We start from the raw sequence: 115,343 nt of genomic DNA, 5'->3' as shown, positions 1-115,343 counted from the left end.
ATGAGCCCGATCAGAGGAACCCCGCACAATGTCGTCACGATGTAGGCGAGCGCGAGCCCCAACGTGTAGAGCATGCCCGGCAGATAGAAGTCCTTGGCATTGCCGGTCATCATCGCGAAGACGACACCGAAGGCGACGCCGAAGACACCGCTGAAGGCGTGCTTGACGGTGTCCTTCATGACCAGACGCACCACGACGAGGACCAAGGACACCGCGAGGGCCGCGATGGCCGACATGTGCAGGTCCTTGTTGATGGTGAAGATGGTCACGAAGAGGAGACCGGGCAGAACGGTCTCCACCATGCCCCGCACGCCGCCGAAGGCCTCGAAGAGCGCTGCCTCGGTCACCGCCCTGTCTGCGGTCTCCTGGCTTGCGGGTTCGCGGTCGGTCGGCTTGTCGAGGGACGTCACCGGCTACTCCCGTCCGAGCGGTCTGAGTTCGTATTTGGGGTTGAAGAGCACCCTACGGCCCCGGCTCATCGAGACACGCCCCGATGCGATCAGCTTGCGGCCCGGCTCGATTCCCACGATCGAGCGCCGGCCGAGCCACACCACGTCGAGTGCGGCCGAGCCGTCGAACAACTCCGCCTCCAGGGCCGGAACTCCGGCGCGTGGCCGCAGGGTTACGGTGCGCAACGTACCAGTAACCGTGACGATCTGTCGGTCGTGGCAGTCACCGATGCGTGTACAGCCCGTCGTCTCCGAGTCCTCGCGCAGCTCCTCCGACTCCAGGTCCTCCTGCGAGGTGGACAGTCGGTCGAGCATGCGCCGGAATCGGCCGGCCGGCTTGCCGGACGCCCTGTCGGAACGAGGAACAGCACTCATACAGGAAGCGTACCCGGGGCCGGTGACACGGTCGTACCCGCTGGTGTACCCCGGAATGCGGGCCCTTACTTCTCGAACCGGTATCCCATTCCGGGCTCCGTGACGAAGTGCCGCGGATGCGACGGATCGGTCTCCAGTTTCCGCCGCAACTGCGCCATGTACACCCGGAGATAGTTGGTCTCCGTGCCGTAGGAGGGCCCCCACACCTCCTGCAACAGCTGCTTCTGGCTCACCAGGCGTCCCGTGTTGCGCACCAGCACCTCCAGCAGGTGCCATTCCGTGGGCGTGAGGCGGACGTCCCGGCCATCCCGGTTGACCTTCTTAGCGGCCATGTCGACCGTGAAGTCGGCGGTCTCCACGATGCCTTCGTCCTCGCCGCCGCCGGTCGGCTCGGCCCGCCGCACGGCCGCCCGCAGGCGCGCGAGCAGCTCGTCCATGCCGAACGGCTTGGTGACGTAGTCGTCGGCGCCCGCGTCGAGCGCCTCGACCTTCTCGTCCGAGGAGTGCCGGGCGGACAGCACCAGGATCGGGACCCGCGTCCAGCCGCGCAGTCCCTTGATCACCTCGACGCCGTCCATGTCGGGCAGGCCCAGGTCGAGGACGATCACGTCGGGATGGCGGGCGGCGGCGAGCTGCAGCGCCTGCGCGCCGTCGGCGGCCGCGTCCACCTCGTACTTGCGCGCCTTCAGGTTGATGACGAGGGCGCGGACGATCTGCGGTTCGTCGTCGACCACGAGCACCCGGGTCATGCGGACCTGCCTCTCTGAGCTGTCGTACGGATCAACGTTTGATGAGGGCCGGACTGCGGCGCCGCTGTCGCGCCGCGCAGGGTCAGGACCATGGTGAGGCCGCCGCCCGGGGTGTCCTCGGCGGTGAGCGTGCCGCCCATCGCCTCGACGAAGCCGCGCGCCACGGCGAGGCCGAGCCCCACTCCGGCGCCCCGAGGTGCGTCACCGTAGCGCTGGAAGGGCTCGAAGATGCGGTCCTTGGCCTCGTCCGGGACCCCGGGGCCGCGGTCGACCACACGGAGCTCGACCCGGTCGCCGAGCGCGCTGGCGGCGACGAGGACGGGCTCCTCGGACGGGCTGTACTTGACGGCGTTCTCGACGATGTTGGCGACGGCCCGCTCCAGGAGCCCCTTGTCGACGGTCACCATCGGCAGTGACTCGGGGATGTCCAGGTCGACGTTGAGTTCCGGGTCCGGTACGCCGACGAGCGCCATCGGGACCACCTCGTCGAGGTCGATCTCGCGGATCAGGGGGGTGACCGTGCCGGTCTGGAGGCGCGACATGTCGAGCAGGTTCCCGACGAGGTGGTCGAGGCGGTCGGCGCCCTCCTCGATCCCCGCGAGCAGCTCGGCCTGGTCCTCCGGCGACCACTCGATGTCCTCGGAGCGCAGTGACGACACGGACGCCTTGATCCCGGCGAGCGGGGTGCGCAGGTCGTGCGAGACGGCAGCGAGCAGGGCGGTACGGATGCGGTTGCCCTCGGCGAGCGTGCGGGCCTGGTCGGCCTCGGACTGCAGGCGCTGCCGGTCGACGACGACGGCGGCCTGCGCGGCGAAGGCGGCCAGCACCCGCCTGTCCTCCGCGGGCAGGACCCGCCCCGACAGAGCGAGCGCCATGTGGTCGCCGACCGGCATGTCCACGTCGGCGTCCTCGGGCCGCGTCATGGCCGCCCGCGCCCCGACACTGCCCGCGCAGGTCCACGGCTCGGTGTCGCCCGCCCGCTCCAGGAGCGCGACGGACTCCATCGCGAACGTCTCCCGTACGCGTTCCAGAAGGGCCTCCAGGCTGGTGTCGCCGCGCAGCACGCTGCCCGCGAGGAAGGAAAGGATCTCCGACTCGGCGCGCAGCCGGGCCGCCTGGTGGGTGCGCCGGGCGGCCAGGTCCACGACGGACGCCACCGACACCGCGACCCCGATGAAGATCACGATGGCCACGATGTTCTTGGGGTCCGCGACGGTCCACAGGTGCAGCGGCGGGGTGAAGAAGTAGTTCAGGAGCAGGGAGCCGAACGCGGCCGAGGCGAGCGCCGGAAGCAGTCCGCCGACCAGCGCCGACGCCACGATCAGGGACAGGAACATCAGCATGTCGTTGGCGAGCCCGAGGTCGCTGTCGACGTGCGTGAGGATCAGGGAGAGCAGCGCGGGGCCGCCGACACCGATGAGCCAGCCCCACACGATCCGGGAGCGGCCGAGCCGGGCCCCGCGGGCGACGGGCAGGCCGCGCCCCTTGGCGACCTCGCCGTGCGTGACGATGTGGACGTCGAGGTCGGGCCCGGACTCGCGGGCCACGGTCGCGCCGACGCCGGGCCCGAACATGTACTGCCAGGTCTTGCGGCGCGAGGACCCGAGCACGATCTGGGTGGCGTTCACGCCCCGCGCGAACTCCAGGAGGGCCGCGGGGATGTCGTCGCCTATGACGTGGTGGAAGGTTCCGCCGAGGTCCTCGACCAGGGTGCGCTGGACGGCCAGCTCCTTGGGCGAGGCGGCGGTCAGCCCGTCGCTGCGGGCGATGTACACCGCGAGGACCTCACCCCCGGCGCCCTTCTCCGCGAGCCGCGCCGCGCGCCTGATCAGCGTACGGCCCTCGGGACCACCGGTCAGCCCGACGACGATGCGCTCACGGGCCTGCCAGGTGGAGCGGATGTTGTGCTCGCCCCGGTACTCCTGGAGGTACTCGTCGGCCCGGTCGGCGACCCAGAGGAGGGCCAGCTCGCGCAGGGCGGTGAGGTTCCCGGGACGGAAGTAGTTGGACAGGGCCGCGTCGACCTTGTCGGACTTGTAGATGTTGCCGTGGGCCATGCGGCGGCGCAGCGCCTGGGGCGACATGTCGACCAGCTCGATCTGGTCCGCACGGCGGACGACCTCGTCAGGGACGGTCTCGCGCTGGCGTACGCCGGTGATCGACTCGACGACATCACCCAGCGACTCAAGATGTTGAATGTTGACCGTCGATATGACGTCGATACCCGCGGCCAGCAGTTCCTCGACGTCCTGCCACCGCTTGGCATTGCCCGCGCCCGGCACGTTGGTGTGGGCGAGCTCGTCCACGAGGGCGACGGCGGGTGCGCGCCGCAGGACGGCGTCGACGTCCATCTCCTGGAAGACGGTCCCCCGGTACTCGATCTCCTTGCGCGGGATCTGCTCCAGGCCGTGCAGCATCACCTCGGTGCGCGGCCGGCGGTGGTGCTCGACGAGCGCGACCACGCAGTCGGTGCCGCGCTCGACGCGGCGGTGCGCCTCGGAGAGCATCGCGTACGTCTTTCCGACGCCCGGTGCCGATCCGAGGTAGATCCGTAGCTTGCCGCGTCCCATGGCCTCATTGTCTTCCGGTCACTGCTTCACGCAGCTTCGACCTTACGGCCAGCAATTCTCACAAATGGGACGGACGCCTGGTGGGCGGGTGGCTTTGACGCAACCCTGATGCGTCAAAGCCACCCGCCCACATCTGCCCTAGCTCGGGTTCTCCGCGTGGGTGAGGGTCTCCCATGCCACGAACAGGTTGTCGGACCCGGCGGGCCGCTGCTGCTCGGTGAGCTTCTGGGTGTTGGTCATGGCGGTGCCGAGGCGGGTGTGCAGGGCGTTGTAGCCCACTTCGGTGACGGGCCCGAGCCCGCGCTTGACGCTGCCGCCGCACAGCCAGCTCGGCGGTGCCTCTCCGAGTTCGTACTTGGACTGGAAGCCGAGTGCCTGCCGCAGCCGCTCGCCGACGTCCGTGCCGTACAGGTCCTGGCCCTGGATGCGGCTGGTCTCGGCGATGTGCGAGATGGCGGAGATGCCGTACCCGGTGTGCGTGAAGTCGCGGCAGGTCTCCTGCGTCAGCCCCGTCACGAAGGTCGACTGCCCCTGCCAGTAGCTGACGATCTTGGCCTTGGTGTCGAGGTTCTGGCTCGGCACGGGCTTGGGCAGGTCCCCGTCCGACGACAGGTACACGTACGCGGCCGTGCGCGTCCGGAACTTCGCCATGGCCTTGTCGTACGAGGTCTTGTCCTCCAGGAAGACGGAGATCCCGACGGCGGCCTCCATCATCGACAGCTCCCAGTTGCCGTTGGAGTTCGAGCCGTTGATGACCTTCGGCAGGTACACGTCGCGCAGCATGGTCCGGAAGCGGCTCTCGTTCGCCCAGCCGCCGCTGTACGTGTACTTGATGATCTCGGCGGCCTTGGGCCAGGAGGATCCGGCCCAGCCGGTCTGCAGCGGCGCGTTGCTGTTGGTGTGCTCCTTGATCGTTCCGGACCAGGCGTCCATGAGCGCGATCGACTTCTTCGCGTAGCGCTCGTCGCGCGTGAAGTACCAGGCGAGCGCGTCGGTGTACGCGGCTATCGCGTCCTCGCGCTCGTCGGTGCAGCCGTAGTTGGGGTTGGAGTACGAGCCGCACTCGACGGTGGCGCGCGGCTTGGGGGTGCGGTTCAGGTCGGCGTACTTACTGGCCATCATCTGGTCGAAGGCACCCTTCCAGGGCTGCACCCCGGCGTCGACCTTGGCCTTGGCGAAGTCCAACTGCCCCTTGGAGACGGTGACTCCGGGGTGGGCGAAGGTGGCGGGCGCGGCCTCGGCGCGGTCCACGCCGGGCCAGGCGACGGCCGTGGCGACCAGGGCCGTGACGGTGGTGGCGAGGGTGGCAAGCAGGGTGGTGCGCGATCTTCTGTGACGAGCCTGCATGGTGGGGGCCATCCGTTCTCGTATGTGAACGCGGGGCGCCGATATGAACCACGGCGCTGGCCGGTGACCCTAGGTACGGACCAGGCTTCCGTCAAGGCCTGAAGAAAGAACGGCAGTTGAGGACCCCGGACAGCGAAAAGCCGGGGGCCGCGCACCCTTGAAGGATGCGCGGCCCCCGGCCACGTACGAGAAGCGCGTCAGCGGACCTCGGTGATCTCCGGACCACGGGCCAGCTGACCCATGCCACCGGAGAAGCGCGAGCCCTCCTGGGAGTCCTGGGCGGCACTCTCGGCGACCATCTGCGCATCCTCCGGGAGCTTGAGGACGATCGGGTCGCGCGGGGCCATCGGGCCCTCGCCGCGCACGACGACCGTGTCCCGGAAGATCTGCTCGAGGAGACCGGCGGCCTGCGGCTGCACCGCGCCCTGGCCCGAGATCACACCGCGCAGGAACCAGCGCGGCCCGTCCACACCGATGAACCGCACGACCTGGAAACCGCCCGTGCCGTCCGGCAGCTGCACCGGCACCTGGGCCCGCAGCTCCCAGCCGAGCGGGCCCTCGACCTCGTCGATCACACCACCCTGCTGAGTGATGCCCGTGGCGATCTCCTCGCGGACCTCGCCCCAGATGCCCTCCTTCTTGGGGGCGGCGAAGGCCTGCAGCTGCACCGCGCTGTCCCGGAGGACGACGGTCGCCGCGACGATCGCGTCACCCGCGACCTCCACCCGCAGCTCCATGCCCTCCACGCCGGGGACGAAGATTCCGCCCAGGTCGACCCGGCCCTCGCCGGGCTCGCGGACCTCGGAGTCGTCCCAGGGTCCGTCGGGACGCGGCTCGGGCTCGAGCCGGACACGCTCCCGGCCACCCTCGGCGTCCACGTCGGCACTGTCGACAGCGTCGACGACCTGCTCGGCCTCGCCCGCCGCATCCTCGGCGGCGCCGTTCTTCTTGCGACGTCCGAACACGTCACTGTCCTTCCCGGTCGGATACGACCGAAGCGTATCGATTCCCACCCTTTTGACCGTCCGCGCCATCGGCCGGGACGCCTACGGAGGCATGCCCACCGGTGGACCCGAAGCCCCCCTCGGCCCGCACGGATGCGGGAAGCTCCGCGACCTCCTGGAAGCGGACCTTCTCGACCTGCTGGACGACCAGTTGGGCAATCCGGTCGAAGCGCTCGAACCGCACGCTCTCGCGCGGGTCGAGATTCACCACGATCACCTTGATCTCCCCACGGTACCCGGCATCCACCGTCCCTGGGGCATTCACCAGGGCGACACCGCAGCGCGCTGCGAGACCGGACCGCGGGTGCACGAAGGCCGCGTACCCCTCGGGCAGCGCGACAGACACCCCGGTGGGCAGCACGGCCCGCTCCCCGGGGGCGATCTCGCACGCCTCGGTGGTCCGCAGATCGGCGCCCGCGTCGCCCGGCTGCGCGTACGCGGGCAGGGGCACGTCGGGGTCGACGCGGCGGATCAGCACGTCAAGCGTCACGGGTTCACCTCGAAGGCACGGGCACGCCGGATCTGGTCCGGGTCGCTCATGGCCGCCTGGATCTCTTCCTTGCGGCCGTTGTCGATGAAGTGGTCGACCTTGACCTCGATGAAGAGGGCGTCGGCGCGGACGGCGACGGGCCCGTCAGGGCCGCCGATCCGGCCGGTCGCGGTCGAGTAGATCTTGCGCCCGGCCACCGCGGTGATCTCGGCGGACAGATGCAGCACGGTGTCCACGGGCACGGGCCGCACATAGTCCGTCTCCAGGCGCCCGGTCACGGCGATGGTCTGGGTCAGCCAGTTCAGGGAGCCGAGCGTCTCGTCGAGCGCGGTGGCGAGCAGACCGCCGTGCGCGAGGCCGGGCGCGCCCTGATGGGCGGCGCGCACGGTGAACTCGGCGGTGACGGTGACACCCTCGCCGGCCCGCGCCTCCAGGTGCAGCCCGTGCGGCTGTTCGCCGCCGCAGCCGAAACAGTGTCCGTAGTGCGCGCCGAGAAGCTCACCGGGAGCGGGCGCGTCGGGGTGCCGTACGGGCGCTATGGCGTCGGCCGGGGGCGTCAGAGCTGCTGAAGTACCACTCACAGGCGCAGACCTTACCCGCCCGCCCGTCTCCCACCACCGCCCTACCCGACAGCGCTGCGCGCGGACCGCCCCCATTCAGCTGTGGCTTCACGCATCGTGCCAAGCTTGTCCGCATGGAGCTCTCGACGACGCCTTACGAAGAACGACTCACCGCGCCCCGTTCGTGGTGGCTCGTCTCATTCCTCGTGGGCCTCGCGTGCGGCATCATCGCGCTGCCCTTCGGCACGCTGCCGCTGCTCGGCGGCTTCGTCGCCGGACTGCTCGTGTCCGCCGTGATCACCAGCTCGTACGGCTCGATCCGGATCCGCGTGGTGGCCGACTCGCTGATCGCGGGCGACGCGAAGATCCCGCTGTCGGCGCTGGGCGAGGTGCACGTCCTGGACCCCGAGGAGGCCCGCGCCTGGCGCATGCACAAGGCCGACCCGCGCGCCTTCATGGTGCTGCGCAGCTACGTCCCGACGGCCGTACGGGCCGAGATCACGGACCCCCAGGACCCGACCCCGTACGTGTACCTCTCGACCCGCGAACCTGAAGCTTTGGCAAAGGCTCTGAGCGCCGGCGTCTGACGCCCGCGCCGCGGGCTCGGGCCTCGGCCTCCGGCAGACCCCCGGCAGGTTCAGCCCTCGATCTCCAGGGCGTCCCTCGGGGCCTCCAGGGGCGGCAGATCGCCGAGCGCGTCCCAGGGCACCTGGGTGGCCCGCAGGTCCTTACGGATCCGCTCGGCCAGCCTCTTGGTGTCGCGGCGGTTCATCAGCGCCCCCACCGCCGCGCCGATCATGAACGGCGTCAGGCTGGGCAGGTTGCGCACCATGCGCTTCATGATCTGCTGGCGCAGTTCGCGCTTCATCTGACCGCCGAGCGCCACGTTGATCGTCGTCGGCCTGGACACGTCGATGCCCCGCTCGTCCGACCACGAGTGCAGGTAGGCCGTGCTGCGGTCCTTCAGATTGCCGGGCGGGCGCGCGCCGTACACCTCGTGCAGTTCGGCGATGAGTTTCAGCTCGATGGCCGCCACGCCCGTGATCTCCGCGGCCAGCTCGGTGGGCATGGCGGGCGGCACGGGCAGCATCGCCGCGGCGCCGACCCCGGCGCCCACCGTGGACGTCGCGTTCGCCGCGCCGGCGACGAGTTTGTCCGCGAGTTGCTCGGGCCCGAGGCCCGGGAACTGCTTGCGGAGGGCCGCGAGGTCCCGTACGGGCACTCGCGGAGCGTTCCTGATGATCTGGTCGGCGAGATAGCCGATGCCGGCCTTGGCGGCGGCGCCGCCCTTGGCCATCCCCGTTCTCGCGGCGCTACCGCTCTTTCGGACGCCGTCTCTGACGGCGGTGACCCGGCGTCTGGTCAGCTGCGCCTTGGTCTCCGTGCCCACGGCCGCGTCGGCGTCACGCAGTTCCACGGCGTCCACGACGCCCGCTGTCGCCGCTGCCGCCAGGTCGCCCGTCACCTCGTGTCCGTTCGCCGATTCGAGCGAGGCGTCTTCTCCGGAGTCGCCGGGGGTACCGGAGACGCCAGGGAAAGAGCCTCGCTCGTCGTCACGCACGGCCTTGGACGGGCCTTGAGCCGCATCCCGGCGCTTGGTCCAGGTGCGGCGCTTCCAGGGCGGGGTCGAGCCAGTCATGCCCGACCCTGCCTCAGTCGCAGTCGCGGCAGATCGGCTGCCCGTTCTTCTCCCGCGCGAGCTGGCTGCGGTGGTGCACCAGGAAGCAGCTCATGCAGGTGAACTCGTCCTGCTGCTTGGGCAGGACGCGGACGGCCAGCTCTTCGTTCGAGAGGTCGGCGCCCGGAAGTTCCAGGCCTTCCGCCGCCTCGAACTCGTCCACGTCGACGTTCGACGCGGACTTGTCGTTCCGCCGGGACTTCAGTTCTTCGATGCTGTCCTCATTGAGGTCGTCATCGGTCTTGCGTGGAGTGTCGTAGTCCGTAGCCATGTCGCCTCTCCCCCTCTGGGTGTCTGCAGGTGTCTCAGCGCACGTAACGCATGAGAGGCCGGACTTGTGCCCGACCTGAGGCGGAGATTTTGCCTCACATCAAGGTCTGTTACTCAATCGACACCCAACCGGATCCCTCAAGAGTGATCAGCTTGGGTGGCGAACGGGACCGTACACGGTCCTCGTGCCGCACCGCACAGGCGCCATCCCGTGTACTTCCCGTGATCATGGCGCCCGAAAACCCGGATTTTCCCGGCTATCCGGCGCCTTGTGCGATCACGGAGCGTAGATGACCGGAAATTCGCCCTTGTGATCGATCACACACGCCCTCTCCGGGCGCAGGTCCCGAAAATTCCGCTAAAAGCGAACTCCGTCAGCGCGTCGGCGGAAGCATGTCAGATCCACACGCGCTGTGCACCTTGAACCGCCTCAGATCGGCAGGGTGACCCGCATCACGAGCCCACCCCCCTCACGGGGCTCGGCGGCGATACGGCCGCCGTGGGCGCGCGCCACGGACCGCGCGATGGACAGGCCGAGGCCCACGCCCTTGTCACTTCCTGTGCGCTCGGTACGCAGCCGCCGGAACGGCTCGAAGAGGTTGTCGATCTCGTACGCGGGGACCACCGGGCCCGTGTTCGCGACGACCAGCACCGCCTGTCCGTGCTGCGCCTCGGTGTCGATCTCGACCCAGCCACCCTCGGGGATGTTGTACCGAACGGCGTTCTGCACGAGGTTCAGCGCGATGCGCTCCAGGAGTACGCCGTTGCCCTGGATGACCGCTTCCTTGCGCTCACCGCGGATCTCCACGTCCTTCTCGTCGGCCTCGGACCTGGTCTGGTCGATCGCCTGTGAGGCGACCTCCGCCAGGTTCACGGGCTTGCGCTCGACGATCTGGTTGTCGCTCCGGGCGAGCAGGAGGAGGCCTTCCACGAGCTGCTCGCTTCGCTCGTTCGTGGCCAGAAGGGTCTTGCCGAGCTGCTGGAGCTCCACGGGGGCGCCCGGATCGGAGAGGTGGACCTCCAGGAGGGTCCGGTTGATCGCGAGCGGTGTGCGCAGCTCGTGCGACGCGTTGCCGACGAAGCGCTGCTGGGCCGTGAACGCCCGCTCCAGGCGGTCCAGCATCTCGTCGAAGGTGTCCGAAAGTTCCTTCAGTTCGTCGTCCGGGCCGTCCAGCTCGATGCGGCGCGTCAGGTCCGTGCCGGCCACGCGGCGCGCGGTGCGCGTGATGCGGCCGAGCGGGGACAGGACGCGGCCGGCCATCGCGTAACCGAAGGCGAAGGCGATGATCGCGAGACCGAGCAGCGCCATCAGGGAGCGGCTCAGCAGCACGTCGAGAGCGTGATTGCGCTGCTGGGCGACGCACTGGTTCAGCGCGTCGTTCAGCTGGGAGTCCGACGGGTTGGACGGGAAGCTGCACAGGTTGCTGACGATTTTCACCGAATTGCCGTCGGTGACGATCTTGAACGGCAGCTCGCTGCCCACGTTCAGTGCCTGTGCCGCGAGCAGATAGATGATCGACAGCAGCAGGATGCCCGCGATCAGGAACATGCCGCCGTACAGGAGCGTGAGCCTTATGCGGATGGTCGGACGCAGCCAGGGGAAGGGCGGATCGTCCTTCGCCCCGGGCATCCATGTCGGCTTCGGTGGCGCCGTGGGCTTGGGTGGCGCGGGTGAGGAGGCCATCGGCGGATCAGATCCGGTACCCGGAGCCCGGCACGGTGACGATGACCGCGGGCTCACCGAGCTTGCGGCGCAGGGTCATGACGGTGACGCGCACGACGTTCGTGAACGGGTCCGTGTTCTCGTCCCAGGCCTTCTCCAGGAGCTGCTCGGCCGAGACGACGGCGCCCTCGCTGCGCAGCAGCACCTCGAGAACGGCGAACTCCTTCGGCGCGAGCTGGATCTCCTTGCCGTCGCGGAACACCTCGCGGCGGTTCGGGTCGAGCTTGATGCCGGCACGCTCCAGGACGGGCGGCAGCGGAACGCTCGTACGCCGCCCGAGGGCGCGGACACGGGCCGTCAGCTCGCTGAACGCGAAGGGCTTGGGCAGGTAGTCGTCGGCGCCCAGCTCCAGGCCCTCCACGCGGTCGCTCACGTCACCGGAGGCGGTCAGCATGAGGATGCGGGTGGGCATGCCCAGCTCGACGATCTTGCGGGCGACGTCGTCGCCGTGCACGAGCGGGAGGTCGCGGTCGAGGACGACCACGTCGTAGTCGTTGACGCCGATGCGCTCCAGGGCGGCCGCACCGTCGTACACGACGTCGACGGCCATGGCCTCCCGGCGCAGTCCGGTGGCCACCGCATCGGCGAGCAGCTGCTCGTCCTCGACGACGAGTACGCGCACGTCGCTTGTCCTTCCTCTAATGCCTCTGGTCGGCCACCGGCAGCGCTCGGGCGCGCGGGGGCAGGTCCGGTCACGGGTTGTGGTTCCCCATCCTGCCCCTTTCGGCCATAAACCGGCTGTAAGGCGGCCTGGAGTCCGAGGAATGCGGGATTCGTTCAGGATTTCTGGAGGGGTCGAGGTTTCTCCGGAAGAGTGCGTGGGGAGGACGGCACTACACCCGCGATCACGCTTTGTATGTGGCATGCCACGAGCCGCTGTCGAGCTTGCTTTCCGCAGAGCGGCTCGAGACGTGATCGCCCCTTCCACAGGGCACACCCCCGTGCCACCGACCCACGACCCAGGACGAGGGGGCGCAACCATGGATGCATTCACCGCAGGACTGCTGCAGCGCATAAAGGCGGCCGAGACCGACCTGACGCGGGCGCGCGAGACCGGCGACGACTTCCTTGCCGAGGTCGAGCAGGGCGAGTTGGACGATCTCCACCGCCTCGCGGCCGAGCACGGCGTGGAGATCCACGCCACGAGCGTCTGACACACGGCACCACGCAAGAGGGCCCCGGCGCCTGGTTCGATCCAGGCGGGCGCCGGGGCCCTTTCGTGCGTCTTGGGAGCTTCGGGCTCAGTCGTGCCAGGCGCCCAGCTCTTCCAGCCACTTCTGCAGCGGCTCGAAGAGGCCGGGCGGCGCGGCGACGGTCAGCTCGGTCGACGCGACGTCGCCGGGACGGCCGCCGGTCAGGGCGCCCGCCTCGCGCGCGATGAGCTCACCGGCCGCGAAGTCCCAGGGGTTGAGGCCGCGTTCGTAGTACGCGTCCAGCCGGCCGACGGCTACGTCGCACAGGTCGATGGCGGCCGAGCCGCCGCGCCGGATGTCGCGTACACGCGGGATCAACTCCCGTACGACGTCGGCCTGATGGGCCCTGCGCTCCTCCAGGTAGCCGAAGCCGGTACCCACGAGGGCCTGTGCGAACGGTGGTGCCACGCGCGCGCGGGCGCGCCGGTCGTTCACGTGGGCGCCCTCGCCGAGCACGGCACGGTAGGTCTCGCCCCGCATCGGGGCCGCGACCACGCCGACGATCGTCTCGCCGTCCTTGCGGGCCGCGATCGAGACGGACCAGTCGGGGCGCCCGTAAAGGTAGTTGACCGTGCCGTCGATGGGGTCGATCACCCAGGTGACGCCGCTGGTGCCGTCCGAGGCGGCGCCCTCCTCGCCGAGCACACCGTCGTCGGGGCGGCGCTCGGCCAGGAAGTCCGTGATCAGCTTCTCGGACGCGATGTCCATCTCGGTGACCACGTCGACGGCGCTCGTCTTGGTGGCGGCGACGCCGAGGTCGGCGGGGCGGCCGTCGCGCAGGAAGGCGCCCGCGCGGTCCGCGGCCTCCAGGGCGACGTCGAGCAGCTCTGCCTTCAGGGCCGTCAGGTCGGTCAGATCTGTCATCGGGCGTCCTTACGCGTACGGGCTGTCGGCGCCCGCGGCCGCGGGCTTGAGGGCGCGGGCCGGGCAGCAGCCCACCGGGCAGAGGTCGTGACTCGCGCCGAGCGCGCCAAGTGCGCAGGGTGTGACGTTCCTGCCGCTCTCCGCGGCGGCCCGCTCCAGGACCAGCTCGCGCACGGCTTCCGCGAAGCGCGGGTCGGCGCCGACGGTGGCGGAGCGGCGGACCGGGAGGCCGATCTCCGCGGCCTTCGCCTCGGCCTCCGTGTCGAGGTCGTACAGGACCTCCATGTGGTCCGAGACGAAGCCGATGGGGACCATGACGACGGCGGGAACCCCGGCGGACTTCCGCTCCTCCAGGTGGTCGCAGATGTCGGGCTCCAGCCACGGGATGTGCGGGGCGCCGGAGCGCGACTGGTAGACGAGCTGCCAGGGGTGGTCGACGCCGGTCTCCTCGCGCACCGCGTCCGCGATCAGCCGCGCGACGTCCAGGTGCTGCTTCACGTACGCGCCGCCGTCGCCGTGGTCCTCCACGGGGCCCGAGGTGTCCGCCGCGGCGTTGGGGATGGAGTGCGTGGTGAAGGCGAGGTGGGCGCCGGAGCGCACGTCGTCGGGGAGGTCCGCGAGGGACTTCAGGACGCCGTCGATCATGGGTCGCACGAAGCCGGGGTGGTTGAAGTAGTGGCGCAGCTTGTCGATCGTCGGCAGCTCCAGGCCTTCGGCCTCCAGTGCGGCGAGCGACTCCGCGAGGTTCTCGCGGTACTGGCGGCAGCCCGAGTACGAGGCGTACGCGCTGGTGGCGAGGGTCAGGATGCGGCGGTGCCCGTCGGTGACCATCTCGCGCAGGGTGTCGGTCAGATACGGCGCCCAGTTCCTGTTGCCCCAGTAGACCGGCAGGTCCAGGCCGTGCTCGGCGAAGTCCTTGCGCAGGGCGTCGAGCAGCGCCCTGTTCTGGTCGTTGATCGGGCTGACCCCGCCGAACTGGAAGTAGTGCTGGCCGACTTCCTTGAGCCGCTCCTTGGGGATGCCGCGGCCCCTCGTCACGTTCTCCAGGAACGGGACGACGTCGTCGGGGCCCTCCGGCCCTCCGAAGGAGAGAAGCAACAGGGCGTCGTAAGGCCGGGCATCAAGGCCGGCAGCGTGCGCGTCTGGCATGTGTTCGATCCTGCCACCCGGCACCGACAGGCGGAAAACTGCCATGCCGCCCGAACCATGACACGCGTAAGCTGTATCAGTCGCAGTTACGCCTTACCCCTTACGCCCAGTGTCGTGCCGAGCCGCCTTCAGGCACACCCCGGGGCGCCCGCCTGACCGGAGTCGCTTTGCCCAGCCCCTACCGCGCCATATTCGCCCTGCCCGGGACCAAGAGCTTCTCGGTGGCCGGGTTCCTGGGCCGGATGCCCCTGTCGATGATGGGCATCGGGATCGTCACGATGGTCTCGCAGCTGACGGGGCGCTACGGCCTCGCGGGCGCGCTGTCGGCGACGGTGGCGCTGTCCGCCGCCGCGATCGGACCCCAGATCTCGCGCCTCGTCGACCAGTACGGGCAGCGGCGGGTGCTCCGCCCCGCCACGCTGGTCTCGCTCGTCGCGGTCACGGGGATGCTCCTGTGCGCCAAGTACGAGGCGCCGGAGTGGACGCTGTTCCTGTGCGCCGCGTTCATCGGTTGCGTACCGAGTGTCGGCTCGATGATCCGTGCCCGGTGGGCGGTGCTCTACCGGGAGACCCCCCGGCAGCTGCACACCGCGTACTCCTTCGAGTCCGTCATCGACGAGGTGTGCTTCATCTTCGGGCCGATCATCTCGATCGGCCTGTCCACCGCCTGGTTCCCGGAGGCAGGGCCCCTTCTCGCGGGCTGTTTCCTCGCGGTCGGCGTCTTCTGGCTGACCGGCCAGCGGGCCACCGAGCCGCTCCCTCACCCTCGTACGCACGGCAGCGGTGGATCGGCGCTCCGCGCGCGCGGGTTGCAGGTTCTGGTGGCCACCTTCGTCGCCACGGGCGCGATCTTCGGGTCCATCGACGTGGTGACGGTGGCCTTCGCGGAGGACCAGGGGCACAAGTCGATGGCCAGCCTGGTGCTCGCCGTGTACGCGGCCGGGTCCTGCCTCGCCGGTGCGGTGTTCGGCCTGCTGCACTTCAAGGGGGCTCCCGCGCGCAGGTGGCTGGTGGGTGTGTGCGTGATGGCCGTGAGTATGATCCCCCTCCAACTGGTCGGGAACCTGTCGCTCCTGGCCGTGGCGCTCTTCGTAGCGGGCCTGACCGTCGCTCCGACGATGATCACGACGATGGCCCTCGTCGAGCAGCACGTACCACGCGCGAAACTGACCGAGGGCATGACCTGGGTGAGCACCGGACTCACGGCCGGTGTCGCGCTCGGCTCCTCCGTGGCCGGCTGGGTGATCGACGCCGCCGGCGCGAAGGCCGGGTACGGGGTGCCGGGCATCTCCGGCGCCGTCGCGGTCCTGGTCGCGTTCCTGGGCTACCGCCGGCTGAAGCAGCCGGTTCCGCAGCGGGGAGGAACAACCCATGAGCACGGCGCAGACGGGCAGCAGCAAGAGCAGCGAAGCGTGGCGTAACTGGGCGGGGAACGTCGTCTCCCGCCCCGTGCGCGAGGTGACGCCCGCCTCGGTGGAGGAACTGACCGCCGCCGTGCGCCGGGCCGCGGAGGACGGACTGAAGGTGAAGGCCGTCGGCACGGGCCACTCCTTCACGGCCGCCGCCGCGACCGACGGCGTGTTGATACGCCCTCAACTGTTGACCGGCATCCGCACCCTCGACCGCGCCAACGGGACCGTCACGGTCGAGGCAGGCACCCCGCTCAAGCGCCTCAACCTGGCCCTCGCCCGCGAGGGGCTGTCGCTCACGAACATGGGCGACATCATGGAGCAGACCGTCTCCGGCGCCACCAGCACCGGCACGCACGGCACGGGCCGCGAATCGGCCTCCATCGCCGCGCAGATCAAGGGACTTGAGCTCGTCACGGCGAGCGGCGAACTGATCACCTGCTCCGAGAAGGAGAACCCGGAGATCTTCGCCGCCGCCCGGATCGGCCTGGGCGCGCTCGGCATCGTCACGGCGATCACCTTCGCCGTGGAGCCGATCTTCCTGCTCACCGCGCGCGAGGAGCCGATGACCTTCGACAAGGTCACCAGCACCTTCGACGAACTGCACGCCGAGAACGAGCACTTCGAGTTCTACTGGTTCCCGCACACCGGGAACTGCAACACCAAGCGGAACAACCGCAGCGCGGGTCCCGAGGCCCCGGTGTCGGCGCTCAGCAGCCTGTGGGAGGACGAGATCCTCTCCAACGGCCTCTTCCAGGCGGTCAATTCGCTCGGCCGGGCCGTGCCCGCCACGATCCCGGCGATCGCCAAGGTCTCCAGCAAGGCGCTGTCAGCCCGGACGTACACCGACATTCCCTACAAGGTCTTCACATCTCCGCGCCGGGTGCGCTTCGTGGAGATGGAGTACGCGGTTCCGCGTGAGGCCCTCGTGGAGACGCTGCGCGAGCTGAAGTCCATGGTGGACCGGTCGAACCTGCGGATCAGCTTCCCGGTGGAGGTGCGCACCGCCCCGGCCGACGACATCGCGCTGTCCACGGCGTCGGGCCGGGACAGCGCGTACATCGCCGTCCACATGTACAAGGGCACCCCGTACCAGCGGTACTTCACCGCCGCGGAGAGCATCTTCACCGCCCACGAGGGCCGCCCGCACTGGGGCAAGGTGCACACCCGCGACGCCGCGTACTTCGCCGCGGCCTACCCGCGCTTCGGCGAGTTCACCGAGCTGCGCGACCGCCTGGACCCGGACCGTCTGTTCGCCAACGGCTACCTGCGGCGGGTCCTCGGCGACTGACGCCGGCGTCCTACTCGGCCGGCGACTGACCGCCGGAGCCGCTCGTCGGCCCGGTACCCGTGTCCCCGCTCTGCGACGGAGTCGGCGTGGGCGTCGGGTTCGAGGTGTCGTCACCGGTGTCCGAACCGTTGTCCGAGCCCGAGTCGGATCCCGTGTCCGAACCGGTGCCCGTGCCGTGGTCCGACCCGGTGTCCGAGTCGCCGCTGCCGCTCGGGGTCGGCGTGGGCGTCGTGTTGCCGCTCGTCGACGAGCCGTCGCCGTTCTGCGTGCCGTCGTCCGAACCGGTGCTGCTGGTGTCGGAGGGCTGCTGCGAGGTGCTCGGCGTCGGCTCGCTGCCGCCGCCGGCCGAGCCGTGGCGCCCCTTGAAGGCGTCGCCGATGGTGGTGCTCTTGCCGTCCCCGCTGAAGCTCTGGCCGCTCACCAGCTCGTACGTGGTGATGCCGCCCATCGTGACGCCGAAGACGACGGCCGCGGCGATCAGTGGCCGCTTCCAGCTCTTGACGCGCGTGCGGTGCACCGTGCCCTCGGTGAACTCCTCGGGCTCCTCGTCGGGCCCGCCCGGCGGGAGCGGCTGCCCGGGCGACCCGGCAGCGGGCCGCAGAACACGTGTGGCGTCGTCGGGCGCGGGCCGCAGCACGCGCGTGGCGTCGTCCGTCGCCCGGGAGTCGACGAGCTGTGTCCGGTCCGGGTCCGCGGCACCGGCCGTGCCCAGCAGTCGGGTCCTGTCGGGATCGTCGGCCGACAGGTTCCCCGTCGCCCCCGCACCGGTGTCGTCCAGCAGGTCGGCCACCGCGCCCGTGTCGAGCATCTGCGTCTTGTCGAAGTCCGCCCCCGGTCCGCCGACCGCGACGGATCCGGCGGAACCGGCGGAACCGGCGGAGCTGTCCATGGACAGCTGCGGCACCATCGCCGTCTCCTCGGCGTCCGCGGCGGCCGCCCTGCCCCACGTCGTGGTGGTCGGCACGGCGGCCATGGCGGGCCGCTGCGCGGGCGGCCGCTCGCCGGTGACCATGGCGGTCGTGGCGTCCATCGACGTGTCCGACCGGAACGTGCGCGGCACCGGGCGGCCCTCCGCCGTGACCGGGACCTGCCGTCCCTTCGGCTTCGACGTCACGGCGGCGTCGCGTATCTGCTCGCCCGTGCGCCGGAAGAAGTGCTGGAAGAGCGTGCCACCGCAGGTGGCGAGGGCGCTGACCACGCCGGCGCCCAGGATCGTCCCGTAGACACCGAGACCGGAGGCGAGCTTCGCGGCCACGACAGCGGCGACCGCACTGCCCGCCACCTGGGGCACGCTCAGATCCAGCCGCTTCTTCTCCTTGGGCTCGCCTTGATCGTCCCTGGAGTTGTCCGGCTTCTCGCCCATCTCCTGACCTAGCCTGCCTTTCTCGACATACCGACTTGTTTCATATGGAAGTTCTCGAGGCTACGTGAACTTCTTGTGTCACGTGAGAGAGGGACGTATGGAAGGAGCCCTCAGTTCCGCTTCCGGAGGTTTCGTGAAGCACGCCACGCGGATCCCCCACGAATCGGGCACCCCCGACCGGCGCCCCATGCCCAACTCCCTCTCCCCGTGAGAAGTTGAGCGGCGTGCCGATCCACGCGAGTGGTCCGAATGGAGTACTGTTGCGAGCCCTGGGTCCGGTCTCCCGCCAGGGTGTCCGGGGCCTTCCAGGACCGCCGGGAGGGGGCTCGTTGCACAGGGTGACGACTTCGGTCACTTAGCGTTGCGAACAGGTAACCGTGCCATAACGGCGCTCTCGGGTCGATGCCCGACACGCCGGGCAACTCGGCAAGGTTGTGGCAGGCTGCACCCGGGCAGGCCACACTCGACTAGCGGAAGCAGCGACGCACGTGACGTCGGCAGGCACCACCCGGGAGGTCCCCATGCCCGAACTGCGTGTCGTGGCCGTCTCTAACGACGGCACACGGCTGGTGCTGAAGGCTGCGGACAGCACGGAGTACACGCTTCCGATCGACGAGCGCCTCCGGGCCGCCGTGCGCGGCGACCGTCCGCGTCTCGGCCAGATCGAGATCGAGGTGGAGAGCCACCTCCGCCCGCGTGACATCCAGGCGCGCATACGAGCCGGAGCCTCCGCCGAGGAGGTCGCCCAGCTCGCGGGCATTCCGGTCGACCGTGTACGCCGCTTCGAGGGCCCCGTGCTCGCGGAGCGGGCCTTCATGGCCGAGCGCGCCAGGAAGACTCCCGTGCGCCGTCCCGGCGAGACCACCGGCCCCCAGCTCGGCGAGGCGGTGCAGGAGCGTCTTCTGCTGCGCGGCGCCGACAAGGAAACCGTCCAGTGGGACTCCTGGCGCCGCGACGACGGCACCTGGGAAGTCCTGCTCGTCTACCGGGTCGCGGGCGAACCGCACTCGGCGAGCTGGACCTACGACCCGCCGCGCAGGCTCGTCCAGGCCGTGGACGACGAGGCACGCTCGCTCATCGGCGAGTCCGACGACATCGGTGTGCCCGAGCCCACGTTCCCGTTCGTGCCGCGCATCGCACGGCTGCCCAGGGACCGTCCGCTGGACCGCGCCCTGGACCGGCAGTTGGAGCGTCCGGTACCACCGCCGGAGCCCCCCACCGAGGACAACCTGCCGGCGATCGCCTCCTCCTCGGAGCGCGACTCGCTGACCAGCCTCCTGGAGGCGGTGCCCAGCTACCGCGGCGACATCGTGGTGCCCGACCGTCCCACGGCGGCTCCCGAGCCGCCGCAGGAGGAGCCGGAGCCGCCCGCTGCCGCCGAGGTGGAGGAGCCGCCGGCACCCGCCGCGTCGGCCGGCGCCGGAGCGGCGTACGCGGACGTGCTCATGCCGCGCTCCGTCGCGGGCCACCGCGACCGCCTGACCGGCACCACCGACCGCCAGGCCGAGGCCGACGGGGTACGCCCCGGGCGGCGGGCCGCGGTGCCGAGCTGGGACGAGATCGTGTTCGGCACACGCCGCAAGAAGCAGGATTAGTACCTCTCCGTACGTGGTCGGGGCCCGGGCCGTTCACCGCCCGGGCCCCGACTGCGTGCGGGAGAGGGGTTACTGCGGGTCGGGGCCCGTCGCCACCGGACGGGACTCGTCCGCCGACCACTGCGACCACGAGCCGACGTACAGCTGTGCGTCGAACCCGGCGACCGCGAGCGCCAGTACCTCGTGGGCACCGGAGACGCCGGAGCCGCAGTAGACGCCGACCTGGCCCGGATCCCCGGTCGCGCCAAGGGACTTGAAGCGCTCGGCGAGTTCGGCGGCGGGGCGGAAGCGGCCGTCGTCCGCGACGTTCTCGGTGGTCGGGGCCGACACGGCGCCCGGGATGTGGCCGCCGACGCGGTCGATGGGTTCCACGTCACCGCGGTAGCGCTCGGCCGCGCGGGCGTCCAGGAGCAGCCCGGAGCGGGCGAGGGCAGCCGCGTCGTCCGCGTCGAGGAGGCCGGTGGCACCGGGTGCAGGGGCGAAGGTGCCGGGCCGCACGGTCGGCACCGAGGTCTCCAGGGAGCCGTCCCAGGCGGCCAGGCCGCCGTCGAGGACCCGTACCGACGAGTGACCCGTCCAGCGCAGCAGCCACCAGGCACGGGCCGCGGCCCAGCCCTGGCCGCCGTCGTACACAACGACGTCCCGGTCCGCCGACACGCCCGCCGCGCGCATCGCGGCACCGAACGCCGCCAGGTCGGGCAGAGGGTGGCGGCCCTCCCCCGGGCCCGCGGTGCCGGCCAGCTCCCGGTCGAGGTCGATGAAGACCGCACTGGGGATGTGACCTGCCGCGTAGGCGGCGCGGCCGTCGAATTCCGGGGCTCCCGCGGCCTTCGCGACGCTGAGCTGCCAACGGATGTCGAGCACGACGGGAGGACGCTCTCCCGCCAACTCGCTCGCAAGTTCGGATGCGGTGATGATGGCATTCATGAGGGCCATCCTTGCTCATGCTCTGGCCCGAGCGCCCACGTTCGGATAGCGTGCTCGATCGACTACACAGCGTCGACCGGTCGGACACCGCCGAGTCATGGCGCGGCAACGCGCGCGAAACACCGTTTCGGGCATCCTCCGCGAGGAGTCCGGCGGTTTCGGCGCGGCCAGGGAGCGCCGCGCGGCACGGAGTGCCACGATCAGCACGGGCGCGACGCGACACATGGGATCCCGAGCGAGGGCCCCCGAGAGATCTGTTCTGAGGAGTCCGAGGAGAGAGTGACGATGACCGAGGCAGCAGCCCGGCGCGCACCCGGCACACCCTGCTGGGTGAGCCTGATGGTGCACGACATGGCGGCGACCCAGGACTTCTACGGGGCATTGTTCGGCTGGGAGTTCAGGCCCGGACCGCAACAGCTCGGCCCCTACGCGCGAGCACTCCTCGACGGCTCGGAGGTGGCCGGCATCGGCCAGCTGCCGCCCGAGCGTCACCTGCCGATCGCCTGGACCCCGTACCTGGCCTCGGACGACGTGGACGCGACGGCCGAGTCGGTGCGGCACTGCGGCGGCACGGTCGGAGTGGGCCCGCTGGACGCCGGTGAGGCGGGCCGGATGGCGATCGCCTCCGACCCGGTGGGCGCGGTCTTCGGCATCTGGCAGGCGGCCGGGCACCTGGGCATGGCGGTGACCGGAGTGCCGGGCTCGGTGGCGTGGAACGAGCTGGTGACGCGGGAGACCGCGAGCGTCGCCAAGTTCTACCGGACCGTCTTCGGGTACACCGAAGAGGCCGTGGTCTCCGCCGACTTCGACCATCTGACGCTGCACCTGGAGGGCCGCCCCGTGGCGTCCGTGCACGGAGCGGGACACGCCCTGCCCCGAGATCGCGGATCGCACTGGATGACGTACTTCGAGGTAGCCGACGTCGACGAGGCCGTGGAACGGGTCGCCGACCTGGGCGGACACGTGGTCAGGCCCGCACGGGAGGGCTCGCGCGGGCGGGTGGCGACGGTGGCGGATCCGGAGGGGGCGCGGTTCACGCTGGTGGTGTCGCAGAGCGACTGACGCCGTCCGCCGGGATCCAACTGCCGCACCCCGGTGGCGCGTTTGCCCGGCAAAGAACCGGGAGACGGCCTGCTCAGGCCGAGGCGACCGGCAGCACGTCGGGCGAGAGCGCCGCGGCGCGTGCGCCGGCGCTGGTCATCCGCCGCCGGTGGTGGCGTCGGCACAGCACCTCGTAGCCGATCTGGTCCTCGGCCTGGTTGACGTCGCCGACGACGACCTGGGCGCCCTCGACGACCATCTCACCGCCCACGGTGCGCGCGTTGTGCGTGGCGCGCGCACCGCACCAGCACAGCGCCTCGACCTGCAACACCTCGACGCGGTCGGCGAGTTCGACCAGGCGCTGCGAGCCGGGGAACAGCTTGGAGCGGAAGTCGGTCGTGATGCCGAAGGCGTAGACGTCGAGTTCGAGGTCGTCGACGACGCGGGCGAGCTGGTCGATCTGGCCGGGCGCGAGGAACTGCGCCTCGTCCGCGATCACGTAGTCCACCTTGCCGCCCTGGGAGAGGTGGTCGATGACGTACGCGTACACGTCGAGGTCGTCGGCGACCTCCACGGCGTCGGTGACCAGGCCGAGGCGGGAGGAGAGTTTGCCCTCGCCGGCCCGGTCGTCCCGGGTGAAGATCATGCCCTGGAGGCCGCGCGCGGACCGGTTGTGCTCGATCTGCAGAGCCAGAGTGCTCTTTCCACAGTCCATCGTTCCGGAGAAGAACACCAGCTCGGGCATGGGGAGTCGAGCACCTTTCGGGTCACACGGTGGGGGAAGGGGCGGGAGGAGGTCAGGAACGTACTTCGAGCAGCGGGACAAGCTGCTCGGCGGGGGTCATGGAGCCGTGGTTGCCGACCATCGCCGACTCCTTCGGTTCGTTCTGCGAGGCGATGATGAGCACGTCGTCGCGGGCGGCCGCGATGACGTCGCCGAGCCGGTCGTACACCCGCTGATCGACCTGGGGGCCGAACCAGCCTGCCGCGATCGCCTCGTCGCGGCTCGCGATCCAGAACTGCTCGCCGAGGACCTCGCGCCACACGGCGAGGACGTCGCCCTGCGCGCCCGGGACGGCGTACACGTGGCGCGCTCTGCCCTCGCCACCCAGCAGGGCGACGCCGGCCCCCAGTTCCCAGTCCTCGTCGAAGTCGATACGGGACTGCTCGTCGAAGGCGATGTCGACCATGCCGTGGTCGGCGGTGACGTACAGGGCGCTGCGCGGCGGCAGTTGCTCGGCGAGGCGCTGGGCGAGCCGGTCGACGTACATCAGTTGACCGCGCCACGGGTCGGAGTCGATGCCGAAGCGGTGCCCCTTGCCGTCCACCTCGCTGTAGTACGTGTAGACCAGCGACCGGTCCCCCGCGGCCAGTTGCTCGGCGGCCAGGTCCATGCGGTCCTCGCCGGAGAGCCGTCCGTAGAAGGTGCCGCCGCTGAGGGCGATCTTCGTCAGGGGCGTCGACTCGAAGGTGGGGGCGGAGACCTGGGCGGTGTGCACGCCCGCGGCGTGGGCGCGCTGGAAGATCGTGGGGTAGGGCTGCCAGGTCTGCGGCTTCGTCCACGGGTTCCAGCGGAGCTGGTTCATGAGCTCCCCCGTGGCCGGGTTGCGCACGGTGTAGCCGGGCAGGCCGTGGGCGCCGGGCGGCAGGCCGGTGCCGACCGAGGCGAGGGAGGTGGCGGTGGTCGCCGGGTAGCCCGCGGTGATGGGGCGGCCGGTGCCGCCGCGCGAGGAGGCTATGAGCGAGTGCAGGAACGGCGCCTCGTCCGGGTGGGCCTTCACCTGCTCCCAGCCGAGGCCGTCGATCAGGAAGACGCAGGCCCGGTCGACGGGGGCGAGCTCCTCGATCGTGGCGGTGCAGTCGGGTACGCCGAGGTGGGCGCCGAGGGTGGGCAGCAGGTCCGCGAGGGATCCGGTGCCGTACGCCGGGACGGGGGCGGTGTGGACGGGCAGCGGCTCTACGTCGTCCCAGGCGGCCTGCGTCATCAGCGTCCCGCGTCCGCGGTGGCTTCCGAGAGGGCCTGCGCGAAGGCGAGGGTCTGGCGCACGGTCTCCGGGCCGTCGCCGGCCTCGCTGACGCGCAGGCTCAGGTCGTCCGCCGTCGAGCTGCCCGTGTAGCCGTGGTCCGCCTCGCAGTTGGGGTCGCCGCAGGCCGCGGGCTCCAGGTCGATGCGGGAGACGGCGCCCCAGCCGATGGTGAGGACGACCTCGCGGGGCAGGGTGCCCGGGACGTACTTCTCCGGGTTGGCGACGACGCGGCTGAGCACGACCGAGGAGATCCGGTCGAGCTTCACGGACTCCGTGGACGTCGTCGCGTACGGCGTCGGGGACGTGGTGTCGGCGGCCTGCTCGTCGGTGTGGCTGACGATGAAGCGGGTGTCGGTCAGAACCAGGACGGTGACATGACGACGGACCTCGTTCGCGTCGAACGTGGTCTCCTGGTGGACGAGGTACGACGAGATCGGCTCGCCGCCGACCGCGGCCTCCACCGCCTCGGCCACGAGGGCCGGGTAGTAGCCGCTGCGCTCGATCGCCGCTCGCAGCCCTTGGGTCGTCGTACTGGTCTTGGCCATGAGGTCCATCCTAAGGCCCGGGAAGAGGCTGCCGTTGCGCCTGTGGATAACTCTGCGTGAGGGCATTTCCTGGCGGTTCGCCCACCGGCCCCGGGGTGAGCGGTGGTCAGTACGCGGCGGGCAGGGTGCGCGGGCCGAGGTCGTCACGGGCGGGTGGGGGTGCGAGCCGGACGGAGGCGCCGAGCACGGTCAGTCCGGCTTGTGCGACCACGACCGGTTCGAGGGCGACGCCGACCACCTCGGGGTGGTCGTCGACGAGGCGGGACACCCGCTGGAGCAACTCCTCCAGGGCCGGGGTGTCCACGGGGGCGGCGCCGCGCCACCCGAAGAGGATCGGGGCCGTCTTGATCGAGCGGACGACCGCCTGGGCGTCGCGGTCGGTGACCGGGATCAGGCGGTGTGCGGTGTCGCCGAGCAGTTCGGACGCGGCGCCGGCCAGGCCGAAGGAGAGCACGGCTCCGGCGGCCGGGTCTATGACGGCCCGGACGACGGTGTCGACGCCGCGCGGCGCCATCGCCTGGACGACGGGCCGCAGTTCGGCGGGCTTGCCGAGCCGCTCGGTGAGGTCTTCGTAGGCGCGGCGCAGATCCTCTTCGTCGGCGAGGTCGAGCCGTACGCCGCCCAGGTCGGGGCGGTGGCGCAGGTGCGGGGCCGTCGTCTTCAGTGCCACCGGGTAGCCGAGCGCGCGGGCCGCTTCGACGGCCTGGTCGGGGTCAGGCGCGGGCAGCGTCTGCCGTACGCCGATGCCGTAGCGGGACAGCAGCTCGCGGGCGTCGTCGGGGGCGAGGTCCGCGCCGCGGGGGTCGTCCTCCTTGGCGAGCAGCTCGGTGATCAGGGCGGCGGCGCCCGGCTCGTCGACGTCGTCGTACTCGGGCACCTTGCCGGGCTCGGCGGCGTCGCGGCGCCACTGCGCGTACTTGGTGGCTTCGGAGAGGGCGCGCACGGCACGCTCGGCGGCGGGGTAGGCGGGGATGAGGCGCGGGGTCGTCTCCCGCGGGGCCTCCGCCGTGGCGGGGGCCGGCCGGGACGGGGCGTTCGGGCCGGTGCTGGCCGCGGCGGAGAGCGCCTCGGCGAGACCGCCCAGCTCCACGTGGACGACGAGCACCGGCTTGGCGGGGGCGGCGGCCGCCGCCGCGCTCAGGGCTGCCGCCAACTCGGCGTCCTCGGTCGACTCCTCCCCCACCACCGGCATCGCGGTGACGACGACGGCGTCGGTCTTGTCGTCGGCCAGCGCTTCCTCCAAGGCGGCCCGGAAGTCCGCCGCGGAGGCTTCCGTGGTGAGGTCCCGCGGCGGCTTGGGCCGCAGCCCCTCGGAGAGGCAGACGTCGTAGGTGAGCAGGCCGAGCGACTCGGAGTTGCCCAGGATGGCGACGCGGGGGCCGGCGGGGAGCGGTTGACGTGCCAGCAGGAGGCCCGCGTCGACGAGTTCGGTGATCGTGTCGACGCGGATGACGCCCGCTTGGCGCAGGAGGGCGGAGACCGTGGCGTACGGGAGGCGCGTCGCTCGTACGGCGTGGCCCGTGGGCGCGATGCCGCTGTGCCGGGCGCCCTGGACGACCACCAGTGGCTTGGCCGCTGCCGTGCGGCGGGCGAGGCGTGTGAACTTGCGCGGGTTGCCGATCGATTCGAGGTACATGAGGGCGACGTCGGTGTCCGCGTCGTCGTACCAGTACTGGAGGACGTCGTTGCCGGAGACGTCGGCCCGGTTGCCCGCGGAGACGAATGTGGAGACCCCGGTGACCCCGGTGACGCCGCCGCCCCTGCGGTGCAGCCGTGACAGCAGGGCGATGCCGATGGCCCCGGACTGGGCGAACAGGCCGATGCGTCCGGCACGCGGCATCTCGGGGGCGAGCGAGGCGTTGAGGCGCACCTCGGGGGACGTGTTGACGACCCCGAAGGCGTTCGGCCCGATGATGCGCATCCCGTAGCTGCGTGCCTGGCGTACGAGTTCGCGCTGGCGCTCGCGGCCCTCGGCGCCGCTCTCGGCGTATCCGGCGGAGACCACGACCAGGCCCTGTACGCCGCGCTCGCCGCACTCGGCGACGACTTCGGGGACGTAGGGGGCGGGCACGGCGACGACGGCCAGGTCGACGTGTTCGGCCGGGTCGATGTCGCGCACGGAGCGGTGGGCGGGCACGCCGCCGACCTCGGTCAGGTCCTCGGGGAACGCCTTGTTCACCGCATAGAGGTGGCCCGTGTACCCGGCGTCCTTGAGGTTGTCGAGAACGCTGCGGCCCACTCCTCCGGGCGCACGTCCCACGCCGATCACGGCGACGGATCCGGGAGCGAGCAGGCGCTGCACGGAGCGGGCCTCGGCGCGCTGCTCTCGCGCGTGCTGCACCGCGAGGGAGGCCTCGGTGGGTTCGATGTCGAACTCCAGGCGGACGACGCCGTCCTCGAAGCTGCGCTTCTGCGTGTACCCGGCGTCCCGGAACACCTTGATCATCTTGGTGTTGGCGGGCAGCACCTCGGCGGCGAACCGGCGGATGTCGCGCTCCCGGGCGACGGCGGCGATGTGCTCCAGAAGGGCGGACGCCACGCCACGCCCCTGGTGGGCGTCCTGTACTAGGAAGGCGACCTCGGCCTCGTCGGCCGGTGCGGAAGCGGGCATCCCATGGGCGTTGATCCGGTCGTAGCGCACGGTCGCGATGAACTCGCCGCCGATCGTGACGGCGAGGCCGACCCGGTCGACGTAGTCGTGATGGGTGAAGCGGTGGACGTCCTTGGCGGACAGGCGCGGGTAGGGCGCGAAGAAGCGGTAGTACTTCGACTCGTCCGAGACCTGCTCGTAGAAGCTGGTCAGGCGCTCGGCGTCCTCGGTGGTGATGGGCCTGATCCGGGCGGTGCCGCCGTCGCGCAGCACCACGTCGGCCTCCCAGTGGGCGGGATAGGCGTGCCGGTCCGACGGGGTCTCCATGCCGCAAGCGTAGGGCCGGGCGCCGACAGTCGTACGGGTCGCGGCCCGCGCGCGTGGGAGGCAGGCTGAAGAAGGCCGAAGGAGCGGTGCTCGGACGGGACGTGGGTCCGCGTCGAGCACATTCCCCGGTGTGTGAGAATGGTCTAGACAACTGTGAGACACCTGAAGGGCAGCATCACATGGCTGAGCGCCGCGTCAACGTCGGCTGGGCCGAGGGCCTCCACGCTCGTCCCGCCTCCATCTTCGTCCGCGCGGCCACGGCGGCCGGCGTCCCCGTGACGATCGCCAAGGCCGACGGCAACCCCGTCAACGCCGCCTCCATGCTCGCGGTGCTCGGTCTCGGCGCCCAGGGCGGCGAGGAGATCGTGCTGGCCTCCGAGGCCGAGGGCGCGGACGCCGCACTCGACCGTCTGGCCAAGCTGGTCGCCGAGGGTCTCGAGGAGCTCCCCGAGACCGTCTGACCCACGGCATTTCCACGGAGCCGCGCGTTTCCCCCCGGGAACGCGCGGCTCCGTCGTTTTGCGTCGCACACTTCGGCCTGAATTGACGCACGACCGAAAGTACGTCAGTAATTCATCACGCCCGATTCAATACCGAAAAGGGCAGCGGAAAACATGCCGCGACCCATTCAGCGAATAGCGCACTTCTTTGTATACGGCCCCCCTGTTAATGCTGGAGCCCTGCCGTGTTTACGGGATGTTGCGAAGTCCTCACACGCTCGCCCGCGCGGGGGACGCGCAGCCGGTGCGCCGCCGTCGCGCGCTCGGTGTGCAGGGCGGTCAGGGCGCGGGCCCGCTCGGCGTCGCCGCGGGCCACCGCGTCGACGATGGCGCCGTGCTCCGCCCAGGACTCGGCCGGCTGGGCCGGGGTCTCGACCGCGTACATCCAGGCGATCTTGTGCCGGAGCTGGGTGAGAAGGGCGATCAGACCGGGGCTTCCGGAGGCCTGCGCGAGCGTCTCGTGGAACCAGCCGCCCAGGGAGCGCAGGTCCTCGTTCTGCCCCCTCCTGGAGCGCTCCTGGCCCAGTCTGACCAGGCCGCGGAGCACTTTGAGGTGAGCCTCGGTGCGGCGCTGCGCGGCGCGGGCCGCGCCCAGCGGCTCGAGCAGCATGCGGATCTCCAGGAGGTCGGCGGCCTCCTGCTCGGTGGGCTCGGCGACACAGGCGCCCGCGTGCCGGCGCGTGACGACGAAGCCTTCCGCCTCCAGGGTGCGCAGCGCCTCACGGACCGGGACGCGCGAGACGCCGTAGCGGCGCGCGAGCAGTTCCTCGGTGAGCCTGCCGCCGCGCTCGTAGACACCCGCGACGATGTCGTCGCGGATCGCCGTGCATACCGAGTGCGCGGGAATGCGCATGACCCGACCTCCGCCTTAATCCCCGCGAAACGCGGTCGATTGACGCCCGTACAAGCACGAGGGACACCCGCCCGGCGCGCTTGCCCGACGACTCTATTCCACCACTCTTGAATTTCCGACGGCAGCCCGGAATCCATGGATATTTTTTGGACAGCGGAGGGTCGCTCAGGACAGTCAACGCGAAAGCCCCGGCTCGGTGAGCCGGGGCTTTCGGATGATATTGGTGCGGTCGCGTCAGACGTTCACGCCGTGCGAGCGCAGGTACGCGACGGGGTCCATGTCGGAGCCGTAGTCGGGGGTCGTGCGGGCCTCGAAGTGGAGGTGCGGGCCCGTGACGTTGCCGGTGGCGCCGGAGAGGCCTATCTGCTGGCCGGGGGTGACCGACTGGCCGACGGAGACACCGATGGACGACAGGTGACCGTACTGGGTGTACGTGCCGTCGTTCATCTTGATGACGATGTTGTTGCCGTAGGCGCCGCCCCAGCCGGCCTCGACGACGGTGCCGGAGCCGACCGCGTGGACCGAGGTGCCGCTGGCGGCGTGGAAGTCGATGCCGGTGTGGCTGCCGGAGGACCACAGACCGCTGCTCGCCTTGTAGGCGGTGGAGACGTACGAGCCGGAGATGGGCGCCACGAAGGTGTTGAGGCGCTTGCGCTCGGCCTCACGGGCGGCGCGCGCCTTGGCCTCGCGCTCCTTCTTGTCCTTCTCCTCGGCCTGGCGCTTGGCTTCGGCCGCCTTCTTCTTGGCCTCGGCCTCGGCCTTCTTCTTGGCGGCGGCCTCGTCGGCGGCCTTCTTCTGCGCGGTGGCCTGGGCGTCGATCCGGTCGGCGAGCGAGTCGCCGATGGAGATCGCCTGCGTCAGGTTGTTGCTCTGATCGGCGGCCGCGGTGTCGGCGGCGAGGGCGGGGGCGGCGAGGCCTCCGACGACACCGGTCGTGGTGAGCGCCGCGACACTCGCGACCTGCGCGGTGGTACGCGTGATGCGACTCGGACGACGGTGCTTCCCGGTGGCACGGGTGAACGCCATGAAGGGGCTGATCCTTTCCTTCCCTCTCGCCTACCGGGTTAGCTGACGGGTTCGGAGCAGGAAGGTCTCCTACGGGTGTCTCCCTCACGCCTACGGCCAGGAAGAACGCCCGATTCACCCCAGGGACTGCGGTGGGTCCCCGGCTCCCCTGGCTCGCGCCATGGGGGACTCGGCGATGGCTGCCCGGTGACGCGGCGCGGCACTGGTGCGGCGGACAGCCGGACCGACGCTAAGCGGGGCATCTTTCATTCAACAAACAGATCCCGGCTTTTGTAGTGCATGCCACAGGGCAGACAGGCAACCTATGCACTATTTCGGACATATGCGATCCATCGTGATCACGTCCGCGCACGTGAGCGACACCACTGAGCCCCAGTGGCCGGGGGGGGGACCACTGGGGCTCGTGAGTCGGACGGGAGAAGGGCGATCAGCCGGTGACCACGGTCACTTCGCCGATGCCGAGCGCCTTGACGGGCTCCTCGATCTGGCCGGCGTCGCCCACGAGGATCGTCACCAGCCGGTCCGCCGGGAAGGCGCTCACGACCGCCGCCGTGGCCTCCACGGTGCCTGTCTCGGCCAGTTGGCGGTACATCTGGGCCTGGTAGTCGTCGGGCAGGTGCTGCTCGACCTGGTCGGCGAGGGTGCCCGCGACGTTGGCGGCGGTCTCGAACTTCAGCGGGGCCACGCCCACCAGGTTCTGCACGGCCGTGTCCCGCTCGGCATCCGTGAGGCCCTCGGCGGCCAGCGTGCGCAGCACCTTCCAGAGGTCGTCGAGCGCCGGACCGGTGTTCGGGGTGTCCACGGAGCCGCTGATGGCGAGCATCGCCGCGCCCGTCCCGTCGGGCGCGGAACGCAGCACCTGGGCGAAGGACCGCACGCCGTAGGTGTAGCCCTTCTCCTCGCGCAGGACGCGGTCCAGGCGCGAGGTGAGGGTGCCGCCCAGGCAGTACGTGCCGAGGATCTGCGCGGCCCACACGCGGTCGTGCTTGTCGGGCCCGACGCGGCCGATCAGCAGCTGCGTCTGCACGGCTCCCGGACGGTCCACGATCACGACGCGGCCGGTGTCGTCGGCCGTCACGGGCGGCACGGGGCGTGCCTCGGCGGTGTCACCGGTCCAGGCGCCGAGCGTGTCGGCGAGGAGGCCGTCGAGGTCGACGCCGGTCAGGTCACCCACCACCACGGCCGTGGCGGTGGCGGGGCGTACGTGCTTCTCGTAGAAGGCACGCACGGCCACCGCGTCGATCGCGGTGACGGTCTCCTCGGTGCCCTGGCGCGGGCGCGACATGCGCGCGTCGGCCGGGAAGAGCTGCTTGGAGAGCTCCTTGGCGGCGCGGCGGGCCGGACTGGCGCTCTCGTGCGGGATCTCGTCCAGGCGGTTGCGTACGAGGCGCTCGATCTCGGCGTCGGCGAAGGCGGGCGCCCGGAGGGCGTCGGCCAGCAGCCCGAGCCCCTTGGGGAGGCGGGAGACGGGCACTTCGAGGGAGACGCGGACGCCGGGGTGGTCGGCGTGGGCGTCCAGGGTGGCGCCGCAGCGCTCCAGTTCGGCCGCGAACTCCTCGGCGGAATGCTTGTCGGTGCCCTCGTTGAAGGCACGTGCCATGATCGTGGCGACGCCGTCGAGGCCCTTCGGCTCGGCCTCCAGGGGCGCGTCCAGATTGATCTCCACGGCCACGACCTGCTGGCCGGGGCGGTGACAGTGCAGCACCGTGAGGCCGTTGCCGAGCGCGCCGCGCCGCGGGGCGGGGAACGCCCACGGCTTGGCCGCGCCCGGCTGTGGCTGGGGGTGGAAGTCCATGGTCGCGAGCTGCTCGGTCACTGGCCCGCCTCCTCGTCGTCGTTCTCGCTGTCGGCAGGGGCCGTGGGCTCGTACACCAGGACCGCGCGGTTGTCGGGCCGCAGGCGCGCCTTGGCGATCTCCTGGACCTCCTCGGCGGTCACGGCGAGAACGCGCTGCACGGCGGTGAGGGCGAGCTGCGGGTCGCCGAACAGGACGGCGTAACGGCACAGTTCGTCGGCGCGACCCGCGACGGTGCCGAGCCGGTCCAGCCACTCGCGCTCCAACTGGGCCTGGGCGCGCTCCATTTCCTCGGGGCTCGGGCCTTCCTCGGCGAACCGGGCGAGCTCCTCGTCGACGGCGGCCTCGATGACGGGCACCTCGACGTCGCCGGAGGTCTTCACGTCGAGCCAGCCGAGGGAGGGCGCACCGGCGAGCCGCAGCAGGCCGAACCCGGCGGCCACAGCGGTCTGGTCGCGGCGTACGAGGCGGTTGTACAGCCGCGAGGACTCGCCGCCGCCGAGCACGGTCAGGGCGAGGTCGGCGGCGTCGCACGCGCGCGGGCCGTCCTCGGGAAGCCGGTAGGCGGCCATCAGGGCGCGGGCCGGGACCTCCTCCTCGACGACCTCGCGCAGCTGCTCGCCGATGATGTCGGGCAGGGCTCCGTCGCGCGGGGCCGGCTTGCCGTCGTGCCCGGCGATGGAACCGAAGTACTTCTCGATCCAGGCGAGCGTCTGCTCGGGATCGATGTCACCCACCACGGAGAGCACCGCGTTGTTGGGCGCGTAGTAGGTGCGGAAGAAGTTCCGCGCGTCCTCCAGGGTGGCCGCGTCCAGGTCGGCCATGGAGCCGATGGGCGTGTGGTGGTACGGGTGGCCCTCCGGGTACATGAGGGCGGTCAGCTTCTCGAACGCCGTGCCGTAAGGGACGTTGTCGTAGCGCTGACGGCGCTCGTTCTTCACGACGTCGCGCTGGTTCTCCATCGACTCGTCGTCCAGAGCCGTCAGGAGCGAGCCCATGCGGTCGGCCTCCAGCCACAGCGCGAGCTCCAGCTGGTGGGCGGGCATGGTCTCGAAGTAGTTCGTACGCTCGAAGCTCGTCGTACCGTTGAGCGAACCGCCCGCGCCCTGGACCAGTTCGAAGTGGCCGTTGCCCGGCACCTGCTTCGAGCCCTGGAACATCAGGTGCTCGAAAAGGTGAGCCAGGCCCGTACGGCCCTTGACCTCGTGGCGCGAGCCGACGTCGTACCAGAGGCAGACCGCCGCGACCGGGGTCAGGTGATCCTCGGAGAGCACCACGCGCAGGCCGTTGGCCAGCCGGTGCTCGGTCGCTGTCAGGCCGCCGGAGCCGGCCTCGGCGGTGGCCGTGTGACCCATGGGCATGTACGTCCCTTCGATCGCGGAAAATGCAGAAGTGCTGCCAGTCCTGCCACTGTATGCAAGCGTGCTGACCCCTGGCGAAGTTCCCGCTGCGGCTACGCCCTAAGCGATGAAAGCACCCTCACGCGGGCCGCGAACCACGCGGTACGGACGGGTCGCGAGCAGCGTTGTCAGTGGGGCGGTCCACAATGGTTCGCGACAGTCCCCGTCAGTTCTCTGTTCATGTACCTGTTCATGTTGGTGAAGGAGCCGCAGCAGCGATGGCCCGCCGCAGCACGAAGACCCCGCGACCCGATGACGACGCTGCCTTCGAGGAGAAGATCCTCGACATCGACGTGGTCGACGAAATGCAGGGCTCCTACCTGGAGTACGCGTACTCGGTCATCTACTCCCGCGCCCTGCCCGACGCCCGCGACGGGATGAAGCCCGTCCACCGTCGGATCGTCTACCAGATGAACGAGATGGGCCTGCGCCCCGAGCGCGGCTATGTGAAGTGCGCCCGTGTCGTCGGCGAGGTCATGGGTAAGTTGCACCCCCATGGCGACGCGTCGATCTACGACGCGCTGGTGCGTCTGGCGCAGCCGTTCTCCATGCGCGTCCCGCTGGTGGACGGCCACGGCAACTTCGGCTCGCTGGGCAACGACGACCGCCCGGCCGCCATGCGCTACACGGAGTGCCGCCCGGACGCCGCCGCGGCCCTGATGACGGATTCGATCGACGAGAACACCGTCGACTTCATCCCGAACTACGACGGCCAGGAGCAGGAGCCGATCGTCCTCCCGGCGGCGTACCCGAACCTGCTGGTGAACGGCACGTCGGGCATCGCGGTCGGCATGGCGACGAACATGCCGCCGCACAACCTGGGAGAAGTGATCGCCGCCGCGCGGCACTTGATCAGGCACCCGGGCGCCGACCTCGAGACGCTGATGAAGTTCGTGCCCGGTCCTGACCTGCCGACGGGCGGCCGGATCGTCGGCCTGGCCGGCATCAAGGACGCGTACGAGACGGGCCGCGGCACCTTCAAGATCCGCGCCACGGTCGCGGTGGACAATGTGACGGCGCGCCGCAAGGGCCTCGTCGTCACGGAGCTGCCCTTCGCGGTCGGACCCGAGAAGGTCATCACGAAGATCAAGGAACTGGTCGGCTCGAAGAAGCTCCAGGGCATCGCCGACGTCAAGGACCTCACGGACCGCGAGCACGGCCTGCGCCTGGTCATCGAGATCAAGAACGGCTTCGTGCCGGAGGCCGTCCTGGAGCAGCTCTACAAGCTGACGCCGATGGAGGAGTCCTTCGGTATCAACAACGTGGCGCTGGTGGACGGTCAGCCGCTCACGCTCGGCCTCAAGGAGCTCCTCGAGGTCTATCTGGACCACCGCTTCGAAGTGGTGCGCCGCCGCAGCGAGTTCCGCCGCAGCAAGAAGCAGGACCGGCTGCACCTGGTGGAGGGCCTGCTCGTCGCTCTGCTGGACATCGACGAGGTCATCCGCCTCATCCGCTCCAGTGACAACAGCGCGCAGGCCAAGCAGCGCCTCATCGAGCGCTTCTCGCTGAGCGACATCCAGACGCAGTACATCCTGGACACGCCGCTGCGCCGCCTCACCAAGTTCGACCGCATCGAGCTGGAGTCGGAGCGCGACAAGCTCAACGGCGAGATCGACGAGCTGACCGGCATCCTCGACTCGGACACCGAGCTGCGCAAGCTGGTCTCCACCGAACTGGCCTCGGTGGCCAAGAAGTTCGGCTCCGACCGGCGCACGGTGCTCCTGGAGTCCGCGGGTTCCCCGGTGGCCGCGGTGTCGCTGCAGGTGGCCGACGACCCGTGCCGCGTGCTGCTCTCCTCGACCGGCCTGGTGGCCCGCACGGCCAACGGCGAGCCGTTCCTCGAGGACGACAGCGGCAAGCGCGTCAAGCACGACCTGATCGCCTCGGCGGTGCCCGCGACGGCCCGCGGCGAGATCGGTGCGGTCACCTCCGAGGGCCGCCTGCTGCGCCTGAACGTGATCGACCTGCCGCAGCTCCCGGACACGGCGTCCGCGCCGAACCTCTCCGGTGGCGCCCCGGTCTCCGAGTTCCTCTCCTCCTTGGAGGCGGACGAGACGGTCGTCTGCCTCACCACACTGGACGAGTCGTCACCGGGCCTCGCGATCGGCACCGAGCAGGGCGTCGTGAAGCGCGTGGTGCCCGACTATCCGTCCAACAAGGAGGAGTTGGAGGTCATCACCCTCAAGGACGGTGACCGGATCGTGGGCGCGGTCGAACTGCGGACGGGTGAGGAGGACCTGGTGTTCGTCACGGACGACGCCCAACTGCTGCGCTTCCAGGCCTCCATCGTGCGCCCGCAGGGCCGCCCGGCGGGCGGCATGGCGGGCATCAAGCTGGCGACCGGGGCGAAGGTCATCTCGTTCACGGCGGTCGATCCGGCGGTCGACGCGGTGGTCTTCACGGTGGCCGGCTCGCGCGGCACGCTCGACGACTCGGTGCAGACGACGGCCAAGCTGACGCCGTTCGACCAGTACCCGCGCAAGGGCCGTGCCACGGGCGGCGTGCGCTGCCAGCGGTTCCTGAAGGGCGAGGACTGCCTGAGCCTGGCCTGGGCGGGCCCGGCGCCCGCCCGAGCGGCGCAGAAGAACGGCACGCCGGCCGAACTGCCGGAGATGGACCCGCGCCGCGACGGCTCGGGCCTCTCGCTCCCGAAGACGGTGGCGGCGGTGGCCGGACCCGTCTAGAAGTCCAGGGCCTCGTCCTGCGAGCCCTTCTCCTGCACGTAGCGGAGAACGCCCCACATGCTGTGCTCGTCCGCAGCGTGCGGGGCGTCCGCGTTGTCGCTCCTGCATGCGGCGAGTTCCTTGCCGAGCGCCTCCGTGTCGATGCCCGCCCCGATGAGCACGAGCTGGGTGAGGCGCGGCTCACCGCGCGGCCACGGCTCCGGGTAGAAGCGCAGGAAACGTCCGACGGCGTGCACGGCATACCGGTTGCGCGGATCGCCGGCGCCGAAGTCGACGTACCCCTTGATGCGGTAGAGCCCCTCGGACCGACCGTCCAGGAACGCCATCAACCGGCGCGGGTCCATGGCCACTTCGGAGGTGAAGGCAACGCTCTCGTAGGCGTCGTGCAGGTGCCCGTCGTGCGCCCCGTCCGCGGCTGCTCCGTCGCCGTCACCGTGCCGGTGCAGATCGTCGAACGACAGCTGCCCGATGCGTTCCTCGCTCGGACGGCAGTCGAAGAGCATCTCCGGGTCGACACGCCCGTACGACGCCGGGATGACGGCGGCAGGCTCCGCCGCCGCCCGCACGACGCCGAGCACCCGCTCACGCTCCCCCGCGTCCACCCGGTCGGCCTTGTTCACGACGACGAGGTCCGCGAGAGCCAGGTGCCGCGTCACCTCCGGGTGCTTGTCCCGGGTGGCGTCGAACTCGGCGGCGTCGACGACCTCGACGAGACCCCCGTACACGATCCGGGGGTTCTCGCTGGCGAGCACCATGCGGACCAGCTCCTGCGGTTCAGCGATCCCGCTCGCCTCGATCACGATGACGTCAATGGCATGCATGTCATTGATCGGGCGCGTCAACTTGTCCAGATAGACGTCAAGTTCACTCGCGTCCACGGCACAGCACAGACATCCGTTGCCGAGCGACACGGTCGAGTCGCCCAACTGCCCGGCGACCGCCATGGCATCGATCTCGATCGACCCGAAGTCGTTGACGATCGCCCCGATGCGGGTACCCGCACTGTGGTGCAGCAGATGATTCAGCAGCGTGGTCTTCCCCGATCCGAGGAAGCCCGCCAGGACGACGACGGGGATCTGCGGCGGGTTCGACTTGCTCAACACGCGACCTCTCTCACACCAGGGGTGCGCCGGTCCGGCGACCGGCTCTCGCACCAAGGATGGCTGCCGCCCCAGGATACGAGCGCGTAGAAAGGCCGCGCAGTGAACGATTGCTAACGCCGATCGCTGGGCAGATGTCTGGACATGGCGCCGGTTTGCGCGACCCGGCATTTCCGCGCGCCTCCTCTCCGCCTCCCCGCCGATCAGAGCCGCTCGGCACCCTGGGAGACGGCAAGCGCGCCGCCCACCGCTCGCCGGCCTCACCGGTCTTCGTATCCGTCGACCCGCACCCGACGACCGGCTCGCGGTCGCCTGGACCGGGGGTTGACATGGCCACTAAAAGTTACGGAGTAAGGGCGCTCGCCGCCGCGGTGACGACCGGCGCCGGCACGGCCGCGGAATCACTGGCCTCGCTGGCGACGCGACGCCGACGACGCGCTGCCCTCATCGAGCAGCACCGGGCGCACCTCACCCTGCTCTGCAAGGCCATGGACGATCCGGCACTGGCCGCGGTCCTCGACACGTACGAGGAAACGATCCCCCCGGACCAGCAGCGCCAGTTCCTGTACGCGAACGCGCTCTACACCAACGCCCTGCACTTCCACCGCATCGGCGCGATGAACCGGCGCGAGCTCTACGGGCACCTTCGGGTGATCTGCCGGAACCCGATCGTCCGCGCTTATCTGGCCGCGACGCGGCACCATCGCGCCAGTCTGGACGGCAGCTCGGACGAGGCGGAACTCGGCCGCATGGTCGAGCAACTGCTCCAGGACCAGGAGGAAGCGGAGACCGACGAGTGGTGGGTCGTCGGCGAACCTCCTTGCGATTGAACCCAGTTGGCCTATCCCGCGCCTCGACTGCGGTGGTGAACGGGCTAATCTGTGCCCGCTCCTTTATCCCTCCCCAGCGTCAAGGACCGGGATCCCTTTGAAAATCGTGCGCCGTATCGGTGCGTCTCCACGCGAACGCGGAAGCGCCTCCGGCCAGACCTGCCCCGACATCTTCGAGCTCGCCGACGGCAACTTCGCCGTCATCGGGACGGATGTCACCGAGACGCTCGACGCCGAGCTGCCCGCCGACGCGGCGCGGGCCGACTACGAGCGGATCGTCGTCATCACCCGCGACACCCTGGTGCGAGCCAAGGCGGACATCCCGAGCGCATGACATGGGGGCACGAGCCATGTCGAAGGCAGCGGAGCGGTCGCCGGGCAGAAGCATCGGCCGCGCCCAGAGCGTCCTGGTCTGTGGGCTCCTCGTGCTCGCACTGGCCACCGCGGCTGCCGCACTGACCGTCCCCGCGGCCGTCGCGGTGTCGTATCCGGCCATCCGGATCGCACTCCATGTAACCCACCCTCACCCACCCGACAGCCCTGGTATCTCTGTACTACCGGCATATCGCGGTCCCACCGGACCGTCGCCCGTAGATCCGACCGAGCCACCGCCAGAGCCGGAACCAGAACCGGAACCGGAACCAGCCGGGGGGTCATGACAGAGATCGCGAAAGGCGTCCTCGGGGGCGCCTGGGGGCTGGTGGTCGGCTGGATCGTGCCGACCACCGTCAACCTTGCCCTGCTGGTCGTGTTCCTCCTGCCCAGCCTGCAGGGGCTGCCGCTGATCGCGCGGCTCGCAGAACTGGCGCAGGGCCGCGCGGCCGTCGCCTTTCTCGTCGGTGCGCTGCTCCTCGGGCTCGTGAGCAGCGCACTGCAGACCCCGTTGTACCGGATACTGACCGGCTATCTGTTGTGGCCGGGCAGCCTGTACGAGAGCCGGGTCAGGTGGCACAGCGAGCGGCGCGGGATCCTCGATGACCGGCTCCAGCGTCTGCGCCTGGAGGCACGTGCGGCGCGGAGGCCGCTTCCACCCGCGGCCGCCGCCGACATGAGTCGGCTGCGCGACGAAAGGCGTGTGGCCCGGCACTTCGCGCGCGACAGCCGACGTTCCTCGCCGCGGCGGGCGCTGCTCCAGGAGCACCTGGACCGGTACCCCCGCGATCCGCGACAGATCTCCCCGACGTCGCTCGGCAATGCCATCCGACGTCTTGAGGTGGAGCCCTACGAACGGTTCCGTATCGATCTCACGGCCTTGTGGGACGAGTTGACGGCGGTCGCCCCCGAGCAGGCGGTGCGCCAGGTCGACACGGCACGCACCAGCGTGAACTTCTTCGTGTGCATGCTCTACGGCCATGTCGGCGTGATCCTCTGCGCCGCGGTCGCAGCCGCCTCGCCCGGCAAGGACCTCCTCGTGGTGGTGACCACCGCCGTCTCGCTCTGCGTTCTGCTCCCCGTGTGGTACCGCTGCGCGGTCACCTCGACCGACGCATGGCATTGCGCGGTGCGCTCGTTGGTCAATGTCGGCAGGAAGCCCCTCGCCGCCGCGCTGCACCTGACCCTGCCCAGCCGACTGGCCGACGAGCGGGAGATGTGGGATCTGGTGTGCCACTTGTCCCGTTCCGCCTACGAGGGTGGCCCGTCGCCCCTCGATCGCTTCCGCAGCACCGTCGATCCCCCCTCGGGCTCCGGGGGTTGATCCACCCGATCAACCCCGCGGCGGCACCGCCACCGGCGGCTCCACCCCCACATAGCGCGCCGCAGGGCGGATGATCTTCGAGTCCTGGGCCTGCTCGAGGATGTTGGCGCTCCAGCCGACCACCCGCGCAGCGGCGAACGTCGGCGTGAACATCGTGCGCGGCAGCCCGCACAGCTCCATGACCACGCCCGCGTAGAACTCCACGTTCGTGTGCAGTTCGCGGCCCGGCTTGAGCTCGGCCAGGATCGCCTCGACGTGGCGCTCGACCTCGACCGCGAACTCCACCAGCGGCCCGCCGAACTCCTGCGAGATCCCGCGCAGCATCCTCGAACGCGGGTCCTCCGTGCGGTAGACGGGGTGTCCGAAGCCCATGATCCGGTCACCGGCCAGGACCCGCTCGCGGATCCAGGGGTCGATGCGGTCCGGGGTGCCGATCGCGTCCAGGGTGTCGAGGGCGCGGCTCGGGGCCCCGCCGTGCAGCGGCCCCGACAGTGCTCCGACCGCACCGACCAGGCAGGCCGCGACATCCGCGCCCGTCGACGTGATCACGCGCGCCGTGAAGGTTGACGCATTGAAGCCGTGGTCAATGGTGGAGATGAGGTACTGCTCGATGGCCCGCGCGTGTGCGGCCTCCGGCTCCGAACCCGTCAGCATGTAGAGGTAGTTCGCCGCGTACGAGAGATCCTCGCGCGGCTCCACCGGTTCGAGCCCTTCGCCCAGCCGGTGCAGCGCGGTGAGCATCGTCGGCACCACCGCGGCCGCGGCGAGCGTGTCCTCGCGGCGCCGGTCGGCGTCGATGTCGTAGACGGGCCGGAAGCCGCGGGAGGCGCCGAACAGCGACAGCGCCGTGCGCAGTCCGGCGAGCGGCCCGGACAGGGAGCCCGCGCGGGCGATGGCCGGCAGCGCCGCGCGCACCTCCTCGGGGAGCGCGCGCAGCGCCGCGGTCTCGCGCGCGAAGGCTGCCGAGCGCGCGGCGTCGGGCAGTTCCCCATGAATCATCAGGTGCCAGACGTCCTCGAAGCTGCGGGTCTGCGCGAGCTCGACGGCGGAGTACTGGCGGTAGTGGTAGAAGCCCTCGCGCCCCCGTACGTCACCGAGTTCGGTGTCGGTGACGACGACACCGGCGAGTCCGCGCGGTACGTCGACGACGGTGGTGGCCGTGGTCCCGTTGATCGGCATGTTTCCTCCCTGTACTTGATTAGACTGTCCATGCTTGACTCAATCTCTGTCAATATTGATTCAATCAATACATTGTCGTCCGGATACGGTGACGCACATGAGGGATCAAGAACGGGCACCGGCCCCGGAGGCCGGCCGACTGAGCACCAAGGAGACCGCCGAACTGCTCGGCGTGAAGCCCGAGACCGTGTACGCGTACGTGAGCCGGGGCCAGCTCACGAGCCGTCGCGGCCAGGGGCGGCGCGGCAGCACCTTCGACGCCGCCGAGGTCCAGGCCCTCGCCCACCGCAACAGGCGGGAGAGCACGGCGAGTTCGGCGGCGAACGAGCTCACCGTGCACACCCGCATCACCCTCATCGACGAGGACAGGTACTTCTTCCGAGGGGTCGACGCGGTACAGCTCGCGACACGCCACACCTACGAAGAGGTGGCGGAGTGGCTGTGGACGGGGACGCTGCGCCCCGGCGTGCGGTTCATCGCCTCCAAGGAGTCGCGCGCCGCGGCCCGGCACGCCGTCGCCGCCCTGCCCGAATTCAGCAGCCCCGTGGACCGGTTGCGCGTGGCTGCCGTCGCCGCGGCCACGTCGGATCCTCTGCGCTACGACCTGTCGGAGGAGTCCGTCCTCGGCGCCGCCCGCTCCCTCATCCCGACCCTCGCGACCGCGCTTCCTCTCGTGAGGTCCACGTACGCGGACGGCGAACCGATCGCGCGGCGCCTGTGGGGACGGCTGTCGCACAAGCAGCCCGACGAGGCGTCGCTGCGCGTCCTGGACACGGCACTCGGGCTTCTGGTGGACCACGACCTGGCCGCCTCCACGCTCGCGGTCCGCGTGGCGGCGTCGGCGCGGGCGCACCCGTACGCGGCCGTCTCCGCGGGTCTGGGCGTCCTGGAGGGCCCGCTGCACGGCGCGGCGAGCGGACTGGCCCACCGGATGCTCCTCGACGTCCTCGACCGCGGCGGAGCCGGTCCTGTGGTGGCCGACGAACTACGGGCGGGGCGGCGCGTCCCGGGGCTCGGCCACCGCCTCTACAAGGGCGAGGACCCGCGCGCGGAAGCGTTGTTCGCCCTCTTGGAGGAGCTGCCCGAGGCGCAGCCCGCCCTGGCCGCGGCCCGCGACGTCGTGGCGACGACGGCCCGCCACACCGATCTGCACGCCAACATCGACCTCGCGCTCTCCGTGTTCACCGCCTCCTTCGGGATGCCGGCCGAGGCCGGCGAGACGATCTTCGCCGTCGCGCGCACGGCGGGCTGGATCGCCCACGCCCTGGAGGAGTACGGGGAACGCCCTCTCCGTATGCGGCCCACAGGCCACTACGTAGGCGCGCGTCCACCGCAGCCCCTGCCCGCCCCCGCTGGTGAGGAGTGATCCGAGGAGCGGGTTAGGCTCCCCTACGTGAGTACGTGCGCGACCGCCTCGCAAGATCTGGACGAACCCCTCGCGGGGACCGCGGCCACCGCCCGGACCTGGCTGTTGATCGAGCAGTCGGGTCCCTGGGGAGCAAAGGCTCTGACCTCCAGCCACCTGGACCCCGACGTGGGCCGCGCACTGGAGGCCGCGGCCGACGGCACCGGCGTGCGGGTCGCACTCGTGCGACGCCCGGGCCGGCACGCCGACTGCCATGCGCCGGCCCGACGCCGGGTGTTCCTCGCCCACACGAATCCGGGCGACGCCTGGCTGCGGAGCACCACCACGGAGGCTCCCGAGGAGTTGCTCCGGCTCGATTTCGCCGCCCTCGGAGCGGGCGACCACGGCGGTTTCGGCGAGCCCTACGCAGGTGCTCCGCTCGCCCTGGTCTGCACGAACGGGAAGCGTGATCGCTGCTGCGCCCTCCTGGGGCGCCCGTTGGCCTCCGAACTCGCACTCTCCGGAGAAGAAGGCGTCTGGGAGGTCACCCATCTCGGCGGCCACCGCTTCTCGCCCACCCTTCTCGTGCTGCCGTACGGGTACGCCTATGGAAGGGCCACGGCAGCGGACGTGAAAGAGATCCTGGAGGCCGTGCGCGACGACCGGATCGTCACGCACGGGTGCCGCGGCAACTCCGCATGGGACCGCCCGGGCCAGGCCGCGGAGCTGGCAGTGCGCAGGACCGCCCAGGAGTACGGTGCCGATGCCCTCACCGTCGTACGCACAAAGACCGCCACGGACGGCGTCCCGCGCTGGGAAGTGACGGTCGCCCACACCGACGGACGCCACTGGCGCGTCACCGTCGCCCGAGGAACCTCCACGCCCCCTCGCCCCGAGAGCTGCGGCGCCGTCCTCGGCTCACCGGCGCGCATGGATGTCGTGGACGTGCGTGAGGTTCCCGTTCCGCGCGACTGACGCGCCGTCGTCTTCGTACGCCACGGACACCGACACCGGCACACCCAGACGCCGGCACACGCGCGCGAACACCGGCTCCGGCCTCGTACGAGATCCGCGCCACAAGGGCTACGACCGGGCCGGAAGGGCCCGTACCGTTCGTAACCATGAGCTCGACCACCCCCGCCCGCCGCCTGCGCCTCGGCCTGCCCAAGCGGGTGTTCGCGCAGGTCCTGCTGATGCAGGTGGCGATCGCCGCCGGGGTGGCCGTGCTGGCCACCGGGCTGTTCCTGGCCCCGTTGAGCGACCAGCTGGACGACCAGGCGATGCGCCGCGCCCTCGCCATCGCGCAGACCACCGCGGCGCAGCCACAGATCGCCGAGGACCTGCGGTCGTCGCGGCCGGCCGCCGACGGCCCCGTCCAGGCCGCGGCGGAGCGCATCAGGCGGTCCAGTGGCGCCGAGTACGTCGTGATCATGAACAAGGCAGGGGTGCGCTGGTCGCACACCGACCGCGACCAGATCGGCAAGGTCGTCTCGACGGACCCCAGCGACGCGCTGGCGGGCCACGCGGTGATGGAGATCGACGACGGCACCCTCGGCCGCTCCGCGCGCGGCAAAGTGCCGCTCAGGGGCGCGGACGGGGCCATTGTGGGCGCGGTGTCGGTCGGCATCGAGTACGACAGCGTCCGCGCCCGCCTCGTCCACGCGATCCCCGGCCTGTTCGCGTACGCGGGCGGGGCGCTGGCCGTCGGTGCGCTCGCCGCGTACCTGATCTCGCGCAGGGTGCAGCGGCAGACGCGTGATCTGGCGTTCTCGGACATCTCCGCCCTGCTGGCCGAGCGCGAGGCGATGCTGCACGGCATTCGCGAGGGCGTCGTCGCGCTCGACCGCGGCGGCCGGATACGGCTGCTGAACGACGAGGCGCAGCGCCTGCTCGGCCTCGACACGGCGGCGATCGGGCAGCCGCTGGACTCGGCGCTCGGCCCGGGCCGCACGACCGACGTACTGGCCGGACACGTGACCGGCACCGATCTGCTGACCGTGCGCGGCCGGCGCGTCCTGATCGCCAACCGGATGCCCACCGACGACGGGGGCGCGGTGGCCACCCTGCGCGACCGCACGGAACTGGAGCAACTGGGCCGCGAACTGGACTCCACGCGCGGCCTGATCGACGCCCTGCGCGCGCAGGACCACGAGCACGCCAACCACATGCACACACTGCTGGGCCTCCTCGAGCTGGAGATGTACGAGGAGGCCACCGAATTCGTGGGCGAGGTGGCGGGCGCGCACCGGGTCACCGCGGAACAGATCACCGAGAAGCTCCGGGATCCGCTGCTCGCCGCCTTGTTGGTGGGCAAGGCGACCGTCGCCGCGGAACGGGGTGTCGCCCTCGGCATCTCCCCGGACACGGAACTTCCGGACCGGCTCGTGGATCCGCGCGGACTCGTCACGATCGTCGGGAACCTGGTGGACAACGCCCTGGACGCCGCTGCCGGTTCGGGGCGGCACGCGCGCGTGGACGTGGTGGTGCGGGCCGAGGGCCGGGCCGCGGTCCTTCGGGTACGTGACACAGGGCCCGGTGTCCCGGCCGATCAGCGCGAGTCCGTCTTCCTGGAGGGCTGGTCCACCAAGGAACCGCCCGCGCACGGCAAGCGGGGCATCGGGCTCGCCCTGGTGCGGCGGCTCGCGGAACGGCAGGGAGGGACCGCCGAGGTGACCGAATCCGCATCAGGGGGCGCGGAGTTCGTCGTCGTCCTGCCAGAGGCCCTCACGGAACCCGCGGCGAGTACCCGGACGAGCGCGAGCACCAGTACGAGTACCCGTACGGGCATGAGCCCCGGTACGAACCCGAGTTCCGATACGGGTACGAGCGCCGGTACAGGTACGGGCACGACCGAGGAGGTCCGATGATCGAGGTACTGGTCGTGGACGACGACGCGCGCGTGGCCGACGTGAACGCCGCCTACGTGGCGAAGGTTCCGGGATTCCGGGTGGCGGGCAAGGCGCACAGCGCGGCCGAGGCGCTGGAGAGGATCGAGGAGCTGGCGGTCGACCTGGTGCTCCTCGATCACTATCTGCCGGACGAGACCGGGCTCGCCGTCGCCCGAAGAGTGCGCGAGCGCGGCCACCAGGTCGACGTGATCATGGTGACCGCGGCGCGCGACGTGGCGACCGTGCAGGCGGCCATGCGCCAAGGAGCTCTGCAGTATCTGGTCAAGCCGTTCTCGTTCGCGGGCCTGCGCGGCAAGCTGGAGGCGTACGCGACGCTGCGCCGCACCCTCGACGGCGGGGGCGAGGCCGAGCAGTCGGAGGTCGACCGGATCTTCGGCGCCCTGTCCGCCACCTCGGCCCCCGAGCTGCCCAAGGGGCACTCCCCCGGCACCGCCGAACTCGTCCGCAGGACCATGATGGGCGCCGAAGGCCCGCTCTCCGCGCAGGAGTTGGCCGACCGGACCCGGCTCAGCCGCCAGACCGCCCAGCGCTATCTCAAGCTCCTGGAGCGAACCGGGCGGGTGCGGCTGAGCCTCAGGTACGGCGACACCGGGCGTCCCGAGCACCGCTACGAGTGGGCAGCAGGCCTCTAGGTCGTGCCCCGGTCAGACGGCCCCGGCGCCGGTGAGCGCCCGCACCTCGGTCTCCGCGTGCTTGGCCTCGTCCGGCGGCTCGGGCGAGGTCACGGTGCCCAGCCAGCCCGCCAGGAACCCGAGCGGGATGGAGACGAGCCCCGGGTTCTCCAGCGGAAAGTACTGGAAGTCCACACCGGGGAACAGCGAGGTGGGGCTGCCCGAGACGACCGGTGACAGCACGACGAGCACCAGGGCGGGCACAAGCCCGCCGTAGACCGACCACACCGCCCCGCGCGTCGTGAAGTTCCGCCAGAACAGCGAGTAGAGCAGCACCGGGAGGTTGGCGGAGGCGGCGACGGCGAAGGCCAGGCCGACCAGGAACGCGACGTTGAGATCGCGCGCGAGCAGGCCGAGAGCGATCGCGAGCACGCCGATACCGGCCGCGGCGACCCGCGCCACCGCGACCTCGCTGTACTGCTTCCCGACGGGCTTCCCGGCCCGGTCGCGGCGCCGCAGCGACGCATACAGATCGTGCGCCACGGACGCCGAGGAGGCCAGGGTGATCCCGGCGACCACGGCGAGGATGGTCGCGAAGGCGACCGCGGCGACGACCGCGAACAGCACGGTGCCTCCCGTGGAGCCCGATCCGCCGCCCAGGTCGAGGGCGAGCAGCGGAACCGCCGTGTTCCCCGCCGCATTTGAGCCGCGCACGGCATCGGAGCCCACGATGGCGGCCGCGCCGAAGCCGAGCACGATCGTCATCAGGTAGAAGCTGCCGATGAGCCCGATGGACCAGACGACCGAGCGGCGTGCGGCCCGCGCGGTGGGCACGGTGTAGAAGCGCGACAGGATGTGCGGAAGGCCCGCCGTACCGAGCACGAGCGCGAGGCCCAGGCTGATGAAGTCGAAGCGCGCGGTCCAGCTCCCGCCGTACTTCAGGCCCGGCACGAGGAAGTCGGAGCCGTGCCCGCTGCGCGCGGCGGCCGTGCGCAGCAGTTGGTCGAAGTCCCCGTGGAAGCGCGCCAGGACGAGCACGGTCAGGGCGATCGTCCCGCCCATGAGCAGGACGGCCTTCACGATCTGGATCCACGTGGTGGCCCGCATCCCTCCCATCGACACATAGATGACCATGAGCGCGCCCACGGCGACGACGGTCCATGCCTGCGCGGCCCCGCTCGTGCCACCCAGCAGCAGTGCGACCAGGCTCCCCGCACCCACCATCTGCGCCACCAGATAGAGAACGGACACGGTGACCGAGGAAGTTCCCACGGCGATGCGCACGGGCCGCTCACGCATCCGGGCCGCCACGACGTCGGCGAGCGTGAACCGGCCGCAGTTGCGCACCAGTTCGGCGACCAGGAAGAGCACCACCAGCCAGGCCACGAGGAAGCCCACGGAGTAGAGCAGCCCGTCGTAGCCGAAGAGCGCGATCAGTCCGGAGATGCCGAGGAAGGAGGCCGCGGACATGTAGTCCCCTGCGATGGCAAAACCGTTCTCCATGGGCGAGAAGAGCCGCCCGCCCGCGTAGAACTCCTCCGCCGAACCGTGCCGGTTGCGGCTCACCCACGTCGTGATCCCGAGCGTGACCGCCACGAACGCGCTGAACAGCAACAACGCCAGGGTCTGATGCGTCCCGGTCACCACTGGCCACCTTCGCCCCGCGCCGAACCGTTCATGCTTGTGGAGCCGGCGATTCCGCGCGTCATCTCCTGGGTGTCCCACCGCAATTCGAGCGCGGGCCGGTCACGGCGCAGCCGTGCGTGTCGCGCGTACAGCCACGTCAGCAGGAACGTGCTGGCGAACTGGCCGAGACCAGCCACCATCGCCACGTTCACCGCGCCCGCGACCGGCCGGGCCATCAGGTCCGGTGCGGTCGTGGCCGCCACCACGTACGCGACGTACCAGGTGAAGAACACCGCGACCGCGGGAACGACGAACCTTCGATAGCGCCCGCGCACTTCCTGGAATGCGGCACTGCGCTGCACCTCCAGATAGATCCCTGCCGCGCTCCGCTGCCCCGGCACGGACTGGGCAGGCGCGGCGGGCGCCGGTGCGCCAGAACCGTCCAACTCACCCCACCCCGAGGCCAGCGCGTCGTACCAGGGATCGCCGATGGCACCGCGATCACCGGTCCGGGACTGCGCCGTCTCGCGCCCGTCGTGCTTCTCCACCGAACTCTCCTTGTCCGCGGCCCACTTCGGCCGCGTGCCCAAGGATGGACAGATCGGGAAGATCCCGGACTCGGCTCACAAGTCCTTCACCCCATTAGGTGATGGCTGGGCAAGGGAAGTTCCCGGTGGCTCGGCCAGCCCGTGCCGGTACGCGTACCGCACCGCCTGCGCGCGGTCCTTGAGGCCGGTCTTCGCGAACAGGTTGTTGATGTGGGTCTTCACCGTCGCCGTGGAGACATGGAGGGCGTGGGCGATCTCCTGGTTCGTCAGTCCGTCGGCGATGAGCACCAGCACCTCGGCCTCCCGCGCGGTGAGACCGTCCGGCGGCTCCGTCGGCCCCGGCGCGACGGGCTCGGGCCGCGACAGTCTCTCCAGCAGTCTCCGCTGGATCTTCGGGGAGAGCCCCGCGTCGCCGGACAGCACGTCCTCGACGGCCCGGACGATCTCGTCCCCGTCCGCGTCCTTGGTGAGATATCCGCGCGCTCCCGCGGTGAGGGCCGGGAACAGCGAGTCGTCGTCGGCGTAGGTGGTCAGGATGACGACCTGGGTGCCCGGGTACTCGGCCCTGATCCGTCTGGTCGCCTCGACTCCGTCGCAGCGCGGCATGCGCAGGTCCATCAGGACGACGTCCGGCGCCAGCTCCGCCACGCGCGCGACCGCCTCCTCCCCGTCGCCCGCGGAGCCGACCACCTCGATCCCGGGCAGCAGCCCGAGCAGCATCACGATGCCTTCCCGCACCACCGTCTGGTCGTCGACCACCACCACGCGGGCCGACGGCCTGCCCCCGCGCTCCCCCGCCTCGGCCCCGCTCATACGGGCACCTTCAACGTGACCACGAAACCCTCCTCGTACGGCCCTGCCTCCAGCGTCCCGCCCAGCAGCTCGGCACGCTCCCTCATCCCCAACAGACCGTAACCGGAGCCACTGACAGTGAGCTCCGCGTGCTGACGGGACGCCCCCGAGTCCCGTATCTCCAGGGCGACTTCGCGCGGGCCGTACGCGAGGCACATCGCCGTCTTCGCCCCCGGCGCGTGCTTGCGTACGTTCGTCAGGGCCTCCTGCGCCACCCTGCGCACCGCCTGGGAGGCCTCCACAGGCATCGGCCGGCGCTCGCCCTCCACCGTGAGCGTGGCCCCGTCCTGGGCCTTGACCAGCCCCTCGAGGAACTCCTCCAGCGGCGTCATCTCACCGCGCAGCGCCGTCAGCGCCAGCCGGGTCTCGGTGAGGCCGTCGCGCGCCATGCCGCGCGCCGCCACGACCCGCTCCAGGATCTGCTCCCGGTCGGCGCCCCGCTCGATCAGGAGCCGCGCCGCCTCCAGGTGCACGAGCTGGGCGGAGAGGCTGTGCGCGAGGACGTCGTGGATCTCCCGGGCGATGCGCGCCCGCTCGGCGAGGGCCGCCGACTCGGCCTCGGCGGCACGCGCGGCACGCTCCTGCACCAGCAGGCGCTGGGCGGTGCCCCTGGCCTCGGCGTCCAGACGCAGGACATAGCCGGAGAGACACAGGCCCAGCGCGACGACCGCGGTGGTCAGCCAGGCGTCGCTGTTGGCCACAGCGAAGCCGGTCAGTGACACCACGGTGGCGGGCGCCGCGGCCACGAGCGGCATGCGCTCCAGCGCGCTGACCGCGCAACCGCACCACAGCACGACAGCCGGCCCGACCAACCCGATCTGCTGAGCGCCCACGGCGAACAGCAGGAGGACGGCGAGCAGCCCGAGCGACGGCCACAGCCGGTGCTCGAGGGTGGTCCGGAAGAACCCCCATGCGGCGGCCGCGCAACCCAGCACCCCGATGGGCGTCACCACGAGCGCCCAGTCCGCGACGTCCCGTTCGGTGACGGCGGTCCACAGCAGGACCACCAGCACCACGACCCGTACCGTCCGGGCCAGCATCCGCCGGGCGCGCGTCAGCCCGTCGCGGGAGAGCGCCTCCCGCGACGGCCATGTCGTCCAGAGACTCGGACTCACCTGCGGTCCTCCCAGGCCGGCTGCGGGACGGCTCCAACGTACGCCGCCTGCTCATGGCCGGCCCGCCACATCAGGACTCCGGAGCGCGCCAGGAGCGAGAGGGCGATGCCCAGCATGAGCGAGGAACTACCCAGATGGACGCCCATCGCGAGGCCTACACCTACCACGGCCGCACGGGCGGCGATGCCGCCGGCCCAGGCACCCGCGGTCGCGACCGTGCCCTTGGTCCAGACGTCGCCGTACTCATCGGCCCAGATCCGGGTGGTGAACGCCCACCCGATGCCTGTGCCGAGGCTGACCAACAGCTCGATGCCGAGCAGGACCCCCGACTCCGCCATGTGCTGCGGGTCGGCGAGCGAGCCGTCCTTGACCGCCACGAACCCGAGGATCAGGGGCAGCAGCCACCATTTGCGGTCCATCGACAGACGCTCGGTCCTGAACTGGCGCACGAGGACGAGTACGACGACTGCGACGATCACCAGGACTTCGGTCGGCCCGGACATGGCTGCCTCCGTGGAACGGTCGGAGCGGAGTGGTTCAACGCCTTCGACGCTACGGAAAACGGCAGTTCAGGAGATCGGAGCCGGGGTGGATCCCGGGTGGATCGTGCGGCTCCACCCAGGGGTGGAGCCGCAGCGGACGCAGGAAGGGGCGCGCCGTGCGGCGCGCCCCTTCGGTGCCAGGTGTCCTACGCGTCGATGCGTGAGCGGTCGAGGGTCGCCGCGGAGCTGCTGATGAACTCCTTGCGCGGCGCCACGTCGTTGCCCATCAGCAGATCGAAGACCTGCTCGGCCGCCTCCAGCTCGCCGATGTTGATCCGGCGCAGCGTGCGGTGGCGCGGGTCCATCGTGGTCTCGGCCAGCTGATCGGCGTCCATCTCGCCCAGACCCTTGTAGCGCTGGATGGAGTCCTTGTACCGGACGTTCTTGCGCTGGAACTCGAGCAGCGTCTCGCGCAGCTCACGGTCCGAGTACGTGTAGACGTACTTGTCCTGGCCCTTCTTGGGCTGGACCAGCTCGATGCGGTGCAGCGGCGGCACGGCGGCGAAGACCCGGCCCGCCTCGATCATCGGCCGCATGTAGCGCTGGAACAGCGTCAGCAGCAACGTACGGATGTGCGCGCCGTCGACATCGGCGTCGACGAGCAGGATGATCTTGCCGTAGCGCGCCGCGTCGAGATCGAAGGTCCGTCCGGACCCTGCTCCTATGACCTGGATGATCGCGCCGCACTCGACGTTCTTCAGCATGTCGGAGACGGACGACTTCTGAACGTTGAGGATCTTGCCGCGGATCGGCAGGAGCGCCTGGAACTCGGAGTTCCGTGCGAGCTTGGCGGTGCCGAGCGCCGAGTCTCCCTCGACGATGAACAGCTCGCTGCGCTCCACGTCGTCACTGCGGCAGTCCGCGAGCTTCGCCGGCAGCGACGACGACTCCAGCGCCGTCTTGCGGCGCTGCGCGTCCTTGTGCTGACGGGCCGCGATGCGGGTGCGGGCCGCGGCGACGGCCTTCTCCATGACGGAACGGGCCTGCGCCTTGGCGTCGCGCTTGGTGGACGTCAGGAACGCCTTGAGCTCCTTGGCGATCACATTGGCGACGATCCGGTTCGCCGCCGAGGTGCCGAGGACCTCCTTGGTCTGGCCCTCGAACTGCGGCTCCGCGAGGCGCACCGTGACGACGGCCGTGAGGCCCTCGAGGGCGTCGTCCTTGACGATGTCGTCCTCGGCGACACGCAGCAGCTTCTGGGAGCGCAGCACCTCGTTCATCGTCTTCGTGAGCGAGCGCTCGAAACCGGAGACGTGGGTACCGCCCTTGGGCGTGGCGATGATGTTCACGAACGACTTGATGGTCGTGTCGTAGCCGGTGCCCCAGCGCAGCGCGACGTCGACGCCGAGCTCTCGCTGGACCTCGGTCGGCGTCATCTGCCCGTGCTCGTCGAGCACCGGGACGGTCTCCTTGAAGGTGCCCTGCCCGGTGAGGCGGAGGACGTCGCAGACCGCCTTGTCCTGCGCCAGGTACTCGCAGAACTCGCTGATGCCGCCGTCGAAGCGGAAGGACTCCTCACCCTTGCTGCCGCCCTCGCCGAGACCGAACTCGTCCCGTACGACGATGGTCAGACCCGGCACCAGGAAGGCGGTCTGGCGGGCGCGCTGGTGCAGCGTGTCCAGGGAGAGCTTGGCGTCCTTCAGGAAGATCTGCCGGTCCGCCCAGTAGCGCACCCGCGTGCCCTGGCGGGCCTTCGGAACCTTCTTGATCTTGCTCAGTCGGGCCGCGGAGTCGAACGGCGCGTCGGGGCCGGGCTTGGAGAAGGCGCCGGGAACGCCGCGCCGGAAGCTGATGGCGTGCGTGTGCCCGCCCCGGTCCACCTCGACGTCGAGGCGCGCCGACAGCGCGTTCACCACGGAGGCGCCCACGCCGTGCAGGCCGCCGGAGGCCGCGTACGACCCGCCGCCGAACTTGCCGCCCGCGTGGAGCTTGGTCATGACGACCTCGACTCCGGAGAGGCCGGTCTTGGGCTCCACGTCCACGGGGATGCCGCGGCCGTTGTCCCGCACCTCGACGGAGGCGTCGTCGTGCAGGATCACCTCGATGTTGTCGCAGTGGCCACCGAGAGCCTCGTCGACGGAGTTGTCGATGATCTCCCAGAGGCAGTGCATGAGACCGCGGCTGTCGGTGGAGCCGATGTACATACCCGGGCGCTTGCGTACGGCCTCGAGCCCCTCGAGGACGAGCAGGTGCCGCGCGGTGTAGTTGGAACTGTCCTTGTCCACGATGCCGCCTGCTCCGGTCAGCAGCGCTGTGGACGGCACGGACGTTTCGGCGGTCACGCGGTTCGCTCCTCGCTGAATTTCAGATGGGGCCCTTGTGGGTACAGGGCCGGCGTCGGTCGCCGCTCAGAGGGTACCGAGGCCTGGTAGAGCCGTTGTAACGCCACCCTCACCCGAAACCAAGACTAGTCCAAGGTCGTATGCATGTTCGATCCCTCGATGGAGTGAAGCACACATCACGTTCCCTTCCAGGCATGAACCATTTAGGCTCCGGGCACGTCCTCATGAACAACCGGCAAGCCCGCCGGGGAGGACCGACCTGACAGAACGCGCGAACCCGTAAGACTCGTAAGAGACGCAATACGGCACATTCGCCGCCACCCGGCAGCACCTGGCCGGCCTCGGAGAAATATTTCGAGGAAAAGCCGCGAGCGGGAACGTTTTCGGCCTGGTTGGATGTTGACCCTGGTACGACAGCTCGTCGAGCTAGAGAAGAGGCGACGTGACTACTGTTCTGACCCCCGCGAGCCCGCTGACGGCCGCTGACCGCTGTGACCGTTGCGGCGCCCAGGCATATCTGCGCGTCGTCCTGATCAGCGGTGGTGAACTGCTCTTCTGCGCCCACCACGGTCGCAAGTTCGAGCCGGAACTCAAGAAGATCGCCGCTGAGATACAGGACGAGACGGAGCGACTCACCGCCGCTCCGGCAAGCGCCGAGACCGAGGAACGCTGACGCCTCGCACCTACGACGAGCCAGCTCCGGCACCAGGCCGGTGATCGGGCGGCCATCCCTGCACCCAGGGGTGGCCGCCCGTCCTCGTTCCGACGCGCCGTCGGCGCGCGTCAGGCGTGCCGGTCCAACACCCGCAGCACGTCCGAGACCCGCGTGTAGACACCGGGACTCCCCGCACGCCCGCAGCCGCTCCCCCAGGACACGAGGCCGATCAGCCTGCCCTGGGCGACCAACGGGCCACCGCTGTCGCCCTGACAGGCGTCCCTGCCACCTTCCTGCTCACCCGCGCACAGCATCGAGGACGTCACGTACGTCCCGTCCGAACTGCCCGGATACGCCTCCTGGCACACGGCGTCGGGAAGCACCTGAACCCGTGCGGCACGCAGCGTGCGCGGGTAGTCCCCCGCACCTGTCGTGTCACCCCACCCGTACACGGCGGCTCCCGTACCGGGCCGATAGGCGGGGTCGTCCGCGTCCGCCATCGGGAGCGCGTATCCCTCGGGCAGCGGTGTCGCCAGCGTGAGGACCGCCACATCGCCGGAGTTGGTGTGTCTGTCGTAGTCGGGATTGACCCAGGTGCCGCGGACCGGGATCTCGGCACCTTCGTCCGACCCGAGGTCACTTCGCCCCGCGATCACCTTGAGGTCGCGCACCTCGCCGCGCGCCACCCCGAGCACGTCCTCGCTCATGCAGTGCGCCGCGGTGAGGACCGTCGACCGCGCGACGACCACGCCCCCACAGAACTGTCCAGCGCGTGTACCCCCGAACCGGTCACGGCTGGAGAGGGCCACCACCCACGGACTGTCGGACACCTGAACCTGACGGCCACCGATGACCACACTGTCGGCGGCCGCGGGCGCCGCTGCCGACAGGGGCAGGACGGCCGTCGCGCTCAGCACGGCCAGTGACGCGATCAGCGCTCTCGCGAAGGGACGACGCATGCGCTCTCCTCACTCTGGGTTGCGTTGGCACACCCAGAGTGATTCAGCGGAGCGCCTCACGCACCGCGAGGATCCGCCCACAGCCACGCACGCAGAAGGCCCGACACTCCCCTTCGGGCGGGGAATGCCGGGCCTTCTGAGGGCCGTACAGAAGCCGTGACTAGTCGAGGTAGTCGCGCAGGACCTGGGAGCGCGACGGGTGACGCAGCTTCGACATCGTCTTGGACTCGATCTGGCGGATGCGCTCACGCGTGACGCCGTAGACCTTGCCGATCTCGTCGAGGGTCTTCGGCTGACCGTCGGTGAGACCGAAGCGCATCGAGACGACGCCCGCCTCGCGCTCGGACAGGGTGTCGAGCACGGAGTGCAGCTGCTCCTGGAGGAGCGTGAAGCTCACCGCGTCGGCCGGGACGACGGCCTCGGAGTCCTCGATGAGGTCACCGAACTCGCTGTCACCGTCCTCGCCCAGCGGGGTGTGCAGGGAGATGGGCTCGCGGCCGTACTTCTGGACCTCGATGACCTTCTCGGGGGTCATGTCGAGTTCCTTGGCCAACTCCTCCGGGGTGGGCTCGCGGCCCAGGTCCTGGAGCATCTGACGCTGCACGCGCGCGAGCTTGTTGATGACCTCGACCATGTGCACCGGGATACGGATGGTGCGGGCCTGGTCGGCCATGGCGCGGGTGATCGCCTGACGGATCCACCAGGTGGCGTACGTGGAGAACTTGTAGCCCTTGGTGTAGTCGAACTTCTCGACCGCGCGGATCAGACCGAGGTTGCCCTCCTGGATGAGATCCAGGAAGAGCATGCCGCGGCCGGTGTAGCGCTTGGCCAGGGAGACCACCAGACGGAGGTTGGCCTCCAGCAGGTGGTTCTTGGCGCGGCGGCCGTCCTCGGCGATGATCTCCAGCTCGCGCTTGAGCTTGGGGGCGAGCTTGTCGGCGTTGGCCAGCTTGTCCTCGGCGAACAGACCGGCCTCGATGCGCTTGGCGAGCTCGACCTCCTGCTCGGCGTTGAGCAGCGGGACCTTACCGATCTGCTTCAGGTAGTCCTTGACCGGGTCGGCGGTGGCACCGGCGGCGGCGACCTGCTGGGCCGGCGCGTCGTCCTCGTCGTCGTCGGACAGGACGAAGCCCTGGCCCTCGGGGGTCTCCTCGTCGCCGCTCTTCGCGGCTGCGGGGGTCTCCTCGGTCGCCTCGTCCTCGAGGAGCTCGTCGTCCTTCTTGCCGGCCGTCTTCTTGGCGGCGGTCTTCTTGGCGACCGTCTTCTTGGCCGTGGCCTTCTTGGCGGTGGCCTTCTTCGCCGCGGCCTTCTTGGCGGGCGTGGCCTCATCGGCGGCGACCTCGGTGGTCGTCGACTCGGGGGCGGTGGTGGCAGCGACCCTCTTGGCGGTGACCGTCTTCGCCGCGACAGTCTTGGTGGCGGTGCGCTTGGCCGGACTCTTGGCTGCGACGCTCTTTCGGGGACGCTTGGGCTCAGCGGCACTGACCATCAGCGTCACACCCTCTTCCTCGAGGATCTGGTTGAGGCTGCGCAGAACGTTCTTCCACTGAGTGGCCGGAATCTGGTCGGCTTCGAACGCACGGCGTACGTCATCGCCGGCGATCTGGCCATCAGCCTTTCCCCGCTCAATGAGCGCCATGACAGAGACGGACTCGGCGATCTCCGGCGGGAGCGTACGGGATGTGCTGGCCGACACGAACAACCTCTCGGAACGTTGGAAAACGGCTTCCGGCCCCGTCCTGTGTGGACCGGAGCCGACGTCCGCCGACTTGGGGATGGGCCGACGGCGTGGGCGGGGGCCGGGGAGATGGACAGCGCCGCAAGCGGCCGCTGTATTCCCTCCTCGGCTGTCACCTCTTAGGTCATCGCGTTGCCCCGACGAGCGTTACGCCCAATCTACGTGGCCCGAGTCACACCCCGTAAGCGGTCAAAGACTGACAGATACGGGCAGAAACGGTCACCCCGCGAGCTCCTGCGAACGCTCGGCGAACCCTGAGCAACAACACTCAGCGAACCCTCTAACGGCCGAGTCGCCGGATCGCGCCCACTTACACACGCTCAGGGCATGTGAAAGGGAGCCGTCCGGCGACACCTGGTTCGCGTTCCCTCGCTCTACGGGACGCCCGGCGCGTCAGTGCTCACGCGGAGCCGGCACCACGCGCTCCACCTCGGGGTGGACCGTGAGCAGGTGCCGCATGGCCGTCTCGGCACCGGTGCTGTCACCCGCGGCCAGGGCGTCGGCGATGCGGCCGTGGTGGGCCACCACCGTCTCGTTCGGACGATCGCAACCGGTGACGGGACCGCCGGAGACATGGAGCGCAGCGGAGACGATCCCGGAGAGGTGCTCCAGCATCCGGTTGCCGGCGAGCTGGATGAGCAGCGAGTGGAACTCGGCATCGGCACGGGAGAACGTGATCGAGTCCCCCTGCCCCAGCGCGTGTCCCATGATCTCGACCATGTCGGCAATGCGCTGCTGCACGTCCTCACGGCCGTGACCGGCGGCGAGGCGAGCGGCGAGCGGTTCGATGGTCCAGCGCAGCTCGTTCAGCTCCCGACGCTGATCGTCGCGCTGCGGCCCGAAGGCACGCCACTCGATGATGTCCGGGTCCAAAAGGTTCCAGTCGCTGACCGGTCGCACGCGCGTGCCGACGTTCGGCCGGGCGCTGACCAGGCCCTTGGCCTCCAGGACACGGAGGGATTCGCGGACGACGGTACGGGACACCTCGAAACGCTGGCCGATCTCCTCGGGCACCAGCGGGCGGTCGGCGCCCAGGTCGCCGGAGACGATCATCTGCCCCAGTTGCTGAACGAGTTGACCGTGCAGACCGCGGCCCCGGTTGCCCGTGGCGCGCCGGCCCACGCGGCCGAGATCTTGGTCCGCGCCGTCCCAGGGAGAGGTGCCGACACGATCGGCGGCCGACTCCGCGTAGGAATAGCGGTCGAGTTCGCCCGGTCCTGCGAGGCCTGAGTCGGCGGAGCGGGCGGCGGTCATCATGGTGTGCGCAAGGGTACTCACGGAATCTGTTGTCGGCGCCGTTCCCAACTCCCTTGAGGTCTTTGGTGAAAAGCACACGAAAGGGTGATAGCCGCCCTCGCTGCAATTGACGCCTTATCGGAAAGAAATGAGCGTTCCAGGGGGAGTTGCGAACAGCGGCGCATCCGAAGGCTACGGACGGTCGTCATCGCACCTTGGGACGCAGCACCGTGAGCAGATATGCGCAGAGCAACGCGGTGAGCGACAACATCAGGGCACCGCCAACAGGTTGAGCGATCATGCGCACACCGGCGGCCACGAAGCGCTCCATACCGAAGGGCCAGTGGAGCAGGGCCAGCTCACGCAGCCTCGTCGGAAGCCCGGCGGCCGTTCGCACAGATGGTCCCTCCAAGGCCTTCTGTACGAGTGGCACGATGACGATCGGTACGGCCACCACAGCGGCGAGTCCGGCCGCGGTGGAGCGGAAGACGCCCGAGGCGAGCACACCCGCCCAGGCGCACGCGACGACAAGCACGATCCAACTCACGCTCAGGGACAGCCAGTCAGCGGGAACCTGTGTGAGTTCCCGTCCGTATACGAGGTGGAGCAGCGCGGCGTCGCAGCCGACGACGAGGACGGCCATGAGGACGGCGGTCGCCGCCGCGCCGATGAGTTTGGCGGCGAGAAGTCCCAAACGGCGAGGGACGGTTCCCCGGTCGGCGGCGAGTGCGGGATGGCGGAACTCGTCACCGAAGGCGAAGGCGCCGAGCAGCCCTGCCCCCAGAGCGGCGGGCGGCAGGGGCAGTTCCTGCGGCCATGCGGCGAGCAGGCGCGGCTGCGGGGTGTGGCCCACACGCGCGAGCAGTACGGACAGGAGCGCGGACACGGCGAGGACGAGCGCCACGGTGACGTAGCCGGTGGCGATACCGGTCGCCCGGCGCAGCTCGTAGCGCAGGGGGCGCAGCGGGCTGCGGGCGGGACGGACGGTGATGGGAGGCGGCAGCGAGGGCAGGGCCGACGACACCCGGGGAGTATCGGCGCCGGCTTCGTCGCGTTCGCCGGTCACGGTGCCGGTCTCGACACTCCTGGCCGACGGAGCCGTGTCGACGAGCGGTACGAACGTGCTGGTGGCGCTGGGCGGGTCGAGTGGGTCCGCCGCGACGGGCGCGAGGGCGCGCGTCGCGTCATCGGCACCGGGAAGCGGCGCCGCCCGGCCGGTCCGATCCCCCTCGTCCGCGGCGGGCCCGACGCCGGCGATCGGGGTCAGCGCGACGACAGGACCGGCATCCCCCGTCTCGTCGGCGAGTTGATGGACGAGGATGCCGTGCCGGTAGGCGGTCTCCCCCACGTCCGCACAGCTGCTGCCGTAGACCGACAGGCGGCTGCCGTCCTCCGTGACGACCTCGACGGTGCGCTTCGCCGTGCGGGCCTCCTTGGCCAGCAGGACTCCGAGCCGCGCGGCGTGCGGACTTCGGACGGCGACGCGGGGCCGCAGCCTGGTGCGCGCGAAATCGGCGACCTCCTGGTCCGCGACCACCTTCCCCTCGTCGAGGGTGACGACCCGGTCGGCGGTCCGTGCGGCTTCCTTGGGGTCGTCGGTGGTGAACAGCACCGTGCCACCGACGGTCGCATGGGCTCGCAGGATCCCGTGCAACCACTTGCCCTCACGGTTCGACAGACCGTCCGCCGGGCCGTCGAGCACCAGCGTGTGCGGGTCCGCGAGCAGCGCACAGGCCAGGCCGAGTCGTCGGTCCATGCCGCGCGACAGGGTCCCGAGACGCAGATCGCGCAGGCTCACGAGCCCCACGACCTCCAGGACCTCGTCCGCGCGCTGGACGGGCACACCGGCCGCGGAGCAGAGCATGCGCAGTTGGCCGCGGACGGTACGGGCAGGATGCCCCGGCACGTCGCCGAGCAGCACACCCACCTCACGGGCGGGATGCGGGATGCGGTGCAGCGGGCGGCCTCTGAAGTAGGTGATTCCACGGCCCTGTTGGAGTTCGAGCATCAGACGCACCACGGTTGTCTTGCCCGCTCCCCGGGCGCCGAGCAGGGCTGTCACACGGCCCGTGGTCGCCTCGAAGGACACGTCGTCGGCCGTGGGCGGCCTCTCCTTGCGGGCGGTGCTGGTCAGTCCGATGGCCTGGATCATCGCTTCTCTCGCAGGATGGGCGACCGCTCGGCGGCCGGGGTCCGTCCGCCGGTTCCGTGGCAGGCGAACTCCGTGGGTACCGCAGCAAGATAACGCGACATATCTGTCTTTTCGGGCAGGGTCTCGGCGCGGGTGTCCGAAAACACCGCGCCACACAAGCCCCGAGCCTCGGCACGGACTCACGCCGAGGGGGCGCCTGTCCGTGAGTCGGTCAGACCTCCGGACGCAGCATCGGCGGGTTGAGCAGCGTGGCACCGCCCGCACGGAACAGCTGAGCGGGGCGACCCCCCTGACGCGTGGTGGTTCCGCCGGCCGGCACCAGGAAGCCGGGCGTCCCGGTCACCTTGCGATGGAAGTTGCGCGGGTCGAGGGCCACGCCCCACACCGCCTCGTAGACACGGCGCAGCTCGCCGACGGTGAACTCCGGAGGGCAGAAGGCAGTGGCGAGCGAGGAGTACTCGATCTTCGAGCGGGCCCGCTCCACCCCGTCCGCAAGGATCTGCGCATGATCGAAGGCGAGCGGAGCGGTCTGCTCGCCCTCTCGCCCGTACCCGCTCTGGTGCAGCAGCGCGTCGACCGGCGCCCAACGTGCGCTGTGCGCGTCGCCTCCGGCACGAGGAGCCGGTAGATCGGGGGCGAGCGCCAGGTGGGCAACGCTGACGACCCGCATCCGCGGGTCCCGCTTGGGATCGCCGTACGTGGCGAGCTGCTCGAGGTGCGCGCCGTTGTCCTGCGCGGGCGCGCCCGGGTCATGGGCGCACAGCCCCGTCTCCTCGGCCAGTTCGCGGGCGGCCGCCGCGGTCAGGTCCTCGTCGTCCCGTACGAACCCACCGGGCAGTGCCCAACGCCCCTGGAACGGCGGTTCCCCGCGCCGCACCGCCAGCGCGCACAGGGCGTGACGGCGTACGGTCAGCACGACCAGGTCGACGGTGACAGCGAAAGGCGGGAAGGCCGACGGGTCGTAGGGCGACATGGAACGATCATAGTCGTCTGCCTGACGATAAACACTCCCTTCGCTCATGGTTCCGCACTTGGTCACAGGGCCGCGTCGCGGGCGCGGACGCCCGGCCAGAGGCGGTCACACGCCCAGCTGCAGGGTGTCCGCGGCCTCCTCGACCATCGCGAGTCCCAACCGGCTGACGCGCACGGAGAACGTGTCCCCCGCGACGCGCAGCCCTGTCAGCCCGAGCTCACCGAGCGGGGCGCCCCGTACGGGCGACAACGCCACCGTCCGGGCGGGCGCGTCCGGTCGGATGCCGACGAGTGCGGCCAGGAGATGCACCCCGGCGGCCGCGGCGACGGCGGCCGGTCTGCAGGCGGCCGGGTGCGGCAGCGGGGCACCGCCCTCGACGCGCTGCTCCCCCGCGTACATCTCGGGCAGCCGGAGGTCGAAGGCCTCCGCCGCGGCCAGTGTGCCTCTGAGCAAGGACGTCGCTTCCTTCTCGTAACCGGCGGCCGACAGGCCCGAGACGGCGATCGCCGTCTCGTGGACGCGCACCGCACCGGCACGGTGCCCGAACGGGTTGTACAACGCCTCCTTGGCCTCCAGGGTCCGCAGTCCCCACCCCGAGTCGAGCCCGGGACCGCCGAGCAGTCTCGCGAGTTGTTCGGTCTGCACCTTGTCCAGGAGCCCCGGCGCGCAGACACCCGCTCCCAGCAGCCCGGTGTCCAGGAGGTGCGCGGCGCCGCTGCCCAGATGAGGGACGGGGCGACCGGACGGCGTACGGGCTGCCGCCGGCCGGCCGCCGCCACGGTCGTCGACCCAGAAGTCCTCCCTGAAGCGCCGCCTCAGTTCCTCCGCCCACTGGCGGAGCTCGGCGCTTCCGGGCCTGCCGTACGCGTCGAGCAGGTCCGCGCCGAGCAGGGCGGCCCGGTGGGCCTGTGCCTGGGTCTCGCAGCGCAGCAGGCCTCCCGGGCCCGGGTCCGGCAGATACAGCCCTTCCCGGGTGGCGGTCCGCAGCCATTGCAGACAGCGCTCGGCTGCGGGCAGCAGTTCCGCTGTTTCCTGCTCGGCGAGGCCCCAGCGTCTGGCCTCCGCAAGGAGTACGGGGAACAGCAGGGTGGCCTCGATCCCGGTGCAGCTCGGAGGCAGCAGCGCGCCTGCATGCCTCAACGGTCCCGGCAGCCTGCCGAACTCCGGCCCTGGCTGACCCAGTTGGGTACGCGCGAGCGTCCGCAACGTACCGGCGGCCAAGCGGGTGCCCAGGGGAAGCGCCATCCTGGCGGCGGCCAGGGCCTCCACCGGCGCCAGGCCGCAGCGCCAGGGCGCCCCCGCCGCCAGGTGGACATCAGACGGGTGCGCGGGGTCGCGCACCAGCAGCGCCTGAAGGTCGTCGACGCACGTCCGCAGCAGTGGGCCCACGCGCGGGTCGTCCCCGTGCGCCTGAGCCGGGGCGAATGGCCGGACCGCGCTGTGGCCCGTGCCTCTGCCGCTTCCCACGCCGTCCGCCCGGATCCGCAGCTCCACGGTGCGCGCACCGCCCGGCGGCAGCTCGAACTCCCAGCGGAGCAGGCCGGCGGAGGCGAGTGCGTCGGTGGGCGGAGGCGTGGCCGTGACCACGGCGTGGCCGGTGGGCGAGGACCAGCGCAGCCCCGCGTCATGCACCGTCGCGGGCAGTTCCCGGCCGGGGTGTCCGGCGGCCACCGCGCCGAGCTCGGCCAGGTCGGTGCCGAGTGCCACTTCGAGAGGCACCCGCAGGGGACGCGGAGCGGAGCTGTGCAGCGTGATCCGCTCCGTACCGTCGGCGTGCCGGATCCGCTGCACGACGACGTCCGGGTCGGGCCCGGCATCGGGGGACGCCCTGATGGTGGCCATGAAGCGGGCACGGTCCGCGGAGATCATGCGGGCCTGGACGGCGACCGGCTCACGCCCGAACACGCGGAGCTGGCAGCGCGACACGAGTCGGCGTCCCGCGCGGTAGAACCCTTCCAGTCCCTGCGCCGTCAGCTGGCCCCGCTCCGAGGAGATCGCGAGCCCGGGCAGGCTGACGCAGATCAACGACCGGTGGGCGGGAGGCAGTTCACTGCTACGCCGCGGAACGGGGGCGGATGGCGGCGCCGGTTGGGTGGCCGACCTGCCCGATGGCGAGGTCGGTTGGGAGCGTGCCGGAAGCAGAAGCGCTCCCTCGGCGGGGTTGCGGGCACTGTCGCCGTCCTGCGCCTGCGGCGCGAACGGCCGGGTGAGGTCGGACGTCATGGCCTCTCTCCTCCTGCTTTCCGCTCCCGTCGCGTTCGCCGCTCGCTCCCAGCGGGGCGCACCGCATCGCTCACCGGAGAGACACCGTGCCGGAATATGCATGCGCCGCCTGTGGCGGTGCGCCGCAGCTTCGGCTTCCGCATGGGGTGCCTCCTTTCGCGCGCGGTCGCGCGAGGCGCCGGCATGCTGCCGAGCTGTCGAAGAGTGTGGCGGCTCTGCCCGGCCGTCGCTGCCACCACACAGGTGAACGGAGCGCCCCCGCCCCAAGTAACGCCGAAGCACCCTGAACCATCGCGGCCCGGCTGTGGGGGCTACCCCGCTCATCCGTCGCCCCTGCCCCGCTGCCGCCCGATACGGCGATGCCCCGAGGGGCGTCGCGTGGCACGCGCTCCCGCCCTGGACGGCCGGCTGCCCGCTCCGGACCGCCGCTCACCCCTTCGCCGCAGAGCCGCCTCAAGGCCGCGGGCGGCCCGGGAGATTCCCGGATCCGCGGCGCCTCCCGGCATCGCGACGGCGGGGACCCGGGTGACCGCATCGGCACGTTCCACATCTCCTGGTGGGGTCGCGACTTCGAGGACGGCGCCCTGCGTGCCGGACTCTGCCTCTCGATCCGCCCGCACAGTGCGCAGTGAGCTCCTCACCGGCTCCGGGTCGATCCCCTCGGCACGGGCCTCGTTGAGCAGCCGGGCGAACTTGTAGTGCGGATCGACGGTGAGTGCCATCTCCAGCGCCTGGTCCGTCTCGACGGTGTCGCCGAGCGACCAGGCCACCCAGCCGGCGAGGGTGAGCGGCGCCGCGGCGTGCTCTCCGTAGGGTCCGACGCAACGCCGCGCCAAGGCCCGCCACAGCCGCAGCGCCGCGGGGGCTTCCTCGCCCTCCATCCACTCGGCTGCGCGGTCCCTGGTCAGCCTGTCCTGAAGGCCGAGAATCAGCGCGGCCGCCTCGTCGTGCGCCAGCAGTTCGTCGTCCTTGAGGTCCGCGTCCAGAGCATCCTCGGCAGGTGGAACGTCCGCGAGACGGCGCATGACGCGGCCGGCCAGGTCGAGGGTCTGTTCCTCCACCTCCTCACGCGGAGCTCCGGCAAGGATGCGCGGGACGAGGTCCATGGCCGCCGCGTCCAGGGCGCGCGTCTGGTCCGCGACGAGGGCCGTCTCCAAGGGAGCCAGCCGTGCCTTCAACTCGCCCATGGATTCCCGTACATGAATGCCCGCGTACGCGGCCGTCGCCGCCATCACGGACGTACCGTCCACGGCGATGGCGTTGCCCTCGGGCGGGCAGCACTGAGGGCGCGGGCAGCAGTAGGACCAGTACCGCCCGTCCGAGAGGCAGAGCGCCTCGGTCACCGGTACGTCCAGAGCGCCGCACTCCGTCCGCAGGAGCTGGGCGAGTGGTCGCAGCCGCTCCATGACCGCCGGTCCGGGCGCCTCGCCCGGTGGTACCGCGTCCTGGCAGAGGAAAGCGACCACGCTGTCCGGCCGTCCGTCCCTGCGCTCGCATCCGACGACCAGGCAGCGGGCGAGTTGCTGCGCGACGGACGGCCAGTCCTCCGGACGCTCGGGGATGCCGAGACGTACGCGACCACCGAACCGCCCCTTGTACAGGGCGACGAGGACGACGCTGTCGTCGGGCCTGAACCCGAGCAAGTACGGAAGCGCCTCGGCGAGTTCACCGGCCGTGCGCAGAGTGATCTTGGCCGCGCCGGTCGTACCGACGGGCTCGATGTGATTCGTCATGCGACGACCATGCACCGGATCCCAGAATTCCGTTTTGCCCTGTGGATAACCTCGATCAGGGACACGACACAAGTTGTCCACAGCTCCGCGGGCTCATTCGCGCGATGTCAGTGCCATCGGGTTGCATGGGGGCATGAGCAACGAAGATCTGCGGACGGCGGCCGATGTCGTACTCGCCCGCCTCGTCGGAGACCCGAGCGGTACGGCCCGGCTGCGCGAGGACCAGTGGCGTGCGATCGAGGCGCTGGTCGCCGAGCACAGACGCGCCCTCGTCGTACAGCGCACGGGCTGGGGCAAGTCCGCGGTGTACTTCGTCGCGACGGCCCTGCTGCGCGAGCGCGGCAGCGGTCCGACGGTGATCGTGTCCCCCCTGCTCGCGCTGATGCGCAACCAGGTGGAGGCCGCGGAGCGGGCGGGCATCCGCGCCCGGACGATCAACTCGTCGAACACCGAGGAGTGGGACGCCGTCCGCGCCGAGGTCGCGGCGGGCGAGGTGGACGTGCTCCTGGTCAGCCCGGAGCGGCTGAACAACCCCGACTTCCGGGACAACGTCCTGCCTCAACTGGCCGCGGCCACCGGCCTGCTCGTGGTCGACGAGGCGCACTGCATCTCGGACTGGGGGCACGATTTCCGGCCCGACTACCGCCGGCTGCGCACGATGCTCGCCGATCTGCCGCGGGACGTCCCGGTGCTGGCCACGACGGCGACGGCCAACGCCCGGGTGACGGCCGATGTCGCCGATCAGCTCGGCACCGGTGGCGGCTCGGACGCGCTCGTGCTGCGCGGCACCCTCGACCGCGAGAGCCTCAGTCTCGGCGTGCTGCAGCTGCCGGACGCCGCACACCGGCTGGCCTGGCTGGCCGATCACCTGAACGAGCTGCCGGGATCCGGGATCATCTACACCCTCACGGTCGCCGCCGCCGAGGAGGTCACCGCATACCTGCGTCAGTGCGGGCACACCGTGACGTCGTACACGGGGAAGACCGAGAACGCGGACCGGCAGCAGGCGGAGGAGGATCTGCTGGCGAACCGGGTGAAGGCCTTGGTCGCCACGTCCGCGCTGGGCATGGGGTTCGACAAGCCGGACCTCGGCTTCGTCGTCCACCTCGGCTCCCCCTCCTCGCCGATCGCGTACTACCAGCAGGTGGGACGCGCGGGGCGTGGCGTCGAGCACGCGGAGGTACTGCTGCTGCCCGGCAAGGAGGACGAGGCGATCTGGCGCTACTTCGCCTCGCTCGCCTTCCCGCCGGAGGAGCAGGTGCGCCGCACCCTGGACGTTCTCGCGCAGTCCGACCGGCCGCTCTCGCTCCCGGCCCTCGAACCGCTGGTGGAGCTGCGCCGCTCGCGCCTGGAGACCATGCTCAAGGTTCTGGACGTGGACGGGGCCGTGCATCGCGTGAAGGGTGGCTGGATCGCCACGGGACAGCCCTGGGTGTACGACACCGAGCGCTACGCGTGGGTCGCCAAGCAGCGTGAGGCCGAGCAACAGGCGATGCGCGAGTACGCGACGGCGACCGACTGCCGGATGGAGTTCCTGCGCCGCCAGCTCGACGACGAGGCGGCGGCGCCCTGCGGGCGGTGCGACAACTGTGCGGAGCCGCGGTTCGACCCTTCCGTCTCGCCCGCTGCGCTGAGCTCGGCGCGAGGTGAACTCGGACGCCCCGGCGTGGAGGTGGAGCCCCGCAAGATGTGGCCCACCGGGCTCGCCGCGGTCGGCATCGACCTCAAGGGACGTATCCCCGCAGGCGAACTGGCGGGTGCCGGGCGGGCGCTCGGCCGCCTCTCGGACATCGGTTGGGGAAACCGGCTGCGCCCGATGCTCACGCCCCAGGCGCCGGACGGACCGGTGCCCGACGATGTGGCGCGGGCCGTCGTGGAGGTCCTGGCGGACTGGGCCAAGGGCCCCGGAGGCTGGGCGTCCGGCGCCGCCGACGCGCAGCCACGCCCGGTGGGCGTCGTGACCATGGCCTCGCACATGCGCCCGCAGCTCATCGAGTCGCTCGGCGCGGGCATCGCGCAGGTCGGTCGCATGCCGGTGCTGGGGCGTGTCGAGTACGCCCCCGGAAGCGACACCGCGCACATCCCCCGCAGCAACAGCGCGCAGCGGCTGCGCGCCCTCGACGGCACCCTCACGCTGCCGGCCGAGGTGACCGAGGCGCTCGCGCGGGCGAGTGGCCCGGTGCTCCTCGTCGACGATTTCACGGAGACCGGCTGGACGCTGGCGATGGCAGCCCGGCTGCTGCGTCGGGCCGGAGCCGAGGGGGTGTTGCCGCTGGTCCTCGCGGTTCAGGGCTGAGGCACGCGTCAGGCACCCGACCTTTGGGCAGGGATATTGGCGACGCATCGCCAAATTCCGGTCCCCGGCCTCAATTGCTCGTTGCCGTGCGCCAGCGCGACGGGAAGAATTGGAGCTGCTCCCCGCGTGGCTCCCCCGTGGTCCGGATAGAGCTGTGCCGCGGTGCGCTCCCCCAGTCCGACCCCGCCCGTGTGGGCGTGTAGCCGAAGGGAGGACCGTGACCTTCGGATTCGCTCCGTCCTCGGCGGCATCGATGTCCGTGTCCTCGATGCGCGCCGAGAGGTCCGCCGATTCCGTCAACCGACCGACCAGGCTGCTGGAACCCACGGAGTGGGCGGCAGCCGGAATACCGCTGCTGCGCAACCCGCGCGAGGTTGTCAGCGGCCTGCACACCCGCCACCGACCGATTCCGCGCACCGCCGTCGTGGCGGTCCTCGATCCGGAGGAACGACTGCGGGCGAGCGCCTCGTTCACCCGTCGTGAGAACGCCACCGACGGCTGGACGTTCCGCAACGCCCTGCTGTCGCAGCTGCGCCGGGTCATCCCGCACGATCTGCGTCGCCGCACCCCGGTCCGCACAGCGGTCCTGCTCTACTGCCGGGAGGGGGACACTCGTTGGACGGAGGAGGACGGGGCGTGGATGTGGGGGCTGCGCGACGCGTGCACTCTGCACGGCCTGCGCTGCGGGGCGTACATCACGATGACGCGTGACGGCTGGCAGGTGCTGGGCGAGGGCCGTGGCGGCCGACGGCCCAGCGTCGGGTCCGTCGCCGAGGTGTTCGGCGGCGGCGAGCAGTCCGCGCCGCGCACCGGTGGAGCCGCGACGGAGATGCTCCGCCGCGCGGCGGCTCGCTGAGCCGCACGGCCGCCGCCCGTACGACCACGGGCCCGCACCGGCCTGCCGGGCTCCCCGATCACCGTCGAGCGGTGCGGGCAGCCGGCAAGCCGTGCGTCAGACCCCGGCGCCCAGCAGCGAGTTGATGCGCTGCGGGTCGCCACAGACGATCAGCAGGGCACCGGCCCGGCCGAGAGCCAGCGGCAGTGCCGTCGCGGCACTCTCGTCGGGGCCACCGTTCAGGGCGACGACGACCACCGGACGCGCGGCGGCACGATCCAGGGCGGAGGCGTCGGCGTAGAAGACATCGTCTCCCGCGTCGTGCTGGGCCCAGTAGGAATCCGCTCCGAAGGACAGCTCGTGTGTGGCCCACGGGTGCGGGTCACCGGTCGTGAGGACCAGCACCTCGCCCGGCGCGCGACCGGAGTCGAGCAGCAGGTCGACGGCTTCCTCGGCCGCGTCCAGCGCACCCTCGACCGAGGCCGGGATGAGCTGGATCTGCGGCTGAGCGACCGAAGTCGAAGGCGTGGCAGGGGCGTTCGCCCCCGGCTGGGGGGACCCGGCCGACTCGCGCGACGTGCGCTGCGCGGGCGGCGTGGGCCTTGCGGGACCCGGACGACCGGGTCGCGACGGCGCCGCGGGACGCGGGCCGGGTACAGGACGAGGGGTCGGCGCGGTGCGGCTGGCGGCCGGCGTGACGCGGGGACCCTGGGCGCTCTCGTGAATCTGAGGCTCCTCGGGAATGAGAGGCATGAGTTGATATCTATCAAACGCAGGTGTGGTTCGCGCCAGCGGGTGGCACATCAGTGCGAACGTGGTGGTCAGAAGTCGAAGCCGAGTTGGCCTTCGATTTGCGGAACACTCACGTCCGCCCAGCTGCGGGCCTTCTTGAGGTGCTGCCACTGGGGCAGCGCATCAAGATACGCCCACGAGAGCCGGTGGTACGGGGTGGGCCCCCGCTCCTCCAGCGCGGCGCGATGCACCGGCGACGGGTATCCGGCGTTGGCCGCAAACCCGAAGTCTGCATGGTCGATGCCCAGTTCGGCCATCATTTTGTCGCGGCGAACCTTGGCGATCACCGACGCCGCGGCGACGGCGATGCAGGAACGGTCACCCTTGATCACCGTACGAACCTGCCAGGGAGCACCCAGGTAGTCGTGCTTCCCGTCGAGGATCACGGCATCCGGCCGCACCGGCAGGCCCTCGAGGGCACGGACGGCGGCGAGGCGGAGCGCCGCCGTCATCCCCATCTCGTCGATCTCCTCGTGCGACGCGTGCCCGAGAGCGTGCGCCGTCACCCAGCTCTCCAGCTCGTCCGCGAGGGCCTCACGGCGCTTGGGGCTGATCAGCTTGGAGTCGGTGAGGCCCTCGGGAGGGCGGCGCAGTCCGGTGACAGCGGCGCAGACGGTGACCGGTCCGGCCCAGGCACCGCGGCCGACCTCGTCGACACCGGCGACGATCTTGGCACCGGTGGTGGCGCGCAGTGAGCGCTCGACGGTGTGGGTGGGTGCTTCGTACGGCATGGCGGCAAACAGCGTACGCCGCCGAGCGCCCGCCGCGACACCCGCCTCGCCTCAATCCGCGTGGCGTCGCAGCAGGGGGATCATCACCTGGTCGATCAGCTCCACCAGATCTTCGTCCGCCCATTCGCTTCCGCACACCTTCGAGCGGTACATCATCATCGCCGGAATGACATCACAGACGGAAGCGTCGGTGGCGTCAGCCCGCACCTCTCCGCGCCCAATTCCCCGACGTACGACTTCCTTGATCAGCTCCACGCTGGGTTCGACGACCCCTTCGATGATCACGCTGTGGAAACGCTCCGCGGTCAGGGTGTCGCATTCGTGAAGCACGGAACGCAGCGCAAATCCGGGGCGTGAGTACATGGCCTCGCGCATCCGCCGGCACAGCTCCAGCAGATCCTCGCGGACGTCCCCGCGATCCGGCACGGCGTCCATCTTCGGGAGTCCGGCCTGCAGGGCATCGACGACGAGGTCCTCCTTGGAGGGCCAGCGCCGGTACACCGCGGCCTTGCCGGTCTGCGCCCCCGCGGCGACACCCTCCATGGTGAGGCCGTTCCAGCCGACCGTACTGAGCTGTTCCAGCGCGGCTTCGAGGATGGCCCGTTCGAGCACGGGACCACGCCTGCGCATGGAGGCGGCCGTCCGTGCGGGGGCGGCCGTCCAGCGCGAAGTAACCATCGTCTTCTCTCCGTCGGACAGTTCGGGAGCGGTACGAACGCAGGGCGGTGAATTCGGCGCACGCGAGCGCTCGCCGTAGGGGACTCACCACCGGGTCCGGTCGGACCCTGCCCCGACCAGCATGTCAGGCGAGAGAGCTTCTTTCGACGGCCCGGTCACGGGAATCGCTCCGGCGCGCGGCAGCGGCATCCACCCCGAGCACGGGACGGCAGGCCACCCGAGACCGTGCATGACGCATCCATCGCGCCCCTCAACCCCTGACCACCCGAAGGAGTCAACTCCCTTAGAGAACGCTTGTGTTCACGAAGGACGACTCGCTATGGTCTCGATTAGTGAACGCTTACGTTCACTACATCGCTTCTGGGGGACATCCCGTGACGCACGATCAAATACAGACGCAGTCACCCGCGCCCACACCGCCAGGGCCGACCGCCCGCTCACCACGCCCGGGCATCGCCCTCGCGGTGATCGCCGCGTGCCAGCTCATGGTGGTGCTCGACGCCACCATCGTGAACATCGCCCTGCCGCACATCCAGACGGCACTGAGCTTCTCCACCACCGACCTCACCTGGGTGGTCAGCGCCTACACCCTCACCTTCGGCGGCCTGCTGCTGCTCGGCGGCCGAGCCGGGGACATCCTCGGGCGCCGCAGGGTCTTCATCAGCGGCATCCTGCTCTTCACCTTCGCCTCACTGCTCGGCGGACTGGCCCAGGAACCCTGGCAGTTGCTCGCCGCGCGTGTGCTCCAGGGCGTCGGTGGCGCGATCGCTTCGCCCACCTCGCTCGCGCTCATCACCACGACGTTTCCCGAGGGCCCGGAGCGGAACCGGGCGTTCGGTATCTTCGCCGCCGTCTCCGCGGGCGGCGGCGCCGTGGGTCTGCTGGCCGGCGGCCTGCTGACCGACTGGCTCGACTGGCGCTGGGTGCTGTTCGTGAACGTACCGATCGGCCTCCTCATCGCGGCACTCGCCCCGCGCTACATCAAGGAGTCCGAGCGCCACCCCGGACGCTTCGACATCACCGGCGCGCTCACTTCGACGCTCGGCATGGTCGCGCTCGTCTACGGGTTCATCAGGGCCGCGTCGGACGGCTGGAGCGACGCGCTCACGCTGGGCGCGTTCGGCGCGGCCGTGGTGCTTCTCGCCCTCTTCATCCTGGTCGAGGGCCGCGCGAAGGAGCCGATCACCCCTCTGCGGATGTTCGCCGACCGCAACCGCTCGGGCACGTACGTGATCATGATCAGCCTCGCCGCGGCGATGTTCGGCATGTTCTTCTACATCGTGCTCTTCGTGCAGAACGTGCTGGGCTACTCCCCCATCCAGGCCGGTCTGGCGTTCCTGCCCGTCACCGTGGTCATCGCGCTGGGCGCCGGAGTGTCCCAGCGGCTGCTTCCGACGTTCGGCCCCAAGCCCTTCCTGATGATCGGTTCCGTCTTCGTCGCCATCGGCCTGACCTGGCAGTCCCTGATCGACACGGACAGCTCGTACGTCGGCGGAGTGCTCGGTCCGATGCTGATCTTCGGCTTCGGCATGGGTCTGAACTTCGTGACGGTCACCGTCACCGCCGTCTCCGGAGTCGCCCCGCACGAAGCGGGCGCGGCCTCCGCCCTGCTGAACGCGACGCAGCAGGTGGGCGGCTCCATCGGTCTGGCGATCCTGACCACGGTCTTCGGCTCCGCCAGCCGCGACGAAGCGGCCAAGCAGGTGCCGTTGTTCCTGGCACAGGCCTCTCCCGAGCAGAAGGCCGCGTTCGCCAAGACCCACGAACTGCCCGCCCCGTGGAGCCATGAAGTCCTCGCCCACGGCATATCGACGGCCTTCATACCCGCCGCGGCCATGGCGGTGGTCGCCTTCGCCGTCGCCACGGTCGTCATCCGCGTCCGCAAGAACGACTTGGAGGCACTCGGCGGCACGGCCGGCGCCCCGGCCCTGTAACCGAGCGACGTCCCCCGACGACGGCGTCCGTGCCCGGTCCCTGCCCTGGCCACCGCCACGGGTGGATCGGGCTCACGGGCGCCGGCGTGGTCGTCAGGCCGACGGTGCGGCCGGGGCCCACTCCGGAAGCGGCTCGGTGCGCTCCAGCCACTCGGCCGACGGCGCCCCGCCCTTGCCGGAGGCGACGACACCGCCCACGATCGCGCAGGTCGTGTCGAGATCGCCGCCCACCTGGGCGGTGCTCCAGAAGGCTTCCTCGAAGTCGCCGAGCCCCCGCGCCGCCGACCACAGGGCGAACGGGACGGTGTCGTGCGCGGTCGTTCGCCGGCCGCAGCCGAGGACCGCGGCCACCGTGACCGGGTCTCCGTAGTCGAGCATGTCCTTGGCCCGGCGCAGCCCGGCCTGCACCGCGCTGCGCGGCACCAGCGCGATCACGCCGTCGAGCAGCGCGTGCGGCGTCGGCGGTCCCTGCGGGTCGGCCACGAGCGCCGCGGTGGCGGCCACGGCCATCGCGCCGACGACCGCCTCGCGGTGCTGATGCGTGGGATACGCCGAGATCTCGGCCTGGTGGGTGGCCTGCTCCGGATCATCGGCGTAGTAGGCACCGAGTGGGGCGATGCGCATCGACGCCCCGTTCCCCCACGACCCCTGCCCCTTGAACAGCGCGGACGCGAGCGCCCGCCAGTCGCCGCCCTCCCGGATCTGCCGCAGCAGCCGGTTCACAGCAGGGCCGTACCCGCGGTCGAAGTCATGGTGCTCGGCGAACGAACGGGCCAGGGCGTCCTGGTCGATGCGGCCGTGAGCGGCGAGGACAGCGGCCACGGAGCACGCCATCTCGGTGTCGTCGGTCCACTGCCAGGTGCCTTCGGGCAGATCACGGCTCTTGAGCAGCGGATAATTCGCCGGAACGAAGAACTGCGAGCCCAGTGCGTCTCCTACGGAGAGTCCACGCAGGCTGGCAAGGGCGCGGTCCATGCGCCCGTCGGGAGAGGAGTCAGGGGTCATCGCTCTGCCAATCTATCCGGTGACCCCATAAGGCCGCGGTTCGCACCAACGTTCAAATTCTCGGTCCAGAACGTATTTCCCGTTCTCCCCGAGAACGAGCGACCGCGTCTCGGCGTTCCCAGGGTTCGACAGCGATTCGAAGTCCTGGACGGTCCAGTGGAACCAGCGCATGCAGAACAGCCGCATGGTCAGGCCGTGCGTCACGAGCAGCACGTTCGGCGGGTGATCGGGGTCCTCGAAGCTGCGGTAGAGGCTTTCCAGGAAGGCGCCGACACGGTCGTACACGTCGGCACCGGACTCGCCTTGCGCGAAGCGGTAGAAGAAATGCCCGTAGGCGTCTCGATAGGCCTTCTGGAGACGCACGTCGTCGCGATCCTGCCAGTTCCCCCAGTCCTGCTCCCGCAGGCGCGGTTCCTCCCGTACGCGGATCAGATCGGGGTCGAGACGGAAGGCACGGAGCGTCTCGTGCGTGCGCCGGTAGGGCGAGACGTAGACGCTCACGCGCTCACGCCCGAACAGCTCCCGCAGTTCCTTGCCGGTCTCCTCGGCCTGCCGCCACCCCGTCTCGGTGAGCGCCAGAGCGTGATCGGGTTCGCGCTCATAGACGGTGTCGTCGGCGTTGCCTTCGGATTCGCCGTGCCGGACAAGAACGATGCGCCGCGGTCGTGCCATACGTCGACCCTAGATCGGTTCGGCCCCGTTCGAGCACTCGTACGGACCATCCGGCGTAGATGACTCTGATCACTCCGAGCGCGGCACGCGCGCGTGGCGACGCGTTCACACCGTCCAGGTCGGTTCGAGGCGCACGATGTCACCGGAGATGGAAGCGATGTCGGCCTCCGTCTGCGCACGCAGGGACAGTCGCTCCAGCCGGTCCACCTGGTACTTGCCGTGCTCGGCCGCGGAGTGCCACATCGACAGGACCAGGAACTCCTCGCCGGGAGCCTCGCCGAACAGCCCTCGGACCATGCCGGGCGACCCGGCCATCGCCGGGTTCCACACCTTCTGCTGCATCAAGGTGAAGTGCTCGGCCCGTTCGGCGTTCACCTTGCAGTGTGCGACCCGCACCACGTCCGCGTCCGTGAACCGCGGCTCGAACCCGGTCTTCACGTCGAAGCGGTGGTCGAAGAGCTTGACCTGCATGTCTTTGTACGTCCCCGCCTGCGCTGCCGCGAGCCGGTCGTGGGAGCGCGCCATGAAGGAGTCGTAGAAGGCGCGGCTCTCCCAGAAGCCGAAGACATGGGCCACGTCGGGTCGCTGCCTGCTCCAGCCCCCACCCTGTCCCCGGAACCCCGGCTCCCCGAGGAGCCCCGCCCATTTCCGCTGTCCCCGCTCGAACCCCCGACGGTCCACCACAGTGCAGCGAATCCACTTGACCAGCACCGCGCCATCGTACGGCGCGGTACGTGACGTGGGGTCACTCTCCGGCGCAGTCCCCTCGCACCGGCTCGGCGAGGCCCTCGCCGCTCATCTTGATCTCGAACTCGCTGGCGAGCCACGCTCTCAACTCGCTTGTATGAACGCCTCGTTCGGCGCGCCTGCGGCATGCGCGGTCGAGGGCCAACCCCAGGCGCCGATATCCAGTTCTTCCCCGTGCCGGGCCACTCCACAATGATCGGCATGACGGCGCTCTTCACCAACCCTGTTTCGGCCCGCCTCGCCGGCGCGCAACGCATCCTCGTGGCAGGTGCCGGCGGCGGCTTCGACATCTACTCCGGTCTGCCCGTGGCCCTTTCGCTGGTGCACGAAGGCAAGGAGGTCCATCTGGCCAACCTCTCCTTCAGCGCGGTCGAAGGTCTGCCGCTGGAGTCGTGGACGGCCCCCGACGTAGCCCGCATCACCCCTGACACGGCACTGCACCAGACCTACTTCCCCGAGCGCACCCTCGCTCAATGGCTGCGGCAGCACGGCTATCCGGACACGGTGCACGCCTTCGCGCGCGTGGGCGTGCAGCCACTGCGCGCCGCCTACGAGGCGCTGATCGAGCGCTACGACATCGACGCGGTCGTCCTGGTGGACGGCGGTACGGACATCCTGATGCGCGGCGACGAAACCGGTCTCGGCACACCGGAGGAGGACCTCACGAGCGTCGCGGCGCTCGCGGGGATCGACGGGCCCGAACGGCTCGTGCTTTCCCTCGGGTTCGGTGTGGACGCCTACCACGGGGTCAGTCATGGCCTCGTCCTGGAGAACATCGCCGCACTGGAACGCGCGGGCCACTACCTCGGCGCCTTCTCGCTCTCCAGGGCCTCCAAGGAAGGCGCGCTGTTCCTGGACGCCGTCGCGCACGCCCAGGCGCACACACCGGAGCATCCGAGCATCGTCAACGGATCCATCGCCGCGGCGGTCCAAGGTTCTTTCGGGAACGTGCAGTTCACGGAACGCACGCGCGGGAGCGAGCTGTTCATCAATCCTCTGATGGCCCTGTACTTCGCCTTCGAACTCGACGGCGTGGCCCGGCACTGCCGCTATCTCGACCGGATAGAGGACACCCACCTCATGCGTCAGGTCAGCACTGCCATCGAGACGTTCCGCGAGGAGATCCCGTCGCGACCGCCGCGTCGCATCCCTCACTGACAAGGACGGGCCGACCGTTGTCGGTGGGACGACGTAGCGTGTCGGTAGCACTCAACAACACACCGAGAAGGGGGAGTTCGGTGAGCAGTCTCCGCAAGGGGATCGAGAAGGTCGAGGTCGGGCTGAAGTGGGACCCGAGCCCGGTCGGTTCGCCCCACCACGATCTGGACCTGGTCGCGGCGGCGTACACGCGCGACAACCCGCGCGCCGCCCCGGCCTACGTCGTGCACTTCGACAGCCGCTCCCCCGACGGGACGATCATCCTCAACCGGGACAGCAGAACCGGTCAGGGCTTCGGCTTCGACGAGGTCATGACGCTCGAGCTGGAGCGCTTGGCGCCGCAGTACGCGCGCGTGGTGGTGGGCGTGGCCATCCAGCAGAACGAGCAGCCGTCGGGCAGGGCCAAGACGTTCTGGCACGTGAAGAGCACGGCGGTGCGCATACGCACGGGATACACGGATCTGTCGCAGCACGACTTCTCCGCGGTGGCGGCCCACTCGGCCACCACCATCGCCGAGTTCACGCGGGACGCCGACGGCGAGTGGTCGTTCCACGAGGTCGTACGCGGCTTCGACGGCGACCTCACCGCCTTCACCGCGGCGATGGGGACCCTGTAGCACCGGGGAGTGCTCTGCGGCGCTCTCACGGTACGAACGCCGAAGGGCGGCGGGACCGTAGTGGTCCCGCCGCCCTCAGCTCAGCCGATCAGCCGCGGATCAGCTGCAACCGCTGGTCGAGCCGCAGCCCTCGCAGATGTAGCAGGATCCGGCGCGCTGCATCTTCGTACCGCAGGAGAAGCAGAGCGGGGCATCGGCCTGGATGCCCAGCTGCATCTCGACGAGCTCGGCGCTGGTGTGCGCCTGCTTCGGGGCGGGCACCGTGGCGGCGGACTCCGCCTTCGGCGTCTCCACGGCCTTCAGCTCCTGGGCGAGCGGCGCCGACTGGGCCAGGCCCTCGACGTCGAGCTCCTCCTCGGACGGCTCGTAGGAGCCGGTCTCCAGGTGACGCTGACGCTCCTCGGCGGAGTGGATGCCGAGCGCGGAGCGCGTCTCGAAGGGCAGGAAGTCCAGCGCCAGACGGCGGAAGATGTAGTCGACGATCGACTGCGCCATCCGCACGTCCGGGTCGTCCGTCATGCCGGCCGGCTCGAAGCGCATGTTGGTGAACTTCGAGACGTAGGTCTCCAGTGGCACGCCGTACTGGAGGCCGACCGAGACGGCGATGGAGAAGGCGTCCATCATGCCCGCGAGGGTGGAGCCCTGCTTGGACATCTTCAGGAAGACCTCACCGAGACCGTCGTCCGGGTAGGAGTTGGCGGTCATGTAGCCCTCGGCGCCGCCCACCGTGAAGGAGGTGGTGATGCCGGGACGGCCCTTGGGCAGACGCTTGCGGACCGGGCGGTACTCGACGACCTTCTCGACGGCCTTGCGGATCTCGGCCTCGGCCTTCTCCGTGACCTCGGTCTTCTCCTTCTCCTTGGTCTTGGCGGAGAGGGGCTGGCCGACCTTGCAGTTGTCGCGGTAGATGGCGAGCGCCTTGACGCCCATCTTCCAGGCCTCGAAGTAGACCTCCTCGACGTCCTCGACGGTCGCCGTCTCCGGCAGGTTGACCGTCTTGGACAGGGCGCCCGAGATCCACGGCTGGATGGCCGCCATCATGCGGACGTGGCCCATCGCGGAGATGGAGCGCTCGCCCATGGCGCAGTCGAAGACCTCGTAGTGCTCGGTCTTGAGGCCGGGGGCGTCGATGACGTTCCCGTTCTCGGCGATGTGCGCGACGATCGCCTCGATCTGCTCCTCCTGGTAACCCAGGCGACGCAGGGCCTGCGGCACGGTGCCGTTGACGATCTGCATCGAACCGCCGCCGACCAGCTTCTTGAACTTGACCAGGGCGAGGTCCGGCTCGAGGCCGGTGGTGTCGCAGGACATCGCGAGACCGATGGTGCCGGTCGGGGCGATGACGGACGCCTGCGCGTTACGGAAACCGTTCTTCTCGCCGAGGCGGAGCACGTCCTGCCAGGCCTCCGTGGCGGCGGCCCAGATCGGGGTGTCCAGGTCGTCCATGCGGACAGCCACGGTGTTGGCGTCGGCGTGCTGCTTCATGACGCGCTGGTGCGGCGTGGCGTTCTTGGCGTAACCGTCGTACGGGCCGACGACCGCGGCGAGCTCCGCGGAGCGCTTGTACGAGGTACCCGTCATCAGCGACGAGATGGCGCCGGCGAGAGCGCGGCCGCCGTCCGAGTCGTAGGCGTGGCCGGTCGCCATGAGCAGGGCGCCCAGGTTCGCGTAACCGATGCCGAGCTGACGGAAGGCGCGGGTGTTCTCACCGATCTTCTCGGTGGGGAAGTCCGCGAAGCAGATGGAGATGTCCATCGCGGTGATGACGAGCTCGACGACCTTCGAGAAGCGCTCGACGTCGAAGGACTGGTTGCCCTTGCCGTCGTCCTTCAGGAACTTCATCAGGTTCAGCGAGGCGAGGTTGCAGGACGTGTTGTCCAGGTGCATGTACTCGCTGCACGGGTTCGAGCCGTTGATGCGGCCGGACTCCGGGCACGTGTGCCACTGGTTGATGGTGTCGTCGTACTGGATGCCGGGGTCGGCACAGGCCCAGGCGGCCTCGGCCATCTTGCGGAAGAGCGACTTGGCGTCGACCTCCTCGATGACCTCGCCGTCCATGCGGCCGCGCAGGCCGAACTTGGAGCCGGCCTCGACGGCCTTCATGAACTCGTCGTTCACGCGCACCGAGTTGTTGGCGTTCTGGTACTGGACGGACGTGATGTCGTCGCCGCCCAGGTCCATGTCGAAGCCCGCGTCACGCAGCGCGCGGATCTTCTCCTCTTCCTTCACCTTGGTCTCGATGAAGCCCTCGATGTCGGGGTGGTCGACATCCAGGATGACCATCTTGGCCGCGCGACGCGTGGCGCCACCCGACTTGATCGTTCCTGCAGAGGCGTCGGCACCGCGCATGAAGGAGACCGGACCCGAGGCGTTGCCGCCCGAGGACAGGAGCTCCTTGGAGGAGCGGATGCGAGAGAGGTTCAGGCCGGCGCCGGAGCCGCCCTTGAAGATCATGCCCTCTTCCTTGTACCAGTCGAGGATCGACTCCATGGAGTCGTCGACGGACAGGATGAAGCAGGCGGAGACCTGCTGGGGCTGCGGCGTGCCCACGTTGAACCACACCGGCGAGTTGAAGCTGAAGATCTGGTGCAGGAGGGCGTACGCCAGCTCGTGCTCGAAGATCTCGGCGTCGGCGGGCGAAGCGAAGTACTTGTAGTCCTCGCCGGCCTTCCGATACGTCTTCACGATGCGGTCGATGAGCTGCTTGAGGCTCACCTCACGCTGCGGGGTACCCACAGCACCGCGGAAGTACTTGCTGGTGACGATGTTGACCGCGTTCACCGACCAGAACTCGGGGAACTCGACGCCACGCTGCTCGAAATTGACCGAGCCGTCGCGCCAATTGGTCATGACGACGTCACGACGCGCCCACTCCACCTCGTCGTACGGATGCACGCCGGGGCTGGTGTGGATGCGCTCGATGCGCAGACCCTTGGTGGACTTGGAACCCTTGACTCGGGAACCTCGTGCCGGGCCGCTCGCCGTCTCTGTCATGCCGCCTCCCATATACCGGGCTAAAACGCCCAAAAGTGCCGCGTTCTTCCCGTGGCACGGTGTGTGTCTTGTGTCGCGGCCGCCGCTCTCGCCGCCCGCAACAGGTCTGTGGATCGCCGCCGCCCGGCCCCTGCCGGTCAGTCGGCGGCGTGGGCGGGCACGGGGACTTCAACCGTCCCGCCGGGCCCGCTGTCGCTCTCTGCGCGTTCTTCGCCCGGGCCGTCCGCACCGGGCGCCTGTTCCCTCAGTTCCGCGATCGCCGACTCGAAGTCCTCGAGCGAATTGAACGCCCGGTACACGGACGCGAAGCGCAAGTAGGCGACGAGGTCCAGCTCCTGAAGCGGGCCCAGTATGGCCAGGCCCACATCGTGAGTGGTCAGTTCGGCACTGCCGGTGGCGCGCACCGCCTCCTCGACCCGCTGGCCGAGCTGGGCGAGGGCGTCCTCGGTCACCGGCCGCCCCTGACACGCCTTGCGTACGCCGTTGATGACCTTGGTGCGACTGAAGGGTTCGGTCACCCCGCTCCGCTTGACCACCATCAGCGAACACGTCTCCACCGTCGTGAAACGACGGGAGCAGTCCGGGCACTGACGGCGCCGGCGGATCGACGTGCCGTCATCAGTGGTGCGACTGTCGACGACACGGCTGTCGGGATGCCTGCAGAAGGGGCAGTGCATGAGCTCCCAACCCTCCTTCACAGCACGACTCGATAGCCCCGAGAAGCTGGTCACGCCTCTCGCGGCAGCCCCAAGCATAGGCGATGACCTCGGACCCGAAGACCCGGGGACCACAACTTCTGGGCTGCTGATGCAATCCAACCACTACATCTGGGGTTTGGTTGCTTTTCTGGCCCTAGCGCGTGTCGCGCAGTCGGGACCACCGATGCACAGCCCGTAAACCTCACAGGCCACAGGCCCGGCGCGGCGCGACGCACGCGAAAAGGGGGCGGTGTCCCGTCGGCGGGAGGGTGGGTGGCAGACTGAAGAGGCCCGCCAGGCGGGTCTCGGTCCCGGCGCTGAAGCGTACCGGATTGAACCGAATTGCCTCCCCGCCCAAGGCGGCGGCATACACCCAGGCACATGATCACGACAAGCAATCTACGATTTTTCACTCGAACGTGTGTTTGGCGCAACCTTTCGAAAGGAACTACCGTTGGCTAGCTAGGGAGACATTCTCGAGAGGGGCCGACCGACGTGACCACGACCGCAGACAGTGCCACCATCACTGCCCAGGGCCGCCCCCAGGGCCGACTCGAGCCGGTGCATGCCATGAATGACGCAGCCATGAACCAGGAGGGGCCCAAGCCCGGACGCTCCCTTCCCGGCCGACCTCCAGGCATCCGCGCGGACAGCTCGGGGCTCACCGACCGCCAGCGCCGGGTGATCGAGGTCATCCGGGACTCGGTGCAGCGTCGGGGCTACCCGCCGTCGATGCGGGAGATCGGCCAGGCGGTCGGCCTGTCCAGCACGTCGTCGGTCGCCCACCAGCTGATGGCCCTCGAGCGCAAGGGGTTCCTGCGCCGCGACCCGCACCGCCCGCGTGCGTACGAGGTCCGCGGCTCGGACCAGCCGAGCTCGCAGCCCACGGACACCACGGGCAAGCCCGCCGCGTCCTACGTACCGCTCGTCGGTCGTATCGCCGCCGGTGGACCGATCCTCGCCGAGGAGTCGGTCGAGGATGTCTTCCCGCTCCCCCGGCAGCTGGTCGGCGACGGTGAGCTGTTCGTCCTGAAGGTCGTCGGTGACTCGATGATCGAGGCCGCCATCTGTGACGGCGACTGGGTCACGGTCCGCCGCCAGCCGGTCGCGGAGAACGGCGACATCGTCGCGGCGATGCTCGACGGTGAGGCCACGGTCAAGCGCTTCAAGCGTGAGGACGGCCATGTCTGGCTGCTCCCGCACAACTCCGCGTACCAGCCGATCCCTGGTGACGAGGCGACCATCCTGGGCAAGGTGGTGGCCGTTCTGCGGCGCGTCTGACGCTCCTCCCTGACCGGGCCCCGGGACCAACTGCGCCGGTTCCGGGGCCCAGCGCTGTCCGCGCCCGGCCCCGGACTCGCAGAAGCTACTGACCGTCCGCCTTCGCCACGGTGTCGATCGCCGCGAGGGAGCGCCGTACCTGGTTCCGGTCCGTCGTGTACCAGAAGTTCGGCATCGAAGCCCGCAGATAGCTGCCGTAGCGGGCCGTCGCAAGGCGGGGGTCGAGGACGGCGACGACGCCGCGGTCCCCCGTCGCACGGACGAGGCGCCCCGCGCCCTGTGCCATCAACAGGGCCGAGTGGGTCGCCGCGACGGCCATGAAGCCGTTGCCCCCGGCGTCTTCCACGGCCTTCTGCCGGGCGCTCATCAACGGGTCGTCGGGGCGCGGGAAGGGGATCTTGTCCATGACCACCAGCTGGCAACTGGGTCCCGGGACGTCCACGCCCTGCCACAACGAGAGCGTGCCGAACAGGCACGTCTTCGGGTCCGCGGCGAATCCCTTGATCAGTTCTCCCAGGGTGTCCTCGCCCTGCAGCAGGATCGGGAACTCGGGGATTCTGGTGCGCAGCTCCTCCGCGGCGGCCTGCGCGCCGCGCATCGAGGAGAAGAGGCCGAGCGTGCGGCCGCCGGCCGCCTGCATGAGCTCCGCCAACTCGTCCATCATGTCGCTGCGCGTGCCCTCGCGCGCCGGCCGGGCCAGGTGCTTGGCGACGTAGAGGATGCCCTGCTTCGGGTAGTCGAACGGCGAGCCGACGTCGACGCCCTTCCATTCGGGCAGGTCTTCGCCGGTGGTGCCTTCGGGGGCGAGGCCGAGCGAGGCGCCCACCCCGTTGAAATCGCCGCCGAGCTTCAGCGTCGCGGACGTCAGGATCACGGAGCGGTCGGTGAAGAGCTTCTCCCGCAGCAGACCCGAGACGGACATGGGGGCGACGCGCAGTGATGCGCCGAACCGGTCGTGGCGCTCGTACCAGACGACGTCCCACTCCGATCCGTTCGTGATCCGCTCCGCGACGTCGTGGATCGTCTCCACGGAGGCGAGGGCCTGCTTCCGTACGGCGTCCTCGTCCTGGACGGACTTGTCGCGCGTCGTACCGAGGGCCGTGATCACGGTGCGGGCCGCGTCGCGCAGCGCCATCAGCGCGTAGCCGAGGTCCTCGGGGATCTCTTCGAGGCGGCCGGGCAGGGCCAGCTCCATGAGCCGCTCGAAGCCCTCGGCGGCGGTCTGCAGCTGGTCGGCGGCCTTCTCGTTCACGAGCTTCGCGGCGCGGCGCACCGCGCGGTTGACCTGCCCGGGCGTCAGCTCACCCGTGGCGACACCGGTCACCCGGGAGACCAGCTCGTGGGCCTCGTCGACGATCAGCACCTCGTGCTGGGGCAGCACCGGGGCGCCCTCGATGGCGTCGATCGCGAGGAGTGCGTGGTTGGTGACGATGACGTCGGCGAGCTTGGCGCGCTCGCGCGACATCTCGGCGAAGCACTCCTGTCCGTACGCGCATTTCGAGGCGCCCAGGCATTCGCGCGAGGAGACGGACACCTGGGACCAGGCCTTGTCGGAGACGCCTGGGGTGAGGTCGTCCCGGTCGCCTGTCTCCGTCTCGTCCGCCCAGTCCCGCATGCGGAGCAGGTCCTGGCCCAGCTTGCTGGTCGGTGCGGCCGCCTCGAACTGGTCGAAGAGGCCTTCGTCCTCCTCCTGCGGCACGCCTTCGTGCAGGCGGTGCAGGCACAAGTAGTTCGACCTGCCCTTGAGCATGGCGAAGCTGGGGCGGCGGCGCAGCAGCGGGTGCAGCGACTCGACCGTGCGCGGCAGGTCCCGCTCCACGAGCTGGCGCTGCAGCGCCAGGGTGGCGGTCGCCACCACGACGCGCTCCCCGTGAGCCAGGGCCGGCACCAGATAGCCGAGCGACTTTCCGGTGCCGGTGCCCGCCTGGACGAGCAGATGGGAACCGTCGTCGATCGCCTCGGCGACGGTCTCGGCCATGGTGACCTGGCCAGGGCGCTCCGTGCCGCCGACAGCGGTCACAGCGGCGTGCAGGAGCTCGGGGAGTGAGGGCTTCGTCATAGCTCGACCACCCTAAGGGGCCCCACTGACAATCCCGCGATCACGGCTGGTGCAGGGGGTTGTCCACGGTGCCGTGCACGGCGGCGTGCGGGCGGTGGGCGCGGTCACGGTACCCGTCGAGGTGCAGCCGGTTGCGGTTGAGGCACAGGCGCTCGATGTGCGGGGTGAGCAGGTCGAACATCTCGTAGCGATCCTTGAGCTCCGGGAAGCGGGCGTGGTGGCGGAGGATCTCGGCGCGCACCAGGGACCAGAACTCGTCCTCGGGTACGCCGAGTTGTTCCTCGCACAGCGGGGCCAGGTAGCGGAAGACGCCGACGAACAGACCGGAATGGATGAACTGGGTCAGGAAGTCGGGACGTTCCGTGAGCAGGACGTCACGGACCTCCTGCGGCATGGAGTCGTGTTCGGGGAGTGCGACGTCGCTGACGTTGACGTCGTCCACGAAGTCCTTGACCGCGAGCCGCACCGGCACGTCCTGGTCGTCGAAGACGACGATGGCGTTCTCGCCGTGGGGCGAGAACACCGTTCCGTAGCGGTACAGGAAGCGCAGCAGGGGCGGGAGCAGGGCCGCGAAGAGCCGGCGCAGCCACGTCTTCGGGTCGAGTCCGGAACGCGCGACCAGTTCGGCGGTGAACGCCCTGCCTCGGGGGTCGACGTGCAACAAGGAAGCGAGCGTGCGGGCGCGCTCCCCCGGGACGAGCCGGCGGGAGACCGGCTCGCGCCAGATGACACCCAGCAATTCCTTGTACTGGTAGGGGACTTCGTCGAGGCCGTCGTACAGCGGGTGGTTGACCGTGACCGACGCGACTTCTCCCAGCAGGATGACGCCGCATTCTTCCCTCAGGAAGGGATCCGCGTCGCGGAGTGCGTGCATCCATGTGGTGACGGCGGGCGCGACCAGCGTGCGCTCCGTCGGAAGGCCGCGCCATACAAGGGTGTTGAGCACGGACAGCGGCAGTTTGACGGTGAGCCGCTCGGGGTGCGTGGTGTTCAGGAACGTACGGATGGACTGTTGCGGCAGCCGCAGGTCGCTGTCGGCGGGCAGGGGGACGATGGTGCCCGCCGCGACGGCCGGTGCGAACAGCGGCAGGACGATGTCGTCCCACTGCCAGGGGTGCACGGGGAGATAGAGGTAGGCCGCCGGGTCCAGGCCGCGGGCGCGCAGCGTCGCGGCGAACAGCTCGCGCGTCGGTGCGTCCAGTTCACGGGAGTAGAGGACATCGGCGGAGTCCAGGCCCGCCACACCTCGGTACCGGGCCAGGTCGGTGTGCACGGCGATCCAGGGAAGGCTGGTGCGGCGGCGGGCCTCGGGGGCCCAGAGCGCGGCGTCGGTCGCCGAGAAGCCGAGGCGTCCCTTGTTCAGTACGAGCCAGGGATGGCCGGTCTGATGGCCTTCCAGCTCGGCGTACCCGAGGTCGGCGAGCTGGGGGGCGCTGAGCCCGGTGTGGTCGAGCCGGGCGTCGGCGGCGAGCGTGACGGTGAGTTCGCGGATGATGTGGCCGAGGGTGGTGCCGTCGAGGCCGAGGATCCGCTTGGCGCGGACGAGGAAGGCGAGCGGGTCGGTCAGCGGTACCGCTGCCGGGTCCGTGATACCGGTGGTGACGTCGGGGCCGGTGCGGGTGCTCGGGCCGGACGTCCAGGTGAGGCTCGTCGGATCGACGTGCCAGCTGCCGTACGCGCCACGGCGGGCTCGGAAGCGCAGTACGCCGCCGGCCGCGGTCCCGCCGACCGGATCCCCGGCCAGGTCGGCCGGGTCGGCGGTCGGCGGCGCCGTGTCGTCCGGCACGGTCAAGGTGTAGAGGTGCAGGCCCGGTCCCGCCGCCGCTTGGCGGTCCGCGGGGACCGGCCGGAGGATGTCCTCGTAGGCGAACTCACCGATCAGCTTGGCCAGCAGCCGTGCGCCTGCCCGATCCCAGTTCTCACGCGTGAGCTCGGGCGGGTCGTAGAGCACGGGCTGCTCTCCGGAACTCGGGACGACGGGCGGATTCGGCACGGGGACTCCTCGGGAGGGAACCGGATCGGGTCGAGCGGTGTACCAAGAGTGACCGGCTCACAGCACTGTGCGCAGGGCTCGGTCACGGACCATGAGCGCGGCCCGCTTGTCGGGGAGGTCCACCTCGGCGGAGAAGCGGAATCCGGCGCTCAAGAAGGCGGAGACGGAAGGGGTGTTGCGAAGGTCGGGTTCGGCTACGACACGGCCGCACTGCGGGCGATGGTCGAGCACGAGGTCGGCGACGGCTCTGAGCAGCGTGGTGCCGAGTCCTCGGCCGCGATGGGCGACACCGCCGATGAGGAGGTGGATTCCGGTGTCGTGCGGGCGGGCGGGGTAGTGGCGGGCCAGCGGGTCGAGGTCGGCGCGGTAGACCTCCCAGTAGCTCATGGGGGTGCCGTCCAGGACGCCGAGGCAGGGAACACTGCGTCCGTCCCCTTCGACCTGGGGGCGCAGATGGTCCTTGGTGACGTCGTCCGGGCCGGCGAGTTCCCAGAAGGCGGCCACGGCGGGGTCGTTCATCCAGCGGGTGATGAGCGCGAGGTCGCGGTCGACGCGGGCAGGGACGAGCTGGAACACGCCGGAGGGAGTGGTGACCGGTCCCCACTCCCCCACGTCGTCGAGGAGATCGTGCTCGGTCAGGGTGACGGCGTCGAGAGCTCCCTGGTGTCCGTCGATGGGTCCGGGGCGTTCGGTGCGGGACTTCTCCTGCTCGGCGATGAGCGCGAGCAGTTCGTCGGGGAGGCGCAGATCCAGGGTGTCCTGGCCGTCCGTGTTCTCCGGCTTCTGCAACGCGTCAGACTCCTCGGCCGGTTCGGCGCGCGCGGAGGTGTCGGCGTGCTCGGCCGGGTCGGTGGGGTCGGCGACAGGAGTGGTGCCGGCGTCGGTGCTCGCATCGGTCGGGGGCACGGCGACGCTCCTCTCAGGAAGTGGTGCGGGGCGTGGTCCTCACGTACGTGGGGGCTCAGGAGTGCAGGGGGTTGGCGATGGTGACGTAGACGGACTGGGTGTCGACCGGGCCGACGAGCTCGTCGAGGCCGTGGAGCCGGGTGAGCAGGTTCGCCTTGCAGCGCAGCGTGGGTGAGTCGAGGAGGCGGCTCGGGAGTGGGCTGTGCAGCCGGGCCGGGCCGGTCGCGGTCTCGGTGAGGAAGCGCCGGAAGGCCGCGAGCAACAGCCGCTCGTCGGCGAGCTGTTGGGACCCGAAGGCGCCGATGAGGCCGAGGACGTTGTTGATGGCGAGGTAGTAGGCGAACCGCTCGTCGGTGACCTCGTCGGAGACGAAGGTGTCGCTCTGCGTACCGATGCCGGGAAGTCTCTGGTCGAGGGCGGCGCGGTGGGACTCCCGGAAGTAGTAACCCTGGTTGTCGCGGTAGCGCCCGCCGACGGGCCAGCCTTCGGGGTCGAGCAGCAACAGCGTGTTCTGCTGGTGGGCTTCGAGGGCGATGCCGGCTTCGCTGTCGAGCCAGAGCACGGGACGTACGACGTGTTCGAGGTAGCGCAGGAACCACTCGGCGGACACGGCTCCGCGGGGGCGTCCGGTACGGGCCGCGAGGCCGGTGATGGTCGTCTCCAGGCGCGAGACGACGGGGGTGCGGCCCGTGGAGGCGGGTTCGTCGGCGGGGGGCCTGGGCGAGACGAAGCCGGCGATGCAGGAGACGTCGTCCTCGGGACCGAAGGGGTTGTTCCGGATCATGACGTCGAGGCCGAGTGCCGGGGCGCCGTCGGGGAGGTCCACGGCGAGCCAGGCCGGGTCGCGGACGATGTCGAATCCGGGGTGGGCCGCACGCCACTGTTCGGCCAGGCCGCTGCGGAGCAGGCGATGGACCTCGACACCGCGGTGGAGTTCCTTGCGGAGGTTCTCGCGGCGGGAGTTGGTGATGCGCAGGCCGAGCGAGAGTTTCAGCATGGCGGGCGCGCCGGGCCGGTACAGGGTGCGGACGGAGGAGGTGGGGAACCAGGGTTCGCCGTGCGGGCCGAGGTCGGTCAGGAGGCCGGCGTCGAGGAGGGCGGCGACGGCGGGGCGGTGCCGGAGCTCGCGCATCTGCCAGGGGTGCAGGGGCAGGGCCGCGTGTCCGGCGGGCAGTGCGAGTCCGGGACCGACGAGTTGGGAGGTGAGGTCGGGGGCGGTGACCGTGCGGCCGCGTTCGGTCCAGGCCGAGTCGTGGGCGAGGGCTTCGGGTGCCACCGCGAGCCAGTGCAGGGGGAAGGAGCCGCGTGACTCCGGTGAGTACAGGCGGGCTTCGGCCTCGGAGAGCCCTTCGCGACTCTTCGGCGTCGGGTGCAGCGGGTGGCCGAGGAGCAGGGACTGTTCCGCGGCGAGGAAGCGGTCGGGGTCGTCGGCGGGCCGGTGGCGGCGGTCGGCGATGAACTCGGCGGTGCGGCGCACCGAGTCGGCGACCCGGCCGACCAGGTCACCGCTGTCGGCGGACGGGCCGCCGCTGCCGCCGAAGGGGGCGGCGCCGAGCTCGGCCGACAGCTGCTCCGGAGCGACTGCCCCGGTCTGCTGCTCGCTGGGCGGGCCGGGAAGCGCCGACTCGCGACCGAGGAGCGCGGCCAGGGTCACGGCGTCGACGCAGGGGGCCCCGTGGGGGCCGCTGTCCAGGTACGGCAGGCCGAATCGGTGCCAGCCGGTGGGCGACCAGTAGTGGACAGGGACCAGCAGACCGGTACCGCTGGCGGGCAGCGGGATCCGTAGGACACCGAGAGATGGAGGGGCGATGTCGTTCTCGCGCACCCAGCAGCGGAGCAGGTTCTCAACTGCAGCTGCCTGTGCGGCGGTTGCCGCGTCGGGGTGTTCCAGGAAGTCGACGGTGGACGCGTGCAGACGCTCGGCCTCCTGGCCGCCGCCCTTCTGCCGGGGGACCGTTTCGCGTTCCTGAGTGTCCGGGCTCTGCGTGTCGCAGGCTCCGGACGCGGTGGGACGGGGACGGCCGTCGGATGCGGGAGTGGCGTTCAAGAGTGCTTCCTTGCTCGGGGTGGTGGGCTCCGCGAGGCGGTGGTCCGGCTCTGTTTCGGTGGGCCGCTCTGGTGATCGGTGGGGTCTGCCGTCGGCGCGTGGACGCCTAGCGGCGGGAGCGCGCCACAGCGGCCTCGACCCTGGTCGGTGCGGGTGCGGCGCAGGAGGCGGGCACCGGGGCCGTGGGGAGGTCGCGGGTGGCCTGCCGGTCGGCCCGTGCGGCACCGACGCGTACCGCGGGGCCCGAGGGCCTCTCGCCGTGCGGGGCGGGCAGCGGCTCGGGCGCGGAGTCGGTGACGGCCACGGCTGTTGGTCCTCCCGCTGGGATACGGGATCGACAGCGTCTGTCGATTCCACTGTGGGCGGAGCAAGCCGACAGCCACAGGCCCGGCAAACCGTCCGGGCGCACACCAGGACGGGCCGAGCGCTGAGTGCCGGCTGCAGATCCCCCGTAGGGACTCAACGACGCGGCGGCGATAAGAACACGGGTACGGCGCAGACTCGTTGGATTTCATGACGAGACCTTTGTCGCAGCCGTACCCGCCGCACGCCCCGACGCAGCAATCGGGCTCCGGGACTACCGGCGATTACCGGCCGTGGGCCTCGGCCACCGCTGCCAGGGCGTCCGTGAGCCGGTCGACGACGGCCGTGGCCTGTTCGTCGGTGAGGGTCAGGGGCGGCAGGAGTCGTACGACGCTGGAGTGGCGGCCTCCCAGTTCGACGATCAGGCCGCGGTCCAGGCAGGCGTCGCGCACGGCGGCGGCCAGGGCGGGGGCAGCCGGCAGCGGCGGGGCCGCGCAGTCGCCGAGGAGCGGGTCGTCACTGAGGCTGTCGGAGCCGACGGCGAAGGGGGCCGCGGCGGTCTGTGCCGGGTCGACGAGTTCGACACCGATCATCAGGCCACGTCCGCGTACGTCACCGATGCAGGCGAACTCCTTGGCCAGTTGTCGGAGTTGGCCGATGATGCGGGTGCCGAGTTCGGCGGCGCGCCGGTCGAGCTGGTTCTCCCGGACGTAGGCGAGGGTGGCGGCGCCCGCCGCCATGGCGAGCTGGTTGCCGCGGAAGGTGCCGGCGTGGGCACCGGGGCTCCACACGTCCAGGTCCTCGTGGTAGACGACCACGGCGAGCGGCAGGCTGCCGCCGACCGCCTTGGACAGGACCATGACGTCCGGCACGACACCGCTGTGGTCGACGGCCCAGAAGGCGCCGGTCCGGCCGACGCCGGTCTGTACCTCGTCGGCGATCAGCGGGATCGAGCGCTGCTCGGTGATCGACCGCATCCGGCGCAGCCAGGCGTCCGGGGCGGGGATCACGCCGCCCTCACCCTGCACCGGTTCGAGGATCATGCCCGCGGGCCGCGGCACCCCCGACTTCGTGTCGTCGAGCAGCGATGTGGTCCAGCGGGCGGCGAGTTCGGCGCCGCGGGGGCCGCCGATGCCGAAGGGGCAGCGGTAGTCCTGGGGGTAGGGCAGGCGCGTGACCCGGACGTCCTGGGCGCCGCCCGACGCCTCCAGCGCTCCCGCCGTCATCCCGTGGTAGGCGCCGGTGAAGGCGAGGAGACCGGAGCGGCCGGTGGCGGTGCGGACCAGTTTCAGTGCGGCCTCGACGGCGTCCGTGCCGGCCGGCCCGCAGAACTGGATGCGGGCCCGGTCGGCGAGGGCGGGCGGCAGCGTGCGGAACAGTTCGGTGGTGAAGGCGTCCTTCACCGGGGTGGCCAGGTCGAGGACGTGCAGGGGCGCGCCCGAGTCGAGCACCTTGCGGATGGCTTCGAGCACCACCGGGTGGTTGTGGCCGAGGGCGAGGGTGCCCGCGCCGGAGAGGCAGTCCAGATAGCGGCGGCCGTCGGCGCCCTCGATGGTGAGCCCGCGGGCCCGCACGGGCACGATCGGCAGTGACCGCGCGTAGGTGCGCGCCGCCGACTCCCGCGCGCCTTGGCGGCGCAGGATCCCTTCGTGCACAGCGCTGTCGCATGCGGCTGCCTCACGCGTTGCCCCGTCGTGCGGAGCGGGCAGCGCCACCGGCGCAGGATCGGTCACGGCCACGGCTGTTGGTCCTCCCGCTGGGATGTACGGCCGACATGGGCTGTCGACTCACCTATGGGCGGGGCGAGTTCGCGTCGGCCTGACCGAGGACCGTCATGGCCATGGACCGGCACGGGCCACGGACTGAACGCCGAACGCGGATCCCCCGTACGTACCCAACGACGACGCGGGCGGAGGGCCACGGGTGCGATGGATACTCGTGCGACACATGACGAGACTTTTGCCTCGGCGGGGTCCAAAGCCCGCGTGCGGCACGGCATCGCGGTGCGGCACGCGCCACGGCTCCCTACCTCGGCGGCCGGCACGCGCGCCTCCGCACCGGACGTCGCACAACGATCGGCAGACCGCCCAAGATCCCTCCGTGACGGAACCGTTGCTGTTCCGTCGGTCGTCCCCGACGGCATCGGAATAGTGTGGGATGCCGTTCGGCGGAGGAGGCGGGGGCGGAGCCGCACCACATCCGTTCACCGCACCCGTACGGCAGCACAACGATCTCGAAGCCCAGGGGGATTCACGACATGCGACCCATACGCCCGCTGTTCGCCGCTCGACGCGCACGGAGCGTGCGCGGCAGAACGTCCCCTGTGGCGGCGGCAGTCGCACTCGGCGCGGCTCTCGCCCTGACCGCCACGGCGTGCTCGTCGGGCGACAACAGCGCGGACGACAAGGCGAGCGCCACCGCGGCCGCGGGCAACGACAAGCTCCAGATCCCGGACGACATCAAGGACAAGCTCAAGGAGCACGGGTTCGATCTGGACAAGTGGAAGAACGGCGAGTGGAAGAACTGGGACAAGGACCAGTGGCTGCGTGAGGCGCAGGACTACGTCAATCCCATCATCGAAGGCCTGTGGGACTCGGACCGCATGCGGGACGCGGACAAGAACCCGGGCGGCCAGGTCGACGAGAACGACCTCTCCGGCGACCAGGGTGTGACGGACCCGGAGCCGAAGCCGGTGGAGGCGGCGGCCGTCCCGGCCACGTACCACCAGAACGTCCCGTACGCGGGGAAGTTGGTCTTCGACACCCCCGAGGGTCAGGCGCAGTGCTCGGCGACCGTGGTCACCGACCCCGCACACCCCGGCAAGTCCAACATGGTCTGGACGGCGGGCCACTGTGTGCACGCGGGCAAGAAGGGCGGCTGGTACCGCAACATCGCGTTCGTGCCCTCTTACAACGACAACGCCAAGTCGGCCGCCGAGTTGCAGGGCGCTCCCCGGGAAGAGCTCGCCCCGTACGGCGTGTGGTGGGGCGACTGGGCGCAGACGTCGCAGCAGTGGATCGCGCAGGGCGGCCCGACCGGCGGGGCGGGCGCGCCGTACGACTTCGCGGTGCTGCATGTGAAGCCGGAGAAGGGCACCACGGACAAGTCCCTGGAGGAGACGGTCGGTTCGGCCCTCCCGGTGGACTTCAACGCGCCCGCCGTGCCGAAGATCGCGCAGCTGACCGCGAAGGGGTACCCGGCGGCGCCGCCGTTCGAGGGCCAGCAGCTGTTCCAGTGCGCGGACAAGCCGGGCAGGCTGTCGCTGAACGAGACGGACCCGACGATGTACCGCATCGGCTGCACCATGACGGGCGGTTCGTCGGGCGGCGGCTGGGTCGGCCAGGGCTCCGACGGGAAGCCGGCGCTGGTGTCCAACACCTCGATCGGCCCGGTGACGGCGGGCTGGCTCGCCGGTCCGCGGCTGGGCAAGGAAGCCAAGGCCGTCTATGAGTCGGTGAGCGAGAAGTTCGCCCAGTAGACACAGTTTCGCGCAATAGACACAGTGAGGAAGGGCCCGCCCCGGCTGACCGGGGCGGGCCCTTCCTCGTGCTGCTTCACTTCACTGCGTCGCGAACGAACCGCTGCGCGTACCGCCCGATGACGTCAGGTCGTGGCCGCCGCCGGAACGTACGGCGCGAGGTCCGCCGCGAGTTCCTCGTGCACACGCGCCTTCAGCAGCGTGCCCTCCGGGGTGTGCTCCTCGGAGATCACGTCGCCGTCGGTGTGCGCCCGCGCGACCAACTGGCCGTGCGTGTACGGCACGAGGGCCTCGATCTCGACCGAGGGACGCGGCAGTTCGGCGTCGATCAGCGCGAGCAGCTCCTCGATGCCGGCACCGGTGCGGGCCGACACGGCGATCGCGTGCTTCTCGTTGCGCAGCAGTCGCTGGAGGACCAGCGGGTCCGCCGCGTCCGCCTTGTTGACCACCACGATCTCCGGTACGTCGGTCGCGCCGACGTCCCGGATGACCTCGCGCACGGCGGCCAGCTGCTCCTCCGGCACCGGGTGCGAACCGTCGACCACGTGCAGGATCAGGTCGGAGTCGCCGACCTCCTCCATCGTGGAGCGGAACGCCTCGACGAGGTGGTGCGGCAGGTGCCGTACGAAACCGACGGTGTCGGCGAGGGTGTACAGGCGGCCGCTCGGCGTCTCGGCCCGGCGCACGGTCGGGTCGAGGGTGGCGAACAGCGCGTTCTCCACCAGGACGCCCGCGCCCGTGAGGCGGTTGAGCAGCGAGGACTTGCCCGCGTTCGTGTAACCGGCGATGGCGACCGAAGGCACCTTGTTGCGGCGGCGCTCCTGACGCTTGATCTCGCGGCCCGTCTTCATCTCCGCGATCTCACGGCGCATCTTCGCCATCTTCTCGCGGATCCGGCGCCGGTCCGTCTCGATCTTGGTCTCACCGGGACCACGGGTGGCCATGCCACCGCCGGAACCGGAGGAGCCACCGCCACCCATCTGCCGGGACAGCGACTGACCCCAACCGCGCAGACGCGGCAGCATGTACTGCATCTGCGCCAGCGCAACCTGCGCCTTGCCCTCTCGGGACTTGGCGTGCTGGGCGAAGATGTCGAGGATCAGGGCGGTGCGGTCGACCACCTTGACCTTGACGACGTCTTCCAGGTGGATGAGCTGGCCCGGGCTGAGCTCACCGTCGCACACGACGGTGTCGGCTCCGGACTCGAGAACGATGTCCCGCAGCTCCTGGGCCTTGCCGGAGCCGATGTACGTCGCCGCGTCGGGCTTGTCCCGGCGCTGGATGACGCCGTCGAGCACCAGCGCGCCGGCGGTCTCGGCGAGGGCGGCAAGTTCCGCGAGGGAGTTCTCCGCGTCGTGCACCGTCCCCGAGGTCCACACCCCGACGAGCACCACGCGCTCCAGGCGGAGCTGTCGGTACTCGACCTCGGTGACGTCCTCGAGCTCGGTGGACAGGCCGACGACACGGCGCAGGGCCGCGCGCTCGGAACGGTCGTACTGATCACCGTCCCGATCCGAGTCGATCTGTTGGCTCCAGGCGACGTCCTCTTCCATCAGGGCATCGGCCCGAAGACCTTCGGTGTAGTTCGGCGCGAGGTTCTGCGCGTCCTGGGAAGGGGAAGAAGAGGAGGTCATTGGATCCTTTACGTCGCTTGGCTTCGGGATGCTTCGTGGCACTTCTTGGATGCTTCGGGTTGTTACGGAGTGCGGACACGTGACCTGGGTCTCGTCCCGCCACTCCTGACAACGCTCGGCCCGCCCCCGGGATTCCCGGAACAGAGGGTCGGATGGCCCGCGCCGTCGACCTGAAGATGGTCGCACGGTACGGGCCGTCTCGTCACCCGGGTTATTTCCCGTGAACGGCGGGCCGAAGCCCGCTCTCCCCCACTACTTCGGTGCCTGCCGCTGCACCGGTTGCGTCTTCCACTTCGGGTGCCCCGGCATCGGCGGGGTCTTCGCCCCGTACAGCCACGCGTGGAAGAAGCCGCTCAGGTCGCGCCCGGCGATCCCGGACGCGAGTTCCGTGAAGTCCGCGGTCGTGGCCGTGGAGTCACGGTGGGTGCTCACCCACTCCCGCTCGAGCCGCTCGAACTTCTCCTTGCCGATCTCCTGACGCAGCGCGTACAGGACGAGCGCGCTGCCGTCGTAGACGACCGGGCGGAAGATGCTGATCTTCTCGCCGCGCACGGGCCCCTTGGGTGCGGCCGGCGGTCCGCCGGAGGCGCGCCAGGCGTCGGAGTCGCGGTAGGCGTTGCGCATCCGCGTCTCCAGGGGCCGGTCCGCCTTCTCCTGCGCGTACAGGGCCTCGTACCAGGTGGCGTGTCCTTCGTTGAGCCACAGGTCGGACCAGGTGCGCGGGCTGACGCTGTCGCCGAACCACTGGTGGGCGAGCTCGTGCACCATGATCGAGTCGACGTACCACGACGGGTACTCGGGGCGCAGGAACAGCTCTCTCTCGAAGAGAGAGAGCGTCTGTGTCTCGAGTTCGAAGCCGGTGGATGCCTCGGCGACGAGGACCCCGTAGTTCTCGAAGGGGTAGCGACCGACCTTCTTCTCCATCCAGGCGAGCTGCCCGGGCGTCTTGTTGATCCACGGGCGCAGCGCCTTGACGTCCTTGGTCGGGACGACGTCGCGTACGGGAAGGCCGTGCGGCCCCTCCTGGTGCAGCACGGTGGACCGCCCGATGGAGACCTGGGCCAGTTCGGTCGCCATGGGGTGGGCGGTGCGGTACGTCCAGTCGGTGTCCGCGCCGCCGCGGGTCCTGGCGACGGGCAGCCCGTTGGCGACGGCGGTGTACTTCTCGGGCGCGTTGATCCGGAAGGTGAACAGCGCCTTGTCGGACGGGTGGTCGTTGCACGGGAACACCCGGTGCGCGGCGTCCGCCTGGTTGGCCATGGCGAGCCCGTCCTTGGTGCGCACCCAGCCCACTTCCGCGTCCTTGGCGGGCATGGGATCGCTGGTGTGCCGCACGGTGATGTGCATCGGCCACCCCGCGGGGACCGGTCGCCGCGGGGTGACGATCAGGTCCTCGCCACCGGTCGTGAAGCTCGCGCGGGAGCCGTTGACCTCCACGGAGCGCACGATGCCGTGCGAGAAGTCCAGGTTGACCCGGTCGAGCCGGGACGTCGTGCGCGCGTCGATGCGGGTGACGGCGTCGAGCGGCTTGCTGTTGTCGCCCTGGTAGGTGAGGGAGATGTCGTACGCACGCACGTCGTAGCCGGGGTTCCCCAGGTGCGGGAAGAGCCGGTCGCCGATGCCGAGCGGCGCGGCGGGGCGGGGCGCGGCCGCGGCGAGCAGTGCGACGGAGGCACCGGCGGCGAGCAGGGCGGCGGTGCGAGGGTGTCGGGGACTTCGTGTGCTGAGCAGCATGAACTACGGCTATCAGCGCACCGCCGGACTCGTCGGGCGGCACGCGCCGCACCCACCCGAACGAGACCGTCTCGGGCCCTAAGGCGCTCCGGCCGCCGCATGCTGGGCGCGCCCGACGTCGTACACCCCCGGGACGTTGCGCATCGCCCGCATCACGGCCTGGAGGTGGGCGGAGCCGGGGAGTTGGAGGGTGTACGTGTGCCGGACGCGGCCCTGGGCGGGGGGTTCGACGGTCGCGGAGATGATGGCGACGCCCTCGAGCGCTATGGCTTCGGTCAGGTCGGCCAGCAGGTGCGGGCGGCTGAAGGACTCGGCGGTCAGGGTCACCCGGTACTCGGCGGTCTCCGCGTCGGCCCAGCGCACGCCCACCTCGGCGCGCCCGGCGTCCTTCATGCGGGCCACGGCGGGGCACTCGACACGGTGCACGGTGACGGCGCCGCCGCGGACGGCGAAGCCGGTCACCTTGTCGGGCGGTACGGGCGTACAGCAGCCCGCGAGCCGGACGGTGGCACCCGGCTGGTCGACGACGGCGTTGGCCGCCGAGGGGCGGGCCGAGGGGCCGCTGTAGGGGGCACGCGGCGCGGGTTCCGTCGCGCTGGGCCCCTCCGGGTGCGCGGTCAGCCAGCGGCGGATGGCGATGCGCGCGGCGGGCGTACGGGCGTGGTCGAGCCAGTCGCGGGACGGCTCGGAGGCCGCGCCGCCTTCCATGTGGTCCATGAGGAGCTGCACGGTGTCGCCGTCGTGCAGCACCGTACTGAGCGTGGCCAGGCGGCCGTTGACCCGCGCGCCGATGCAGGCGTGGGCGTCCTCGCCGTACTGGGCGTACGCGGCGTCCACACAACTGGCGCCCGCGGGAAGGCCGATGGTGCCGCCGTCGGGCCGGAAGACGGTGATCTCGCGGTCCTGCGCGAGGTCTTCCCTGAGCGTGGACCAGAAGGTGTCGGCGTCGGGCGCGGACTGCTGCCAGTCGAGGAGACGGGAGAGCCAGCCGGGACGGGTGGGGTCGGAGCGCTCGCCGACGGTGTCCAGGTCCCCTTCGCCGGACGGCGTGTACGGGTTGCCGAGCGCGACGACGCCGGCCTCCGCCACCTTGTGCATCTGGTGCGTGCGGATGAGGACTTCGGCGACTTCGCCGTCGCCGCGCGCGACCGCGGTGTGCAGCGACTGGTACAGGTTGAACTTCGGTACGGCGATGAAGTCCTTGAACTCCGAGACCACCGGCGTGAAACAGGTGTGCAGCTCACCGAGGACGCCGTAACAGTCGGCGTCCTCGGAGACGAGCACAAGGAGGCGGCCGAAATCGGCGCCGCGCAGCTCGCCGCGTTTGCGCAGCACCCGGTTCACGGAGACGGAGTGCCTCGGCCGGATGAGGACCTCGGCGCTCAGGCCCGCCTCGCGCAGCACGCCGCGCACCTCGTCGGCGATCTCCGCGAGGGGCTTCTCGGCGCGGGCCGCGTCGGCCGCGATGAGGGCCTGCGTCTGCGCGTACTCCTCGGGGCGCAGGATCGCGAAGACGAGGTCCTCGAGCTCGGTCTTGAGCGCCTGCACACCGAGGCGCTCGGCGAGCGGGATGAGGACGTCGCGGGTGACCTTGGCGATCCGTTCCTGCTTCTCCTGGCGCATGACGCCGAGGGTGCGCATGTTGTGCAGGCGGTCGGCGAGCTTGATCGACATGACGCGTACGTCGTTGCCGGTCGCGACCAGCATCTTGCGGAAGGTCTCGGGCTCGGCCGCGGCGCCGTAGTCGACCTTCTCTAGCTTGGTGACGCCGTCGACCAGGTACGCGACCTCGGCGCCGAACTCCTCGCGCACCTGGTCGAGCGTCACGTCCGTGTCCTCGACGGTGTCGTGGAGGAGGGAGGCGGTCAGCGTCGTGGTCTCCGCACCCAGCGCGGCCAGGATCAGCGTCACGGCCAGGGGGTGGGTGATGTACGGCTCGCCGCTCTTGCGCATCTGGCCGCGGTGCGAGGACTCGGCCAGGACGTAGGCGCGGCGCAGCGGCTCCAAGTCGGCGTCGGCGTAGTGCGCGCGATGCGCCTCGGCCACATGGCCGATCGCGTCGGGCAGCCGGTCGCGGCCGGCCGGTCCGAGGAGCGCGGCGCGGCCCAGACGTCGCAGGTCGATCCGGGGTCGGCCACGCCGGCGCGGTGCTCCGGGCGTGATCGGCCCCGGGGTGGCGGGGTTGGTCGCCTCCGCACTCATGAGCACCTCCGGCTTCGTCGACCGGTGGCGGGCTGGCGGGGGCACCCGTCCGGACCGGTGCTTGATGCTACCGAGCCCATCACGTGGCGCAGTCCCGCTCTCGCCCAGCGTGAAACGGATCACCCATTCGAGCGACAGTTCACGGGTTTACGGTTTCGATCGCCGCGAACCAGTCCGCGTCGATCTCACCCTCGGCCACGATCACGGCCGGTCCGGTCATCTCGATCTCGCCGTCGGGCCGCTCGGTGATGGTCAGGCGGCCGCCGAGGACATCGATCTCGTACGTCACCGGGGCTCCGGTGGCGGTGGGGTCGAGGCCGTCGCGGCGGGCCGTGGCGACGGCCACCGCGCAGGCGCCGGTGCCGCACGAGCGGGTCTCGCCGGAGCCGCGCTCGTGCACGCGCATGGCGACGTGCCGCGGGCCGCGGTCGGCGACGAACTCGACGTTGACCCCCTGCGGGTAGGCGCTCGCCGGGGCGAAGGGCGGTGCGTCGAGCAGGCGGCCCGCGTGCGCGAGGTCGGCCACGAAGGCGACGGCGTGCGGGTTGCCCATGTTCACGTTCAGGGCGGGCCAGGTGCGGTCGTCGACGGAGACGGTGACCTCCCCCTCAGGGAGCACCGCCCGGCCCATGCTGACCGTGACCAGGCCTTCCTTGTCGATGTGGACCTTCTTGACGCCGCCCCGGGTGGCCACGGCGAGGTCGCCCGCGGTGATGTGTCCGGCGTGCTGGAGATAGCGGGCGAAGACCCGGACCCCGTTGCCGCACATCTCGGCGATCGAGCCGTCGCCGTTGCGGTAGTCCATGAACCATTCGGCCTCGTCGGCCAGGTGCCGTGCCTCGGGGTGGGCCGCGGAGCGCACGACGTGGAGGACGCCGTCGCCGCCGATGCCGGCGCGGCGGTCGCAGAGCGCGGCCACGGCTGCCGGGGGCAGGTCGATGGCGTTCTCCGGGTCCGGGACGATCACGAAGTCGTTCTCGGTCCCGTGACCCTTGAGGAAGGAGAGGCGACCGTGCGAGGCGCCTCGGTCAGGGGTGGTGGCGGGCGACGGGTTGGACGTCATCTCTCGATCGTACGAGATGGGTCCGGCAACCTGGACGGTGGAGTGCGCTCAGCGGAGTCTGGCCACGCGCCAGACGGCGAGCACCGTCACGGCCGCCACCACGACCACGTACGCGCCCACGACCCGCCAGTCCGGCCAGCGGCCCGAGCCGCGGGGCGGAAGGCCGGGCAGCGTGTAACCCACCCGGCGTGCCGCCATCAGGCCCCAGCCGGCCGCGCAGGAGCTGATCAGCAGGCCGAGCATCGCCACGACGGCGCCGCCGTCGCCGAACTCGAAGAAGAGCGGGAACGCGAACATCAGGGAGCCGATGGTGGCGAGGGCCACGATCGGCGCGAGCTGCCAGATGCGGAGCCTGCGCTGTGGGCGCAGCTCGACCTCGACCTCCGCCGCTTCGTCCTGCGCGGCGATCTCCTCGACGGTGGGCCCGTCGGCGATCACGCCTTCCGGGGTCGCGTCAGGACCGTCGGAGCTCAACTGCTCCCCGCCTGGTGCGGTGTCACGAGGGCCGGCCTCCATCGCCACGCGCCCTCCCACTCCGGACTGTCTGGTCGATCGATGGTCGATGATGGCACGGCCGCGGGGGCCGGGATGACCGCCCGGGCGTCCCGATGCCATCACGTGATCAGGCTGTAACCGGTCGTTCGACCAACGCCATTGCGCGCGCCGGGAGTTCCGTGCGATGGGCGACGGCCCCACTGAGCCAATGCACCCGGGGGTCGCGGCGGAACCACGAGTCCTGGCGGCGCGCGAAGCGCTTGGTGGCGCGTACGGTCTCGGCGCGCGCCTCGTCCTCGGTGCACTCCCCGGCGAGCGCGGCGAGGACCTGCTGGTACCCGAGCGCCCGCGACGCCGTACGGCCCTCGCGCAGGCCCTCCGTCTCCAGCGCGCGTACCTCGTCGACGAGTCCGGCCGCCCACATGCGGTCCACGCGCGTGGTGATGCGTTCGTCGAGTTCGGGCCGCTCTACGTCGACGCCGATCTGGACGGTGTCGTAGACGGAGTCGTGTCCCGGCAGGTTGGCCGTGAACGGCTTTCCGGTGATCTCGATGACTTCGAGGGCGCGCACGATGCGCCGGCCGTTGCTCGACAGGATCGCCGTGGCCGCTTCCGGGTCGGCGGCGGCGAGTCGGGTGTGCAGGGCGCCGGAACCGTGCCGCTCCAGCTCCGCCTCCAGGCGGGCCCGGACCTCGGGGTCGGTGCCGGGGAACTCCATCTTGTCGACGGCACCCCGCACGTAGAGCCCGGAGCCGCCCACGAGGACGGGCCAGCGCCCCTCGGCGAGGAGCCGGTCGATCTCGGTGCGGGCGAGTCTCTGGTACTCGGCGACGCTCGCCGCCTCCGTGACGTCCCAGATGTCGAGGAGATGGTGCGGGACTCCGGCGCGCTCCTCGGGCGTCAGCTTGGCGGTGCCGATGTCCATCCCTCGGTACAACTGCATGGAGTCGGCGTTGACTACTTCACCGCCCAGTTCCTTGGCGAGGAAGACACCCAGATCCGACTTTCCGGCGGCGGTGGGACCGACGACGGCGATGACCCGCGGGGCGGGAGCTGCGCTACTCACCGCCCCAGTCTCGCAAACCCCGGCACCACTTCTCGAACGAGCTACGTGACGCCACAGGTCCGGGTTCGTTGCCTGTTGCGAGGTTCCAGCCGCCGGTTTTGCGGACCGGTGACCCGGGCGACGCAATGGGGCGCACCGGGCAGGGCGGGATTTCGCCCACACGAGTAACGTATGGAGTAGAAATGGGCGTTTTTGCCATGTTTCGCCGCAAGGCCAAGGACACCGAGGAGGTGTCGACCGCCGAAGCGCAGGTCGCCCCTCTGACGGCCGAGCCGGAGGCGGAGGACGCTCCTGACGCCGAGTCGGCGCCCGAGGCCGCAGAAGCCGCCATGGCCGAGGAGAAGGCCGAGGAGGCGGAGACCGACGAGACCCCTGCGGCCGTTGCACCGGAGAACGTGGAGATCCCCAAGCAGCAGTCCGCGGAGCAGGCCGCCGACAACGAGGCCGGCGAAGGCGCCCGCAAGTAGCTCGAGCTGACATTCGCGAGTTCCCGCGAGGGAAGGTGGATCCATGGGCTTCCTGGACTCGATCAAAGCCAAGCTGAACAAGGACAAGGTCTCCGACCTCGCGCGACAGCACGGGGACAAGATCGACCAAGGCCTCGACAAGGCCGCCAAGACGGTCGACGAGAAGACCAAGGGCAAGTACAGCGACAAGATCCAGACGGGTACGGACAAGGCGAAGGACGCCCTGGACAAGCTCTCCGGACCGGACAGCAAGGACGGCGGCACCCCGCCGTCGCCCCCCGCGGCTCCCTGACGCCGCGCGCGGCACACATGGCGGACGGCCGCGAAGCCCTCGGGCTTCGCGGCCGTCGCCTTTCTTGGCCTTCTGTGGCGTGTACTACGTCCAGGACGCGACGAAGTAGCCGACTCCGTAGGGAGCGTCTTCGTAGAGGAGGTCGCCCGTGCCGTTGTCCTTGTCCCAGGCCGCGCTGAGGATCTGCCAGGGCGCGCGGCCGGAGATCTTCAGTTCGCGGGACAGGTCCGCGTCGAGCCGTGCGAGGGTGCCGTCGGCGTCGAGGTCGCGCAGTGCGGCGGCGATCCCCGCGTCCACGCCCTCGGCGCGCTCGTCCAGGTAGCCGGGGGCCTTGAGGGTGCGGCAGGCGGTGCCGTCGCCCATCACGAGCAGGCCCACGCGGTCCGCCAGGGCGGCGATGTGCACGCCGTCCTCGCCATTGGCCGGCCAGGAGCTGTCCCCCGGGACCTCGTAACCGCGTACCGGCCCGTCCCAGCCCGCGCGCGCGAGCAGCCACGCGCCGACGCTCAGGGAGAGCGGCAGCGGCTCCGCCGGGATGTCGGAGGGTGCGCCGAGCACCACGTCGACGTCGACGCCGAACGCGCGGAAGGTGCCGCGGGCCCCCTGCTCGTGGAACGCCGTGCGCGGGCCCTCGCCGACCACCACGAGCAGCTCGGGGTCGGCCGCGAGCACCGCGCCGAGTGCCGCGTCACAGGCCGTGCGGGCGGCGTCCAGCTCCGGGGCCGCGCCGGCGGCGACCTCGGGCACGAGCAGCGGCGGGCAGGGGCAGACGGCGGCGGCGACAAGCATGATCGTCAGCCTACTGCGCGCGCCCCGCGCCGCGTCGGTCAGTCGACCGCGCAGCCCCCGGTGACCACGGGCAGCGGCTCGGGGACGCCCACCTGGGGCAGGCCCAGCATGACGCCCTGCTGCTTGTCCTGGGTCTCCTTGTTGCGCTTCTCCCAGGCGTCGCCCGCGCGCGTGGGGCGCACGTTCAGGACCTCGCCCTCGGCCAGCAGGTGGTGCGGGGCGGCGTAGGTGATCTCGACCGTGACCACGTCGCCGGGGCGGACCTCCTGGTCCGGCTTGGTGAAGTGGACCAGGCGGTTGTCGGGGGCGCGACCGGACAGGCGGTGGGTGGTGCCGTCCTTGCGGCCCTCGCCCTCGGCGACCATGAGCTCCAGGGTGCGGCCGACCTGCTTCTTGTTCTCCTCCCAGGAGATCTCCTCCTGGAGGGCGACGAGGCGCTCGTAGCGCGCCTGCACGACCTCCTTGGGGACCTGGTTCTCCATGGTCGCGGCCGGGGTTCCGGGGCGCTTGGAGTACTGGAAGGTGAAGGCGTTGGTGAAGCGGGCCTCGCGCACCACGTGCATGGTCTGCTCGAAGTCCTCCTCGGTCTCGCCCGGGAAGCCCACGATGATGTCGGTGGAGATCGCCGCGTACGGCATGGCGGCGCGGACCTTCTCGATGATCCCGAGGAAGCGGTCCTGGCGGTACGAGCGGCGCATCGCCTTGAGGACGGTGTCCGAGCCGGACTGGAGCGGCATGTGCAGCTGCGGCATCACGTTCGGCGTCTCGGCCATGGCGGCGATCACGTCGTCGGTGAAGTCGCGCGGGTGCGGGGACGTGAAGCGCACGCGCTCCAGGCCCTCGATCTGCCCGCAGGCGCGCAGCAGCTTGCTGAAGGCCTCGCGGTCGCCGATGTCGCTCCCGTAGGCGTTGACGTTCTGACCGAGCAGCGTGATCTCGGAGACGCCCTCGCCGACGAGCGCCTCGATCTCGGCGAGGATGTCGCCGGTCCTGCGGTCCTTCTCCTTGCCGCGCAGCGCCGGGACGATGCAGAAGGTGCAGGTGTTGTTGCAGCCCACCGAGATGGAGACCCAGGCCGCGTACGCGCTCTCGCGGCGGGTCGGCAGCGTGGAGGGGAATGCCTCGAGCGACTCCGCGATCTCGACCTGCGCCTCCTCCTGGACGCGGGCGCGCTCCAGGAGGACGGGCAGCTTGCCGATGTTGTGCGTACCGAAGACGACGTCCACCCAGGGCGCCTTCTTCACGATGGTGTCGCGGTCCTTCTGGGCGAGGCAGCCGCCGACGGCGATCTGCATGCCGGGGCGCGAGACCTTGCGGGGAGCGAGGCGGCCCAGATTGCCGTAGAGCTTGTTGTCCGCGTTCTCGCGCACCGCGCACGTGTTGAAGACGACCACGTCGGCGTCGCCGTCGGAGCCCTCGGGGGCACGGACGTATCCCGCGCCTTCGAGGAGGCCGGAGAGGCGCTCCGAGTCGTGGACGTTCATCTGACACCCGTAGGTGCGCACTTCGTAAGTCTTGGCGGGCTCGGGAGAACGCTCGTCCACGGCGGACGGACGCGGGTCGCTGCTGCTCATAACCAACAAGGGTATGGGGTGCGCGGAGTGGCCCGCGCCGCCCCTGTCCGCCCTCATCGGTCTCCTCGGGCTCCCCGGTCTTCCCGGCGCGTCCCGGGCGGCTCAGTCGTCCGCGGGCTCGGCGGCGACCGTTCCGGTCGTCAGGTCCACGCGCCAGTCCCGCTGCCCGGCGCCGGAGGCCGTCTCCACGCTCCACGACGGGGTGCCGTCGGCCGCCAGGTCGACCGAGGTGACCCGGCCCTTGGCCGCGGCGGCGTCGGCGGCCTCCCGGGCGGTCGTCGAGGCGCCGCTCAGGGCGGTGCGGGCCTGCGCCGCGTCCTCGGCGTCCTTCTCGGTGTAGGCGGCCAGGACATCGCCGTCGGCGGGGTCGACGTGCACGGTCCACAGGGTGGCGCCGGTGCCGTCGGGCACGATGTCGACCTGCCAGTACACACGGCCGCCCTCGCTCTCCAGGTCGGCGGCCGTCGCCGAGCCGGAGGTGTGGGCGAGGGCCGCGTCGATGGCGTCCGCGGCGCTGATCCCACTCTCGGCGACCGTCACGGCCGAGCCACCCGTCAAGGACACCGATGAGGCCGAGGAGGCCGAGGAAGGCGCGGCCCGGTCCTCCTTGCCTTCGGCCACGGCGTAGTAGCCGGTGGCACCGGCGATCAGGGCGACGGCGGCCGCCGAGGCGCCGGCGACGGCGAGCTTGCGCTGCATGGGATGTCCTCCGGGTCGGTCAGGAAGAGGGCCGGACGAGGACCCAACCAGGACATCTTGGAAAAACAAGCCGAAAGGCCACTTAAAGGTGTGCGGGGAGCGGCACCCCTCGCTCGGCCGCCACCTCCGTCAGTTGCTTCCACACCTTGGGCGCCACCGGGATGCCGTGGGCACCCCGCGCGTCCGCCGTGGCAGCGCTGCGCTCGCCCGGGTAGTACACGCCCTCGTCACCGGGCAGGCCCTTGAGCGTGCCCAGCGTCGTGTCGACATCGGCGAGGAACGTGTCCGCGCTGCCGAAGGCCGCCGGGTCCACGGCGATGAGCAGGGCGTTCTGCCGGTGCTTGCGGCCCGCGGGGTCGTCCGAGTGGAAGGCCGCGAAGATCGGGGCGCCGACCAAAACGCTGGTGAGGAGTTCGAAGGAGAGGGACATGCCCGAGCCCTTGGCGCCGCCCAGCGGCAACGGCATCACGGCCCGCTCTGGGTCGGTGGTCGGAGTCCCGTCGGCGGTGGCCGCGGCGCCCTCGGGCAAGGGTGTGCCGCTCGCCTTGGCCTGCCGGATCTTGCCGAGCGCGATGGTGGCGGTGGCCATGTCGAGGAGCAGCGGTGCGCGGTCCGACGCGGCGGGCGTCGGGACGGCGATGGCGAGCGGGCTGGTGGCGACGGCCGGCCCCTTGACGCCGGTGTAGCCCATGTTGGGCATTCCGGCGACGAAGCCGATGCCGACGAGCCCCGCCTCGGCGATCTTCGACACGTAGCGGCCGATGGCGCCGGTGTGCACGGTCTGCCGTACGCCGACGGACGCGATGCCGCAGCGGCGGGCTCGGGTGACCGCCTCCTCGGCGGCGGCGGTCAGCGCCACCGGGCCCGGCGCGCGGTCCGCGTCCAGTACGGCGGCCGCCGGGGTGGACGACTCGACCTTCATGCGGGGATCAGGGTTGGCCACCTTCTTGGCGAGCAGATCGAGGTACCCGGGCACGCGCGCGATGCCGTGGGATTCGACGCCGCGTTGGGCGGCCCAGACGAACACGTCGGCGGTGGTGGCGGCGTGCTCGGCGCTCAGGCCGCCCGTTTCGAGCAGAGCGGCGGCGAAGGTCCGTAGGTCGGCCGCGGCGACCAGGGTCTTTTCGGGCATGGTGGCGGTCCTTACAGGTCCGAGGGGTCAGCGGGGGACGAGGACGTCGACGACGGCCGTGGTGCCGGCCGCGACGGCCACTGCGACGAGCACGTCACGATCCTCGACGGCGAGGCCGAGGTCGTGGTCGGCTGCGAGGTGACGAAGCTGGAGCGCTACGACACGACGTACGTCCCTTCTCCCGTCCCCCACCTCTTCCGCAACGTCGGTGACACCCCTCTGCGCATCCTGTGGGTGTACAGCTCCGGCCATGTCACCCGTACGTTCACGGAGACCGGGAAGACGGTGGAGCACCTGTCGGCCGAGGACCAGATGGGCCAGGACTGACCCGCTCGCTCCCCGAGGACCGACCCCCGCTCGCTTCCTTCATGCCTCGCGCGGTATTTTGAACACGTTCAATTAACCGCAGGTCACTTAAGGGGCGCCATGAAGGTCGTACTTGCAGGTGGCACGGGTCAGGTCGGCGGTGTGCTGCGGCGCGCTCTGACGGCGGCCGGGCACGAGGTCGTCGTACTGAGCAGGCGCCCCACGCGCGCGGGCGAAGTGGAATGGGACGCCCGCACCCTCGGCCCCTGGGTCAAGGAGATCGACGGCAGCGACGTGGTCGTCAACCTGGCCGGTCGCAGCGTCAGTTGCCGCTACACGCCCGACAACCTCCGGGCCATGATGGACTCACGGGTCGACTCGGCCCGCGTCGTCGGCGAGGCCGTCGCGGGCGCGGGCCGCCCGCCGGCGCTGTGGCTCCAGATGAGCACCGCCACCGTCTACGCCCACGCCCGCCCCTGCGACGCCCCGAACGACGAGGCGTCCGGCGTGCTCGGCGGCACCGAACCCGGCGTGCCGCGCTACTGGTCGTACAGCGTGGACATCGCCAGGGCCTGGGAGCGCGCGCAGCGGGACGCCGACACCCCGGACACCCGGAAGGTCGCCCTGCGCGCGGCCATGGTGATGAGCCCGGACCGCGGCGGCGTCTTCGACGTCCTGTCGTGGCTCGCCCGGCTCGGACTCGGCGGCCCGGTGGCGGGCGGCCGTCAGTACGTGTCGTGGATCCACGATCAGGACTTCGTGCGCGCCGTGGAGTTCCTGATCGCCCGCGACGACCTGACGGGACCGGTGAACCTGGCCGCGCCCGAGCCGCTCCCGCAGCGCGCGTTCATGCGCGTCCTGCGCCGCGCGCACCGCGTCCCGGTCGGCCTGCCGGCGACCCGCTGGATGGCCGAACTGGGCGCCTTCGCCCTGCGCTCGGACACGGAGCTCCTCCTCAAGAGCCGCCGCGTGGTGCCGGGCAGGCTCCTCGACGCCGGGTTCTCGTTCACGCACGAGCGGTGGGAGTCGGCGGCGGGGGATCTGGCGCGGCGGCGCCGGGTCCGGTGACGGCCCGTCCGTGGCTGCGCCGGACCGGAATGCCCGCCGTCGAACGGGCACCTCACGGCGCGTGACCGCCCGCGAACGGCTTCAGCCCTGGTCAGCTCCCGCCCCCACCTGGCAGGATCGCGCCCATGCCGCAGGCCCCCTTCCGGACGTTCCGCATGACCCGCCGCCGCGCCCTCACCGGCTCCGCGGCCGGACTCGTGGTCTTCGGGCTGCTGCTGTGGTGGCTCCTGCCGCTGGGCGAGGAGACGCCGGGCGGCACGGCCACGTTCAGCACGGGCACGCGCAACGGTGTGTACGTGCGCTACGGCAACCTCCTCAAGGAGGCCCTGGCCCACGATCTGCCCCGCCTCGACGTCACACTCGACGAGAGCCAGGGCTCGTGGGACAACGTGACGCGGGTCGCCACCGGCAAGGCGGACTTCACGATCGCCGCGGCGGACGCCGTCGCCAAGTACCAGGACGAGGGCCGACCGGGCGCGGAGCGGCTGCGCGGCTGCGTCCGCCTCTACGACGACTACATGCAGCTCGTCGTGCCCCGCGACTCCCCCGTGCGGAAGGTCGCCGACCTGCGCGGCAAGAAGGTCGCCGTGGGCGGGGCGCGCTCCGGGGTGCAGCTCATCGCCGAGAAGGTGCTCGCCGCGGCGGACCTGGACATGCACAAGGACATCCAGCCGGTCGAACTCGGCATCAGCGACATGGCCGACGCCCTCACGTCCGGGAAGATCGACGCGTTCTTCTGGTCGGGCGGCCTGCCCACCACCAATGTGAAGGAGCTGTCCAAGAAGTTCCCGATCCGTCTGGTCGAGATGGGCTCCCTGCTCGACCGGCTCCGCGAACAGAGCGACCCCTCCGCGCGCTACTACCGCGCCGCCGTGATGCCGGCCGACGCCTATCCGCGCGCCCAGCAGGGAAAGACCGTGAACACGCTGGCGGTGGCGAACCTCCTGGTCACCACCGACCGTACGAGCCCGGAGCTGACCGAGGCGGTGACGCGGACCGTGATAGACAGCCGCGACGGCATCGGCAACCAGGTGCACGCGGCGCAACTCGTCGACCTGCGCACCGCCGTGTACACGGACCCGCTGGCGCTGCACGAGGGCGCGCGCCGCTACTACCGGTCGGTCAAGCCCTGACCGACACCTCGGATCGGGTCGGTCAGGGCTTGACCGACCGATCCGAGGTGTCGGTCAACCCCGGGCAGGCCGACTTCTCGGCACGCGCAGCGTCACCTTCAGGCCGTGCGGCTCGTGATGGGCGTACGCGATGGAGCCGCCGCCCGCGGTGAGCAGGGCCCGCGAGATGGACAGGCCGAGGCCCGAGCCCTTGATGTTCTGGTGCTGTCCGCTGCGCCAGAACCGGTCGCCGATCCGGGCGAGTTCCTCCTCGCGCAGGCCGGGACCGCGGTCGGCGACCTCGACGGCCGTGCTCTGGCCGTTCGCCGTGACGGTGACGCGGACCTCCTGGCCCTGCGGCGTGAACTTCAGCGCGTTGTCGACCACGGCGTCCAGGGCGCTGGACAGCGCGACCGGGTCGGCCCACCCGGTGGCGGCCGGGCAGTCCGCCACCAGGCGTACCCCCTTGTCCTGCGCGAGCAGCCGCCAGGCCTCGACGCGCTCCGCGGCCAGCTCTCCGATGTCGGTCAACTGCAGGTCGGCGGCCGCGTGTTCGGCCAGGGCGAGGTCGAGCAGGTCGTCGAGGACCCGGGCCAGGCGCTTGCCCTCGGCCTGAACGGACGCGATCTCCTCGTTCCCCTCCGGTAGTTCGTAGGACAGCACTTCGATGCGCAGCATCAGGGCGGCGAGCGGATTGCGCAGCTGGTGCGAGGCGTCGGCGACGAAGGCGCGCTGCTGCTCGAGCACGTCCTCGACGTTGTCCGCCATCTCGTTGAACGACCGGGCCAGGCGCCGGAGTTCCGGCGGACCACCGGCGGCCGCGACCCGCGACTTCAGCCGGCCCGTCGCGATGTCGTGCGTGGTGGCGTCGAGGACGCGTACGGGTCGCAGGACCCACCCGGTCAGGCGCAGCGCCGCCGACACGGCGAGCAGCATCGCGGCCACCTCGCCCACCACGATGATCAGCCAGCCGCGCAACGTCTTCGCGCGCATCGCGCCCGTCGGCGAATCGGTGACGACGACGGCGACGACGTCGCCGTCCCGGATGACGGGCGAGGCGACCACGATCCGCCCCTTGGCCTGCCACGGCCACACCTGCGGCGGATCATGACTGCCGCGCGAGAACAGCGCCTCGTCGAACGCGGCGCGCATCTGGCCGCTGGCCGGCACCTGGAAGGCGGCGGGCGCCCGGCCCATGGGCCGCAGACCGAGATCGCGGTAGAAGACCCCGGCCCGTATGCCGTACACGTCGTGGTAGCGGGCCAGCTCCTTCTGCAGGGTCTGTCGGCGCTCGTCCGTCACGGCCTCGCCGCTCTCCGTGCTCGTCTCCCCGGCGGAGCGCGTGGTGACGAACTGCGCGAGCGAGGCGAACCGGGCGGTGTCGTCGATCCGGTCCACGACGACCTTCTGCTGCTGCGCGGAGGCCACGCTCACCGCGAGCGGGAAACCGAGCGCGAGCAGCACGCCCGCCATGAGGACGATGAGCAGCGGAAGCAGGCGTGCGCGCACCCGGGGCCCTGGCCTCTACGCGGCCGGGGCGACGAGCCGGTACCCGACGCCGCGCACGGTCTCGATGAGGGCCGGCATGCGCAGCTTGGACCGCAGGGACGCGACATGCACTTCCAGGGTGCGTCCCGTCCCCTCCCAACTGGTGCGCCACACCTCGGAGATGATCTGCTCCCTGCGGAAAACGACACCCGGCCGCTGCGCGAGCAGCGCCAGCAGGTCGAACTCCTTGCGGGTGAGCTGGACGGCGGCCCCGTCCACCGTCACCTGCCGCGTGGGCAGGTCGATGGCCACGGCCCCGAACCGCACCTCGTGGCCGACGGTCTGAGCCGTCTCCTCCTGCGCGCTGCGCCGGCTGACGGCATGGATGCGGGCGAGCAACTCGCCTGTGTCGTAAGGCTTCACGACGTAGTCGTCCGCACCGAGATTGAGCCCATGGATGCGGGACCGTACGTCCGCGCGTGCGGTCACCATGATCACGGGGGTCGAGGTCCGCTTGCGGATCTTGCCGCACACCTCGTACCCGTCCTGGTCGGGCAGCCCGAGGTCGAGCAGGACGACCCCGAAGGCGTCGGCCTCGGGAACGAGTGCCTGCAGCGCCTCCTCGCCGTTGCGCGCGTGGCGCACGTCGAAGCCGTGCCGGGCGAGGACCGCCGACAGGGCCGCGGCCACGTGATCGTCGTCCTCGACGAGCAGCAGTCTCATTCCGGCCCCCTTAGGTTCGTCGTCCGTACGGCTCCGAGTGGTCCGGGCCGTCTACACGGGCACGCGCGCGCATAGGTGCGTAGAGCGCACAAGGCATCCACGCTGATACATAAGGACGTCGTCAAGAGGCTTCCGGTTACGTCCGTGTTCCGTTATGCAGCCGGTACGCGGACCCCACGCCCTGTTCACGCATAGTGTCCGGTTGCGGCCGGATCGTTATGCTCAATTTCCCCTCAGATGTAATGACGCTGGTCGTACGGCGTTACTACTGTCCTCCCAACCGAGGAGGATGGAGCAAGACCCCGATGACCGAAGTTTCGGTGACCAAGGACGCCACTCCCCCTGCGGGCGACGCGCTGGTCGCGCTGAGTCAAGTGAACAAGCACTTCGGCTCGCTGCATGTGCTCCAGGACATCGACCTGACCATCGCGCGAGGCGAGGTCGTGGTCGTGATCGGCCCGTCGGGTTCGGGTAAGTCCACGTTGTGCCGCACGATCAATCGCCTGGAGACCGTCGACTCCGGTGCCATCTCGATCGACGGCAAGCCGCTGCCCCAGGAGGGCAAGGAGCTGGCCAAGCTGCGCGCGGACGTGGGCATGGTCTTCCAGTCCTTCAACCTCTTCGCGCACAAGACGGTGCTCGAGAACGTGACGCTGGGTCAGATCAAGGTCCGCAAGGTGGCCAAGGCCCAGGCCGAGGAGAAGGCTCGCGCCCTCCTCGACCGGGTGGGCGTCGGCGCGCAGGCGGACAAGTACCCCGCACAGCTCTCCGGAGGTCAGCAGCAACGCGTGGCCATCGCACGGGCGTTGGCGATGGACCCGAAGGTGATGCTCTTCGACGAGCCCACCTCCGCGCTCGACCCGGAGATGATCAACGAGGTCCTCGAGGTGATGCAGCAGCTCGCCCGGGACGGCATGACGATGGTCGTGGTCACGCACGAGATGGGCTTCGCCCGCTCGGCGGCCAACCGCGTCGTCTTCATGGCGGACGGCCGCATCGTCGAAGAGGCCGTCCCCGACCAGTTCTTCAGCAACCCGCGCAGTGATCGGGCCAAGGACTTCCTGTCGAAGATCCTGCACCACTAGACACGCGCCGCACGCGCCCTCTCGACAGAGGCTCCGCGCGCGCGTGTTGAGTTTTCCGACTGCGAATCTGCCGACACGAAGGATGTTCACCATGAAGCTCCGCAAGTCCGCCGCGATCGCGGCCACCGTCGCCGCCCTCGCGCTGACCGCCACCGCCTGCGGCGGCGACTCCGGCAACGCCGGTGACAAGCCGGCCGGCACCACCGGTGGCAAGAACCAGCCGAAGCTGCCCACCTACAAGGTCGCCACGAACGTCAAGGTCGACTCGGCGACCCTGACGAAGGCCCAGAAGGCCGGCAAGATCGTCTTCGGTGCCAAGAACGACCAGCCGTACCTCGGCTTCGAGGACACCGACGGCACGCGCTCCGGCTTCGACATCGAGATCGCCAAGATGGTCGCCGCCGACCTCGGTTTCAAGCCGTCGCAGATCGAGTTCAAGACGGTCGACTCGAACGTCCGTGAGACCACCATCTCCAAGGGCGAGGTCGACCTCTACGTAGGCACCTACACGATCAACGACGAGCGCAAGAAGCAGGTCGGCTTCGCCGGTCCGTACTTCATGGCGGGCGCCGACCTCCTGGTGCGCAAGGACGACACGGCCATCACCGGCCCGGACTCGCTCAAGGGCAAGACGGTCTGCTCCATCAAGGGCTCGACCCCGCTGCAGGAGATCAAGAAGCCCAAGTACGGCGCGAAGACCGTCGAGCTGTCCAAGTACTCCGAGTGCGTGCAGCAGCTCCTCAACAGCGAGGTCGACGCCGTCACCACCGACGACGCGATCCTCAAGGGCTACGCGGCCCAGCGTCCGACCAAGCTGAAGGTCGTCGGCAAGCCCTTCACCAAGGAGCCGTACGGCGTCGGCATGAACAAGGACGACAAGGCGCTGCGCGACGCGGTGAGCAACGCCATCGAGGCGCACCAGAAGAACGGCGACTACAAGAAGGCGTACGACGCGACGCTCGGCCTGTCCGGCTCCCAGTACACCGAGCCGCCGGCCCTCGAGCGCTACTGATCAGCCTCCTCAGTCCCTGAGGAGCGGGTCCCTGCGGCGGGCGCACCCTGGTGGTGCGCCCGCGGCACGGTCCCCGTCGCCCGTCCGCCGTCGCCCACGAGGACATCCCCGTGAACGTATTGCTCGACTATCTCCCGGAGTTCCGCGAGGGGTTCATAGGCACCGTCCTGCTGACCCTCTCCAGCGGGCTCCTGGCGATGGTTCTCGGCGTTCTCATCGCCGGGTTCCGCGTCTCCCCCGTCCCCCCGCTGCGCATCTTCGGCACCGCGTGGGTCACGCTCTTCCGCAACACTCCGCTGACGCTGCTCTTCATGATCGTGTGGTTCGTCATCCCGCCCCTCTTCGGGGTGAGCATGAGCCCGTGGGCCAAGGCGCTGCTCGCGCTCGGCTGCTACACCTCGGCGTTCGTCTGTGAGGCCGTGCGCTCCGGCATCAACACGGTGCCGCTGGGCCAGGCCGAGGCCGCCCGGTCGATCGGCATGACGTTCTCGCAGACCCTGCGCATGATCATCCTGCCGCAGGCCACCCGGACCGTGCTGCCGCCGCTCAGCTCGATCTTCATCGCGCTGACCAAGAACTCCGCCATCGCGGGCGCGTTCAGCGTCGCCGAACTCTTCGGCGTGCAGAAGCTGCTGAGCGACAAGGGCTTCGCGATCGGCTGGATCTTCCTGTGGGTGGCCCTCGGCTACCTGATCATCACCTTCGCCATCAGCGGTCTGTTCCGGCTGCTCGAGCGCCGCATGGGGGTCGCACGATGAGTTCGAGCGTCCTGTACGACGCGCCCGGTCCCAAGGCCCGGGTGCGCAACCTGATCTACACGGTCGTCGGCTCCCTCGCGGTGCTCGGCCTGATCGCGTTCACGCTCTACCGGATGAACGTGACGGGCCAGCTGGAGCCCGAGGTCTGGAACATCTTCAACAACGCGGGCGTCCGGGCGAACATCCGCGACGGCGTGCTGACCACCCTCAAGGTGTTCGCCGCCGCCGGTGTGCTCTCCCTGCTGCTCGGCCTGCTCCTCGCGGTCGCCCGGCTCTCGGACCACAAGCCGGTCAGCGTGGTCGCCACGGGCTTCATCGAGCTGTTCCGCGCCATCCCTCTGCTGATCACGATCTACGCCTTGTGGGTGCTTTTCCTCACCTATAAGGAGAACCTCGGGGTCGTCGGTGAGAACGCCGCCTTCTGGGCGCTCGTCATCGGCCTGACCGTCTACAACGGCTGCGTCCAGGCGGAGGTGCTCCGCGCGGGCATCAACGCCGTACCGCGCGGCCAGGTGGAAGCCGCGTACGCGCTGGGTCTGCGCAAGACCCAGGTGATGACGATGCTGCTGCTGCCGCAGGCCGTCCGCTCGATGCTCCCGACGATGATCAGCCAGCTCGTGGTGACGCTGAAGGACACCTCGCTCGGCTACATCATCACCTACGGTGAGCTGCTGTTCGCGGCCCGCACGATGGCGAACAACATCATCGTCAACGGCGAGAACCCGATCACCGCCGTGGTCATCGTCGTCGGCGCGATCTACATCACCATGTGTCTGGCCCTGTCGGGGCTCGCCAACTGGATCGAGCGGCGCGGTCGGCACACCAAGAGGGGCATCACGGTGGCCCCGGCCGCCGAGCCCATCGTGGAGATGTCGGAAATCCAGCAGCAGCTGGGCAAGACCACAGGCAGCGGCACCGACAACGGCGTCTGACGACACGTCATCGACCGTTGAGGTATGACGGAGGCAGTGGCGTCCCCGCCACTGCCTCCGTCACTTGACGCAAGCACCGGCAATGGGTTGCATACGCTCTGTGAACGTGCACCCCGCTCCAACTGCCCCTTCCCGTACGTCCAGTACGCCACCCGTGCCCCGTTGCGCGGCGCCTCATGGGGCAGGAGGGGCCGCGCCGTGGATCCGGTGATCGTCGTCGGCGCGGGCCCCGTCGGGCTCACGCTGTCCCTCGCCCTCGCCCGCCACGGCGTACCCTCCGTGGTCCTCGACGAGGGCCCCGGCAAGGACGAGCCGCGCCCGGCCCGCACGGTGGTGTTGCGCGAGGACACCGCCGCCCTCGCCGAGCGCCTGACCGGCACGTCCCTCGACGCGATCGGATCCCGGTGGACCGGCTGGCGCTCCCTGCGCCGCAAACAAGAGATGCGTGCGCTCACCTTCGGTGAGCAGATCCCCGCTCCCCTGCACCTCGCCCAGCACGCACTGACCGGCGCCCTGCGCTCGGCCGTCGCGGACGAACGGCTGATCAAGGTCGCCGTCGACAGCCGCCTGGACTCGGTCGAGGAGGAGAAGAACGGGCTGACGGCGCACACGCGCGGCCCCAAGGGCACCTGGTGGCGCGGCAGTTACCTGGTCGGCTGCGACGGCCCCCGCTCCACCGTGCGCAAGCTCCTCGACATCCGCTTCCCCGGCCGCACCGCCGTCGAGCGACACGCCGTCGCCGCGCTGCGCACGGAACTTCCCTGGCCGGGTGAGGCGTTGCTCCATCGCAACCCTCCGTGGCGGACGTCGGGGTCGTCCGGCGCGGAGGTCGTCGGCCGCCCGCTGGCCGACGGCGTCTGGCGCCTCGACTGGCTGCTGCCGCCGCGCAGCGACCTGGTCACCCCGGACGTGCTGGTGACACGCATCCGAGAGACCCTCGCGGGCTGGTGCGGCGGCTCCACCCCGCCGTACGAGCTGCTCGACACGGGCGTGCACACCGTGCACCACCGCCTCGCCCGGCGCTGGCGCGTGGGCCGCGTCTTCCTCGCAGGGGACGCCGCGCACCTGCTCGGCGCGCTCGGTACGCAGGGCCTGGACGAGGGCCTGCGCGACGCCGACAACCTCGCCTGGAAGCTGGCCCTGGCCTGGCACGACGGGCGGCGCCCCGCCCCCGACGCCCTCCTGGACAGCTACCAGACGGAGCGCCGGGCCGCCGTCGCCGCCCGACTGCGCGCCGCGGACCAGGCGCTGCCGATACTGCGGGGCAGCGGCGGCCTGCGCTCGTACGTGCCCGGGGCCGCCCGCGGTCATGACGCGCTGCTCATGGACGGCCACTTGGGGCACGGCCCGCTGGGCGCGCCGGGGGCGTACGCCGATTCCCCGCTCTCCCCTCCGCGCACCGAGTCCCAGGTGGATGTCGGCACGGCGGCCGGGGCCCCGGCCGCCGATGTGCGGGTCACGGCGCCCGACGGCTCGTTCGTCCGGCTGCGCGACCGTCTCGGCCTCGGGCCTCTGCTCGTGGTCCTGGTGGCGCCCGGCACGGGTGTGTGGGACCGCAAGCACTGGATGTCGGCGGGCCTCATGCCCCGGCTCGCGGCGGCCGTCAGCGCACTGCCGCACGAGGCGGAGCTGCTCGTAGCGGAGAGTTATCCGGGCGCTCCGGCCCACTCGGTGCTGCTGATCCGCTCCGACGGGCACCTGGTCACGGCGCTCAGCGGTGTACGCCCTGCGGAGCTCTACGAAGCGGCGCAGACGGCGCTCGGCGGGCCGGCCGCGGCCGCCGAGGAACCGGCGGCGGCCTCTTCGGAGGTGGGTGGCGCCTCCTGAGCCTCCCGGGCTTCCCGTGCTCCGCGCGCCTCCCGCGCGCGAGTTGACCGGTCCCTACCGCCATGGTGTACTCCGGAACGTGACGACGATCGACACCGATGTGCGCCTGTGGCGGAGGGTCCATATGGACCTTGTCCGTTACGCGGGCTGCGTGTGTCGCCCGTCCTGCTGAATTCGCCTGCTTCACCCTCCCCGCGCGCCCGGCCGTCTCTCCGGCCTCATCGAACTCTTCAATGGCCTTCGATGCCTTTCGAAGACTTTCGATGCCTCTTCGGCCGGTGGCGCGCGTCCTTCGCGAACCTTCAGGACGGTACCCGTGTCCCTTCCCGCCACCCCGGCTCCCTCGGCGCCCACCACCGCGGCGCCCACCCAGGCCGACCTCCTCGACTTCGTCCGCCGCACCGCCGCGGACCGCGACCTCATCGCCTCCCTGCCGCTCGATCCCGAAGGCCGTACGTGGGTACGGCTCGAAGGCCCCGGCGGCAGCGAGGCCTGGCTGATCGGCTGGCCGCCGGGCACCGGCACCGGCTGGCACGACCACGCCGACTCGGTCGGCGCCTTCC

99 protein-coding genes, 1 pseudogene and 1 riboswitch (2 of these 101 running past the window's edge) are annotated in these 115,343 nt (G+C 70.6%); of the genes and pseudogenes, 35 read left to right on the top strand and 65 right to left on the bottom strand.

Annotated elements, in window-relative coordinates:
• The 8 genes from B072_RS0141920 to B072_RS0141885 all read right to left on the bottom strand — a co-directional run.
• Positions 1–410: the 5' portion of a DUF3159 domain-containing protein gene (locus B072_RS0141920; RefSeq protein ID WP_018536003.1), read on the bottom strand. 358 nt of this gene lie to the left of the window's left edge; only the first 410 of its 768 coding nucleotides appear in the window; it begins with the start codon at positions 408–410; its stop codon lies off the left edge, out of view.
• A gap of 3 nt (positions 411–413) precedes the next feature.
• The gene (locus B072_RS0141915; RefSeq protein ID WP_078506802.1) at positions 414–824 is read right to left on the bottom strand and encodes an OB-fold nucleic acid binding domain-containing protein; all 411 of its coding nucleotides are present in this window, start codon (positions 822–824) and stop codon (positions 414–416) included.
• Between the two features lie 65 nt (positions 825–889).
• Positions 890–1,573 (bottom strand): response regulator, encoded by a 684-nt coding sequence (locus B072_RS0141910; protein ID WP_018536001.1) that lies wholly within the window; start codon positions 1,571–1,573, stop codon positions 890–892.
• Positions 1,570–4,143, bottom strand: a complete 2,574-nt coding sequence (locus B072_RS0141905; RefSeq protein WP_018536000.1) for a sensor histidine kinase — start codon at positions 4,141–4,143, stop codon at positions 1,570–1,572. The genes B072_RS0141910 and B072_RS0141905 overlap by 4 nt, the downstream gene beginning before the upstream one ends.
• Before the next feature lie 138 nt (positions 4,144–4,281).
• Entirely contained in the window at positions 4,282–5,502 is a 1,221-nt protein-coding gene (locus B072_RS0141900) for an alginate lyase family protein (protein ID WP_018535999.1), read from the bottom strand.
• A gap of 185 nt (positions 5,503–5,687) precedes the next feature.
• Positions 5,688–6,455, bottom strand: a complete 768-nt coding sequence (locus B072_RS0141895) for a DUF3710 domain-containing protein (protein ID WP_018535998.1) — start codon at positions 6,453–6,455, stop codon at positions 5,688–5,690.
• A gap of 1 nt (position 6,456) precedes the next feature.
• Entirely contained in the window at positions 6,457–6,972 is a 516-nt protein-coding gene (gene dut / locus B072_RS0141890; RefSeq protein ID WP_043245715.1) for a dUTP diphosphatase, read from the bottom strand.
• Positions 6,973–6,980: 8 nt separating this feature from the next.
• Positions 6,981–7,565: a PaaI family thioesterase gene (locus tag B072_RS0141885; protein WP_018535996.1), complete on the bottom strand. Its 585-nt coding sequence runs from the start codon at positions 7,563–7,565 to the stop codon at positions 6,981–6,983.
• A gap of 113 nt (positions 7,566–7,678) precedes the next feature.
• On the opposite strand from B072_RS0141885, the gene B072_RS0141880 reads away from it, so the two are divergent.
• Positions 7,679–8,131, top strand: coding sequence for a DUF3093 domain-containing protein (locus B072_RS0141880; protein WP_018535995.1), 453 nt, complete (start codon positions 7,679–7,681; stop codon positions 8,129–8,131).
• 50 nt (positions 8,132–8,181) lie between these two features.
• Here B072_RS0141880 and B072_RS0141875 read toward each other — a convergent pair whose 3' ends face one another.
• From B072_RS0141875 to B072_RS0141860, 4 genes are all read right to left on the bottom strand, one after another.
• A complete protein-coding gene (locus tag B072_RS0141875) occupies positions 8,182–9,183 on the bottom strand; it encodes a hypothetical protein (protein ID WP_026246894.1) in 1,002 nt (333 codons plus the stop codon).
• 13 nt (positions 9,184–9,196) lie between these two features.
• Positions 9,197–9,493 (bottom strand): DUF4193 domain-containing protein, encoded by a 297-nt coding sequence (locus B072_RS0141870; RefSeq protein ID WP_018535993.1) that lies wholly within the window; start codon positions 9,491–9,493, stop codon positions 9,197–9,199.
• A gap of 429 nt (positions 9,494–9,922) precedes the next feature.
• Positions 9,923–11,176 (bottom strand): sensor histidine kinase, encoded by a 1,254-nt coding sequence (locus B072_RS0141865; RefSeq protein ID WP_026246893.1) that lies wholly within the window; start codon positions 11,174–11,176, stop codon positions 9,923–9,925.
• A 7-nt stretch (positions 11,177–11,183) separates the two neighbouring features.
• Positions 11,184–11,837, bottom strand: a complete 654-nt coding sequence (locus B072_RS0141860) for a response regulator transcription factor (RefSeq protein WP_018535991.1) — start codon at positions 11,835–11,837, stop codon at positions 11,184–11,186.
• Positions 11,838–12,195: 358 nt separating this feature from the next.
• Here B072_RS0141860 and B072_RS48935 point away from each other — a divergent pair, with 358 nt between their 5' ends.
• Positions 12,196–12,369 (top strand): hypothetical protein, encoded by a 174-nt coding sequence (locus tag B072_RS48935; RefSeq protein ID WP_018535990.1) that lies wholly within the window; start codon positions 12,196–12,198, stop codon positions 12,367–12,369.
• Positions 12,370–12,456: 87 nt separating this feature from the next.
• Here the strand turns inward: B072_RS48935 and B072_RS0141850 are convergent, their stop codons facing one another.
• Together B072_RS0141850 and B072_RS0141845 are read right to left on the bottom strand one after the other, a co-directional pair.
• Positions 12,457–13,272, bottom strand: a complete 816-nt coding sequence (locus tag B072_RS0141850; protein ID WP_018535989.1) for an inositol monophosphatase family protein — start codon at positions 13,270–13,272, stop codon at positions 12,457–12,459.
• Between the two features lie 9 nt (positions 13,273–13,281).
• Positions 13,282–14,421, bottom strand: a complete 1,140-nt coding sequence (locus B072_RS0141845; RefSeq protein ID WP_026246892.1) for a ferrochelatase — start codon at positions 14,419–14,421, stop codon at positions 13,282–13,284.
• A gap of 167 nt (positions 14,422–14,588) precedes the next feature.
• On the opposite strand from B072_RS0141845, the gene B072_RS0141840 reads away from it, so the two are divergent.
• Entirely contained in the window at positions 14,589–15,842 is a 1,254-nt protein-coding gene (locus tag B072_RS0141840; RefSeq protein WP_018535987.1) for an MFS transporter, read from the top strand.
• A complete protein-coding gene (locus B072_RS0141835; RefSeq protein ID WP_018535986.1) occupies positions 15,793–17,121 on the top strand; it encodes a D-arabinono-1,4-lactone oxidase in 1,329 nt (442 codons plus the stop codon). The genes B072_RS0141840 and B072_RS0141835 overlap by 50 nt, the downstream gene beginning before the upstream one ends.
• 10 nt (positions 17,122–17,131) lie before the next feature.
• Here B072_RS0141835 and B072_RS45305 read toward each other — a convergent pair whose 3' ends face one another.
• Positions 17,132–18,484 carry a hypothetical protein gene (locus B072_RS45305; protein WP_018535985.1) on the bottom strand — a complete coding sequence of 451 codons (1,353 nt, stop codon included), beginning with the start codon at positions 18,482–18,484 and terminating at the stop codon, positions 17,132–17,134.
• Positions 18,485–19,005: 521 nt separating this feature from the next.
• On the opposite strand from B072_RS45305, the gene sepH reads away from it, so the two are divergent.
• Positions 19,006–20,079: a septation protein SepH gene (gene sepH / locus B072_RS0141825; RefSeq protein ID WP_018535984.1), complete on the top strand. Its 1,074-nt coding sequence runs from the start codon at positions 19,006–19,008 to the stop codon at positions 20,077–20,079.
• A gap of 69 nt (positions 20,080–20,148) precedes the next feature.
• On the opposite strand, the gene B072_RS0141820 is transcribed toward sepH, so the two are convergent.
• Entirely contained in the window at positions 20,149–21,006 is an 858-nt protein-coding gene (locus tag B072_RS0141820) for a sulfurtransferase (RefSeq protein ID WP_026246891.1), read from the bottom strand.
• Positions 21,007–21,291: 285 nt separating this feature from the next.
• Between B072_RS0141820 and B072_RS0141815 the strand changes: the two genes are divergently transcribed.
• Positions 21,292–22,068 (top strand): VOC family protein, encoded by a 777-nt coding sequence (locus tag B072_RS0141815; RefSeq protein ID WP_026246890.1) that lies wholly within the window; start codon positions 21,292–21,294, stop codon positions 22,066–22,068.
• Between the two features lie 73 nt (positions 22,069–22,141).
• On the opposite strand, the gene B072_RS0141810 is transcribed toward B072_RS0141815, so the two are convergent.
• The 4 genes from B072_RS0141810 to B072_RS0141795 all read right to left on the bottom strand — a co-directional run bounded on the left by B072_RS0141810 (position 22,142) and on the right by B072_RS0141795 (position 27,536).
• Entirely contained in the window at positions 22,142–22,792 is a 651-nt protein-coding gene (locus tag B072_RS0141810; RefSeq protein ID WP_018535981.1) for a thymidine kinase, read from the bottom strand.
• 52 nt (positions 22,793–22,844) lie between these two features.
• Positions 22,845–24,032: an alkaline phosphatase family protein gene (locus B072_RS0141805; RefSeq protein ID WP_018535980.1), complete on the bottom strand. Its 1,188-nt coding sequence runs from the start codon at positions 24,030–24,032 to the stop codon at positions 22,845–22,847.
• Complete coding sequence (locus tag B072_RS0141800; protein WP_018535979.1) at positions 24,032–24,619, bottom strand: DUF5998 family protein; 588 nt, start codon at positions 24,617–24,619, stop codon at positions 24,032–24,034. Before B072_RS0141800 ends, B072_RS0141805 begins: the two co-directional genes overlap by 1 nt.
• Positions 24,620–24,725: 106 nt before the next feature.
• Positions 24,726–27,536 carry a bifunctional GNAT family N-acetyltransferase/acetate--CoA ligase family protein gene (locus tag B072_RS0141795; protein ID WP_018535978.1) on the bottom strand — a complete coding sequence of 937 codons (2,811 nt, stop codon included), beginning with the start codon at positions 27,534–27,536 and terminating at the stop codon, positions 24,726–24,728.
• A 179-nt stretch (positions 27,537–27,715) separates the two neighbouring features.
• On the opposite strand from B072_RS0141795, the gene B072_RS0141790 reads away from it, so the two are divergent.
• Complete coding sequence (locus tag B072_RS0141790; RefSeq protein WP_018535977.1) at positions 27,716–27,997, top strand: HPr family phosphocarrier protein; 282 nt, start codon at positions 27,716–27,718, stop codon at positions 27,995–27,997.
• 205 nt (positions 27,998–28,202) lie between these two features.
• Here the strand turns inward: B072_RS0141790 and B072_RS0141785 are convergent, their stop codons facing one another.
• From B072_RS0141785 to B072_RS0141770, 4 genes are all read right to left on the bottom strand, one after another.
• Positions 28,203–28,889 (bottom strand): GntR family transcriptional regulator, encoded by a 687-nt coding sequence (locus tag B072_RS0141785; RefSeq protein ID WP_018535976.1) that lies wholly within the window; start codon positions 28,887–28,889, stop codon positions 28,203–28,205.
• Positions 28,890–29,123: 234 nt separating this feature from the next.
• A complete protein-coding gene (locus B072_RS0141780; protein WP_018535975.1) occupies positions 29,124–29,915 on the bottom strand; it encodes a M23 family metallopeptidase in 792 nt (263 codons plus the stop codon).
• Between the two features lie 12 nt (positions 29,916–29,927).
• A riboswitch (cyclic di-AMP (ydaO/yuaA leader) is annotated at positions 29,928–30,100 on the bottom strand.
• A gap of 242 nt (positions 30,101–30,342) precedes the next feature.
• Positions 30,343–31,710 (bottom strand): M16 family metallopeptidase, encoded by a 1,368-nt coding sequence (locus B072_RS0141775; RefSeq protein ID WP_043245712.1) that lies wholly within the window; start codon positions 31,708–31,710, stop codon positions 30,343–30,345.
• Between the two features lie 17 nt (positions 31,711–31,727).
• Positions 31,728–33,065, bottom strand: a complete 1,338-nt coding sequence (locus B072_RS0141770; protein WP_018535973.1) for an insulinase family protein — start codon at positions 33,063–33,065, stop codon at positions 31,728–31,730.
• Between the two features lie 263 nt (positions 33,066–33,328).
• On the opposite strand from B072_RS0141770, the gene B072_RS0141765 reads away from it, so the two are divergent.
• The gene (locus B072_RS0141765; protein WP_018535972.1) at positions 33,329–35,794 is read left to right on the top strand and encodes a DNA gyrase/topoisomerase IV subunit A; all 2,466 of its coding nucleotides are present in this window, start codon (positions 33,329–33,331) and stop codon (positions 35,792–35,794) included.
• On the opposite strand, the gene B072_RS0141760 is transcribed toward B072_RS0141765, so the two are convergent.
• Positions 35,791–36,897: a CobW family GTP-binding protein gene (locus B072_RS0141760; RefSeq protein ID WP_018535971.1), complete on the bottom strand. Its 1,107-nt coding sequence runs from the start codon at positions 36,895–36,897 to the stop codon at positions 35,791–35,793. The genes B072_RS0141765 and B072_RS0141760 overlap by 4 nt on opposite strands.
• A gap of 326 nt (positions 36,898–37,223) precedes the next feature.
• Between B072_RS0141760 and B072_RS0141755 the strand changes: the two genes are divergently transcribed.
• The 3 genes from B072_RS0141755 (at position 37,224) to B072_RS0141745 (ending at position 39,420) form a co-directional block, all read left to right on the top strand.
• On the top strand, positions 37,224–37,724 hold the full coding sequence (locus tag B072_RS0141755) for a DUF6082 family protein (RefSeq protein ID WP_026246887.1): 501 nt from the start codon (positions 37,224–37,226) through the stop codon (positions 37,722–37,724).
• Between the two features lie 97 nt (positions 37,725–37,821).
• Entirely contained in the window at positions 37,822–38,058 is a 237-nt protein-coding gene (locus B072_RS0141750; protein WP_078506796.1) for a hypothetical protein, read from the top strand.
• 321 nt (positions 38,059–38,379) lie between these two features.
• Positions 38,380–39,420, top strand: coding sequence for a hypothetical protein (locus B072_RS0141745; RefSeq protein ID WP_018535968.1), 1,041 nt, complete (start codon positions 38,380–38,382; stop codon positions 39,418–39,420).
• 9 nt (positions 39,421–39,429) lie between these two features.
• Here B072_RS0141745 and B072_RS0141740 read toward each other — a convergent pair whose 3' ends face one another.
• Complete coding sequence (locus B072_RS0141740) at positions 39,430–40,599, bottom strand: citrate synthase/methylcitrate synthase (RefSeq protein ID WP_018535967.1); 1,170 nt, start codon at positions 40,597–40,599, stop codon at positions 39,430–39,432.
• 97 nt (positions 40,600–40,696) lie between these two features.
• Here B072_RS0141740 and B072_RS0141735 point away from each other — a divergent pair, with 97 nt between their 5' ends.
• The 4 genes from B072_RS0141735 (at position 40,697) to B072_RS0141720 (ending at position 45,485) form a co-directional block, all read left to right on the top strand.
• Positions 40,697–41,965: a citrate synthase family protein gene (locus B072_RS0141735; RefSeq protein WP_018535966.1), complete on the top strand. Its 1,269-nt coding sequence runs from the start codon at positions 40,697–40,699 to the stop codon at positions 41,963–41,965.
• 27 nt (positions 41,966–41,992) lie between these two features.
• Positions 41,993–42,919 carry a sucrase ferredoxin gene (locus B072_RS0141730; RefSeq protein ID WP_018535965.1) on the top strand — a complete coding sequence of 309 codons (927 nt, stop codon included), beginning with the start codon at positions 41,993–41,995 and terminating at the stop codon, positions 42,917–42,919.
• Positions 42,920–43,065: 146 nt separating this feature from the next.
• Positions 43,066–44,811 carry a sensor histidine kinase gene (locus B072_RS0141725; protein WP_018535964.1) on the top strand — a complete coding sequence of 582 codons (1,746 nt, stop codon included), beginning with the start codon at positions 43,066–43,068 and terminating at the stop codon, positions 44,809–44,811.
• Positions 44,808–45,485 (top strand): response regulator, encoded by a 678-nt coding sequence (locus tag B072_RS0141720; protein WP_018535963.1) that lies wholly within the window; start codon positions 44,808–44,810, stop codon positions 45,483–45,485. The genes B072_RS0141725 and B072_RS0141720 overlap by 4 nt, the downstream gene beginning before the upstream one ends.
• 12 nt (positions 45,486–45,497) lie before the next feature.
• On the opposite strand, the gene B072_RS0141715 is transcribed toward B072_RS0141720, so the two are convergent.
• From B072_RS0141715 to B072_RS0141690, 6 genes are all read right to left on the bottom strand, one after another.
• Positions 45,498–47,108 carry a cation acetate symporter gene (locus B072_RS0141715; RefSeq protein ID WP_026246886.1) on the bottom strand — a complete coding sequence of 537 codons (1,611 nt, stop codon included), beginning with the start codon at positions 47,106–47,108 and terminating at the stop codon, positions 45,498–45,500.
• Positions 47,105–47,638, bottom strand: a complete 534-nt coding sequence (locus tag B072_RS45300) for a DUF485 domain-containing protein (protein ID WP_018535961.1) — start codon at positions 47,636–47,638, stop codon at positions 47,105–47,107. The genes B072_RS0141715 and B072_RS45300 overlap by 4 nt, the downstream gene beginning before the upstream one ends.
• Before the next feature lie 75 nt (positions 47,639–47,713).
• Positions 47,714–48,451: a response regulator transcription factor gene (locus tag B072_RS0141705; RefSeq protein WP_018535960.1), complete on the bottom strand. Its 738-nt coding sequence runs from the start codon at positions 48,449–48,451 to the stop codon at positions 47,714–47,716.
• Positions 48,448–49,605: a sensor histidine kinase gene (locus tag B072_RS0141700; RefSeq protein ID WP_018535959.1), complete on the bottom strand. Its 1,158-nt coding sequence runs from the start codon at positions 49,603–49,605 to the stop codon at positions 48,448–48,450. The genes B072_RS0141705 and B072_RS0141700 overlap by 4 nt, the downstream gene beginning before the upstream one ends.
• Positions 49,602–50,108, bottom strand: a complete 507-nt coding sequence (locus B072_RS0141695; RefSeq protein WP_018535958.1) for a hypothetical protein — start codon at positions 50,106–50,108, stop codon at positions 49,602–49,604. Before B072_RS0141695 ends, B072_RS0141700 begins: the two co-directional genes overlap by 4 nt.
• A gap of 185 nt (positions 50,109–50,293) precedes the next feature.
• Positions 50,294–52,429: a DNA gyrase/topoisomerase IV subunit B gene (locus B072_RS0141690; RefSeq protein ID WP_018535957.1), complete on the bottom strand. Its 2,136-nt coding sequence runs from the start codon at positions 52,427–52,429 to the stop codon at positions 50,294–50,296.
• 442 nt (positions 52,430–52,871) lie between these two features.
• On the opposite strand from B072_RS0141690, the gene B072_RS0141685 reads away from it, so the two are divergent.
• A complete protein-coding gene (locus tag B072_RS0141685; protein ID WP_018535956.1) occupies positions 52,872–53,102 on the top strand; it encodes a DUF7455 domain-containing protein in 231 nt (76 codons plus the stop codon).
• Between the two features lie 110 nt (positions 53,103–53,212).
• Here B072_RS0141685 and B072_RS0141680 read toward each other — a convergent pair whose 3' ends face one another.
• The 7 genes from B072_RS0141680 to B072_RS0141650 all read right to left on the bottom strand — a co-directional run bounded on the left by B072_RS0141680 (position 53,213) and on the right by B072_RS0141650 (position 64,098).
• The gene (locus B072_RS0141680; RefSeq protein WP_018535955.1) at positions 53,213–54,043 is read right to left on the bottom strand and encodes a S1 family peptidase; all 831 of its coding nucleotides are present in this window, start codon (positions 54,041–54,043) and stop codon (positions 53,213–53,215) included.
• A gap of 160 nt (positions 54,044–54,203) precedes the next feature.
• Positions 54,204–55,739: an RNA polymerase sigma factor gene (locus B072_RS0141675; protein WP_026246885.1), complete on the bottom strand. Its 1,536-nt coding sequence runs from the start codon at positions 55,737–55,739 to the stop codon at positions 54,204–54,206.
• 435 nt (positions 55,740–56,174) lie between these two features.
• Entirely contained in the window at positions 56,175–57,059 is an 885-nt protein-coding gene (locus B072_RS0141670) for a FadR/GntR family transcriptional regulator (protein WP_026246884.1), read from the bottom strand.
• Between the two features lie 163 nt (positions 57,060–57,222).
• Positions 57,223–59,169: an ATP-binding cassette domain-containing protein gene (locus tag B072_RS0141665; RefSeq protein ID WP_018535952.1), complete on the bottom strand. Its 1,947-nt coding sequence runs from the start codon at positions 59,167–59,169 to the stop codon at positions 57,223–57,225.
• A gap of 211 nt (positions 59,170–59,380) precedes the next feature.
• On the bottom strand, positions 59,381–60,142 hold the full coding sequence (locus B072_RS0141660; RefSeq protein WP_018535951.1) for an NUDIX hydrolase: 762 nt from the start codon (positions 60,140–60,142) through the stop codon (positions 59,381–59,383).
• A 105-nt stretch (positions 60,143–60,247) separates the two neighbouring features.
• Positions 60,248–62,365, bottom strand: coding sequence for a glycogen debranching N-terminal domain-containing protein (locus tag B072_RS0141655; RefSeq protein ID WP_078506792.1), 2,118 nt, complete (start codon positions 62,363–62,365; stop codon positions 60,248–60,250).
• Between the two features lie 320 nt (positions 62,366–62,685).
• A complete protein-coding gene (locus B072_RS0141650; protein WP_018535949.1) occupies positions 62,686–64,098 on the bottom strand; it encodes a DUF4192 domain-containing protein in 1,413 nt (470 codons plus the stop codon).
• Positions 64,099–64,231: 133 nt separating this feature from the next.
• Between B072_RS0141650 and B072_RS0141645 the strand changes: the two genes are divergently transcribed.
• Both B072_RS0141645 and B072_RS0141640 read left to right on the top strand, forming a co-directional pair.
• Entirely contained in the window at positions 64,232–66,394 is a 2,163-nt protein-coding gene (locus B072_RS0141645) for a RecQ family ATP-dependent DNA helicase (RefSeq protein WP_018535948.1), read from the top strand.
• Between the two features lie 217 nt (positions 66,395–66,611).
• Complete coding sequence (locus B072_RS0141640) at positions 66,612–67,250, top strand: hypothetical protein (RefSeq protein WP_018535947.1); 639 nt, start codon at positions 66,612–66,614, stop codon at positions 67,248–67,250.
• A gap of 96 nt (positions 67,251–67,346) precedes the next feature.
• On the opposite strand, the gene B072_RS46060 is transcribed toward B072_RS0141640, so the two are convergent.
• From B072_RS46060 to B072_RS0141625, 3 genes are all read right to left on the bottom strand, one after another.
• Complete coding sequence (locus B072_RS46060; RefSeq protein WP_026246883.1) at positions 67,347–67,982, bottom strand: hypothetical protein; 636 nt, start codon at positions 67,980–67,982, stop codon at positions 67,347–67,349.
• Between the two features lie 68 nt (positions 67,983–68,050).
• The gene (locus B072_RS0141630) at positions 68,051–68,752 is read right to left on the bottom strand and encodes a ribonuclease HII (RefSeq protein WP_018535945.1); all 702 of its coding nucleotides are present in this window, start codon (positions 68,750–68,752) and stop codon (positions 68,051–68,053) included.
• A gap of 51 nt (positions 68,753–68,803) precedes the next feature.
• Complete coding sequence (locus tag B072_RS0141625; RefSeq protein ID WP_026246882.1) at positions 68,804–69,430, bottom strand: TetR/AcrR family transcriptional regulator; 627 nt, start codon at positions 69,428–69,430, stop codon at positions 68,804–68,806.
• 389 nt (positions 69,431–69,819) lie between these two features.
• On the opposite strand from B072_RS0141625, the gene B072_RS0141620 reads away from it, so the two are divergent.
• The gene (locus B072_RS0141620) at positions 69,820–71,364 is read left to right on the top strand and encodes an MFS transporter (RefSeq protein WP_051127412.1); all 1,545 of its coding nucleotides are present in this window, start codon (positions 69,820–69,822) and stop codon (positions 71,362–71,364) included.
• A gap of 93 nt (positions 71,365–71,457) precedes the next feature.
• Here B072_RS0141620 and B072_RS0141615 read toward each other — a convergent pair whose 3' ends face one another.
• The 3 genes from B072_RS0141615 to B072_RS45295 all read right to left on the bottom strand — a co-directional run bounded on the left by B072_RS0141615 (position 71,458) and on the right by B072_RS45295 (position 73,752).
• Positions 71,458–72,369, bottom strand: coding sequence for an ADP-ribosylglycohydrolase family protein (locus B072_RS0141615; RefSeq protein ID WP_026246880.1), 912 nt, complete (start codon positions 72,367–72,369; stop codon positions 71,458–71,460).
• 12 nt (positions 72,370–72,381) lie between these two features.
• Positions 72,382–73,041, bottom strand: a complete 660-nt coding sequence (locus B072_RS0141610) for a histidine phosphatase family protein (protein ID WP_018535941.1) — start codon at positions 73,039–73,041, stop codon at positions 72,382–72,384.
• A 105-nt stretch (positions 73,042–73,146) separates the two neighbouring features.
• Complete coding sequence (locus B072_RS45295; protein ID WP_043245666.1) at positions 73,147–73,752, bottom strand: YdbC family protein; 606 nt, start codon at positions 73,750–73,752, stop codon at positions 73,147–73,149.
• Positions 73,753–73,989: 237 nt separating this feature from the next.
• Between B072_RS45295 and B072_RS0141595 the strand changes: the two genes are divergently transcribed.
• Complete coding sequence (locus B072_RS0141595; RefSeq protein ID WP_018535938.1) at positions 73,990–74,946, top strand: DUF1152 domain-containing protein; 957 nt, start codon at positions 73,990–73,992, stop codon at positions 74,944–74,946.
• 80 nt (positions 74,947–75,026) lie between these two features.
• On the top strand, positions 75,027–75,563 hold the full coding sequence (locus B072_RS0141590; protein ID WP_018535937.1) for a TerD family protein: 537 nt from the start codon (positions 75,027–75,029) through the stop codon (positions 75,561–75,563).
• A gap of 99 nt (positions 75,564–75,662) precedes the next feature.
• On the opposite strand, the gene B072_RS0141585 is transcribed toward B072_RS0141590, so the two are convergent.
• The gene (locus tag B072_RS0141585; RefSeq protein WP_018535936.1) at positions 75,663–78,557 is read right to left on the bottom strand and encodes a vitamin B12-dependent ribonucleotide reductase; all 2,895 of its coding nucleotides are present in this window, start codon (positions 78,555–78,557) and stop codon (positions 75,663–75,665) included.
• Between the two features lie 137 nt (positions 78,558–78,694).
• Positions 78,695–79,234 (bottom strand): transcriptional regulator NrdR, encoded by a 540-nt coding sequence (nrdR, locus tag B072_RS0141580; RefSeq protein WP_026246879.1) that lies wholly within the window; start codon positions 79,232–79,234, stop codon positions 78,695–78,697.
• A 516-nt stretch (positions 79,235–79,750) separates the two neighbouring features.
• Between nrdR and lexA the strand changes: the two genes are divergently transcribed.
• Positions 79,751–80,536, top strand: a complete 786-nt coding sequence (gene lexA / locus B072_RS0141575) for a transcriptional repressor LexA (RefSeq protein ID WP_026246878.1) — start codon at positions 79,751–79,753, stop codon at positions 80,534–80,536.
• Between the two features lie 85 nt (positions 80,537–80,621).
• On the opposite strand, the gene B072_RS0141570 is transcribed toward lexA, so the two are convergent.
• The 6 genes from B072_RS0141570 to B072_RS0141545 form a co-directional block, all read right to left on the bottom strand.
• Positions 80,622–82,595: an ATP-dependent DNA helicase gene (locus B072_RS0141570; RefSeq protein WP_018535933.1), complete on the bottom strand. Its 1,974-nt coding sequence runs from the start codon at positions 82,593–82,595 to the stop codon at positions 80,622–80,624.
• Between the two features lie 40 nt (positions 82,596–82,635).
• The gene (locus B072_RS0141565; RefSeq protein ID WP_018535932.1) at positions 82,636–84,588 is read right to left on the bottom strand and encodes an IucA/IucC family protein; all 1,953 of its coding nucleotides are present in this window, start codon (positions 84,586–84,588) and stop codon (positions 82,636–82,638) included.
• A 57-nt stretch (positions 84,589–84,645) separates the two neighbouring features.
• Positions 84,646–85,494, bottom strand: a complete 849-nt coding sequence (locus tag B072_RS0141560; RefSeq protein ID WP_018535931.1) for a GNAT family N-acetyltransferase — start codon at positions 85,492–85,494, stop codon at positions 84,646–84,648.
• Between the two features lie 55 nt (positions 85,495–85,549).
• The gene (locus B072_RS0141555) at positions 85,550–87,541 is read right to left on the bottom strand and encodes an IucA/IucC family protein (protein WP_018535930.1); all 1,992 of its coding nucleotides are present in this window, start codon (positions 87,539–87,541) and stop codon (positions 85,550–85,552) included.
• A gap of 106 nt (positions 87,542–87,647) precedes the next feature.
• Positions 87,648–87,845 carry a hypothetical protein gene (locus tag B072_RS0141550; RefSeq protein WP_018535929.1) on the bottom strand — a complete coding sequence of 66 codons (198 nt, stop codon included), beginning with the start codon at positions 87,843–87,845 and terminating at the stop codon, positions 87,648–87,650.
• A gap of 283 nt (positions 87,846–88,128) precedes the next feature.
• Complete coding sequence (locus B072_RS0141545; protein WP_026246877.1) at positions 88,129–89,583, bottom strand: diaminobutyrate--2-oxoglutarate transaminase family protein; 1,455 nt, start codon at positions 89,581–89,583, stop codon at positions 88,129–88,131.
• A 518-nt stretch (positions 89,584–90,101) separates the two neighbouring features.
• Here B072_RS0141545 and B072_RS0141540 point away from each other — a divergent pair.
• Complete coding sequence (locus B072_RS0141540) at positions 90,102–91,322, top strand: trypsin-like serine peptidase (RefSeq protein ID WP_026246876.1); 1,221 nt, start codon at positions 90,102–90,104, stop codon at positions 91,320–91,322.
• A 125-nt stretch (positions 91,323–91,447) separates the two neighbouring features.
• Here the strand turns inward: B072_RS0141540 and hflX are convergent, their stop codons facing one another.
• The 6 genes from hflX to miaA form a co-directional block, all read right to left on the bottom strand.
• Positions 91,448–92,956, bottom strand: a complete 1,509-nt coding sequence (gene hflX / locus B072_RS0141535) for a GTPase HflX (protein WP_018535926.1) — start codon at positions 92,954–92,956, stop codon at positions 91,448–91,450.
• A gap of 252 nt (positions 92,957–93,208) precedes the next feature.
• Positions 93,209–94,690 (bottom strand): M1 family metallopeptidase, encoded by a 1,482-nt coding sequence (locus B072_RS0141530; protein ID WP_018535925.1) that lies wholly within the window; start codon positions 94,688–94,690, stop codon positions 93,209–93,211.
• A 78-nt stretch (positions 94,691–94,768) separates the two neighbouring features.
• On the bottom strand, positions 94,769–96,892 hold the full coding sequence (locus B072_RS0141525) for a RelA/SpoT family protein (RefSeq protein WP_018535924.1): 2,124 nt from the start codon (positions 96,890–96,892) through the stop codon (positions 94,769–94,771).
• Positions 96,893–97,031: 139 nt separating this feature from the next.
• Positions 97,032–97,955, bottom strand: a complete 924-nt coding sequence (gene dapF, locus B072_RS0141520) for a diaminopimelate epimerase (RefSeq protein ID WP_018535923.1) — start codon at positions 97,953–97,955, stop codon at positions 97,032–97,034.
• 48 nt (positions 97,956–98,003) lie between these two features.
• Complete coding sequence (locus B072_RS0141515) at positions 98,004–98,471, bottom strand: hypothetical protein (RefSeq protein ID WP_026246874.1); 468 nt, start codon at positions 98,469–98,471, stop codon at positions 98,004–98,006.
• Between the two features lie 106 nt (positions 98,472–98,577).
• Positions 98,578–99,516 carry a tRNA (adenosine(37)-N6)-dimethylallyltransferase MiaA gene (miaA, locus tag B072_RS0141510; protein ID WP_018535921.1) on the bottom strand — a complete coding sequence of 313 codons (939 nt, stop codon included), beginning with the start codon at positions 99,514–99,516 and terminating at the stop codon, positions 98,578–98,580.
• Between the two features lie 182 nt (positions 99,517–99,698).
• On the opposite strand from miaA, the gene B072_RS0141505 reads away from it, so the two are divergent.
• The gene (locus tag B072_RS0141505; protein WP_026246873.1) at positions 99,699–99,983 is read left to right on the top strand and encodes a hypothetical protein; all 285 of its coding nucleotides are present in this window, start codon (positions 99,699–99,701) and stop codon (positions 99,981–99,983) included.
• Positions 99,984–100,026: 43 nt separating this feature from the next.
• Entirely contained in the window at positions 100,027–100,275 is a 249-nt protein-coding gene (locus B072_RS0141500; RefSeq protein ID WP_018535919.1) for an antitoxin, read from the top strand.
• A gap of 84 nt (positions 100,276–100,359) precedes the next feature.
• On the opposite strand, the gene B072_RS0141495 is transcribed toward B072_RS0141500, so the two are convergent.
• From B072_RS0141495 to B072_RS0141480, 4 genes are all read right to left on the bottom strand, one after another.
• Complete coding sequence (locus B072_RS0141495; RefSeq protein WP_018535918.1) at positions 100,360–101,064, bottom strand: class III extradiol dioxygenase subunit B-like domain-containing protein; 705 nt, start codon at positions 101,062–101,064, stop codon at positions 100,360–100,362.
• A gap of 38 nt (positions 101,065–101,102) precedes the next feature.
• Positions 101,103–102,638 carry a tRNA (N6-isopentenyl adenosine(37)-C2)-methylthiotransferase MiaB gene (gene miaB, locus B072_RS0141490; RefSeq protein WP_078506790.1) on the bottom strand — a complete coding sequence of 512 codons (1,536 nt, stop codon included), beginning with the start codon at positions 102,636–102,638 and terminating at the stop codon, positions 101,103–101,105.
• A 102-nt stretch (positions 102,639–102,740) separates the two neighbouring features.
• The gene (locus B072_RS0141485; protein ID WP_018535916.1) at positions 102,741–103,337 is read right to left on the bottom strand and encodes a PepSY domain-containing protein; all 597 of its coding nucleotides are present in this window, start codon (positions 103,335–103,337) and stop codon (positions 102,741–102,743) included.
• Positions 103,338–103,419: 82 nt separating this feature from the next.
• On the bottom strand, positions 103,420–104,469 hold the full coding sequence (locus B072_RS0141480; protein ID WP_018535915.1) for an Ldh family oxidoreductase: 1,050 nt from the start codon (positions 104,467–104,469) through the stop codon (positions 103,420–103,422).
• Between the two features lie 90 nt (positions 104,470–104,559).
• Here B072_RS0141480 and B072_RS45290 point away from each other — a divergent pair.
• From B072_RS45290 to B072_RS0141465, 3 genes and pseudogenes are all read left to right on the top strand, one after another.
• Positions 104,560–104,796: pseudogene (locus tag B072_RS45290) on the top strand (cupin domain-containing protein); the annotation flags it as partial.
• A 99-nt stretch (positions 104,797–104,895) separates the two neighbouring features.
• On the top strand, positions 104,896–105,843 hold the full coding sequence (locus B072_RS0141470) for a TIGR01777 family oxidoreductase (RefSeq protein ID WP_018535913.1): 948 nt from the start codon (positions 104,896–104,898) through the stop codon (positions 105,841–105,843).
• Between the two features lie 125 nt (positions 105,844–105,968).
• Positions 105,969–106,976, top strand: coding sequence for a TAXI family TRAP transporter solute-binding subunit (locus tag B072_RS0141465; protein ID WP_018535912.1), 1,008 nt, complete (start codon positions 105,969–105,971; stop codon positions 106,974–106,976).
• 54 nt (positions 106,977–107,030) lie between these two features.
• Here B072_RS0141465 and B072_RS0141460 read toward each other — a convergent pair whose 3' ends face one another.
• Both B072_RS0141460 and B072_RS0141455 read right to left on the bottom strand, forming a co-directional pair.
• The gene (locus B072_RS0141460; RefSeq protein ID WP_018535911.1) at positions 107,031–108,464 is read right to left on the bottom strand and encodes a sensor histidine kinase; all 1,434 of its coding nucleotides are present in this window, start codon (positions 108,462–108,464) and stop codon (positions 107,031–107,033) included.
• Positions 108,465–108,479: 15 nt separating this feature from the next.
• Positions 108,480–109,166 (bottom strand): response regulator transcription factor, encoded by a 687-nt coding sequence (locus B072_RS0141455; protein WP_018535910.1) that lies wholly within the window; start codon positions 109,164–109,166, stop codon positions 108,480–108,482.
• 305 nt (positions 109,167–109,471) lie between these two features.
• Here B072_RS0141455 and B072_RS0141450 point away from each other — a divergent pair, with 305 nt between their 5' ends.
• The 7 genes from B072_RS0141450 to B072_RS0141425 form a co-directional block, all read left to right on the top strand.
• On the top strand, positions 109,472–110,251 hold the full coding sequence (locus tag B072_RS0141450; RefSeq protein WP_018535909.1) for an amino acid ABC transporter ATP-binding protein: 780 nt from the start codon (positions 109,472–109,474) through the stop codon (positions 110,249–110,251).
• Between the two features lie 91 nt (positions 110,252–110,342).
• Positions 110,343–111,263, top strand: a complete 921-nt coding sequence (locus B072_RS0141445) for a glutamate ABC transporter substrate-binding protein (protein ID WP_026246871.1) — start codon at positions 110,343–110,345, stop codon at positions 111,261–111,263.
• A 110-nt stretch (positions 111,264–111,373) separates the two neighbouring features.
• On the top strand, positions 111,374–112,021 hold the full coding sequence (locus tag B072_RS0141440; RefSeq protein WP_026246870.1) for an amino acid ABC transporter permease: 648 nt from the start codon (positions 111,374–111,376) through the stop codon (positions 112,019–112,021).
• Positions 112,018–112,953, top strand: coding sequence for an amino acid ABC transporter permease (locus B072_RS0141435; protein ID WP_018535906.1), 936 nt, complete (start codon positions 112,018–112,020; stop codon positions 112,951–112,953). The genes B072_RS0141440 and B072_RS0141435 overlap by 4 nt, the downstream gene beginning before the upstream one ends.
• A 198-nt stretch (positions 112,954–113,151) precedes the next feature.
• A complete protein-coding gene (locus tag B072_RS0141430) occupies positions 113,152–114,780 on the top strand; it encodes an FAD-dependent monooxygenase (RefSeq protein ID WP_018535905.1) in 1,629 nt (542 codons plus the stop codon).
• Positions 114,671–114,952, top strand: a complete 282-nt coding sequence (locus B072_RS50070; RefSeq protein ID WP_420707626.1) for a putative leader peptide — start codon at positions 114,671–114,673, stop codon at positions 114,950–114,952. Before B072_RS0141430 ends, B072_RS50070 begins: the two co-directional genes overlap by 110 nt.
• A gap of 144 nt (positions 114,953–115,096) precedes the next feature.
• Positions 115,097–115,343, top strand: the start of a protein-coding gene (locus B072_RS0141425) for a cysteine dioxygenase (protein WP_018535904.1). It continues 290 nt past the right edge of the window; 247 of the gene's 537 nt are visible here — the first part of the coding sequence; its start codon is at positions 115,097–115,099; its stop codon lies off the right edge, out of view.

Origin of the sequence: Streptomyces sp. HmicA12 (assembly GCF_000373565.1) — a bacterium.
Taxonomy (GTDB): Bacteria; Actinomycetota; Actinomycetes; order Streptomycetales; family Streptomycetaceae; genus Streptomyces.
Note: the sequence above shows the minus strand (reverse complement) of the source record. Positions and strands in the feature narration are given on the sequence as shown.

Bases quoted from the DNA above. Each gene is read 5' to 3' on its own strand.
- B072_RS0141915 (WP_078506802.1), bottom strand. From the start codon at position 824: ATGAGTGCTGTTCCTCGTTCCGACAGGGCGTCCGGCAAGCCGGCCGGC.
- B072_RS0141910 (WP_018536001.1), bottom strand. From the start codon at position 1,573: ATGACCCGGGTGCTCGTGGTCGACGACGAACCGCAGATCGTCCGCGCC.
- B072_RS0141905 (WP_018536000.1), bottom strand. From the start codon at position 4,143: ATGGGACGCGGCAAGCTACGGATCTACCTCGGATCGGCACCGGGCGTC.
- B072_RS0141900 (WP_018535999.1), bottom strand. From the start codon at position 5,502: ATGGCCCCCACCATGCAGGCTCGTCACAGAAGATCGCGCACCACCCTG.
- B072_RS0141880 (WP_018535995.1), top strand. From the start codon at position 7,679: ATGGAGCTCTCGACGACGCCTTACGAAGAACGACTCACCGCGCCCCGT.
- B072_RS0141875 (WP_026246894.1), bottom strand. From the start codon at position 9,183: ATGACTGGCTCGACCCCGCCCTGGAAGCGCCGCACCTGGACCAAGCGC.
- B072_RS0141870 (WP_018535993.1), bottom strand. From the start codon at position 9,493: ATGGCTACGGACTACGACACTCCACGCAAGACCGATGACGACCTCAAT.
- B072_RS0141865 (WP_026246893.1), bottom strand. From the start codon at position 11,176: ATGGCCTCCTCACCCGCGCCACCCAAGCCCACGGCGCCACCGAAGCCG.
- B072_RS48935 (WP_018535990.1), top strand. From the start codon at position 12,196: ATGGATGCATTCACCGCAGGACTGCTGCAGCGCATAAAGGCGGCCGAG.
- B072_RS0141850 (WP_018535989.1), bottom strand. From the start codon at position 13,272: ATGACAGATCTGACCGACCTGACGGCCCTGAAGGCAGAGCTGCTCGAC.
- B072_RS0141845 (WP_026246892.1), bottom strand. From the start codon at position 14,421: ATGCCAGACGCGCACGCTGCCGGCCTTGATGCCCGGCCTTACGACGCC.
- B072_RS0141835 (WP_018535986.1), top strand. From the start codon at position 15,793: ATGAGCACGGCGCAGACGGGCAGCAGCAAGAGCAGCGAAGCGTGGCGT.
- B072_RS45305 (WP_018535985.1), bottom strand. From the start codon at position 18,484: ATGGGCGAGAAGCCGGACAACTCCAGGGACGATCAAGGCGAGCCCAAG.
- sepH (WP_018535984.1), top strand. From the start codon at position 19,006: ATGCCCGAACTGCGTGTCGTGGCCGTCTCTAACGACGGCACACGGCTG.
- B072_RS0141820 (WP_026246891.1), bottom strand. From the start codon at position 21,006: ATGAATGCCATCATCACCGCATCCGAACTTGCGAGCGAGTTGGCGGGA.
- B072_RS0141815 (WP_026246890.1), top strand. From the start codon at position 21,292: ATGACCGAGGCAGCAGCCCGGCGCGCACCCGGCACACCCTGCTGGGTG.
- B072_RS0141810 (WP_018535981.1), bottom strand. From the start codon at position 22,792: ATGCCCGAGCTGGTGTTCTTCTCCGGAACGATGGACTGTGGAAAGAGC.
- B072_RS0141805 (WP_018535980.1), bottom strand. From the start codon at position 24,032: ATGACGCAGGCCGCCTGGGACGACGTAGAGCCGCTGCCCGTCCACACC.
- B072_RS0141800 (WP_018535979.1), bottom strand. From the start codon at position 24,619: ATGGCCAAGACCAGTACGACGACCCAAGGGCTGCGAGCGGCGATCGAG.
- B072_RS0141795 (WP_018535978.1), bottom strand. From the start codon at position 27,536: ATGGAGACCCCGTCGGACCGGCACGCCTATCCCGCCCACTGGGAGGCC.
- B072_RS0141790 (WP_018535977.1), top strand. From the start codon at position 27,716: ATGGCTGAGCGCCGCGTCAACGTCGGCTGGGCCGAGGGCCTCCACGCT.
- B072_RS0141785 (WP_018535976.1), bottom strand. From the start codon at position 28,889: ATGCGCATTCCCGCGCACTCGGTATGCACGGCGATCCGCGACGACATC.
- B072_RS0141780 (WP_018535975.1), bottom strand. From the start codon at position 29,915: ATGGCGTTCACCCGTGCCACCGGGAAGCACCGTCGTCCGAGTCGCATC.
- B072_RS0141775 (WP_043245712.1), bottom strand. From the start codon at position 31,710: ATGGACTTCCACCCCCAGCCACAGCCGGGCGCGGCCAAGCCGTGGGCG.
- B072_RS0141770 (WP_018535973.1), bottom strand. From the start codon at position 33,065: ATGGGTCACACGGCCACCGCCGAGGCCGGCTCCGGCGGCCTGACAGCG.
- B072_RS0141765 (WP_018535972.1), top strand. From the start codon at position 33,329: ATGGCCCGCCGCAGCACGAAGACCCCGCGACCCGATGACGACGCTGCC.
- B072_RS0141755 (WP_026246887.1), top strand. From the start codon at position 37,224: ATGGCCACTAAAAGTTACGGAGTAAGGGCGCTCGCCGCCGCGGTGACG.
- B072_RS0141745 (WP_018535968.1), top strand. From the start codon at position 38,380: ATGACAGAGATCGCGAAAGGCGTCCTCGGGGGCGCCTGGGGGCTGGTG.
- B072_RS0141740 (WP_018535967.1), bottom strand. From the start codon at position 40,599: ATGCCGATCAACGGGACCACGGCCACCACCGTCGTCGACGTACCGCGC.
- B072_RS0141735 (WP_018535966.1), top strand. From the start codon at position 40,697: ATGAGGGATCAAGAACGGGCACCGGCCCCGGAGGCCGGCCGACTGAGC.
- B072_RS0141725 (WP_018535964.1), top strand. From the start codon at position 43,066: ATGAGCTCGACCACCCCCGCCCGCCGCCTGCGCCTCGGCCTGCCCAAG.
- B072_RS0141720 (WP_018535963.1), top strand. From the start codon at position 44,808: ATGATCGAGGTACTGGTCGTGGACGACGACGCGCGCGTGGCCGACGTG.
- B072_RS0141705 (WP_018535960.1), bottom strand. From the start codon at position 48,451: ATGAGCGGGGCCGAGGCGGGGGAGCGCGGGGGCAGGCCGTCGGCCCGC.
- B072_RS0141695 (WP_018535958.1), bottom strand. From the start codon at position 50,108: ATGTCCGGGCCGACCGAAGTCCTGGTGATCGTCGCAGTCGTCGTACTC.
- B072_RS0141680 (WP_018535955.1), bottom strand. From the start codon at position 54,043: ATGCGTCGTCCCTTCGCGAGAGCGCTGATCGCGTCACTGGCCGTGCTG.
- B072_RS0141665 (WP_018535952.1), bottom strand. From the start codon at position 59,169: ATGATCCAGGCCATCGGACTGACCAGCACCGCCCGCAAGGAGAGGCCG.
- B072_RS0141660 (WP_018535951.1), bottom strand. From the start codon at position 60,142: ATGTCGCCCTACGACCCGTCGGCCTTCCCGCCTTTCGCTGTCACCGTC.
- B072_RS0141655 (WP_078506792.1), bottom strand. From the start codon at position 62,365: ATGACGTCCGACCTCACCCGGCCGTTCGCGCCGCAGGCGCAGGACGGC.
- B072_RS0141650 (WP_018535949.1), bottom strand. From the start codon at position 64,098: ATGACGAATCACATCGAGCCCGTCGGTACGACCGGCGCGGCCAAGATC.
- B072_RS0141645 (WP_018535948.1), top strand. From the start codon at position 64,232: ATGAGCAACGAAGATCTGCGGACGGCGGCCGATGTCGTACTCGCCCGC.
- B072_RS46060 (WP_026246883.1), bottom strand. From the start codon at position 67,982: ATGCCTCTCATTCCCGAGGAGCCTCAGATTCACGAGAGCGCCCAGGGT.
- B072_RS0141630 (WP_018535945.1), bottom strand. From the start codon at position 68,752: ATGCCGTACGAAGCACCCACCCACACCGTCGAGCGCTCACTGCGCGCC.
- B072_RS0141625 (WP_026246882.1), bottom strand. From the start codon at position 69,430: ATGGTTACTTCGCGCTGGACGGCCGCCCCCGCACGGACGGCCGCCTCC.
- B072_RS0141615 (WP_026246880.1), bottom strand. From the start codon at position 72,369: ATGACCCCTGACTCCTCTCCCGACGGGCGCATGGACCGCGCCCTTGCC.
- B072_RS0141610 (WP_018535941.1), bottom strand. From the start codon at position 73,041: ATGGCACGACCGCGGCGCATCGTTCTTGTCCGGCACGGCGAATCCGAA.
- B072_RS0141595 (WP_018535938.1), top strand. From the start codon at position 73,990: ATGACGGCGCTCTTCACCAACCCTGTTTCGGCCCGCCTCGCCGGCGCG.
- B072_RS0141585 (WP_018535936.1), bottom strand. From the start codon at position 78,557: ATGACAGAGACGGCGAGCGGCCCGGCACGAGGTTCCCGAGTCAAGGGT.
- nrdR (WP_026246879.1), bottom strand. From the start codon at position 79,234: ATGCACTGCCCCTTCTGCAGGCATCCCGACAGCCGTGTCGTCGACAGT.
- B072_RS0141570 (WP_018535933.1), bottom strand. From the start codon at position 82,595: ATGACGAAGCCCTCACTCCCCGAGCTCCTGCACGCCGCTGTGACCGCT.
- B072_RS0141540 (WP_026246876.1), top strand. From the start codon at position 90,102: ATGCGACCCATACGCCCGCTGTTCGCCGCTCGACGCGCACGGAGCGTG.
- hflX (WP_018535926.1), bottom strand. From the start codon at position 92,956: ATGACCTCCTCTTCTTCCCCTTCCCAGGACGCGCAGAACCTCGCGCCG.
- B072_RS0141530 (WP_018535925.1), bottom strand. From the start codon at position 94,690: ATGCTGCTCAGCACACGAAGTCCCCGACACCCTCGCACCGCCGCCCTG.
- B072_RS0141525 (WP_018535924.1), bottom strand. From the start codon at position 96,892: ATGAGTGCGGAGGCGACCAACCCCGCCACCCCGGGGCCGATCACGCCC.
- dapF (WP_018535923.1), bottom strand. From the start codon at position 97,955: ATGACGTCCAACCCGTCGCCCGCCACCACCCCTGACCGAGGCGCCTCG.
- B072_RS0141515 (WP_026246874.1), bottom strand. From the start codon at position 98,471: ATGGAGGCCGGCCCTCGTGACACCGCACCAGGCGGGGAGCAGTTGAGC.
- B072_RS0141505 (WP_026246873.1), top strand. From the start codon at position 99,699: ATGGGCGTTTTTGCCATGTTTCGCCGCAAGGCCAAGGACACCGAGGAG.
- B072_RS0141500 (WP_018535919.1), top strand. From the start codon at position 100,027: ATGGGCTTCCTGGACTCGATCAAAGCCAAGCTGAACAAGGACAAGGTC.
- B072_RS0141495 (WP_018535918.1), bottom strand. From the start codon at position 101,064: ATGCTTGTCGCCGCCGCCGTCTGCCCCTGCCCGCCGCTGCTCGTGCCC.
- miaB (WP_078506790.1), bottom strand. From the start codon at position 102,638: ATGAGCAGCAGCGACCCGCGTCCGTCCGCCGTGGACGAGCGTTCTCCC.
- B072_RS0141485 (WP_018535916.1), bottom strand. From the start codon at position 103,337: ATGCAGCGCAAGCTCGCCGTCGCCGGCGCCTCGGCGGCCGCCGTCGCC.
- B072_RS0141480 (WP_018535915.1), bottom strand. From the start codon at position 104,469: ATGCCCGAAAAGACCCTGGTCGCCGCGGCCGACCTACGGACCTTCGCC.
- B072_RS0141470 (WP_018535913.1), top strand. From the start codon at position 104,896: ATGAAGGTCGTACTTGCAGGTGGCACGGGTCAGGTCGGCGGTGTGCTG.
- B072_RS0141465 (WP_018535912.1), top strand. From the start codon at position 105,969: ATGCCGCAGGCCCCCTTCCGGACGTTCCGCATGACCCGCCGCCGCGCC.
- B072_RS0141455 (WP_018535910.1), bottom strand. From the start codon at position 109,166: ATGAGACTGCTGCTCGTCGAGGACGACGATCACGTGGCCGCGGCCCTG.
- B072_RS0141450 (WP_018535909.1), top strand. From the start codon at position 109,472: ATGACCGAAGTTTCGGTGACCAAGGACGCCACTCCCCCTGCGGGCGAC.
- B072_RS0141445 (WP_026246871.1), top strand. From the start codon at position 110,343: ATGAAGCTCCGCAAGTCCGCCGCGATCGCGGCCACCGTCGCCGCCCTC.
- B072_RS0141435 (WP_018535906.1), top strand. From the start codon at position 112,018: ATGAGTTCGAGCGTCCTGTACGACGCGCCCGGTCCCAAGGCCCGGGTG.